Origin of the sequence: Cryobacterium levicorallinum (genome assembly GCF_004402405.1) — a bacterium.
In the GTDB taxonomy this organism is placed as follows: domain Bacteria; phylum Actinomycetota; class Actinomycetes; order Actinomycetales; family Microbacteriaceae; genus Cryobacterium; species Cryobacterium levicorallinum.
Map to the genome: position 1 here is coordinate 57672 of NZ_SOFE01000022.1, position 114265 is coordinate 171936.

The 114265-nt window shown below is 64.8% G+C and carries 113 protein-coding genes and 1 tRNA gene (2 of these 114 only partly in view); 29 read left to right on the top strand and 85 right to left on the bottom strand.

Features of this window, described 5'->3' with window-relative positions:
- Both E3O11_RS10650 and E3O11_RS10655 read left to right on the top strand, forming a co-directional pair.
- Window positions 1-171: the end of an aldehyde dehydrogenase family protein gene (locus E3O11_RS10650; protein ID WP_092451080.1), read on the top strand. The gene continues 1326 nt to the left of window position 1, outside the view; 171 of the gene's 1497 nt are visible here — the last part of the coding sequence; its start codon lies beyond the left edge, outside the window; its stop codon occupies window positions 169-171.
- Between the two features lie 8 nt (window positions 172-179).
- Entirely contained in the window at window positions 180-1751 is a 1572-nt protein-coding gene (locus E3O11_RS10655; RefSeq protein WP_092451082.1) for a GMC family oxidoreductase, read from the top strand.
- A 137-nt stretch (window positions 1752-1888) separates the two neighbouring features.
- On the opposite strand, the gene groL is transcribed toward E3O11_RS10655, so the two are convergent.
- The 5 genes from groL to E3O11_RS10680 form a co-directional block, all read right to left on the bottom strand.
- Window positions 1889-3517, bottom strand: a complete 1629-nt coding sequence (groL, locus tag E3O11_RS10660; RefSeq protein ID WP_092451084.1) for a chaperonin GroEL — start codon at window positions 3515-3517, stop codon at window positions 1889-1891.
- Between the two features lie 140 nt (window positions 3518-3657).
- Entirely contained in the window at window positions 3658-4707 is a 1050-nt protein-coding gene (locus E3O11_RS10665) for a DUF3048 domain-containing protein (protein WP_092451086.1), read from the bottom strand.
- Between the two features lie 65 nt (window positions 4708-4772).
- Complete coding sequence (locus tag E3O11_RS10670) at window positions 4773-4976, bottom strand: cold-shock protein (RefSeq protein ID WP_035834941.1); 204 nt, start codon at window positions 4974-4976, stop codon at window positions 4773-4775.
- 284 nt (window positions 4977-5260) lie between these two features.
- On the bottom strand, window positions 5261-5824 hold the full coding sequence (locus tag E3O11_RS10675; protein WP_092451088.1) for a LytR C-terminal domain-containing protein: 564 nt from the start codon (window positions 5822-5824) through the stop codon (window positions 5261-5263).
- An 84-nt stretch (window positions 5825-5908) separates the two neighbouring features.
- Complete coding sequence (locus tag E3O11_RS10680; RefSeq protein ID WP_092451090.1) at window positions 5909-6181, bottom strand: DUF3263 domain-containing protein; 273 nt, start codon at window positions 6179-6181, stop codon at window positions 5909-5911.
- Between the two features lie 181 nt (window positions 6182-6362).
- Here E3O11_RS10680 and msrB point away from each other — a divergent pair, with 181 nt between their 5' ends.
- Together msrB and E3O11_RS10690 are read left to right on the top strand one after the other, a co-directional pair.
- A complete protein-coding gene (msrB, locus tag E3O11_RS10685; protein ID WP_092451091.1) occupies window positions 6363-6764 on the top strand; it encodes a peptide-methionine (R)-S-oxide reductase MsrB in 402 nt (133 codons plus the stop codon).
- 37 nt (window positions 6765-6801) lie between these two features.
- On the top strand, window positions 6802-7416 hold the full coding sequence (locus tag E3O11_RS10690; protein WP_277871275.1) for a nitroreductase family protein: 615 nt from the start codon (window positions 6802-6804) through the stop codon (window positions 7414-7416).
- 110 nt (window positions 7417-7526) lie between these two features.
- On the opposite strand, the gene E3O11_RS10695 is transcribed toward E3O11_RS10690, so the two are convergent.
- The 4 genes from E3O11_RS10695 to E3O11_RS10710 form a co-directional block, all read right to left on the bottom strand.
- On the bottom strand, window positions 7527-8525 hold the full coding sequence (locus E3O11_RS10695) for a DMT family transporter (RefSeq protein ID WP_241994701.1): 999 nt from the start codon (window positions 8523-8525) through the stop codon (window positions 7527-7529).
- A gap of 130 nt (window positions 8526-8655) precedes the next feature.
- A complete protein-coding gene (locus E3O11_RS10700) occupies window positions 8656-10251 on the bottom strand; it encodes an ABC-F family ATP-binding cassette domain-containing protein (protein WP_092451093.1) in 1596 nt (531 codons plus the stop codon).
- Window positions 10252-10385: 134 nt separating this feature from the next.
- Window positions 10386-10458, bottom strand: a tRNA-Thr gene (locus tag E3O11_RS10705).
- 107 nt (window positions 10459-10565) lie between these two features.
- Entirely contained in the window at window positions 10566-11480 is a 915-nt protein-coding gene (locus tag E3O11_RS10710; RefSeq protein ID WP_092451095.1) for a DsbA family protein, read from the bottom strand.
- A gap of 217 nt (window positions 11481-11697) precedes the next feature.
- On the opposite strand from E3O11_RS10710, the gene E3O11_RS10715 reads away from it, so the two are divergent.
- Both E3O11_RS10715 and E3O11_RS10720 read left to right on the top strand, forming a co-directional pair.
- The gene (locus E3O11_RS10715) at window positions 11698-12795 is read left to right on the top strand and encodes an ABC transporter ATP-binding protein (RefSeq protein ID WP_092451097.1); all 1098 of its coding nucleotides are present in this window, start codon (window positions 11698-11700) and stop codon (window positions 12793-12795) included.
- Window positions 12796-12868: 73 nt separating this feature from the next.
- Window positions 12869-14179 carry a DUF4032 domain-containing protein gene (locus E3O11_RS10720; protein ID WP_092451099.1) on the top strand — a complete coding sequence of 437 codons (1311 nt, stop codon included), beginning with the start codon at window positions 12869-12871 and terminating at the stop codon, window positions 14177-14179.
- Between the two features lie 148 nt (window positions 14180-14327).
- Here E3O11_RS10720 and E3O11_RS10725 read toward each other — a convergent pair whose 3' ends face one another.
- The 5 genes from E3O11_RS10725 to E3O11_RS10745 form a co-directional block, all read right to left on the bottom strand.
- Entirely contained in the window at window positions 14328-15314 is a 987-nt protein-coding gene (locus E3O11_RS10725; protein WP_092451101.1) for a type IV toxin-antitoxin system AbiEi family antitoxin domain-containing protein, read from the bottom strand.
- A gap of 217 nt (window positions 15315-15531) precedes the next feature.
- On the bottom strand, window positions 15532-16668 hold the full coding sequence (gene rlmB / locus E3O11_RS10730; protein WP_092451103.1) for a 23S rRNA (guanosine(2251)-2'-O)-methyltransferase RlmB: 1137 nt from the start codon (window positions 16666-16668) through the stop codon (window positions 15532-15534).
- On the bottom strand, window positions 16668-18083 hold the full coding sequence (gene cysS / locus E3O11_RS10735; protein WP_092451105.1) for a cysteine--tRNA ligase: 1416 nt from the start codon (window positions 18081-18083) through the stop codon (window positions 16668-16670). Before cysS ends, rlmB begins: the two co-directional genes overlap by 1 nt.
- Window positions 18080-19402: a 2-C-methyl-D-erythritol 4-phosphate cytidylyltransferase gene (gene ispD, locus E3O11_RS10740; RefSeq protein WP_092451107.1), complete on the bottom strand. Its 1323-nt coding sequence runs from the start codon at window positions 19400-19402 to the stop codon at window positions 18080-18082. Before ispD ends, cysS begins: the two co-directional genes overlap by 4 nt.
- A gap of 92 nt (window positions 19403-19494) precedes the next feature.
- Window positions 19495-19977: a CarD family transcriptional regulator gene (locus E3O11_RS10745; RefSeq protein WP_092451109.1), complete on the bottom strand. Its 483-nt coding sequence runs from the start codon at window positions 19975-19977 to the stop codon at window positions 19495-19497.
- A 173-nt stretch (window positions 19978-20150) separates the two neighbouring features.
- Between E3O11_RS10745 and E3O11_RS10750 the strand changes: the two genes are divergently transcribed.
- Complete coding sequence (locus tag E3O11_RS10750) at window positions 20151-20666, top strand: hypothetical protein (RefSeq protein ID WP_092451111.1); 516 nt, start codon at window positions 20151-20153, stop codon at window positions 20664-20666.
- Between the two features lie 148 nt (window positions 20667-20814).
- Here E3O11_RS10750 and E3O11_RS10755 read toward each other — a convergent pair whose 3' ends face one another.
- Complete coding sequence (locus E3O11_RS10755; protein WP_092451113.1) at window positions 20815-21498, bottom strand: response regulator transcription factor; 684 nt, start codon at window positions 21496-21498, stop codon at window positions 20815-20817.
- Window positions 21495-22682 (bottom strand): sensor histidine kinase, encoded by a 1188-nt coding sequence (locus E3O11_RS10760; protein WP_092451115.1) that lies wholly within the window; start codon window positions 22680-22682, stop codon window positions 21495-21497. Before E3O11_RS10760 ends, E3O11_RS10755 begins: the two co-directional genes overlap by 4 nt.
- Window positions 22683-22864: 182 nt before the next feature.
- On the opposite strand from E3O11_RS10760, the gene phoU reads away from it, so the two are divergent.
- Window positions 22865-23521 carry a phosphate signaling complex protein PhoU gene (gene phoU / locus E3O11_RS10765; RefSeq protein ID WP_092451117.1) on the top strand — a complete coding sequence of 219 codons (657 nt, stop codon included), beginning with the start codon at window positions 22865-22867 and terminating at the stop codon, window positions 23519-23521.
- Window positions 23522-23780: 259 nt separating this feature from the next.
- Here the strand turns inward: phoU and E3O11_RS10770 are convergent, their stop codons facing one another.
- The 4 genes from E3O11_RS10770 to E3O11_RS10785 form a co-directional block, all read right to left on the bottom strand.
- Window positions 23781-24533 carry a phosphoglyceromutase gene (locus E3O11_RS10770; RefSeq protein ID WP_092451119.1) on the bottom strand — a complete coding sequence of 251 codons (753 nt, stop codon included), beginning with the start codon at window positions 24531-24533 and terminating at the stop codon, window positions 23781-23783.
- 185 nt (window positions 24534-24718) lie between these two features.
- Window positions 24719-25987, bottom strand: a complete 1269-nt coding sequence (ygfZ, locus tag E3O11_RS10775; protein WP_092451121.1) for a CAF17-like 4Fe-4S cluster assembly/insertion protein YgfZ — start codon at window positions 25985-25987, stop codon at window positions 24719-24721.
- 231 nt (window positions 25988-26218) lie between these two features.
- The gene (locus tag E3O11_RS10780; protein WP_092451123.1) at window positions 26219-26986 is read right to left on the bottom strand and encodes a heme-binding beta-barrel domain-containing protein; all 768 of its coding nucleotides are present in this window, start codon (window positions 26984-26986) and stop codon (window positions 26219-26221) included.
- Between the two features lie 140 nt (window positions 26987-27126).
- Window positions 27127-27381: a hypothetical protein gene (locus E3O11_RS10785; protein ID WP_092451125.1), complete on the bottom strand. Its 255-nt coding sequence runs from the start codon at window positions 27379-27381 to the stop codon at window positions 27127-27129.
- Window positions 27382-27453: 72 nt separating this feature from the next.
- Here E3O11_RS10785 and E3O11_RS10790 point away from each other — a divergent pair, with 72 nt between their 5' ends.
- From E3O11_RS10790 to E3O11_RS10805, 4 genes are all read left to right on the top strand, one after another.
- The gene (locus tag E3O11_RS10790; protein WP_092451197.1) at window positions 27454-28146 is read left to right on the top strand and encodes a response regulator transcription factor; all 693 of its coding nucleotides are present in this window, start codon (window positions 27454-27456) and stop codon (window positions 28144-28146) included.
- Window positions 28115-28990, top strand: coding sequence for a mycothiol synthase (gene mshD / locus E3O11_RS10795; RefSeq protein WP_158251590.1), 876 nt, complete (start codon window positions 28115-28117; stop codon window positions 28988-28990). The genes E3O11_RS10790 and mshD overlap by 32 nt, the downstream gene beginning before the upstream one ends.
- A gap of 151 nt (window positions 28991-29141) precedes the next feature.
- Window positions 29142-31316, top strand: coding sequence for an RNA degradosome polyphosphate kinase (locus E3O11_RS10800; protein ID WP_092451129.1), 2175 nt, complete (start codon window positions 29142-29144; stop codon window positions 31314-31316).
- Entirely contained in the window at window positions 31316-32263 is a 948-nt protein-coding gene (locus tag E3O11_RS10805) for an NUDIX hydrolase (RefSeq protein WP_092451131.1), read from the top strand. Before E3O11_RS10800 ends, E3O11_RS10805 begins: the two co-directional genes overlap by 1 nt.
- Before the next feature lie 55 nt (window positions 32264-32318).
- Here E3O11_RS10805 and map read toward each other — a convergent pair whose 3' ends face one another.
- The 40 genes from map to E3O11_RS18470 all read right to left on the bottom strand — a co-directional run bounded on the left by map (window position 32319) and on the right by E3O11_RS18470 (window position 63705).
- Complete coding sequence (gene map, locus E3O11_RS10810) at window positions 32319-33149, bottom strand: type I methionyl aminopeptidase (protein ID WP_233195092.1); 831 nt, start codon at window positions 33147-33149, stop codon at window positions 32319-32321.
- A gap of 102 nt (window positions 33150-33251) precedes the next feature.
- Entirely contained in the window at window positions 33252-33848 is a 597-nt protein-coding gene (locus tag E3O11_RS10815; RefSeq protein ID WP_092451133.1) for an adenylate kinase, read from the bottom strand.
- Window positions 33845-35167, bottom strand: coding sequence for a preprotein translocase subunit SecY (gene secY, locus E3O11_RS10820; protein WP_092451135.1), 1323 nt, complete (start codon window positions 35165-35167; stop codon window positions 33845-33847). The genes E3O11_RS10815 and secY overlap by 4 nt, the downstream gene beginning before the upstream one ends.
- Window positions 35168-35295: 128 nt before the next feature.
- Window positions 35296-35856 carry a 50S ribosomal protein L15 gene (gene rplO / locus E3O11_RS10825; RefSeq protein WP_092451137.1) on the bottom strand — a complete coding sequence of 187 codons (561 nt, stop codon included), beginning with the start codon at window positions 35854-35856 and terminating at the stop codon, window positions 35296-35298.
- Complete coding sequence (gene rpmD / locus E3O11_RS10830) at window positions 35856-36038, bottom strand: 50S ribosomal protein L30 (RefSeq protein ID WP_066597599.1); 183 nt, start codon at window positions 36036-36038, stop codon at window positions 35856-35858. The genes rplO and rpmD overlap by 1 nt, the downstream gene beginning before the upstream one ends.
- Complete coding sequence (rpsE, locus tag E3O11_RS10835) at window positions 36038-36745, bottom strand: 30S ribosomal protein S5 (protein WP_369831234.1); 708 nt, start codon at window positions 36743-36745, stop codon at window positions 36038-36040. The genes rpmD and rpsE overlap by 1 nt, the downstream gene beginning before the upstream one ends.
- Complete coding sequence (gene rplR / locus E3O11_RS10840) at window positions 36742-37113, bottom strand: 50S ribosomal protein L18 (protein ID WP_092107252.1); 372 nt, start codon at window positions 37111-37113, stop codon at window positions 36742-36744. Before rplR ends, rpsE begins: the two co-directional genes overlap by 4 nt.
- Window positions 37114-37115: 2 nt before the next feature.
- Entirely contained in the window at window positions 37116-37652 is a 537-nt protein-coding gene (gene rplF / locus E3O11_RS10845) for a 50S ribosomal protein L6 (protein ID WP_092451139.1), read from the bottom strand.
- A gap of 6 nt (window positions 37653-37658) precedes the next feature.
- Complete coding sequence (gene rpsH, locus E3O11_RS10850) at window positions 37659-38057, bottom strand: 30S ribosomal protein S8 (RefSeq protein WP_092107248.1); 399 nt, start codon at window positions 38055-38057, stop codon at window positions 37659-37661.
- A gap of 187 nt (window positions 38058-38244) precedes the next feature.
- Complete coding sequence (gene rplE, locus E3O11_RS10855; RefSeq protein WP_092451141.1) at window positions 38245-38853, bottom strand: 50S ribosomal protein L5; 609 nt, start codon at window positions 38851-38853, stop codon at window positions 38245-38247.
- The gene (gene rplX / locus E3O11_RS10860) at window positions 38853-39212 is read right to left on the bottom strand and encodes a 50S ribosomal protein L24 (protein ID WP_092451143.1); all 360 of its coding nucleotides are present in this window, start codon (window positions 39210-39212) and stop codon (window positions 38853-38855) included. Before rplX ends, rplE begins: the two co-directional genes overlap by 1 nt.
- A 2-nt stretch (window positions 39213-39214) precedes the next feature.
- Window positions 39215-39583, bottom strand: a complete 369-nt coding sequence (gene rplN, locus E3O11_RS10865) for a 50S ribosomal protein L14 (RefSeq protein ID WP_092451145.1) — start codon at window positions 39581-39583, stop codon at window positions 39215-39217.
- Window positions 39584-39617: 34 nt separating this feature from the next.
- Window positions 39618-39917, bottom strand: a complete 300-nt coding sequence (gene rpsQ, locus E3O11_RS10870; RefSeq protein ID WP_092451147.1) for a 30S ribosomal protein S17 — start codon at window positions 39915-39917, stop codon at window positions 39618-39620.
- 2 nt (window positions 39918-39919) lie between these two features.
- The gene (gene rpmC, locus E3O11_RS18460; RefSeq protein ID WP_092451149.1) at window positions 39920-40264 is read right to left on the bottom strand and encodes a 50S ribosomal protein L29; all 345 of its coding nucleotides are present in this window, start codon (window positions 40262-40264) and stop codon (window positions 39920-39922) included.
- Window positions 40264-40683 carry a 50S ribosomal protein L16 gene (rplP, locus tag E3O11_RS10880; protein ID WP_092451151.1) on the bottom strand — a complete coding sequence of 140 codons (420 nt, stop codon included), beginning with the start codon at window positions 40681-40683 and terminating at the stop codon, window positions 40264-40266. The genes rpmC and rplP overlap by 1 nt, the downstream gene beginning before the upstream one ends.
- The gene (gene rpsC, locus E3O11_RS10885; protein WP_092107240.1) at window positions 40683-41453 is read right to left on the bottom strand and encodes a 30S ribosomal protein S3; all 771 of its coding nucleotides are present in this window, start codon (window positions 41451-41453) and stop codon (window positions 40683-40685) included. Before rpsC ends, rplP begins: the two co-directional genes overlap by 1 nt.
- On the bottom strand, window positions 41453-41818 hold the full coding sequence (gene rplV / locus E3O11_RS10890; protein ID WP_092339439.1) for a 50S ribosomal protein L22: 366 nt from the start codon (window positions 41816-41818) through the stop codon (window positions 41453-41455). Before rplV ends, rpsC begins: the two co-directional genes overlap by 1 nt.
- Window positions 41819-41844: 26 nt before the next feature.
- The gene (gene rpsS / locus E3O11_RS10895; protein ID WP_092107237.1) at window positions 41845-42126 is read right to left on the bottom strand and encodes a 30S ribosomal protein S19; all 282 of its coding nucleotides are present in this window, start codon (window positions 42124-42126) and stop codon (window positions 41845-41847) included.
- A gap of 9 nt (window positions 42127-42135) precedes the next feature.
- Complete coding sequence (gene rplB / locus E3O11_RS10900; RefSeq protein WP_092451153.1) at window positions 42136-42975, bottom strand: 50S ribosomal protein L2; 840 nt, start codon at window positions 42973-42975, stop codon at window positions 42136-42138.
- Between the two features lie 22 nt (window positions 42976-42997).
- Window positions 42998-43300, bottom strand: a complete 303-nt coding sequence (gene rplW / locus E3O11_RS10905; protein WP_092107233.1) for a 50S ribosomal protein L23 — start codon at window positions 43298-43300, stop codon at window positions 42998-43000.
- Entirely contained in the window at window positions 43300-43950 is a 651-nt protein-coding gene (gene rplD / locus E3O11_RS10910; RefSeq protein WP_092451155.1) for a 50S ribosomal protein L4, read from the bottom strand. Before rplD ends, rplW begins: the two co-directional genes overlap by 1 nt.
- Before the next feature lie 5 nt (window positions 43951-43955).
- Window positions 43956-44615, bottom strand: coding sequence for a 50S ribosomal protein L3 (gene rplC / locus E3O11_RS10915; RefSeq protein WP_092451157.1), 660 nt, complete (start codon window positions 44613-44615; stop codon window positions 43956-43958).
- 8 nt (window positions 44616-44623) lie between these two features.
- Window positions 44624-44932 (bottom strand): 30S ribosomal protein S10, encoded by a 309-nt coding sequence (rpsJ, locus tag E3O11_RS10920; protein ID WP_035834607.1) that lies wholly within the window; start codon window positions 44930-44932, stop codon window positions 44624-44626.
- A 491-nt stretch (window positions 44933-45423) separates the two neighbouring features.
- The gene (locus E3O11_RS10925; RefSeq protein WP_092451159.1) at window positions 45424-45882 is read right to left on the bottom strand and encodes a hypothetical protein; all 459 of its coding nucleotides are present in this window, start codon (window positions 45880-45882) and stop codon (window positions 45424-45426) included.
- Window positions 45883-46079: 197 nt separating this feature from the next.
- Complete coding sequence (gene tuf, locus E3O11_RS10930) at window positions 46080-47273, bottom strand: elongation factor Tu (protein ID WP_092451161.1); 1194 nt, start codon at window positions 47271-47273, stop codon at window positions 46080-46082.
- Between the two features lie 134 nt (window positions 47274-47407).
- A complete protein-coding gene (gene fusA / locus E3O11_RS10935; RefSeq protein ID WP_092451163.1) occupies window positions 47408-49522 on the bottom strand; it encodes an elongation factor G in 2115 nt (704 codons plus the stop codon).
- Between the two features lie 134 nt (window positions 49523-49656).
- The gene (rpsG, locus tag E3O11_RS10940; protein ID WP_092107221.1) at window positions 49657-50127 is read right to left on the bottom strand and encodes a 30S ribosomal protein S7; all 471 of its coding nucleotides are present in this window, start codon (window positions 50125-50127) and stop codon (window positions 49657-49659) included.
- Window positions 50127-50501, bottom strand: coding sequence for a 30S ribosomal protein S12 (rpsL, locus tag E3O11_RS10945; protein WP_035834602.1), 375 nt, complete (start codon window positions 50499-50501; stop codon window positions 50127-50129). Before rpsL ends, rpsG begins: the two co-directional genes overlap by 1 nt.
- Before the next feature lie 435 nt (window positions 50502-50936).
- Entirely contained in the window at window positions 50937-51695 is a 759-nt protein-coding gene (locus E3O11_RS10950) for a spermidine/putrescine ABC transporter substrate-binding protein (protein WP_170851576.1), read from the bottom strand.
- A 54-nt stretch (window positions 51696-51749) separates the two neighbouring features.
- Window positions 51750-52250, bottom strand: coding sequence for a DUF6121 family protein (locus E3O11_RS10955; RefSeq protein WP_092451165.1), 501 nt, complete (start codon window positions 52248-52250; stop codon window positions 51750-51752).
- Window positions 52251-52398: 148 nt separating this feature from the next.
- The gene (locus E3O11_RS10960; RefSeq protein WP_092451167.1) at window positions 52399-53487 is read right to left on the bottom strand and encodes a hypothetical protein; all 1089 of its coding nucleotides are present in this window, start codon (window positions 53485-53487) and stop codon (window positions 52399-52401) included.
- 87 nt (window positions 53488-53574) lie between these two features.
- Window positions 53575-54261, bottom strand: coding sequence for a type 4a pilus biogenesis protein PilO (pilO, locus tag E3O11_RS10965; protein WP_092451169.1), 687 nt, complete (start codon window positions 54259-54261; stop codon window positions 53575-53577).
- Window positions 54262-54263: 2 nt separating this feature from the next.
- Entirely contained in the window at window positions 54264-54932 is a 669-nt protein-coding gene (locus E3O11_RS10970) for a hypothetical protein (protein ID WP_092451171.1), read from the bottom strand.
- Window positions 54929-56041 (bottom strand): type IV pilus assembly protein PilM, encoded by a 1113-nt coding sequence (pilM, locus tag E3O11_RS10975; protein WP_092451173.1) that lies wholly within the window; start codon window positions 56039-56041, stop codon window positions 54929-54931. Before pilM (E3O11_RS10975) ends, E3O11_RS10970 begins: the two co-directional genes overlap by 4 nt.
- Window positions 56042-56105: 64 nt before the next feature.
- A complete protein-coding gene (locus E3O11_RS10980) occupies window positions 56106-57971 on the bottom strand; it encodes a hypothetical protein (protein WP_241994702.1) in 1866 nt (621 codons plus the stop codon).
- Window positions 57968-58648: a PulJ/GspJ family protein gene (locus E3O11_RS10985; RefSeq protein ID WP_134495534.1), complete on the bottom strand. Its 681-nt coding sequence runs from the start codon at window positions 58646-58648 to the stop codon at window positions 57968-57970. Before E3O11_RS10985 ends, E3O11_RS10980 begins: the two co-directional genes overlap by 4 nt.
- Window positions 58645-60018, bottom strand: coding sequence for a type II secretion system protein (locus E3O11_RS10990; protein ID WP_166787569.1), 1374 nt, complete (start codon window positions 60016-60018; stop codon window positions 58645-58647). The genes E3O11_RS10985 and E3O11_RS10990 overlap by 4 nt, the downstream gene beginning before the upstream one ends.
- 95 nt (window positions 60019-60113) lie before the next feature.
- On the bottom strand, window positions 60114-60584 hold the full coding sequence (locus E3O11_RS18465) for a type II secretion system protein (RefSeq protein ID WP_092451179.1): 471 nt from the start codon (window positions 60582-60584) through the stop codon (window positions 60114-60116).
- Between the two features lie 236 nt (window positions 60585-60820).
- Window positions 60821-62050, bottom strand: a complete 1230-nt coding sequence (locus E3O11_RS11000; protein WP_166787570.1) for a type II secretion system F family protein — start codon at window positions 62048-62050, stop codon at window positions 60821-60823.
- Window positions 62050-63705, bottom strand: coding sequence for a type IV pilus twitching motility protein PilT (locus tag E3O11_RS18470; RefSeq protein ID WP_277871276.1), 1656 nt, complete (start codon window positions 63703-63705; stop codon window positions 62050-62052). The genes E3O11_RS11000 and E3O11_RS18470 overlap by 1 nt, the downstream gene beginning before the upstream one ends.
- Window positions 63706-64759: 1054 nt before the next feature.
- On the opposite strand from E3O11_RS18470, the gene E3O11_RS11010 reads away from it, so the two are divergent.
- Window positions 64760-65299 carry an HNH endonuclease signature motif containing protein gene (locus E3O11_RS11010; protein WP_134495536.1) on the top strand — a complete coding sequence of 180 codons (540 nt, stop codon included), beginning with the start codon at window positions 64760-64762 and terminating at the stop codon, window positions 65297-65299.
- A 187-nt stretch (window positions 65300-65486) separates the two neighbouring features.
- Here the strand turns inward: E3O11_RS11010 and E3O11_RS11015 are convergent, their stop codons facing one another.
- The 12 genes from E3O11_RS11015 to E3O11_RS11075 all read right to left on the bottom strand — a co-directional run bounded on the left by E3O11_RS11015 (window position 65487) and on the right by E3O11_RS11075 (window position 77170).
- Window positions 65487-66158, bottom strand: coding sequence for a hypothetical protein (locus E3O11_RS11015; RefSeq protein ID WP_134495538.1), 672 nt, complete (start codon window positions 66156-66158; stop codon window positions 65487-65489).
- A gap of 44 nt (window positions 66159-66202) precedes the next feature.
- The gene (locus E3O11_RS11020; protein ID WP_092452937.1) at window positions 66203-66862 is read right to left on the bottom strand and encodes a hypothetical protein; all 660 of its coding nucleotides are present in this window, start codon (window positions 66860-66862) and stop codon (window positions 66203-66205) included.
- Window positions 66859-67911, bottom strand: a complete 1053-nt coding sequence (gene pilM, locus E3O11_RS11025) for a type IV pilus assembly protein PilM (RefSeq protein WP_092452940.1) — start codon at window positions 67909-67911, stop codon at window positions 66859-66861. The genes E3O11_RS11020 and pilM (E3O11_RS11025) overlap by 4 nt, the downstream gene beginning before the upstream one ends.
- 57 nt (window positions 67912-67968) lie before the next feature.
- The gene (locus tag E3O11_RS11030) at window positions 67969-68802 is read right to left on the bottom strand and encodes a prepilin peptidase (protein ID WP_092452943.1); all 834 of its coding nucleotides are present in this window, start codon (window positions 68800-68802) and stop codon (window positions 67969-67971) included.
- Window positions 68799-70049: a hypothetical protein gene (locus E3O11_RS11035; protein WP_134495540.1), complete on the bottom strand. Its 1251-nt coding sequence runs from the start codon at window positions 70047-70049 to the stop codon at window positions 68799-68801. The genes E3O11_RS11030 and E3O11_RS11035 overlap by 4 nt, the downstream gene beginning before the upstream one ends.
- Window positions 70050-70096: 47 nt before the next feature.
- Window positions 70097-70660: a PulJ/GspJ family protein gene (locus tag E3O11_RS11040; protein WP_092452948.1), complete on the bottom strand. Its 564-nt coding sequence runs from the start codon at window positions 70658-70660 to the stop codon at window positions 70097-70099.
- Window positions 70657-71058, bottom strand: coding sequence for a type IV pilus modification PilV family protein (locus tag E3O11_RS11045; RefSeq protein WP_092452951.1), 402 nt, complete (start codon window positions 71056-71058; stop codon window positions 70657-70659). Before E3O11_RS11045 ends, E3O11_RS11040 begins: the two co-directional genes overlap by 4 nt.
- A 72-nt stretch (window positions 71059-71130) precedes the next feature.
- Window positions 71131-71565 (bottom strand): type II secretion system protein, encoded by a 435-nt coding sequence (locus E3O11_RS17840; RefSeq protein WP_092452954.1) that lies wholly within the window; start codon window positions 71563-71565, stop codon window positions 71131-71133.
- Between the two features lie 140 nt (window positions 71566-71705).
- Window positions 71706-72935, bottom strand: a complete 1230-nt coding sequence (locus E3O11_RS11055) for a type II secretion system F family protein (protein WP_166787571.1) — start codon at window positions 72933-72935, stop codon at window positions 71706-71708.
- Window positions 72935-74236 (bottom strand): type IV pilus twitching motility protein PilT, encoded by a 1302-nt coding sequence (locus E3O11_RS11060; protein WP_277871277.1) that lies wholly within the window; start codon window positions 74234-74236, stop codon window positions 72935-72937. The genes E3O11_RS11055 and E3O11_RS11060 overlap by 1 nt, the downstream gene beginning before the upstream one ends.
- 21 nt (window positions 74237-74257) lie before the next feature.
- Window positions 74258-75979, bottom strand: coding sequence for a GspE/PulE family protein (locus E3O11_RS11065; RefSeq protein ID WP_092453007.1), 1722 nt, complete (start codon window positions 75977-75979; stop codon window positions 74258-74260).
- A gap of 684 nt (window positions 75980-76663) precedes the next feature.
- The gene (locus E3O11_RS11075) at window positions 76664-77170 is read right to left on the bottom strand and encodes an OsmC family protein (RefSeq protein ID WP_092452960.1); all 507 of its coding nucleotides are present in this window, start codon (window positions 77168-77170) and stop codon (window positions 76664-76666) included.
- A 156-nt stretch (window positions 77171-77326) separates the two neighbouring features.
- Between E3O11_RS11075 and E3O11_RS11080 the strand changes: the two genes are divergently transcribed.
- Together E3O11_RS11080 and E3O11_RS11085 are read left to right on the top strand one after the other, a co-directional pair.
- Window positions 77327-78634, top strand: coding sequence for an O-acetylhomoserine aminocarboxypropyltransferase/cysteine synthase family protein (locus E3O11_RS11080; protein ID WP_092452963.1), 1308 nt, complete (start codon window positions 77327-77329; stop codon window positions 78632-78634).
- Window positions 78634-79203: a CoA-binding protein gene (locus E3O11_RS11085; RefSeq protein ID WP_092452966.1), complete on the top strand. Its 570-nt coding sequence runs from the start codon at window positions 78634-78636 to the stop codon at window positions 79201-79203. Before E3O11_RS11080 ends, E3O11_RS11085 begins: the two co-directional genes overlap by 1 nt.
- An 88-nt stretch (window positions 79204-79291) precedes the next feature.
- Here the strand turns inward: E3O11_RS11085 and E3O11_RS11090 are convergent, their stop codons facing one another.
- Window positions 79292-80665 carry an LLM class flavin-dependent oxidoreductase gene (locus E3O11_RS11090; RefSeq protein ID WP_092452969.1) on the bottom strand — a complete coding sequence of 458 codons (1374 nt, stop codon included), beginning with the start codon at window positions 80663-80665 and terminating at the stop codon, window positions 79292-79294.
- Window positions 80666-80802: 137 nt separating this feature from the next.
- Between E3O11_RS11090 and E3O11_RS11095 the strand changes: the two genes are divergently transcribed.
- Both E3O11_RS11095 and acs read left to right on the top strand, forming a co-directional pair.
- Window positions 80803-81393 (top strand): flavin reductase family protein, encoded by a 591-nt coding sequence (locus tag E3O11_RS11095; RefSeq protein WP_092452972.1) that lies wholly within the window; start codon window positions 80803-80805, stop codon window positions 81391-81393.
- 70 nt (window positions 81394-81463) lie between these two features.
- The gene (acs, locus tag E3O11_RS11100; RefSeq protein WP_092452975.1) at window positions 81464-83521 is read left to right on the top strand and encodes an acetate--CoA ligase; all 2058 of its coding nucleotides are present in this window, start codon (window positions 81464-81466) and stop codon (window positions 83519-83521) included.
- A 441-nt stretch (window positions 83522-83962) separates the two neighbouring features.
- On the opposite strand, the gene E3O11_RS11105 is transcribed toward acs, so the two are convergent.
- The 9 genes from E3O11_RS11105 to E3O11_RS18475 all read right to left on the bottom strand — a co-directional run bounded on the left by E3O11_RS11105 (window position 83963) and on the right by E3O11_RS18475 (window position 99393).
- Window positions 83963-84622, bottom strand: coding sequence for a hypothetical protein (locus E3O11_RS11105; RefSeq protein WP_092452978.1), 660 nt, complete (start codon window positions 84620-84622; stop codon window positions 83963-83965).
- A complete protein-coding gene (locus E3O11_RS11110; protein ID WP_092452981.1) occupies window positions 84609-85463 on the bottom strand; it encodes a PP2C family protein-serine/threonine phosphatase in 855 nt (284 codons plus the stop codon). The genes E3O11_RS11105 and E3O11_RS11110 overlap by 14 nt, the downstream gene beginning before the upstream one ends.
- 2 nt (window positions 85464-85465) lie before the next feature.
- The gene (locus E3O11_RS11115) at window positions 85466-86950 is read right to left on the bottom strand and encodes a DUF5684 domain-containing protein (RefSeq protein ID WP_092452983.1); all 1485 of its coding nucleotides are present in this window, start codon (window positions 86948-86950) and stop codon (window positions 85466-85468) included.
- Window positions 86951-89557 (bottom strand): transglutaminase domain-containing protein, encoded by a 2607-nt coding sequence (locus E3O11_RS11120; protein ID WP_092452986.1) that lies wholly within the window; start codon window positions 89555-89557, stop codon window positions 86951-86953.
- A complete protein-coding gene (locus tag E3O11_RS11125; protein ID WP_241994710.1) occupies window positions 89554-90813 on the bottom strand; it encodes a DUF58 domain-containing protein in 1260 nt (419 codons plus the stop codon). Before E3O11_RS11125 ends, E3O11_RS11120 begins: the two co-directional genes overlap by 4 nt.
- Before the next feature lie 125 nt (window positions 90814-90938).
- A complete protein-coding gene (locus E3O11_RS11130) occupies window positions 90939-91904 on the bottom strand; it encodes an AAA family ATPase (protein WP_092452992.1) in 966 nt (321 codons plus the stop codon).
- Between the two features lie 33 nt (window positions 91905-91937).
- The gene (locus E3O11_RS11135; RefSeq protein WP_134495542.1) at window positions 91938-97958 is read right to left on the bottom strand and encodes an Ig-like domain-containing protein; all 6021 of its coding nucleotides are present in this window, start codon (window positions 97956-97958) and stop codon (window positions 91938-91940) included.
- On the bottom strand, window positions 97958-99103 hold the full coding sequence (locus E3O11_RS11140) for a serine/threonine-protein kinase (RefSeq protein ID WP_092452998.1): 1146 nt from the start codon (window positions 99101-99103) through the stop codon (window positions 97958-97960). The genes E3O11_RS11135 and E3O11_RS11140 overlap by 1 nt, the downstream gene beginning before the upstream one ends.
- A 167-nt stretch (window positions 99104-99270) precedes the next feature.
- The gene (locus E3O11_RS18475) at window positions 99271-99393 is read right to left on the bottom strand and encodes a hypothetical protein (RefSeq protein ID WP_255455269.1); all 123 of its coding nucleotides are present in this window, start codon (window positions 99391-99393) and stop codon (window positions 99271-99273) included.
- A 479-nt stretch (window positions 99394-99872) separates the two neighbouring features.
- On the opposite strand from E3O11_RS18475, the gene E3O11_RS11150 reads away from it, so the two are divergent.
- The 6 genes from E3O11_RS11150 (at window position 99873) to E3O11_RS11180 (ending at window position 106980) form a co-directional block, all read left to right on the top strand.
- Window positions 99873-101573: an HNH endonuclease signature motif containing protein gene (locus E3O11_RS11150; protein WP_134495544.1), complete on the top strand. Its 1701-nt coding sequence runs from the start codon at window positions 99873-99875 to the stop codon at window positions 101571-101573.
- Between the two features lie 487 nt (window positions 101574-102060).
- Window positions 102061-102444, top strand: coding sequence for a PadR family transcriptional regulator (locus E3O11_RS11160; RefSeq protein WP_092450120.1), 384 nt, complete (start codon window positions 102061-102063; stop codon window positions 102442-102444).
- Window positions 102441-102974 (top strand): HAAS signaling domain-containing protein, encoded by a 534-nt coding sequence (locus E3O11_RS11165; protein ID WP_092450118.1) that lies wholly within the window; start codon window positions 102441-102443, stop codon window positions 102972-102974. The genes E3O11_RS11160 and E3O11_RS11165 overlap by 4 nt, the downstream gene beginning before the upstream one ends.
- Window positions 102975-102997: 23 nt before the next feature.
- Window positions 102998-103351, top strand: a complete 354-nt coding sequence (locus E3O11_RS11170; protein ID WP_134477206.1) for a zinc ribbon domain-containing protein YjdM — start codon at window positions 102998-103000, stop codon at window positions 103349-103351.
- Between the two features lie 11 nt (window positions 103352-103362).
- Window positions 103363-103941 (top strand): FHA domain-containing protein, encoded by a 579-nt coding sequence (locus tag E3O11_RS11175; RefSeq protein WP_092450114.1) that lies wholly within the window; start codon window positions 103363-103365, stop codon window positions 103939-103941.
- Between the two features lie 108 nt (window positions 103942-104049).
- Window positions 104050-106980, top strand: a complete 2931-nt coding sequence (locus E3O11_RS11180; protein ID WP_092450112.1) for an FtsK/SpoIIIE domain-containing protein — start codon at window positions 104050-104052, stop codon at window positions 106978-106980.
- Here the strand turns inward: E3O11_RS11180 and ald are convergent.
- Window positions 106977-108092, bottom strand: a complete 1116-nt coding sequence (ald, locus tag E3O11_RS11185) for an alanine dehydrogenase (RefSeq protein ID WP_092450110.1) — start codon at window positions 108090-108092, stop codon at window positions 106977-106979. The two genes, E3O11_RS11180 and ald, sit on opposite strands and share 4 nt — an antisense overlap.
- Before the next feature lie 220 nt (window positions 108093-108312).
- Between ald and E3O11_RS11190 the strand changes: the two genes are divergently transcribed.
- From E3O11_RS11190 to E3O11_RS11205, 4 genes are read left to right on the top strand one after another with little or no spacing between them, the layout of a single operon-like run.
- Window positions 108313-109527 (top strand): ABC transporter substrate-binding protein, encoded by a 1215-nt coding sequence (locus tag E3O11_RS11190; RefSeq protein WP_092450108.1) that lies wholly within the window; start codon window positions 108313-108315, stop codon window positions 109525-109527.
- A complete protein-coding gene (locus E3O11_RS11195; protein ID WP_092450106.1) occupies window positions 109527-110726 on the top strand; it encodes an ABC transporter ATP-binding protein in 1200 nt (399 codons plus the stop codon). Before E3O11_RS11190 ends, E3O11_RS11195 begins: the two co-directional genes overlap by 1 nt.
- Window position 110727: 1 nt before the next feature.
- Window positions 110728-111645 (top strand): ABC transporter permease, encoded by a 918-nt coding sequence (locus E3O11_RS11200; RefSeq protein WP_092450104.1) that lies wholly within the window; start codon window positions 110728-110730, stop codon window positions 111643-111645.
- Entirely contained in the window at window positions 111642-112448 is an 807-nt protein-coding gene (locus E3O11_RS11205; protein ID WP_170851567.1) for an ABC transporter permease, read from the top strand. Before E3O11_RS11200 ends, E3O11_RS11205 begins: the two co-directional genes overlap by 4 nt.
- Here the strand turns inward: E3O11_RS11205 and E3O11_RS11210 are convergent.
- Complete coding sequence (locus E3O11_RS11210) at window positions 112445-112852, bottom strand: FAD-dependent oxidoreductase (protein ID WP_241991004.1); 408 nt, start codon at window positions 112850-112852, stop codon at window positions 112445-112447. The genes E3O11_RS11205 and E3O11_RS11210 overlap by 4 nt on opposite strands.
- On the opposite strand from E3O11_RS11210, the gene E3O11_RS18225 reads away from it, so the two are divergent.
- Window positions 112799-113026 (top strand): hypothetical protein, encoded by a 228-nt coding sequence (locus tag E3O11_RS18225; protein WP_241994711.1) that lies wholly within the window; start codon window positions 112799-112801, stop codon window positions 113024-113026. The two genes, E3O11_RS11210 and E3O11_RS18225, sit on opposite strands and share 54 nt — an antisense overlap.
- On the top strand, window positions 113023-113355 hold the full coding sequence (locus E3O11_RS11215) for an FAD-binding protein (protein ID WP_198415590.1): 333 nt from the start codon (window positions 113023-113025) through the stop codon (window positions 113353-113355). The genes E3O11_RS18225 and E3O11_RS11215 overlap by 4 nt, the downstream gene beginning before the upstream one ends.
- Here the strand turns inward: E3O11_RS11215 and E3O11_RS11220 are convergent.
- A protein-coding gene (locus tag E3O11_RS11220; RefSeq protein WP_092450098.1) for an asparaginase crosses the window boundary here: on the bottom strand, window positions 113346-114265 show its 3' portion. The gene runs 97 nt beyond the window's last position; 920 of the gene's 1017 nt are visible here — the last part of the coding sequence; its start codon lies beyond the right edge, outside the window; the stop codon is at window positions 113346-113348. The genes E3O11_RS11215 and E3O11_RS11220 overlap by 10 nt on opposite strands.

Sequence of the window (114265 nt, forward strand, 5' to 3'; positions counted from 1 at the left end):
GTCTGGATCAATGACTTTCACCCCTACCTGCCGCAGGCGGAGTGGGGCGGCTACGGCCAGTCCGGCGTTGGTCGCGAGCTCGGCCCGATGGGCCTCGGCGAGTACCAGGAAACGAAGCACATTTACCAGAACACCGCACCGGCCGTCACCGGCTGGTTCGCCGCACGTTAGGACCACCGATGACCGTACTGACCCAGACCGACTTCGACTACATCGTGATCGGTGGTGGTTCCGCCGGGGCCGCTGTCGCCGCCCGGCTGAGCGAGGATCCTGCCCTTGAGGTGGCCCTCGTGGAGGCCGGTCCCGACGACCGTGGCATCGACGTCATCCTCCAGCTCGACCGCTGGATGGAGCTGCTGGAGAGCGGCTACGACTGGGATTACCCGATCGAGCCGCAGGAGCACGGCAACTCGTTCATGCGCCACGCCCGTGCCAAGGTGCTCGGCGGCTGTTCCAGCCACAACTCCTGCATCGCGTTCTGGGCTCCGGCCGAAGACCTGAACGACTGGGCGTTCAAGCACGGAGCCACCGGCTGGGACGCCGCCACCACCTTCCCGCTGTTCCAGCGTCTGGAAACCAACGAGGACCGGGCCCCGCACCACGGCCAGGACGGCCCCGTGCACCTGATGAACGTGCCGGCCACCGATCCGTGCGGCGTGGCTCTCCTCGACGCCTGCGAGCAGACCGGAATCCCTCGCACAACGTTCAACTCCGGTACAACCGTTGTGAACGGCGCGAATTTCTTCCAGATCAACCGGCAGGCGGACGGAACGCGCGCGTCGTCATCCGTTTCGTATATTCACCCGATTCGGGATCGCGCCAACTTCACTCTGCTCACCGGCATGCGAGCCCGCAAACTCACCTTCGACGGGAACAAGCACTGCACCGGCGTACAGGTCGTCGATGCCAGCTTCGGCAAGACCCACCAGCTCACCGCGCGCGCCGAGGTCATCCTCTCGGCCGGCGCCATCGATTCGCCCAAGCTGCTCCTGCTCTCCGGCGTCGGTCCGGCCGAGCAGCTTGCCTCCTTTGGCATCGAGGTACTCTCGGACTCCCCCGGCGTCGGCGAGAACCTGCAGGACCACCCGGAGGGCGTGATTCAGTGGGAAGCGAAGCAGCCGATGCCCGAGACTTCCACCCAGTGGTGGGAAGCCGGCATCTTCACGACGACCGAGGAGGGCCTCGACCGCCCCGACCTCATGTTCCACTACGGTTCGGTGCCCTTCGACATGCACACCGCCCGTCAGGGTTACCCGACAACGGAGAACGGGTTCTGCCTGACGCCAAACGTCACCCGGGCACGCTCCCGCGGCACGGTCAAGCTGCGCTCGAGCGACTACCGCGACAAGCCCATGGTGGATCCGCGCTACTTCACCGACCCACACGACATGCGCGTCATGGTCGCCGGCATCCGCAAGGCCCGGGAAATCGTGGCCCAGCCGGCCATGGCCGAGTGGGCCGGCGAGGAACTGTATCCGGGCGCCGCTGTGCAAACGGATGCCGAAATCACCTCGTACATCGAAAAGACCCACAACACGGTCTACCACCCGGCCGGGACCCTGCGGATGGGCGCCGTCGACGATGTGCTCGCGCCGCTCGATCCCGAGCTGCGGGTCAAGGGAGTCACCGGCCTGCGCGTCGCCGACGCGTCGGTCATGCCGGTTCTCGTCACCGTAAACCCGAACATCACCACGATGATGATCGGTGAGCGCTGCGCCGACCTGGTGAAAGCGGCCCGCAGCATCCGCTGACCTGCGCCGAGGTGTGAGTCCGGGCCCAATTTTTGCGAATAATGCGGTCAGCCTCACACCTCGGCTACGGAACATGAAAAAAGTGGGCGCCTCCCGAGGGAGACGCCCACTTTTGTGTGGTGCTAGCTGGCGGGGACTTAGAAGTCCATGCCACCCGAGGGGTCGCCGGCCGGAGCCGAGTTCTTCTCGGGCTTGTCGGCAACGACGGCCTCGGTGGTGAGGAACAGTCCGGCAATCGACGCGGCGTTGAGCAGCGCGGAGCGGGTGACCTTCACCGGGTCATTGATGCCGGCAGCGATCATGTCGACGTACTCGCCGGTGGCGGCGTTGAGGCCCCATCCGACGGGCAGGTTGCGCACCTTGTCGGCGACAACGCCGGGCTCCATGCCCGCGTTTAGTGCGATCTGCTTGAGCGGAGCGTCGATGGCGACGCGCACGATGTTCGCGCCCGTTGCCTCGTCGCCGACGAGAGCGAGAACTGCTTCGCTCTCGAATGCGGTCTTGCCGGCCTGGATCAGTGCAACGCCACCACCGGCGACGATGCCCTCTTCGACGGCAGCCTTGGCGTTACGCACTGCATCTTCGATGCGGTGCTTGCGCTCCTTGAGCTCAACCTCCGTTGCGGCTCCGGCCTTGATGACAGCAACGCCGCCAGCAAGCTTGGCGAGGCGCTCCTGGAGCTTCTCGCGGTCGTAGTCGCTGTCGGTGTTCTCGATCTCGGCGCGAATCTGCGAAACGCGACCGGCGATGGCTTCGACGTCGCCGGCACCCTCAACGATGGTGGTCTCGTCCTTGGTGATGACGACCTTGCGGGCGTTACCAAGCAGGTCGAGCGTGACGTTCTCGAGCTTGAGGCCGACCTCTTCCGAGATGACCTGTCCACCGGTGAGGATGGCGATGTCCTGCAGCTGAGCCTTGCGACGGTCTCCGAAGCCCGGAGCCTTGACGGCGACGGACTTGAAGATGCCACGGATCTTGTTCACAACGAGCGTGGCCAGGGCCTCGCCGTCGACGTCTTCCGCGATGATGAGGAGCTGCTTGCCGGTCTGGATGACCTTGTCCACGATGGGGAGCAGGTCCTTGATGTTGGAGACCTTGGAGTTGACGATCAGGATGTAGGGGTCTTCGAAGACCGCTTCCTGACGGTCAGGGTCGGTGACGAAGTACGCCGACAGGAAGCCCTTGTCGAAGCGCATGCCCTCGGTGAGCTCGAGTTCGGTGCCGAAGGTGTTCGACTCCTCAACGGTGACAACACCTTCCTTGCCGACCTTGTCGATGGCCTCGGCGATGATCGCGCCGATTTCGGTGTCGCCGGCAGAGATGGAAGCCGTGGCCGCGATCTCTTCCTTGGTTTCGATTTCCTTGGCGCTGGCGATGAGCTCGGCGATGACAGCTGCCGTGGCCTTCTCGATGCCGCGCTTGAGGCTGATCGGGTCGGCGCCGGCTGCGACGTTGCGCAGGCCTTCGCGAACCAGAGCCTGGGCGAGGACGGTTGCGGTGGTCGTTCCGTCGCCGGCTACGTCATCCGTCTTCTTGGCGACCTCTTTGACGAGCTCGGCACCGATCTTCTCGTACGGGTCGTCGAGCTCGATCTCCTTGGCGATGGACACACCGTCGTTGGTGATCGTGGGGGCGCCCCACTTCTTCTCCAGAACGACGTTGCGGCCGCGCGGGCCGAGGGTGACCTTGACGGTGTCGGCGAGAATATTCAGGCCGCGCTCAAGCCCACGACGGGCCTCTTCATTGAATGCAATGATTTTTGCCATATGTGTAACTCGTCCCTCCCGGACGTTCCAAACGATGATGGGGTTAGCACTCGGATGACGAGAGTGCTAGATCGATTCTGGCACTCTGGGGTCGAGAGTGCAAGCGAGCATCCGGAGTGATGCCGGGCTATCTGCAGCTGTCAGGGAACGAGATCGGCCGAGCCGGTGCCGTTGGGCACCAACTGGAACCAGGTATTGCCCGGTGCCAGCCGAATTGTCACTCCGTTGGCGTCGATGAGGCGGATCGGCGACGTCTGGGCGTCCTTGCTCCAGGTGGCCGCGAGGGTCTTGCCGCCGGACGAGATTGACGCTTCACCGGAGGCGATCAACTCGGTCTTGGGGATACTGTCGGAGACGGTTACATCGACCCGCAGTACGACCACGTTGGTGGCCTTGAGCTGGGCCCCCTCGGGGGTCAGGTCGGGCGCGCCATCCTGAGCGCGCAGGTAGGCGGCCGCCTCGGCGTTCCAGGTCCAGCTGCGGGCGCTGGAGTTGGAAAATCTGGTGTTGATCACCGAAATCGGCGTACCGTCCGTGGCAGCGGATGCCGCGGCGAGGGTGGACGCGTAGGCGTACTGCTGGGCGGGCGGGGCGACGGAGGCATTGCGGTTGACGAATTCCGACGCGGCGAGGATCACGTTGTGCGGGGCTGAAGTAGCGGAGGACCGCGAGAACAAGCCGCTCGTGTCGTAGTCGAAGATGGCGCTGATCTGGCCGGTCGCATTCATCGCGTCGACGAATCGCTGCTGGCCGCCGGAGTAGGCGACCAGACCGCCGAACGGCGCGATAATGTCGGGATCCATCGGCCGAATCGACCGCACCGGTCCGAGCTGATCGGGAATGCTTGACTGCCAGACCGCGACATAGCGGGTGATGCCGCCCTCGACCAGTTCTTCGAACACGACGTCGGTACGGTCAATGGCAACCTGCGGCCGGGCCGCAACGTGGTTGTCAATCTTGGCCGCCAGGGACGGGTGGGCCGACGAGCCGCCTTCGACGCTCAGCCCGGTTAGCGGTGCGATCTCGGTCGCCGCCGGGGCGACATAGTCAGAGGTCCAGGCCTTGCTGGTCGGTGTCGAGGAGGGGGCCGGGGTGCTGCCGCTGCACGCGCTCAGGAGCAGTGCCGGCAGCACGAGGGCGAGCAGCCCCGCTGCCCGAAGCGGTCGAGCGGTGCGGGCCGTATTTTTCATAGTCACCGGTAAACACTAACGCCGCCCGTTGCAGCGGGCGGCGTTAGTGTGAACTGCGAGGCGGGTTAGGCCGGTCGCACCGATTCAGCCTGCGGGCCTTTCGCTCCGGCACCGACCTCGAAGACGACCTGCTGGCCTTCTTCAAGAACCTTGTACCCGCTCATGTCGATAGCGGAGTAGTGGACGAAGACGTCTTGCCCTCCCCCGTCGACAGTAATGAAGCCGAAACCCTTTTCAGCGTTGAACCACTTTACGGTTCCGTTCGCCATGTGTCACTCCTTGCTCAGTTTTCAACGGCAACCGCCCATTGGCTGTTCCGGGCCGTGCCGCAGAGACTGCGTTCATCCTGTGCGAGCAGCAAATCCCCGAGAGCAAGACATCTGTTACAAGTTACCTACTGGTGCAAGTTTCCTTGGGCGAGCTTTCTTGATCCGGGCGGGTATTGCCCGAACAAAATGTGTGACCAAAACGCACATTACTGAAATCGGAACAGAAGACTAGGGGCTTGACGAATCAAATCGTGGCCGCTACGACCACGGCTTTCGCGTTTTGCTCAGTCAACCGGTGAAACATAGTCGTTGCCGACGACGACGGTCATACTGGCGCCGGAATCAACGAAATTGGTGGAGACCACGATCTGCGCTCCCGAAAGGGAGGCAGCGACGCCGCGGGCGGCGCCTTCCTGGCTCGCATCGGCGTAGTAGATCACTGTGGTCGCCTCAGTGTCCGTGCTGGCGTTCCCGGTGGCATTGACCACCCAGCCTGCAGCGGTGAGTGTGTCCCTGACGGATGCTGCGACGCCGTCGTTCGCGGACCCGTTGAGCACGTTGATGGTCTGCGCCGGGTCGACGGTGGCAACGGCAGTGGGGACGGCGGTCGCTGCGGGCGTCGCGGTTGCGCTGCTCGCGGGCAGCCCGGGAATGTTGGAGAAGTCGAGGCGATTATTGATTGCTAGGATGCCGACTGCACCGATGGCGATCAACAGCCCGGTAGCCCCCAGCGCCCACCAGAATCCGATCCAGCCACGTCCACTCTTGCCGGGGGCGCGGTGGGCTCCCACCCGGTCGAGGGCATGCGTGTGGGTGTCGAAACGGTCTTTCGCAAATTTTTTCGCCATGGTGGTGGAATCCTTGGTTGGCCGGCCGGGCCGGAATCGAGCTGCAGCGCAAGGTTCCGTGCTGGCCGAAAAGCGGGTGGGTGCCTAGTCGCGGGTGGGCAGCGAACGACTGGCGCGTGCCTCGGATCGGACGGAACGCATCCGCTGCAATCGTTTCACCAGCATGGGATCAAAAGCCAACGCCAACGGTGAGTCGACCAGTGCGCCCAATAACTGATAGTACCGGGCGGTCGACAGGCTGAAGGTGGCCCGGATGGCCTCCTCCTTGGCGCCGACATGCCGCCACCATTGCCGTTCGAAGGCGAGCACGGCCTGGTCGCGTTCGCTCAACTGGGTTGTCGGGGCGTGCTCAGTCATTGCTGCATCCCTCCCCCGGTTGGCTGTCCGTCAGGCTCATCCTATTTGCGGGCGGCTGAATGTTGCCTCCGGCACGCCCTGCCGCGGTGGGACACGCCGTGTGGAATGCGCGCGGGGCCAAGCGAGTTTAGGCTTAGTAGACGCGGCCAGTGCCCGGTCGCCGGAACGAAGGGATCTGAACATGGACTACGAAATCAAGAAGTCAGACAGCGAATGGCGCTCCGAACTGGGCGCGGAGAAATTTGCGGTGCTGCGCGAAGCCGGCACCGAACGCCCCGGCACCGGCGAGCTGCTCGACGAGGGTCGGGCCGGCCTCTACACCTGTGGCGCCTGCAACGCCGAGCTGTTTCAGAGTGGCACCAAGTTCGATTCCGGCTGCGGCTGGCCGAGCTTTTACGAGTCGGTTCGGCCCGAAGCGGTCGAACTGCTTGAGGACCGCTCCTTGGGAAGCGTGCGCACCGAGGTGCGCTGCGCGAACTGTGGCTCGCACCTCGGCCACGTTTTTCCCGACGGTTTCGGCACTCCGACCGGCGACCGGTACTGCATGAATTCGCTGTCGCTCAACTTCACGCCCGCTGAGTAGCGCGGTGTCGATGACGGGTGCGGTTGCCAGTTCGAAAGTGGCAGGTTCGGCCGGAGCGAATCCTGGTCTTCCCGGCCGGGACACGACCGGTTTCAGAACGGGTACCGCGGCGGTCTTCAAAGCTGTCGCTGACCGGCGCAGTTACTCCAAGGTGACGACACTCGCCCCCAGCCGGGCGGAGTTGCTGCCGCTCGTGGCGGCGGCCGCGCGGGTGGCGGATCACGGCGCGTTGCGTCCGTGGCGGCTGCTCGAGCTGCGCGGCGACGCCCGCGACCGGCTCGGAGCGGCGTTTGTGGCGGCATCCGCTTGTGAGGGGCTCGAAGCGATCAAGCTGGCCGCCAAGCCGCTGCGCGCACCGCTGCTGATCGCGATCGTCGCGTCACGGCAGGTGAACTTCAAGGTGGCTGGCTGGGAACAGGATGCCGCGGCTGCGGGCGTCGCGCACCTTCTCACGCTGCTGCTCGAAAACGCCGGCTGGGGGGCGATGTGGCGCACCGGGCCGTTGGTGCGATCGGCGCCGGTGCGAGCGTTGCATGGCCTTGCCGACGGGGAAGAGCTGCTTGGCTGGCTCTACGTTGGGGGAATTCCCGAGGAGTCGAAACCGTGCGTGCGGCTGTCGATTGATCCGGAGGAGTTTTTGGGGGTGCTGTAGCTCGGGGCCGTACGCTTCTTCCCCGGCCCACCTTGGAGCGCCGGCCCGTGATCTATCAGGGGCCCCTTTCCGGGCCCGGGCGGAAGGAACAGGACGTTCAAGGGCTGCGGTCAGGTGCGGGCGTGGCCGGGCCGGTGCCAGCGCACCGCGGCGATGACCACGGCGACGAGGGCGAGCGCGGTTCCGGCCAGGGTCGTTACGCCGACCGGATGCCCCTGAGTGGGCGCGAGCAGATCCAGCGCAAGGGCGCAGAGCAGCTGGCCGGCGACGATGCACAGGCCGAGCATGAGCACGCCGGTGGTACGCACGACGAGCGCGGCGCCGGCGATGAAGATGCAGCCGATGAGCCCGCCGGTATAGAGCCACGGGTTGCCCGGCAGATCGAGGGCGAAACCGACCAGCACACCGTGCACGAGCGCCGCGAGTACGAGCGCGACGGATCCGGTGAGAAAGTTCAGAAAAGTTGCCGTGAGCGCACTTTGCGCGGTGACCCGCACCTGACCGTTCACGGCCTGCTGCCAGCCCTGGCCGATACCCGCCACGAGGGGTAGCACGAGCAGCCAGAGCGCGTCGCTGCCGCCCAATTCGCCGCTCACCGTCCAGGCTACGGCGACCAAGGCGAGCACCGCGCCAACTATTTTGGACGCGTGCAGCGGTCGGCGCCCACCCGGACCGATGCCAAACCGGTCTATGAGCACACCGCTCACGGTCTGACCGGCCACAACGGCGACAGTGAACAGGGCGATGCCGAGTGGCGCGGCGACAAGGCCCTGCGACAGTACGAACAGCGCGCCGGCCAGGCCGCCGAACAGGTGCCACCAGGACAGGGTTTTCGCTCGCACCGCGCGAGTGACGAGTTGCAGGCCGCGGCGCCCGCTTCGGAACACGACGAGGCCAAGGCTGAGAATGACCAGCCCGGAGCCGAAGGAGATGACGGCGGCAGTGAATCCGTCGCCGATTTGATGCCCGAGTTCGCCATTCACGCGCGATTGCACGGCATACATGGCCCCGATCAGCACCGAGAACAGAAGCGCCAGCCAAATCGGCACAGAGGATGCCGCTGGCGCGGCCGAAGCATCCGTTCGGGTCCGTGCGCTGTCCTCTGTCACTTGGCAATACTACGAGATGGGTGCGTGCGGGTTCTGCCCGGTGCTGCCCGGTCGGGCTCCGATTCGCCCGGGGCCCACCTTAGGTCGCCGGGCCCGGTCGAAAACAGCGCGCGGGGCGAGGCTTGGCGCGTCAGGCGGCGCGCACCTCGATTTCGCCGGGGGCTGCACCCTCGCTGCCGAAGACCAGGCGGCGGTTGGCGATCTTGTCGGTGAAGAAGCGATCGTGACTAACCACCACGACGGCCCCGGGAAAGTGCACGAGGGCGCGTTCCATCACCTGGGTGCTCGACATGTCGAGGTGGTTGGTCGGCTCGTCGAGCAGCAGCACCGACGCTCCGGAGAGCAGGCATTGCGCCATGGCGACGCGGGCGCGCTGACCGCCCGAGAGAGCACCGATCTTCTGTTTGAGGTCGGCCTCGCTGAACTGGAACATGGTCAGAAAACGGTTGACCGACTTCTTGGTCGCGGTGAGGGCGAGGCTGCCGGGCATGGCGTTGACGGCATGACTGACGGTGTCGCTCTCGTCGAGTTCGGCGAGAATCTGGTTGTACGAGACAACGCCGGCGCCGCTGGCCCAGGCGACGTCACCGTGGTCGGCGCTCTCCTCGCCGGTGAGCACCCGCAGCAGGGTCGTCTTTCCGCTGCCGTTACTGCCGAGCACGACAATGCGGTTGCCGCGGCGCACCTCGAAACTGAGGTTTTCGAACAGCACCTTGTCGCCGAAGCTTTTTGCCAGGCCGTCGACCCGGCAGAGGACGTCCTTGACGTGCAGGTTGCCGTAGATCTCGGTGATGATCTGGTCGACCGGGCGCGGTGTGCGCGACTTCTTGATGTGCGCCAGCTGATTGCCGAGCTGACGACTCTCGGCCTTGGCGGCCTCCCGACGGTCGGCGATCCCCTCGGCTTCGAAGGCGAGCAGCTCGGATTCGTGCACGAACTGTGCCTCAAGGGTCTTGAGGCGAAACTGCTTCTGCACGATGTACTCGCCGAAGTTGCCGGGGTACTCGTGCAGGTGAAAGTTCTCGACCTCAATGATGCGGGTGACGACAGCGTCGAGAAACTTACGGTCGTGCGAGACGACGATGGCAGCACCCTTGAAGCTCTTGAACCAGGCTTCGAGCCACTCAACACCGGCCACGTCGAGGTAGTTGGTCGGCTCGTCGAGCAGCAGTACATCGGGAGCTTCCAGCACGATCTTGGCCAGGGCAGCCCGATTACGCCAGCCACCGGAAAGCTCATCGATCGCGCAGACGCGGTGCGCCTCGTTGAATCCGAGGGTGGTCAGCGCGGTGTCGATGTGCCGCTTGTAGTCCCAGCCGTCCAGCCGATCCATCTCCTCGAACAGCTCGCCCTGCCGCCCGATCAGCCGGTCGAGTTCGGCGCTGGCCGAGGAATCGAGGGCGATCGCCGCATCAATCGCGGCGAGCTCGGCCTCAACTGCCTTCACGGCCACGAACAGTTCGTCGAGCACCTCGGTTATGGTCTGTGCACCGTTGAGTTCGGAGAACTGGGAGAAATAGCCGACCCGAATGCCATCTTCGAGGGTGACCTCGCCGGCGTCTGGCGAGACCTGGTCGAGAATCAGCTTGAGAATGGTGGACTTGCCGGAGCCGTTCTTACCGATCAAGCCGACCCGGTCGCCGGGTTCGAGGCGAAAGAACGCCTCGCGCAGAATCTGCGTGTTCTCAAAGCGGATGCTGACATCGTTCAGCCGGATCAGGCTCATGTGTGTTTCCTCCCGGGGTTTCTGCAGCGGGCATCCGCTCGAAAAACCCCAGCCATCAGTGTACGTGGCGGCCCTGTGAGACCTTGGCGGCACAAAGAAACCCCTACATCCCAGTGGGGAGTACGGGTTGAGAGGGCCGGCCACGGGACTTGAACCCGTAACCCCCACTTTACAAGAGTGGTGCGCTACCAATTGCGCCAGGCCGGCATGAGACCAGGGCCTCGAAAGACCATCCTAAATGATTCCCGCGCCTTTGCCGCCATCGGCCAGGCGAAGCGGATGCAACGGCGCGAGCAGCAGCATCCGCTTAATAGCTACCCGGCGGGTGTCGGGGTGGGGGTCGGCGTCGAGGTCGAGTAGGTCTCGCCGAGGGCCTGCTGCACGAAGGAGGCGAATTCCTTGGGGTCATCGAGCGAGCCGGTGTAGGGCTTGCCATTGACCAGAACGGTCGGGGTGCCGGTGATGGCCTTGATCGACGAGTTGGCGATCGGACCGTCGAGGGATCGGTCGGTGGCGGCCTGAACCCAGGACTCGAAGGTTCCGTCGTCGATGCAGGTGTTGATGCTGGAGAGCGCGGTGCGCACTCCGGAATCCTTGACCACGGCCTTGAGCTCATCGTTGCTGCGGCCGGGCTTGTTTTCCTCGGGCTGGTCAACGAACAGCGCCGAGTTGAAGTCGAAGAAGTCATCGGGCGAGTAGTTGGCGACGCAAGCTGCAGCGTTGGCGGCTCGCAGGGAGTATTTGGTGCCGGCGGACTTGCTCTTGAGAATCGACACCGGGTGAATTTCGATGGTGGCGGCACCGGAGTCGACCCACTCGGCGATCTGCTCGGTATTGGCTGCTTCGAAGTCCGCACAGAACGGGCAGAGGTAGTCCAGGTAGACGCGAATGTTGGCGACGGCACCGGTGGGATCGGGTTCGGAGGGCCGAGCTGCGGCGTCGGGCTGCAGCGCCGGGGTGAGGGCCGTGATCATGCCTTCGCCGATGAGGACGCCATCGCTCGCCATGTTCCTGGGGCCGGGACCGGCCGGTTTGATCGAATTGACGATGATGACGGCAACGAGCACGACGATGGCGATGCCCGCGATGCCGATTCCGCCCTGCAGGAAGACCTTGTTGCGGCGGTCCTTCTTCTTCTGGCTGACGCGCAGCTGCTTGGCCTTGATGCGGGCCGCGTCACGGCGTCGGTTTTTTGAGGGACTGCTGTCGCTGGGTCCGCCAATAGTCATAAAGATCGCTTTCGAGAAGTGAGCGCGCGCGTTAGCGCACCTTTCGAATAGTAGATCCCCTGACTGGGAATCGACCAAACGGGGCGGGCGGGCGAAAACCGGCAGCGAGGCATCCGTCGTGCAATAATAAAAAGGTCGTGTGCTTCGGCGTGCGGCATATAATTCCTATTCACAACGGATCGTCCGGCACGTTCCTGCCGGTGAAGGAGTAATAATCATGGCTTCAGTGACCTTTGACAAGGCAACTCGGCTCTACCCTGGTTCCACCAGGCCCGCTGTTGACCAGCTCGACCTGCAGGTCGCCGATGGCGAGTTCCTGGTTCTGGTCGGCCCGTCCGGCTGCGGAAAGTCCACCTCGCTGCGGATGCTCGCCGGCCTCGAAGAGGTCAACGACGGCAACATCCTCATCGGTGACCGCAACGTGACGGATGTTCCGCCGAAGGACCGCGACATCGCCATGGTCTTTCAGAACTACGCGCTGTACCCGCACATGACCGTCGCCGAGAACATGGGCTTCGCGCTCAAGATCGCCGGCATCAACAAGGACGAGCGTGCCGCCCGCGTACTCGAGGCCGCCAAGCTGCTCGACCTGGAGCCCTACCTCAGCCGCAAGCCGAAGGCCCTCTCCGGTGGTCAGCGTCAGCGCGTTGCTATGGGACGCGCGATCGTGCGTCAGCCGCAGGTGTTCCTGATGGATGAGCCGCTCTCCAACCTTGACGCCAAGCTGCGCGTGCAGACGCGTACCCAGATCGCCTCGTTGCAGCGCCGACTCGGCGTCACGACCGTCTACGTGACCCACGACCAGACCGAGGCGCTCACCATGGGCGACCGGATTGCGGTACTCAAGGACGGCATCCTGCAGCAGGTAGGTTCGCCCCGCGACCTGTACGCGAAGCCGCAGAACGTCTTCGTGGCCGGCTTCATCGGCAGCCCCGCGATGAATCTGTTCCTCGCGGACACCGTCGACGGCGGCATCAAGTTCGGCACCGCGACCGTTCCCGTGCAGCGCGACACCCTGGCCAGTTCCACCGGCAAGAAGGTCACCGTGGGAATCCGTCCGGAAGACATCCAGATGTCGTCGACCGCGGGCGAGGGCCTGCAGATCGAGGTCGACCTGGTCGAAGAGCTCGGCGCCGACGGCTACCTCTACGGTCACTCCACGATCGAGGGCAAGCGCACCGACATTGTCGCTCGCGTCGACGGCCGCTCGCACCCGAACGCCGGCGAGACGGTGTACCTCACGGCTACCCCGAACCACCTGCACGTGTTCGACGCTGAAACCGGCCTGCGCCTCGGCGGCGCCGTCACCGACTAGTCAGCTTTTCGAGTATTTTGGCTTTCGGCTGGAGGGAGTTCGCTCCCTCCAGCCTTTTTCTTAGGGTCACACTATGAGCGGTTCCCTCAATATCACCGCGGCCACGGCCGACCCGGCGCTGCTCGACCTGCCGTGGCATCTGCCCCTGGACGCCTGGCCGAACGAGAACATCGCCTCGCTGCCCAAGGGCATTTCCCGGCACCTGGTGCGGTTCGCTCACCTGAGCGGGCGGGTGGTCGCCATCAAGGAGACCACGAGCGAGATGGCCAAGCGCGAGTACGACATGCTGCGCACCCTGGCCAACCTCGAGATTCCCTGTGTCGAGCCGGTCGCCGTCATCACCAATAGAACGGATGCCGACCTCGACCCCCTGAATTCGGTTCTGGTCACCCGGCACCTCAAGTTTTCACTCCCCTATCGCGCCCTGTATTCGCACGCCCTGCGCCCGGATACTGCCACCCGGCTGGTCGACGCCCTCGCCGTTCTGCTGGTGCGGCTGCACATGATCGGATTCTTCTGGGGCGACGTGTCGCTATCGAACACCCTGTTTCGGCGCGATGCCGGCGCCTTCGCGGCCTATCTCGTCGACGCCGAGACCGGACAGTTGTATTCCGGTGGGCTGTCGAACGGCCAGCGCGAGAACGATTTGGAAATCGCCCGGGTGAACATTGCCGGCGAATTGATGGACCTCGAAGCCGGCGGCCGCGTCGCCGACGAACTCGACCCGATCCGGGTCAGCAACGGCATCGTTGCGGCCTACCGGCTGCTCTGGAAGGAGCTCACCGGCTCCGAGTCGTTCTCCAGTTCCGAACGGTGGCGCATCACCGAACGCGTCGAGCGCCTCAATAACCTCGGCTTCGACATCGAGGAACTAGCGATCAAGACCGATGGGACCGGTTCGCGCGTGCGGATTCAGCCCAAGGTTGTCGACGCCGGCCACCATCAGCGTCGCCTGCTGCGCCTGACCGGCCTCGATGCCGAAGAGAACCAGGCTCGTCGGCTGCTCAACGACCTCGACTCCTACCGCGCTGCGTATGGTTCGCCGGCCGCCGACGAGGAAATGGTCGCGCACGAGTGGCTCGTGCGCGTGTTCGAGCCGGTGGTGCGGGCGATACCCGTGGAGATGCAGGGCAAGCTCGAGCGGGCGCAGGTGTTCCACCAGCTGCTCGATCACCGCTGGTACATGGCGCAGAACCAGTCGCGGGACATTCCGCTGGCCGAGGCCGTGACCTCGTATGTGCAGGATGTGCTGCGGCACCGCCGCGACGAGGCAACCGTGCTGGACCCGCTGACTGGCGCAATCACGCTGCCGATCCGCGTGCAGCTCGGCGACGATACCTCGGTCGACCCCGATGACGCCGACGACTGGACCCTCAAGGTCTAGCTCCCTCCTCTTCTTCGACCGGGCCCGGGCCCGGAAACGGGGCCCATGATAGATCATGGGCCCCATTCCGTAAGGTGGGCCTGGAGCACCAGAACACCACTCTGACGCCAAGGTCGGATCGTGAGGCGGCGGGCATCCGCTTGACTGATTAGGCTCGGGGAACGTCGTGCTCGGTCAGGAATTCGTAAAACAGGCGGGGCGAGTAGGCCGTGTCCCAGTCCCACCGATCGAAGCTGCTGACACCGGGTCTCAGCAGGTTCTCGCGATCCTTTTCAACGGTGACAACTTCTGAGGGATGACGGTCCCCCAGAATGGCACCCCGGGTGTAATTAATTTCGCCGTCGAATTCGCCGATCTTGCGCACACTCTGCCAGAAGAAGTCGACCCAGTACTCGCGCCCCTTCACCACAAAACGCACCTGAAGGTCGGGAATCTCGAAGCCCAACTCGGCCATGCGAACGCGACTGAGGGACTCGCCCGGGTTAGCTGAGAGCGGATTCGTGAATTCAATTGCGCGGCGCGCCTGAGCGCCTCCGTTCCGCGGATGCACACTGGTGAGTTCGGCATACAGCGCGTCTTTGGTGAGGAGCGGGGGGCCAAGGGTTCCATGCCGGCGTTCCGCCTCCGCGCGCTCCTGCTCCACTCGTAGGGCGTGGTCCATCATCGTGACGCCGACGAGAAAAGTCGAATTGGCTGCCACGTCGATGAGGGTGCGGGGAAGGCTGGTGGCGGCGCATCCGTTCACCGTGACTGTTTCGGGCTCGACCACGCTGCGATGACTCGTGGTGAATCGGGCACTGCTCCCGCCAGCGGTGTCATTGTTGATCGCGTGCACGACCTGCGGCCACGGGCCGATGATGGGCAGGCCATGCAGCACCGCCGCCGAATGATGCGAGAGTAGCAGCGGCTGCTCGGCCGCGAGGACGGTGGCACGTACAAAGAGTCGATATCGGTCCTCGCTGTGGCCGGAGCGCCAGGCCGCCCCCAGGGCGTAAATTCCACGACGGATGCGCACCAGCTGCCCATTCGCAAGGAGTGCGCGCACGGCATGGGTGGTGAGTCCCGACGCGAGCAGGGATTCGGCAAGAATGAGTCCCTCGTTGCGGGCATTTGGTAGATCCAGGCTGTCAAGCATGGCTACTTTTTACCGGGTACGGGTCTCGAGCGTCGAAAAGTTGGCGGACTTGTGGGAACTGGATGGCGGCATCCGCTGCGGAGGAGAGCCGCGGGCCGCCGCGGAGCGCACGCCGACCTCGCCCCGCTTGCCCGGCCGGGCCCACCTTACGGAACCGGGCCCGGGCCCCGTCGCAAAAGGACACGGCGGCAGGGGCGCGCGGGCTGCCGCGCAGGGGCTACTGCTTCGCGGCCTGCTTGGCCTTCTTGATCTCGGCGCGCAGGCGGGAGACCTCGTACAGGGTGACGCCGGCGGCGATTCCGGCGTTGAGCGACTCGGTCGAGGCGCTGATCGGAATCGAGACGATCGCGTCGCAGGTCTCGGTGACGAGGCGGGACAAGCCCTTACCCTCGCTGCCGACGACGATCACGATCGGGCGCTCGGCGAAACCGGTGCCGAGGTCGGGCAGCGACACATCGCCATCGCCGGCCAGGCCGAGCACGAACACGCCCTGCGCCTTGAGGGCCTTGAGCGTCTGGGTCAGGTTGCTCGCCATCGCGACGGGCGTTCGGGCGGCGGCGCCGGCGCTGGTCTTCCAGGCTGAGGCGGTGACGCCGACCGAGCGACGCTGCGGAACGATGATGCCGTGGCCGCCGAACGCAGCGGTCGAACGGATGATCGCACCCAGGTTGCGCGGGTCGGTGATGCCGTCGAGGGCCACGAACAACGGCTTATGGCCGCGGCTGATGGTCAGTTCGAGCAACTCCATCGGGTGCGCGTACTCGTAGGCCGGAACCTTGAGCGCGAGGCCCTGGTGCACGGCGTCGCGACCGGCGAGACGGTCAAGCTCGGGGCGCATGACCTCGAGAATGGGGATGTTGCGGCTCGTCGCCATAAGCAGCACCTCTTTAACGCGCTCATCCATTTCGATGCGCGCCGCGATGTACAGAGTCAGCGCCGGAATCTTCGCGCGCAGCGCCTCCAGCACCGAGTTACGGCCGGTGACAATCTCGTGCTCGTCGATCTGCTGGGCGCGACGGGTCGAAGAGCCACCGCCGCCGGTGTTGCCGGTGCCGCGCTGCGGGCCGCCCTGCGATGCGCCGCGGGCACCGCCGCGAGCAGCGGGGCCGCCGCGCGAGCCGCCGCGGTTGGCGGAAGCATCCGCTGCGGGGCGGGAGTTGAAGCCGCCGGCCGCGGTGAAGCGCTCGGCAGCAGCCTTGCGCTTGCCCGCGGGGTGGTACGGACGGTCTTCGGCCTTAGGCGTGGGCTTCTTGCCCTCGAGCGCCTGACGGCCCTGGCCGCCGGAGCCGACTTGGGCTCCACGGCTGCCCTTGCGCACCGCTCCGGTACGCGATTTGCGGTCTAAGTTCTTCATCAGTCAAAGCTCCAATGGGCACCCGACGGGGTGTCTTCGATGGTAATTCCGGCGGCGACGAGTTCGTCCCGGATTCGGTCTGCGGCCGCGTAGTCGCGGTTTTCCCTGGCGAGGTTGCGGTCGCCGAGCAGCCGCTCGACCAACGCACTCAGGGCCACCATGGCCGGTTCGTCCGTCGCCACGGCCCAGCCGGGCGACAAAGGGTTGATTCCCAGCACTTCGCTCATCGCGAGTACTTCACTGCGAGCGGATGCCGCAGCGTGCAGGTCTTCGGCATCCAGCGCGGCGTTTCCGGCCCGCACGGTGTCGTGCAACACGCCGAGCGCCTGCGGAACGGCAAGGTCGTCGTCCATGGCCGCGGCGAACTCGTCGGGCACGACCTCGACGCCACTCCCGGCGAACCGGGTACCGGCGAGGCGCCGGTCTGCACGGTCGAGAAAACTTTCGACGCGCTCGAGGGCCGCTTCGGCCTCGGCCAGGGACCCGTCGTTGTAGTCAATGGTCGAGCGATAGTGGGCCGCGCCGAGAAAATAGCGAACGACGATGGCGCGAGCCTGGTCGAGCAGTTCGGCCGCGAACACGGAATTGCCGAGCGACTTGGACATCTTCTGCCCGTTCACGTTCACCAGGCCGTTGTGCACCCAGTAGTTCGCGAACTCGCTGCCGGCCGCGTTCGACTGAGCCATCTCGTTCTCGTGGTGCGGAAACCGCAGGTCGAGTCCGCCGCCGTGAATGTCGAACCGGTCGCCGAGATAGCGGGCTGCCATAGCCGAGCACTCGATGTGCCAGCCGGGGCGACCAACGCCCCACGGCGATGGCCAGGCGGCTGAGGTCGGCTCGCCCTCCTTGTGGGCCTTCCACAGGGCGAAGTCGTGGGGGTCGCGCTTGCCGCGCGGCGAAGCATCCGCTGCCGCTTCCATATTGCCCGGCGACTGGTGCGTGAGCGCGCCATAGGCGGCCCAGCTCGCACTGGAAAAATACACGTCGGCCGAACCGTCAGCGGCCGGGTAGGCGTTGCCGCGTTCGATCAGGGCGGCGATGAGGGTCTGCATCTCGGTGATGCTCGCCGTCGCGCGCGGCTCGTAGGTGGGGGCAAGAATGCCGAGGCGCTGATAGCCCGCGGTGAACTCCAGCTCGTAGCGGTAGGCCAGCGCCCACCATTGCTCGCTCGAGCCCTTGGCGTTGATCAGAATTTTGTCGTCGATGTCGGTGACGTTGCGCACGAACGTGACGTTCAGTCCACGGTAGCTGAGCCAGCGGCGCAACTGGTCGTAGACCAGGGCGCTGCGCAGGTGACCGATGTGAGGGCTGGACTGCACAGTGGGTCCACACACGTACATTCCGACCTGGCCCGGTTCGAGGGGGACAAAGTCACGCAAGGCCTGGGCCTTCGAATCGTACAGTTGCATGGTCACACCTCCCAGTTTAGGTCAGGGGTCTGACCCGGCTCTGGTGCCGCGGGCGGTAGCGGGTAGAGCAGCGCCGTGGCCGTCGCCGCGACGCCCTCGCCGCGACCGGTGAATCCGAGGGCGTCGGTCGTGGTCGCTGCGATATTGATCGGTGCAGCGAGGATGCCGGCGAGTCGCGTTTCGGCCTCGGCCCGACGCGGCGCGAACTTGGGGCGGTTGCCGATGATCTGCACCGAGACGTTGCCGATCTGGTAGCCGGCGGCTGCGACCAGGCGCACCGTTTCGGTGAGAAAAACGTCGCCGTGGGCGCCGCTGAACCGCGGATCAGTCGTGCCGAACACGCTGCCGATGTCACCGAGACCGGCGGCGCCGAGCAGGGCGTCGCAGATAGCGTGGCAGGCGACGTCGCCGTCGCTGTGCCCGCTGAGGCCGCGCTCCCCCGGCCAATACAGCCCGGCCAGCCAGAGCTCGGTGGTGCCGTCAGGCTCAGTGTCGGCGGCGAAGGCGTGCACGTCAAGGCCGGTCCCGATGCGCGGCAGGAGCGGGAGCAGCGGCGGGGTTGCGGCGGCGTGCAGGATCAAGTCAGCTCGGTCGAGGTCTTCCGGCGTGGTGATCTTGAAGGCGAGGGCGTCGCCGGCAATGACGGAGACCGGGTGACCGGCGTCGGCGACAAGGGCCGCATCGTCGGTGAGCGCCTCGAACCGACCGTTCTGCACGGCCCAGGCGCGGGCAGCGGCGAGCATGGCACGGGGAAATCCCTGCGGGGTCTGGACGGCGGAGAGTTCGGATCGGTCGACGGTGCCGAGGATGGCGCCGGAGGCGGCGACCCGTTTGATGGTGTCCACGACCGGGAGCCCCGGAATGATGCCGTGCCCGGTGGAGCGCACGGCGTCGACGACGGCATCGCACAAGCTGGCGGGGGTGAGAGCACGCGCGGCATCGTGTACGAGCACCACGTCGACACCCGGCAGCAGGGCTGCGACGCCCAGGTCGACGGAGTCCTGGCGGGTGCGTCCGCCGGCAACGATCGTTAGGGCCGCCGCGGGCGACTCGTGACGAGCCGCAGCAGCGGCGGCGATGGCGCGGGCATCCGCTACCCGCTCGCTGGGGGCAACAACGATGATCTGCACGGGCGAACGCATTCCAAAAATGGAATCTAGGACGTGGTCGAGCAGGGGGCGCATATGCAGCAAAACGAATGCTTTAGGTTCGGCGTGCCCCAGACGAATTCCGCTGCCGGCAGCGACGATGATCACGGCAACGGTGGGCGAATCGGGTGAGGGGTCGTCGAGCGGGCTGGCCGGCGGCAGGAGGGGAACAGTCATATCTGGAGGGTATCTATCTGGGCGATGCAGCGGGATGGACAAGCAAAAGGCGGCACCTCGCGGCACCGCCCCTCACGAAGCAAAATAAAGAATCAGGAAGCGAGGACTTCATCCAGAACGGTGGAGGCCCGCTCTTCATCGGTCTTCTCGGCCAGGGCCAACTCGCTGATCAGGATCTGCCGGGCCTTGGCCAACATGCGCTTCTCACCGGCGGACAGGCCGCGGTCCTGGTCACGACGCCACAGGTCGCGCACGACCTCCGATACCTTGATGACATCGCCGCTGGCGAGCTTCTCGAGGTTGGCCTTGTACCGGCGGGACCAGTTGGTGGGCTCCTCAGTGAACGGTGCCCGCAGCACTTCGAACACCTGGTCGAGGCCCTCCTGGCCGATCACGTCGCGCACGCCGACCAGGTCGACGTTCTCGGCGGGAACCTCAATTGTCAGATCACCCTGCGTGACGTTGAGCTTGAGGTAGAGCTTCTCTTCACCCTTGATGATGCGCGTTTTCACCTCGGTGATCGTCGCAGCGCCGTGGTGGGGATAAACAACAGTTTCGCCAACCTCAAACAGCATAGGGATCCCTTCAGCAACGATAAGAATACCACATCAAGGTAGTGCTAAAGTACGCGCGCCCCCGCGAGGCGCGGCGACGACATGTCACCGCCCAGACTCGCCGCTAAGCTAGTGCCAAAGCGAATTCTGCAGCGCCGGCCCACCGTCGAACGCTGCTTCGGTATGGAGGTCTTGTGAGAGCGCGCATCGCTGCATCCGTTGTACTGGCGGCCGGCATTCTGTTGGGCACGAGCGCATGCGGATTTTTCGCACCGCAGGCCACCTCGATCGAATACAACGCGAGCGACGGAGTCAGTGGTGATGTTGGCGAGATCCACATTCGCAACGGTCTGCTGCTCTCGACCGACGGTGAACTGGCGAACCTGATCGTGTCCGTCGTGAACACGACCGACTCCGAGCAGAACCTGGTCGTGCAGTACGAGTCCAGCACCGGCACGGTCACGCAGGATATTCCGGTCGAGGCCAACACGACCGTGACGTTCGGCACCGAGGGTGAAGAATCGGTCATTCTCGAGAACATGGACAGCCAGCCCGGCTCGCTATTTCCGGTGTTCTTCCAGTACGGCGAAGAGACCGGCGTCGAGCTGCTGTTGCCGGTGCTGACCGGCACTCAGGGTGAGTATTCGACCCTGCTGCCGACGCTCGCGCCGACCGAGACCCCCGAGCCGGCTGAGACGCCCGCAGCGTAGGTTTTTCGGCACACTGGCCGCCATTCTCTCGGGGACGGCGGCCTGTTTTATGTCTGCGGCAGCCTGCGCCGCGCGGCCGGCGGGACGCGCGCGGGTGCGCGAATCCACTGCCCGCCTGGTCAAGCGGATGCCGCCCGTCCGTGACTGCTCAGGCCTCGAAGCGGTAACCGAGCCCGCGCACGGTGACGAGCATGGTCGGGTCAGACGGGACCGCCTCAATGCGCGAACGGATGCGTTTAATGTGCACGTCGAGCGTCTTGGTGTCGCCGAAGTAGTCCGTGCCCCAGACCCGGTCGATGAGCTGACCGCGGGTGAGCACCCGGCCGGCGTTGCGCAGTAGGAACTCGAGCAGCTCGAATTCCTTGAGCGGCATATTCACGAGTTCGCCGGACACTGAGACGGCGTGCCGCTCGACGTCCATGCGCACGGTGCCGGCGGCAAGCGTGGTGTCGTCGTCATCGCCGCCCTGATCGTCGTGGCGCCGGAGCACCGCACGGATGCGCGCAACGAGTTCGCGCGTCGAATACGGCTTGGTCACGTAGTCGTCGGCGCCGAGTTCCAGCCCGACGACGATATCGATTTCGGAGTCCTTGGCGGTGAGCATGATGATCGGCACCGTCGACCGGGTGCGGATCTCACGGCACACCTCGGTGCCCGGAATTCCGGGCAGCATGAGGTCGAGCAGGATGAGATCGCTGCCGTTCTGGTCGAATTCGCTGATCGCGCTCGGCCCGTCTTCGGCCACGACGACCTCGTAGCCCTCACGTTCGAGCAGGAAGCTCAGCGGCTCGCTCAGCGCGCTCTCGTCTTCGACCAGAAGGATGCGTGTCATGGTGTGTCTCCTGCGGCCGCACGTGCGGCTGGTTGCGGCTTCTTGGGGCCGGGTTCGATCGGCTGCGCCGCCTCGGGGAGACGGATGGTGAAGGTGGATCCGCTGCCCGGCTGGGACCAGACGCGAATGTCTCCGCCGTGGTTCTGCACGACGTGTTTGACGATGGACAGGCCCAGTCCGGTTCCGCCGGTGTGGCGCGAACGGGCTTGGTCGACCCGGAAAAACCGTTCGAAGACCCGGTCCAGATCGGCCTCGGCAATTCCGACGCCCTGATCGGTGACGGTGATTTCGACGATGCCCTTCTGCAGGCGCACGCCAACGCCCACGCGCGATCCCTCGAGGGAGTAGTTCACCGCGTTGGCGACCAGGTTGTGCACGGCCACGATGAGCAGGGCTTCATCGCCGTAGACGTGGGCACCAGACTTCTTGCCCAGAACAATGGTGATGCGTTCCGCCTCGGCGACGACCCGACTCTGGTCGACGGCCGCGGCGACGATGTCGTCGACGCTGAGATTCTCCGGCTCGGCGAGCACGTCCTGCGCCTGCAGCCGGGACAGTTCAATGATCTCCTGGGTGAGGCGGCCGAGCCTGGCCGACTCGGTCGTTAACCGGTTGGCGAAGCGGCGAACCTGCGCCGGTTCATCCGCTGCCTTGTCGAGCGCCTCGGCGAGCAGACCGACGGAGGCGATCGGGGTCTTCAGTTCGTGGCTGATGTTTGCGACGAAGTCGCGGCGCACCTCGTCGAGGCGGAAGGCTTCGGTGCGGTCTTCGGCCAGGAGCAGCACGTAGCGAGTGCCGAGCCGGGCCAGGCGCACCCGAAACCGCATGCTTGCGTCGCCGAACGGGCCGCGGGAGAGCACGAGGTCTTCGCTGATCGGCTCGCCGGTGCTGCGCACTCGTCGGGCGAGTTCGAGCAGTTCGGGATGCACGAGCTGATGGTTCCAGACCAGACCGAGAGTGAGGGCGCCCGGGCTGGTCTTGATGACGTTGTTGGACGGGTCGAGCACGACGCCGGCGGTCTCGAGGGCGTCGAGCACCTGGTCGATTCCGTCGGGCACGGCTGGGTTGACCACTTCGCTGGCGCGGCGTCCGTGCCGTTCGGCGACGTGCAACAGGGTCACGAAGCCAGCCCCGACGCCGAGGCCGAGTGCCAGCGACAGCAACACCAGCAACGTCGATTCCATAACCTACAGGTTACTGACACTCTGGGGCTCTACTTCGCAGCGAAGGCCGCCGGAGACCTGTACTTTAGAAAGTGTTCAAGACCACGGCACCTGCCGTTAACCTAAATCCGGCATTCTAGGTCGGAGGCCAAGGCGGGTCTCACAGGCCCGTGCGTGCCCGCGCGGCAAGGAAGGACCACAGCATGCGCGACGTATTCCAGCAGGAGCTGGCAGAAGTTCAACAACGATTAGTCGAGATCTCTCGGCTCGTCGCCATCTCGATGGACAAGGCCACTCGCGCCTTCAACGAGAGTGACGTCAGCCTCGCCGAAGAGGCCATCACCGAAGACGAGAAGATCGACGAACTCACGGTCGAGCTCGACGAGCTCGCGATCACCATTTTGGCCCGCCAGCAGCCGGTCGCCCGTGACCTGCGAATTGTCGTGAGTGCCCTGCGCATCAGCGCCTCCCTTGAGCGGATGGGCGACCTTTCGACGCACATCGCCCAGCTGGCCCGCTACCGTTTTCCCGACAAGGTCATTCCCAAGGGGCTGCGCGGCACGTTCGCCGAAATGGGCACGCTCGACGTGGTCATCGCGAATATGCTCACCGAGCTACTCCTGCATCAGGACATGGCCCTCGCCGAGACCATTCGCAATGAAGACGACAAGGTCGACGCGCTGCACGTGAGCGTGTTCGACGCCGTGCTCGGCGAAACCTGGAAGGGGCTCGCCGCCGACACCGTCGATGCGACCCTGGCCAGCCGGTACCACGAGCGATTCGCCGACCACGCGGTGTCCATCGCGAAGAAGGTGCAGTACCTCGGCACGGGGGCCTGGCACCAGGACAACAACGACTGACTTATTGCACGTGAGAGGCCCCGGAGCATGCGCTCGCGGGGCCTTTTGCGTGAAACTGATGCCCCGCCCGGTTGCGGCACGGGTGAGCGCACCCGATATGGGTGGCCGCGCTCGGTTTGGCGGCGCGGCACGCAGGACCGCGCCCGATATCGGTAGCCGCTACGGTAACGGGCGTAGCGCGCACCAGTTTCGGGCGCGCTCATAACCTGCGGGCACATAGAAGGCCCCGGAGCACCTGCTCCGGGGCCTTCTATGGGGGCTACTTCTTGTTGCCCTGGGCTGCGACGGCGGCAGCTCCGGCGGCAGCGGCCTCGGCGTCGAGGTATTCCCCCGGGCCAAGCGGCATGAAGTCTTCGCCGAGCCGATATACCAGCGGGATTCCGGTGGGGATGTTCAGTTCGGCGATGTCGGCGTCGCTGATGCCGTCGAGGTGCTTGACCAGGGCACGCAGGGAGTTGCCGTGCGCGGTCACCAGGACGGTCTTGTTCGCCTGCAGGTCGGGCACGATGTCGGACTGCCAGTAGGGCAGCATCCGCTCGACGACGTCTTTGAGGCATTCGGTGCGGGGAAGGTCGTCGCCGAGGTCGGCGTAGCGCGCGTCGTGCGCCTGCGAGAACTCGCTGGAGTCGTCGAGCACGGGCGGCGGGGTGTCGTAGGAGCGGCGCCACAGCATGAACTGCTCCTGGCCGAACTTGGCCTGGGTGGCCGCCTTGTCGAGGCCCTGCAGTCCGCCGTAGTGGCGTTCGTTGAGGCGCCAGGAGCGCTTGACCGGGATCCACGAGCGGTCGGCTTCTTCGAGCGCGAGGTTCGCCGTCTGGATGGCGCGGGACAGCAGGCTGGTGTGCAGCACGTCGGGCAGTAGGCCGGCGTCCTTGAGCAGTACACCGGCGCGCGCGGCTTCGGTGGCACCCTGCTCGCTGAGGCGAACGTCCACCCAGCCGGTGAACAGGTTCTGCTGATTCCAGGTGCTTTGGCCGTGGCGGAGGAGGACGAGTGTGTAGGGGGCAGACATGTGCCCACTCTATCGAGCGTGCGTGACGCAATTGCGCCGGAGCGCACCCGCCGGCGGGGGCTAATTCAGGAAAACTGGTCACAACGGGTGCCGCCACCCGCGCCTACACGCGGGAAGCAGCATCCGTCACAGAGGATTTCCTGAATAAGCCATCGAAAGTCGGCGAGCCCGGGGACCCTGGAAGGTCAGCGAACGGGGGTGCGAACTCCGAGGCGGGGCAGACGGGGAATGTCGGCGACCGACCCGGCGGACTGCGGCACGATGATCTCCTGGCCGGCCGAGATGGAGATGCCCTCGGACTCGACGTAGAGCGTCGATGCGCCCGGGATGGTGCGCTTGATCACGGCGAGCGCGATCGGTCCGAGCTCATAGTGGATGGCACTCGACGTGATGCTGCCGACAACGACCCGTTCGGGCTCGGCTTCGGGCCGGACGCGGTCGGCCTGCACCGGGTCGCCGGGCGCGGGCAGCACGCCTTCCGACCCGTCGAGGTGCAGCATGACGAGGCGGCGCGGCGGGTGGCCGAGGTTGTGCACCTTGGCCACGGTTTCCTGTCCGCGGTAGCAGCCCTTGCTGAGGTGCACGGCGGTGCGCAGCCAGTCCAGCTCGTGCGGGATGCTCTTCTCATCGACCTCCCGGGCCCGGCGCGGACGCCACGCGGCGATGCGCAGCGCCTCGAGCGCGAGCAGTCCGGCCGATTTTACCAGTGAAGCTGATGCTGCAGCGCCGGTTGGGACTGGGGCGGCCGGGTCGGAGGCGGGCGCGGTTGCGGCGGGCGTGGCGGACTCGGGCCTGACGGTGAGGGCGCCGGCGGCGAGTGCGTCACGCAGGGCGGGGAGGCTGGCGCGGGCCACGAGGGTCTCGGTGTAGGTCCAGCGGGTTCCGGGATGCTCGGGCGCCTCGGCATACTGATAGCCGCCTCGGGCGACAGTGGCCCAAGGATCCAGCCAGGTCAGCGGCACGCCGTTCGGGGCGGCGGCGGTGATGCCAACGGAGGCGGGGGCATCCGTCATGGCGCCGATGGTGGCGTAGGCGAGGGTGTGGTCGACGACCTGCACCCGCAGCATGAACTTCATGCGGTCGAGGAAGGTTTGCAGGCCGGGCAGCTCGGCGGCCTCAACGAGGAGCCAGGTTTCGACGCCGTCATCGAGCACGCGGACGGCGTACTGAAGGTGTCCGTTGGGGTCGAGCAACAGCATCTCGGTGGATTCGCCGGGGGCGAGGGTTTTGAGTTCCTGGCTGGCGATGGAGTTGAGCCAGCTGAGACGGTCGGGGCCGGCGACGGAAAGCACGCCGCGGTGCGAGAGGTCGACGATGGCGTGTCCGGCAACGAGCGAGCGTTGTTCGATCATGGGGTTGCCGTAGTGCGCGGCGACGCCGGCATCGATTCCCGCGGACTGCACCGCGCCGGGCAGTCCGAGCAGCGGTGAGACGGTTGTTGCCGGGTCAGTCATGGCACTCAATTCTGCCGATCCGGGTTGACGGTCGGCGATCGTGCTTGGGGGCGTGCTCGTTGGCACGGCTCATGCACTAACAACACTACGGCCCGCGGATTTATTCGACAGGCGTGGGGCGTCGGATGACTCGTGGCACTCGTTCACGTTGAGAACACTCCTACGAACAAGTCCCGCCAGCCTTTACCAGTGCCACGACGCGTCGGCAACCCAGATGGCACAGAAGCAGGGCTAGGAGACCCGGGCGAGGCGGCCGGAGGCGTGGGTGCGCAGGTCCTGGCCCAGGGCGGCGATGTCCCAGGCCCAAAGCAGGTCATTGTCGACCAAGCCGTAGAGGCGGGTGGCGGCCGCGTAGGGCTTGGATCCGGCGGTGCGCAGCACGGCATCCGTGGCGAGGTCGATACGGGGGCCCTTTACCTGGCCGAGGTAGAGTTCGGCGACGCCGCCGGGATGCACGAGCGTGACCTCGATGTCGAAACCACCGTCACGATTGCGCAACGTTTCAACGGCCGCCGCCGAGGTGAACGGGCGCTCCCCCATGCCCGGCAGCATGCCGGGCCCCGGGTCGCCGTCACTCTGGTGACGACTGAGCCGCCAATACCCGGTTTCGGTGACCAGCGGGAGCTTCTCGTCGGACAGCATCTCGGGCGGCAGCGTCGGGGCCGGCGTGGCGACATCCGTTTCAGAGGGAACGTTTTGTTCAGCCAAAGCGGATGCGGCATCCGCCTCAAAAGCAGCGCCAGAACCAGAAGCGCCCTCGGACTCGGGCACAGCGGTATCCGATTTAGAGGCGGCCGCAGCCAGCGGCTCCAGCCAGGTATACGAGCTGTAGTTCAGGTGCGGCAGACCGTCGTGGCTGAAGCTGATGCGGTGGCCGAAGGTACGGCTGACCGACTCCTCGCCGATTTTGTATTCGAGCACACCGGAACCTTCCCAGACTCCGATCAACCAGGAGAGTGGAACAAGTTCGGACGGCAAACCGACCGGAAGGTCAAACATGCGTACTTACCGCTGCCCCCGGAACAGCTTGAAAACGACCATGCCGGATACCCAGGCGATCGACAAGCTGGCCAGTCCGAGCAGGCCTAAAAAGAAAAGTTCCAGTGCTAACAGATCCATGCTGCGAGTCTAGCGGGAGCTCAGAGCAGAGCGACCACAATCGTCGCCGCGACGAGGATCACGAGGGCGCCGGCGATGCTCAGCGTGACCCGTTTCACGTAACCTTCTTTGGTTCCGGTGGCGATCTGCAGTCCGAGCGTGACGAGCGTGCAGCCGGCCAGGGTGAGCCCGAACCAGCCGAGCGCCGACGCCGGCGTGGCGAGCAATCCGGTGAGAATGGCCCCCACAATCGCCAGTAACCACACGGTCGCGATCGTTCTCCAGTGCCAGCTCACGTCTCTATTGTGCCTGAACGGTCGCATCCCGTGGCACGCTAGTATGAAATTCGAGACACTTGGAGGGCGCCCGTGGCGCAGTTGTTGATCCTGACCTCGGCGGCCAACAATGACGTACTCCCCGCCCTGGCGTTGCTGTCACACAGCGCGAAACTGATTCCCGCCCAAGCGGATCAGCTCCTTCACGCCCCGGATTCTGATCTGATTTTGGTGGATGCCCGCAGCAACCTTGCCGCGGCCAAGTCGCTCTGCCAGATTCTGCGCACGATGGGCACCATTACTCCCCTGCTTCTCGTCATCACCGAGGGCGGACTGGCCGCGGTCAGTCCGGACTGGGGCGTCGACGATGTCATTCTCGACACGGCCGGCCCAGCCGAAGTGGATGCCCGTATCCGCCTGAGCATCGGCCGGCTCGCCCAGACGGTGCCCTCGAACACGATCCGCGCGGCCGGAGTCGTGATCGACGAGGCGAGCTACTCGGCCAAGGTGCACGGAAAACCGCTCGACCTCACCTATAAGGAGTTCGAACTGCTGCGGTTCCTGGCCGCGCATCCGTCACGGGTGTTCACCCGTGAACAGCTCTTGAGCGAGGTTTGGGGCTACGACTATTTCGGCGGCACTCGCACGGTCGACGTGCACGTGCGGCGCCTGCGCGCCAAGCTGGGCGACCAGGAATCGCTCATCGGCACCGTACGCAACGTCGGCTACCGGTTCAATGTGCACGAGGAAAACGATGAGCGAGTTCCCAATTCTCTCCGCGCTTAGTAAAACGGATGCCGCCGGGCTGACCGAATTCCACCGCATCGCCGCGGAGGCGCTCGCCTTCGACGGCTACGCGCCCTTCAACGAGCAGGGGCTGTTCGACCTGCACAGCGGCCTGCGGACCGCCTATTTGGTGCGATCGAACGACCTTCTGGTGGGGGCGGCGCTGGCTGGGCGCGGCGAAATCGACCTGGTTATTACGCCGGAGTGTCGCCGACGCGGGTACGGACGGGCGGCATGGGGCGAACTCGGCGCGCTCGAGCCCGGCGAAGTGACCGCGTGGTCGCACGGCGACCACCCCGGCGCGCGCGCCCTGGCGGTCGAGCTGAACTTCGTCGCGGTGCGAACCCTTTTGGAATTGCGCAAGACATTGGCGGACACCATGGAGTCGGCATCCGTTTCCCTGGATGGCGCAGGCATTTCGGCATTTCGGCCAGGCCTGGACGATGCGGAGTGGGTTGACCTGAACGCGCTCGTGTTTGCGACGCACCCGGAACAGGGCGCTATTACCGAGGCCGACCTGGCAGCGCGACAGGCCGAGTCGTGGTTCAGCAGCGACGACTTTCTGATTCTGCGGGACGTTGAGGGTCGCATGATCGGCTACAACTGGCTGAAAATTGACGGGGCGATCGGCGAGATCTATGTGATCGGGGTGTATCCGGATGCCGCCGGTCACGGCTTCGGCCGCGCGCTCATGCAGGCGGGGCTTCAGCGCTTGCACGCTGCCGGCTGCAGTACAGCCGCCCTCTACGTGGAGGCCGACAGCGCCGGCGCCGTGCACCTGTATCGGTCGCTCGGTTTCACCGACCACACGGTCGACGTGCAGTACCGCCGCCTCGCCGGCTGAGGCCATTTCATCCGGTCGGAGCCGACTCGCAGGGTAACACCGGCGAGTTAATCTGGGCGACGCGCCGAAAAGTCAACGGCTCAGAGAATATTTCGTCAGACGTTCACCCGGTTCGTCGCGGTGGCGTGACCAAGGGTGTCAGGATGGACAGATGGACGGCGAAATCACTCAAGCGGACTCGGGTCTCGGAACGGACTTCGATGACGACTTCGACCCACTCTTCTCAAAACTCGATCCGGCGCTGCCCGACGACCGTTACCTCGACCGCGAGCTGAGCTGGCTCGCCTTCAACCAGCGCGTGCTCGAACTGGCCGAGGACGAGTCCCTTCCGGTGCTGGAACGCACCAACTTTCTCGCCATCTTCGCCAGTAACCTCGACGAATTCTTCATGGTGCGCGTCGCCGGCCTGAAGCGCCGCATCCTCACCGGTCTGGCCGTTCCGACGAACGTCGGCCGGGCCCCGCAGGACGTACTGAGCGACATCTCGGCGGCCGCCCACGCCCTGCAGGATCGCCACGCCCTCGCTTTTCAGAACCTCGTGCGGCCCGCCCTCGCCACGGCCGGCGTCGACGTCGTCGACTGGCAGAGCCTCGGCGACGCCGACCGTCGCTCGCTGCGCACCTACTTCTCCAACCAGATATTTCCGGTGCTGATGCCCCTGGCCGTCGACCCCGCGCATCCGTTCCCCTATATCTCCGGCCTCTCCCTCAACCTGGCCGTGCGGGTGCGCAACACCAAAACGGGCAAGCAAGAGTTCGCCCGGCTCAAGGTGCCACCGATGCTGCCGCGCTTCGTGCGGGTCGACCGCACCGAGTCGGTCGATCGCATCCGCTATATCGCGCTCGAAGACCTCATCGCCAACCAGCTCGGCGACCTGTTTCCGGGCATGGAAATTCTGGAACACCACGTGTTTCGGGTCACCCGTAACGAAGACGTCGAAATCGACGAGGACGAAACCGAGAACCTGATCAAAGCTCTCGAGAAGGAGCTGCTGCGGCGCCGGTTCGGCCCGCCCATTCGACTGGAGATCACCGAGGACATGGACGAGGTCACCCTCGGGCTGCTCGTGCGCGAACTCGACGTGACCGAGCAGGAGGTCTACCACCTGCCGGCGCCGCTCGACCTCGGCGGGCTGTTCGACCTGCGCATCGACCGCCCCGACCTGCACTTCGCCAAGCACTTACCGACCACGGCCGCGCAGCTGCTGCCGAGCGAGCCGAACGCCGAGCAGGACATCTTTACGGCGGTCGCACGGCGCGACGTGCTGCTGCACCACCCCTACGAGTCATTCGCCACGAGCGTGCAGGCGTTTCTGGAGCAGGCCGCGGCCGACCCGAACGTGCTCGCCATTAAACAGACGCTGTACCGCACAAGCGGAGACAGCCCCATCGTCGAGGCGCTCATCGCCGCCGCCGACAGCGGCAAGCAGGTGCTCGCCCTGGTCGAGATCAAGGCACGGTTCGACGAGCAGGCCAACATCACCTGGGCACGCAAGCTGGAAAAGGCCGGCGTGCACGTCGTCTACGGACTGGTCGGCCTCAAGACGCACTGCAAGCTCGCCCTCGTGGTGCGCTACGAGAAGGGCGTTTTGCGGCACTACAGCCACATCGGCACCGGAAACTACAACCCGAAGACCAGCCGCATCTACGAAGACCTCGGCTTGCTGACAGCGGATGCCCAGGTCGGCAAGGACCTCACCCGCCTGTTCAACGAGTTGTCGGGTTACGCCATCGAGAAGAAGTTCAAGCGACTGCTCGTGGCTCCCCTGCATTTGCGCAAGGCCCTGCTCAAGCAGATCCAGGCGGAAACCGACAACGCCCTCTCGGGGGCGACCAGCGGCATCCGCATCAAGGTCAACTCGATGGTCGACGAGGACATCATCGACGCGCTGTACCGGGCCAGCCAGGCCGGCGTGCACGTCGACGTCTGGGTGCGCGGCATTTGCAGCCTCAAGCCGGGCGTTCCCGGCATGAGCGAGAATATTCGGGTGCGGTCGATTCTCGGCCGGTACCTCGAGCACTCGCGCATCTTCTCCTTTCACAACCTCGGGGACACGCAGGTGTTCATCGGCAGCGCCGACATGATGCACCGCAACCTCGACCGCCGGGTGGAGGCGCTCGTGCGACTGGTCGACCCGGAACATCTGCTCGAGATCGAGGCGCTGTTCGAACGGGCCATGGACGATCGAACCTCCAGTTGGTGGCTCGATGACACCGGTCACTGGACCCGCCACGACGTCGACGAGAACGGCGTGCACCTCAGCGACATGCAGAACCGGTTGATGCAGCAGATCAGTGCCCGCAAACGACCGCCGGCGCGGCGCTGATGGCGGTCAAGACCACCGACCCGAACGTGTACGCCGCCGGAGCCGTCTGCTGGCGCCTGATCGACGGCCGCATGCACGTGCTGCTCATTCACCGCACCGTGCACGGCGATGTCACCATCCCCAAGGGCAAGGTGGATCCTGGCGAGTCACTGCCCCGCACCGCGGTCCGCGAGGTCGCGGAAGAGACCGGGCTGGACGTGGCGCTCGGGGTTCCGCTCGGGGTGTCGCACTACGACATGCCCGACGGCCGCACCAAGATTGTGCACTACTGGGCCGCCGAAATCACGCCGGACGCGATCGCGCGGTCAACCTTCGTTCCCAACGGTGAGGTCGCCGCGATCGAGTGGGTGACCATCAAAAAGGCCCGCAGCTACCTGAGCTACCCGGCCGATGTCGAGATTCTCGAGACGTTCTCCGCCCTCGTCGAGTCCGGCGTCACCCGCACGTTCGCGCTGATCGCGCTGCGCCATGGCAAGGCCGCGCCGCGCACCGGCGCCGGCCCCGATGCGCGTCGTCCACTGACGGCACGCGGGGTCACGCAGGCAACGGACCTCGTGGCCACGATCACGGCCTGGCGCCCGCTGCGCATTATCTCGAGCACGGCCGTGCGGTGCGTCACGACGGTGGCTCCGCTCGCCGCCGCTACGGGCATCCCGATCAAGCAGACGGATCTGATCTGCCAGGACGCGCTCGAAAGCGGTGAAGCGGATGTTCGCTCCATCGTCGGCAAGCGCGTACGCTCCCGCAAAACCGCTGTTTTGTGCAGCCACGGTCCGGTGCTGCCTGAGATCATGCGGGAAATCGCGTTGGCTACCGGGAGTCAGCCGACCACGGCGCTGTTCGACGCCGCAGACCTCGACACCGGCGGGTTCTCGATCGTGCACCTGTCGTCGGAGAACCCGGCCGCGGGCATCCTGGCCATCGAGACGTTCCGCGCGACCGCCTGACCCGCTTTTCGCGGGGGGCGCTCGCTTTGGTCGACGGCGGTCTCGCGAAGCGGCGCTACGGGATCGGGACCGGGGTGATGCCGAACTGGGCGAGGCCGGCTACGCCGCCGTCTTCGGCGGTGAGCACCCAGATGCCGTCCTTGTGCACGGCAATGCTGTGTTCCCAGTGCGCTGCTGCCTTGCCGTCGCTGGTGGCGACGGTCCAGTCGTCGTCCCGGGTGTAGGTATCGATCGATCCGAGCACGACCATCGGCTCGATCGCGACGACGAGGCCCGGCTTCACATCCGGACCCTTGGGGCGTACGCGGTAGTTGAACACGGGCGGAGCCTCGTGCATCGAACGGCCGATGCCGTGGCCGACATAGTCGGTCAGGATTCCGTAGCTGCCCTGCGACTCCACGTAATCTTCGATGGCTTCGCCGACCTCGTTCAGGTGGCGTGCGGTGTGCAGCCGGGCGATGCCGTGCCACAGGGACTGCTCGGTGACATCGGACAGCTTCTGACGCTCGGCCACGACCTCGGGCCGCGACGCGTCCGGCAGCACGAAGCTGAACGCGGCGTCGCCGTTCCAGCCCTCGATAATGGCTCCGCTGTCGATCGAGACGATGTCACCGGCCGCGAGGCGTCGCCCGGAGGGGATGCCGTGCACGACGTCGTCGTTCACTGAGGCGCACACAGTGTGGTGATATCCGGCTTCGAGCTTGAAGTTCGGCTTGCCGCCGAGCGCGACGATGGCGGCCTCGGCCGCAGCGTCGAGTTCGAGGGTTGTGGCCCCGATCACCATGGCCGCGCGGGCGGCCGCGAGCGATGCCGCGGTGGCCAGGCCCGGCGCGACCATGAGGCGCAGCTGGGCGGGGTTCTTGTAGATGGAACGACGAAAACTCACTGATTTCCTACAAACTAGCTCCGAGAAGGGGAGCGATCTTTTCTTATTTACGTGGTGGTGCAGATGATGATGGGCCGAGTCAGGCCCGGCCCCAAACGGGTATTAGAGCGTGCTGCTGTCGGGGCGCAGGCCGCCCTCGGCCAGGGCCGCGAGAATGCGGTCGGTGACCGCCTCAACGGCACCGAGGCCATCGATCGTGACGACGAGGCCACGAGCGCTGTACACATCGATCAGCGGAGCGGTCTGCTCCGCGTAGACGTCCAGACGATGACGGATGACGTCGGCCGTATCGTCCGCGCGGCCCTGCTCGGCCGCACGCTTCAGCAGCCGCGCGACGACCTCGTCAGTGTCGGCGGTGATGAGAACGACGAAGTCGAGCTGGGTACCCGCTGCACTTAGCAGACGGTCGAGCTCAGCGACCTGGTCGGTCGTGCGCGGGTAGCCGTCAAGCAGAAAGCCGTCGGCAGCATCCGCTTCGTTGAGCCGGTCAGCGACAATGGCGTTGGTGAGGGTGTCGGGAACGTATGCCCCGGCGTCCATGAACGACTTGACCTCGATCCCCAGCGGGGTGTTGTTGGTCACGTTGTAGCGAAAAATGTCGCCGGTGGAGATGGCGGGAATATCGAAGGCGAGCGCCAAGCGCTCCGCCTGGGTGCCTTTGCCAGCGCCGGGCGGGCCGATCAGTAGTAAGCGCGTCATTTAAGAAGCCCCTCATAGTGTCGCTGTTGCAGTTGCGAGTCGATCTGCTTGACCGTCTCGAGCCCCACGCCGACGATGATGAGAATGCTCGCGCCGCCGAACGGAAAGTTCTGGTCGGCGCCGATAACCGAGAATGCTACGAGTGGAATCAAGGCGATAAAGCCCAGGTAGAGCGAGCCCGGAAGCGTGATGCGGGTCAGCACGAAGTCGAGGTACTCGGCGGTCGGGCGGCCGGCGCGGATGCCGGGAATGAATCCGCCATACTTCTTCATATTGTCGGCGACTTCTTCGGGGTTGAACGTGATCGCCACGTAGAAGTAGGTGAAGCCGATGATCAGGAAGAAGTACATGGCCATGTACAGCGGCTGGTCCCCACCGGTGAGGTTGTTGGAGATCCAGACGACCCAGGCCGGAGCCTCGGTGCCAGCGGCCGGCTGGTTGAACTGCGCAAGCAGGGCGGGCAGGTACAGCAGAGAGGAGGCGAAGATGACGGGGATCACGCCGGCCATGTTGACCTTGATCGGAATATAGGTGTTGTTGCCGCCGTAGGTGCGGCGCCCCACCATGCGTTTGGCGTACTGCACCGGAATTCGCCGCTGGGATTGCTCGACGAAGACCACGCCGGCGACCACCAGAATTCCGACGATCAGCACGATGATGAGGGTGTCGAGGCCCTGCTGCTGCCCGATGGAGCCGAGCGATCCGGGGAACAAAGCTGCGATCGAGATAAAGATCATGAGCGACATGCCGTTGCCGACGCCGCGTTCGGTGACGAGCTCACCCATCCACATGATGACGCCGGTGCCGGCGGTCATCGTGATGACCATGAGCATGATGGCGTACCAGGCGTCGTTGGTGATCAGTTGCGTGCACTCGGTGCTGGCGGATGTGCCAAACAGGGCGCCGCTGCGGGCGACAGTGATCAACGTGGTCGACTGCAGAATGCCGAGGGCGATCGTGAGGTACCGGGTGTACTGGGTCAGTGTGCTCTGACCGGAGGCACCCTCCTTGTAGAGGGTGTCGAAGTGGGGGATGACCACGCGCAGCAGCTGCACGATGATCGAGGCCGTGATGTACGGCATAATGCCGAGGGCGAACACGCTGAGCTGGAGCAGGGCGCCACCGCTGAACAGGTTGACGAGCTCGTAGAGGCCGCTCGATCCCTGGTTGGCTGCCAGACACATCTGCACGTTGCCGAAGTCCACGAACGGGGCCGGGATGAACGAGCCCAGGCGGAACAGAGCAATAATGCCCAGGGTGAAGCCGATCTTCTTGCGAAGGTCGGGTGTGCGGAAGATCCGCGCAATGGCGCTGAACAAAAAGGCCTCCAGATATTTACGCAGACCGACCCGCGCGGGTCGACTTAAAACGATCGAGCTTGTCGAATCACACCAAACGATTTAACTCGATTGACGGATTCGACAAGCTCGATGGAGCGTCTACGGGTTTACTTTACAGTTCCGCCCGCGGCAACAATTTTCTGCTCAGCTGAAGCAGAGACCTTGTCGACCGTCACGTTCAGCTTAACGGTAATCTCACCGGTACCGAGAACCTTGACTTTTTCGTTGTCACGAACCGCACCCTTGGCGATCAGGCTGGCGATGGTGACATCGCCGCCGTTCGGGTAGAGCAGTTCGAGCTTTTCCAGGTTGACAACCTGGTACTCGACGCGGAACGGGTTCTTGAATCCACGCAGTTTCGGGGTGCGCATGTGCAGAGGCATCTGCCCACCCTCGAAGCCGACGCGTACGCTGTAACGCGCTTTCGTGCCCTTGGTGCCTCGACCCGCGGTTTTACCCTTGGATCCTTCACCACGGCCAACGCGCATGCGGGCCTTCTTCGCTCCGGGAGCCGGGCGAAGGTGGTGTACCTTCAGCACGTGCTCGCGGGGCTCAGTCGGCTCGGCTGCAACGGGGGCCTTCTTCGGTGCTGCGGCCTTTTTGGGGGCAGCGGCCTTCTTCGCGGCGGGCTTGTCGGCTACCTTGGTAGCTTCCTTCTCGTCAGCCATTAGTCAATCTCCTCGACCTTTACGAGGTGAGCGACGGTGTTGACGTAGCCACGGTTCTGCGAGTTGTCCTCGCGGATCGTAACGGCGCCAATGCGTCGCAGACCCAAGCTGCGAAGAGTGTCGCGCTGGTTCTGCTTCTCACTAATTTTGGACTTGATCTGTGTGATCTTCAGCTGGGCCATCAGGCACCTGCCTTCGCGGTTGCGGCTGCTGCAGCTGCAGCAGCGTCGGCACGCAGGAAACGGGCCGGAGCCACGTCTTCATAGGCCAGGCCGCGGCGAGCCGCAACCGCACGCGGCTCTTCGAGCTGGTGCAGTGCCTCGACCGTGGCGTGCACGATGTTGATGGTGTTCGACGAACCGAGCGACTTGCTCAGCACGTCGTGGATGCCAGCGCATTCGAGTACGGCGCGCACCGGGCCACCGGCGATAACGCCGGTACCTGCTGCTGCCGGACGAAGCAGAACGACGCCGGCTGCGGCCTCACCCTGTACGGGGTGAGGGATGGTCAGGCCAACGCGAGGAACGCGGAAGAAGTTCTTCTTCGCCTCTTCGACGCCCTTGGAGATAGCGGTCGGGACCTCGCGGGCCTTACCGTATCCAACGCCGACCAGTCCGTTACCGTCGCCGACAACGACGAGAGCGGTGAAGCTGAAGCGACGACCACCCTTGACGACCTTCGACACGCGGTTGATGGTGACGACGCGCTCCAGGAACTGGCTCTTGTCGGCATCGCGGCTTCCGCGGTCCTTGTTCGGGTTGCGCTCACGGCCACCACGACGAGCCTCGCGGGGCTCGTTCTGCGGCGGGGTCGTGGACGCAGCGGTTTCAACCGGTGCAACCGCTTCGGCAGCAACAGGTGCTGTGGTTTCGATCTTTTCAGTGCTCACAGGTTCAATCCACCCTCTCGAGCTCCTTCAGCGATGGCTGCGACGCGTCCTGCGTACTTGCTGCCACCACGGTCAAATACAACGGCTTCGATGCCGGCGGCTTTCGCACGTTCAGCAACGAGCTCACCGACCTTGCGGGCCTTGGCGGTCTTGTCACCATCGAAGGTGCGCAAGTCCGTTTCGAGCGTGGATGCCGACGCAAGGGTGAATCCCTTGCTGTCGTCGACGACCTGCACGAATACGTGGCGAGCCGAGCGCGTGACGACGAGGCGCGGGCGAAGCGCCGTTCCCTCGATCTTCTTGCGAAGACGGGTGTGTCGACGTCCGCGGGCGGCGGCCTTGCTCTTGCCTCTAGTTCCGAGTCCCATGGCTACTTACCGCTCTTTCCGGCCTTGCGGCGAACAATCTCGCCGGCGTAACGCACACCCTTGCCCTTGTAGGGCTCTGGCTTGCGAATCTTACGGATGTTGGCGGCAACCTCGCCGACGGCCTGCTTGTCGATTCCGCTGACCGTGAGCTTGTTGACGCTCTCCACGGTCAGAACGATGCCGACGGGCGGCTCGACGACGACCGGGTGCGAGAAGCCGAGGGCGAACTCAACAGAGGTGCCCTTCTGCGCCGCGCGGTAACCGGTACCGACGATTTCGAGACCCTTGGTGTAACCAACGGTTACGCCGATGATCTGGTTGTTGATCAGGGTGCGAGTCAGACCGTGCAGCGAACGCGACTGGCGTTCGTCGTTCGGACGGGTGACGAGAACGTGACCGTCCTCGATCGACACCGTGATGGGGTTGGAAACGACGAGCGCGAGCTCGCCCTTCGGGCCCTTGACGGAGACGGCCTGGCCGTCAGCCACAACCGTGACCCCGGCAGGGATCGGGATGGGGAGTCTTCCAATACGTGACATTCTCAGTTACCACACGTAGGCGAGAACTTCTCCGCCTACGCCCTTCTTCTCAGCCTGGCGGTCGGTAAGCAAACCGCTGGAGGTGGACAGGATGGCAACGCCGAGGCCGCCGAGAACCGTGGGGATCTCAGTCGACTTTGCGTACACGCGCAGGCCGGGCTTGGAAACCCGCTTGATGCCGACGATGGAACGCTCACGGTTCGGACCGAACTTGAGGTCCAGCGTGAGGGTCTTGCCTACTGTTGCATCCTTGACGGTCCAGGCAGAGATATAACCCTGTGCCTTGAGGATGTCAGCGATGTGCGCTTTCAATTTGCTATGCGGCATCGACACTGTGTCGTGGTACGCCGAGTTAGCGTTGCGCAGTCTGGTCAGCATGTCTGCGACCGGATCTGTCATTGTCATTTTGTGGTGCCTTTCTCGCCTGGTTTCATCATCCGTTACGCGAATGACGACCTGTGGTGGTGAGGAAACCGATCGGTTGAACGGCTTCCGGGGTGAAAATCTGTGTGCGCCTGGCATTTCTGCAGGGCGGGGCCAACCATGAGTTGGGAGCTCGCAAGCGCAAGCTCCCAACTCTAGTTGAAAAACGCTACTTCTGTGCGTCGGCCGTCTTGAACGGGAAGCCGAGCGCCTTGAGCAGCGCGCGACCCTCATCGTTGGACTTCGCGGTCGTAACAACCGTGATGTCCATACCGCGAACGCGGTCAATGCGGTCCTGGTCGATTTCGTGGAACATAACCTGCTCGGTCAGACCGAAGGTGTAGTTGCCCGCACCATCGAACTGCTTGTCGGACAGGCCGCGGAAGTCACGGATGCGAGGAAGGGCCAGGCTGAGCAGCCGGTCCAGGAACTCCCACATGCGGTCGCCACGAAGGGTGACGTGGGCGCCGATGGGCTGTCCCTCACGCAGTTTGAACTGCGCGATGGACTTGCGAGCCTTGGTGACCTGCGGCTTCTGGCCGGTGATCTTGGTGAGGTCAGAAACCGCACCGTCCATCACCTTGCCGTCGCGTGCTGCTTCTCCGACACCCATGTTGACGACAATCTTCGTCAGGGTGGGGATACGGTGCACGTTGGTGAAGCCGAGTTCCTCGGAGAGCTTGGCACTGATCTCATCGCGGTACTTCTGCTTCAGACGCGGCAGGGCCTTGACGGGCGCGGTGCCCTCAGGGGCGGTGCCGGTAACGGTGTCAGTCATTAGAGGTCCTTCCCTGACTTCTTGGCGTAACGAATGCGGACCGTCTTGGTGACGCCGTCCTTCGTTACCTCTTCCTGGCGGAAACCGACGCGGGTCGGCTTCTTGGTCTCCGGGTCGACGATGGCAACGTTGGACACGTGGATGGCGGCTTCGAAGGTCTCGATGCCACCCGTCTTGGTGCCGCGCTGGGTCTGTCCGACGCGAACGTGCTTGGTCACGAAGTTGATGCCCTCAACGAGGACACGGTTCTTCTCGACGTCGACGGAGATGATCTTGCCCTGCTTGCCACGGTCTCCGCCGCGAGCCTGGCTGCGGCCGCTGATGACCTGTACGAGGTCACCCTTTTTGATTCTGGCCATGATTAAATAACCTCCGGTGCCAGCGAGATGATCTTCATGAACTTCTTGTCGCGAAGCTCGCGACCGACCGGTCCGAAGATTCGGGTGCCGCGGGGGTCACCGTCTGCCTTCAAGATCACTGCAGCGTTCTCATCGAACTTGATGTAGGAGCCGTCTGGACGACGGGTTTCCTTCTTGGTGCGAACGATGACAGCTTTGACGATGTCACCCTTCTTGACGTTTCCGCCCGGGATTGCATCCTTGACCGTGGCGACGATGACGTCGCCCAGGCCGGCGTAACGACGGCCGGAGCCACCGAGAACGCGGATGGTCAAGAGTTCCTTGGCGCCGCTGTTGTCGGCAACCCGTACTCGTGATTCTTGCTGAAGCACTTTATAACTCCTTTACGTCAAGTAAGCGCGAGGCTTACTTGGCCTTCTCAAGAATCTCGACCAGGCGCCAGCGCTTGGAGGCGCTAAGCGGACGGGTCTCACTGATCAGGACCAGGTCGCCGATGCCGGCGGAGTTCGCCTCATCGTGCGCCTTCAGCTTGGATGTACGGCGGATGACCTTACCGTACAACGGGTGCTTCACGCGGTCTTCGACAACGACAATGATGGTTTTGTTCATCTTGTCGCTGGTCACGTAACCACGCAGCGTCTTGCGGTAACCGCGAACGAGAGCTTCTGCCTCGGCTGCGACGACCGTTTCGTCAGTCTTCGCCATGACTAGGCCTCCTTCGTCTCGACGGTCTCGGCTGCAGCGTCGTCCGTGGACTCGTCTGCGGCCTTGGCCTTCTTGGTTTTCTTGTCGGCCTTCTCAGCCTTGGCCGGAGCCGGGGCTACGACCGGGGTTGCACGAATGCCCAGCTCGCGCTCACGGAGAACCGTGTAGATGCGAGCGATGTCGCGCTTGACCGCGCGGAGGCGGCCGTGGCTCTCGAGCTGACCGGTGGCCGACTGGAAGCGCAGGTTGAACAGCTCTTCCTTGGCCTTCTTCAGCTCTTCGAACAGCTTCTCATTGTCAAAAGTGTCGAGCTCGACTGGGGCGAGCTCCTTGGTTCCGATCGCCATTATGCGTCGCCCTCCTCGCGCTTGATGATGCGTGCCTTGAGGGGCAGCTTGTGAATTGCACGGGTAAGTGCCTCTTTCGCAACGGCGTCGGTGACACCACTGAGCTCGAAGAGAACGCGTCCCGGCTTGACGTTGGCAACCCACCACTCGACCGAACCCTTACCGGAACCCATGCGGGTTTCGGCCGGCTTCTTGGTCAGCGGGCGGTCGGGGTAGATGTTGATCCACACCTTTCCACCACGCTTGATGTGACGTGTCATAGCGATACGAGCGGACTCGATCTGACGGTTGGTCACGTACGCGGGGGTCAGCGCCTGGATGCCATAGTCACCGAAGGAGACCGTGGTGCCACCAGTAGCGTGGCCGGTACGACCCGGGTGGTGCTGCTTGCGGTGCTTGACTCTACGTGGAATCAACATTATTTAGCCTCAACTCCTGCTGCGACCGGTGCCGCTGCCGGAGCATCTGCACGAGGTGCACGGCGCGGTCGATCGTCACGACGCTCGGGGCGGGACGACTTAGCGTTGGCCTGCTCGCGAGCGAGTTCCTTGTTGGTGATGTCGCCCTTGTAGATCCAGACCTTCACGCCGATGCGGCCGAAGGTGGTCTTGGCTTCGTAGAAGCCGTAGTCGATGTTCGCGCGAAGCGTGTGCAGGGGCACCCGGCCTTCGCGGTAGAACTCGCTGCGGCTCATCTCGGCGCCACCCAGACGACCGGACACCTGGATACGAACACCCTTGGCGCCGGCGCGCTGTGCGCCCTGCAGGCCCTTACGCATCGCGCGGCGGAAGGCCACACGTGCGCTGAGCTGCTCGGCAATACCCTGCGCGACCAGCTGGGCATCCTGCTCGGGGTTCTTGACCTCGAGGATGTTCAGCTGAATCTGCTTGGCGGTGAGCTTCTCCAGGTCAGAGCGGATGCGCTCGGCCTCCGCGCCGCGGCGACCAATCACAATGCCCGGACGGGCAGTGTGGATGTCAACGCGAACGCGGTCACGAGTGCGCTCGATTTCGATGCGGCTGACGCCGGCACGGTCGAGGCTGGTGCTCAGCAGGCGACGGATCTTGACGTCTTCTGCGACAAAGTCAGCGTAACGCTGACCCGGCTTGGTCGAGTCAGAGAACCAACGCGATACGTGATCGGTGGTGATTCCCAGACGGAAGCCATAGGGGTTTACTTTCTGACCCATTACTTCGTACCCTCCTCAGGAGTGGTGAGCACAACCGTGATGTGGCTGGTGCGCTTCTTGATTTCGAATGCGCGACCCTGGGCACGAGCCTGGAAACGCTTGAGGGTCGTACCCTCGTCAACGAATGCCCGGCTGATGAACAGGTCCTGCTCGTCCAGATACGTGTTGGCTGCATCTGCCTTGACCCGGGCGTTGGCGATGGCCGAGGCCACCAGCTTGTACACCGGATCGGATGCGCCCTGGGGCGCAAACTTCAGAATTCCCAGCGCTTCATGCGCCTGCTTGCCGCGGATCATGTCAACGACGCGACGAGCCTTCTGGGGGGTAACGCGGATGTGACGCACGCGTGCGATCGACTCCACCATTTCTTCTCCTCCTTCACGTCCCCGCGCTAGCGGCGACGGCCCTTCTTGTCGTCCTTCACGTGTCCACGGAAGGTGCGGGTGGGCGCAAACTCGCCGAGCTTGTGGCCGACCATGCTCTCGGTGACGAACACCGGGATGTGCTTGCGTCCGTCGTGCACTGCGATGGTGTGTCCGAGCATGTCGGGGATGATCATCGAGCGGCGCGACCAGGTCTTGATTACGTTCTTGCTCTTGGCTTCGTTCGCCGCGAACACCTTGCGAAGCAGGTGGTCGTCAACGAAAGGGCCTTTCTTAAGACTTCTTGGCATCGTCTACTCCTACTTACGCTTCTTGCCGACGGTGCGGCGACGAACAATGAGCTTGTCGCTTTCCTTATTCGGGTGGCGGGTGCGCCCTTCCTTCTGGCCCCAGGGGCTGACGGGGTGACGTCCACCGGACGTCTTACCCTCACCACCACCGTGCGGGTGATCGACCGGGTTCATGGCAACACCACGAACGGTCGGGCGAACGCCTTTCCAGCGCATACGTCCGGCCTTGCCCCAGTTGATGTTCGACTGCTCGGCGTTACCGACCTCGCCGATCGTCGCGCGGCAGCGAGCATCCACGTTGCGGATTTCACCAGACGGCAGACGAAGCTGGGCGTAAACGCCCTCCTTCGCGACCAGACGAACGGATGCTCCGGCGGAACGGGCCATCTTGGCGCCGCCACCCGGACGCAGCTCGATCGCGTGAATGATGGTACCGGTGGGGATGTTCTTCAACGGCAGGTTATTGCCGGGCTTGATGTCAGCCCCGGCTCCCGACTCGATGATGTCGCCCTGGCTGAGCTTGTTCGGCGCGATGATGTAACGCTTCGTGCCGTCGATGAAGTGCAGGAGCGCGATGCGCGCCGTGCGGTTCGGGTCGTATTCAATTTCAGCGACGCGGGCGTTGACGCCGTCCTTGTCGTTGCGCTTGAAGTCGATCACGCGGTACTGGCGCTTGTGGCCACCACCGATGTGACGGGTCGTGATGCGGCCCTGGTTGTTACGTCCACCGGTCTTGGAGAGGGGACGCAGAAGCGACTTCTCCGGGGTGGAACGCGTGATTTCCGCGAAGTCGGCAACGGATGAACCGCGTCGACCCGGGGTCGTGGGCTTGTACTTACGAATAGCCATTAGTTATCCCTCTGCCTGTCGCTTAGCCGACGGCCGTGAAGATGTCGATGGAGCCAGACTTGAGCGTGACAATGGCACGCTTGGTGTCCTTGCGCTTGCCCATGCCGAACTTGGTGCGGCGAGTCTTGCCCACGCGGTTCAGGGTGTTGATCGAAGCGACCTGCACCTTGAAGATCTTTTCGATCGCGAGCTTGATCTCCGTCTTGTTCGAGCGGGGGTCAACGATGAAGGTGTACTTACCCTCGTCAATCAGGCCGTAGCTCTTCTCAGAGACAACCGGAGAGATGATGATGTCGCGGGGGTCCTTGTTGGTCGCGATAGTCATTATGCGGCCACCTCTTCCTTCTTGGTCTTGCTCTCCACAAACGCGTTGAACGCGGCGGTGGTGAAGACAATGTCGTCGCTGACGAGCACGTCGTAGGCGTTGAGCTGGTCCCACGAGAGGATGTGCACCGTCGGGATGTTGCGAATGCTGCGCAACGTGATCTCGTCGGTACGCTCAAGAACAACCAGCACGTGCTTGCTCGTGGCAATCTGCGAGAGCAGCTCCAGGGCAATCTTCGTGTTGGGGGTCTCAGCCGTGAACAGTGCCTCGACGATGTGCAGGCGGCCACCGCGGGCGCGGTCGCTCAGTGCACCCTTGAGGGCTGCGGCAATCATCTTTTTCGGGGTGCGCTGGTCGTAGCTGCGCGGGGTCGGTCCGTGGACGATTCCACCACCGGTCATCTGAGGAGCGCGGATCGAGCCCTGACGAGCGCGACCGGTTCCTTTCTGCTTGAACGGCTTGCGGCCGGCACCGGAAACTTCTCCACGGCGCTTGACCTTGCTCGTTCCCTGGCGTGCGGCAGCAAGCTGCGCAACAACGACCTGGTGGATGAGAGGAATGTTGGCGGGAACGTCGAAGAGCTCGTCGGGAAGCTCGGCAGAGCCTGCCTTCTTGCCCTTGGCGTCAATGATGTCGAGTGCTGTAGCCATAAGGACTACGCTCCCTTCACTGCGTTGCGAACGAATACGAGGCGGCCACGAGCACCGGGAACGGCACCCTTGACGAGCATGAGGCCCTTATCGGCGTCAATAGCGTGCACCTTGAGGTTCAGCACGGTTACGCGCTCGCCACCCATACGACCAGCCATGCGCATGCCCTTGAAGACACGGCTCGGGGTCGAAGAAGCACCGATGGAACCGGGCTTGCGGTGGTTACGGTGCGAACCGTGTGAAGAGGAAACACCCTTGAAGTTGTGACGCTTCATAACACCGGCGAAGCCCTTACCCTTGCTGGTGCCCATGACGTCAACCTTGGTGCCGGCAGCGAAAACACCGTCAACGGTGAGCTCCTGGCCGAGGTTGTAGTCAGCGGCATCCGCGGTGCGGAGCTCGGTGATGTGGCGACGCGGCGTGACGCCGGCCTTGTCGAAGTGACCGGCAAGGGGCTTGTTGACCTTGCGCGGGTCGATGGGGCCAGCGGCGATCTGAACGCCGTTGTAGCCGTCGACGGCCTTGGTACGAACCTGCGTGACAACGTTCGGCGCGATTTCGATGACGGTAACGGGAACAAGTTTGTTGTTCTCGTCCCACACCTGGGTCATGCCGAGCTTCTTGCCAAGGAGACCCTTGGTGGTTTTGGTATCTGCGTAAGACATCGCGGGCCCTAGAGCTTGATCTCGATGTTGACGTCGGCCGGAAGGTCGAGGCGCATGAGCGAGTCAACAGCCTTCGGGGTCGGGTCGATGATGTCGATCAGACGCTTGTGGGTGCGCATTTCAAAGTGCTCCCGGCTGTCCTTGTACTTGTGAGGAGAACGGATGACACACACCACGTTCTTCTCGGTCGGAAGCGGCACCGGGCCGACGACTGTAGCGCCCGCACGGGTCACTGTGTCGACGATCTTGCGCGCCGAAATGTCGATGACCTCGTGGTCATACGACTTAAGTCGAATGCGGATCTTCTGTCCCGCCATGTCGAACTCTCTCTCTGTCGAGGCGTCTTACAGACAACGGCACTGTTTGCCGAGGTTGCATTGGACGCCGTAGTAGCACTGCTGCTGAAAGCACCACTGTTCAAATGTCAATTTGATTCACGTACGAATAAACGACGCTCATCATCAACGCCGACTCCCAGAGCAGAACCTGGGGGACGACACGGTTTTACCCACGCCGACCAGATCGTTGATTTATGCTGCGCTCTGCTCCCTGCGGCCTAGCCTGCGATCGTTGCTCTTGCGACAAGTGTTCTTCGTAGAGGGTGACGCGACTATGCACTGCCTGGCAGTGATTCCGGCGACGCGTAGCGCACGCCGAAAGTGTTGAACTAGAAGAGTCTGCCACACAGTTACCACTTCATGCAACCCGGGCGTGTCGCACGCGTCTCGTCGGCTCGTTCTTGTCGGGCGATTCGCAGACGTAGGCCCGCGGCCGGCCGCGGGCCTACGCTCTGCTGCGCTGTGCGGGGCTAGCCCTGAATGCCGGCGGCGACGCGCGGGCTCTGGTCGGCGCAGCTCTTGGCGGCGGACTCGGTCAGCACTCGCTCGGCCATGATTTGACGCGACTGGCCGGAGAGGCCCGATGTCGGGTATTCGGCCAGCACCTTGGAGATGATTTCGGGGACCGACAGGGCGGCGTACTCGTCGAGACTGTTGCAGACCAACATGCTGTAGACGCTGACCGTGCTCGCCACGATGTCGTCGAGGATCTGCTGTTCCGTCTTCGCAGTCGGCGAGGAAATGGGTGTCGGCGCAAGCGTCGGGGTAGGGATCGTGCTCGGCGCCGGCGCGGACGCTCCCGGCCCAACGGCCGATTGGGCAGCGGGGGCGGACCCGACCAGTCGCGGCACGATCACCACGGCGAGGATGCCGACCACCAGGATCGCGATCGCCATCAGGATGCGCACTTCGAGCTTAGATATCTGCATGGGCAGACCATAACCGAAAACTGAGGATCCTGCAGGGAACCGGGCGCAACGCCATTCGCCGGAACCCAGACCCTGACATCCTCGCGACGAGCGGGGCCGAGGCATCCGTCTGCAAAGTGCCGACAGCCGCGTGGGTACAAAAAAGGGGCCGGGCCCGAAGGCCCGACCCCTTTCAGGAGATCAGTAGGTGAAAAAGACTACTTGATGATCTTGGTCACCGTGCCGGCGCCGACGGTGCGGCCACCTTCACGGATAGCGAAGCCGAGGCCCTCTTCCATGGCGATCGGCTGAATCAGCGCGACAGTCAGGTCGGTGGTGTCGCCAGGCATAACCATCTCGGTGCCCTCGGGCAGCGTGATGACGCCGGTGACGTCCGTGGTGCGGAAGTAGAACTGCGGGCGGTAGTTCGCGTAGAACGGGTTGTGACGCCCACCCTCGTTCTTGCTGAGGATGTACGCGGTGCCCTCGAAGTCGGTGTGCGGCGTAACCGAACCCGGCTTGACGACGACCTGGCCGCGCTCAACGTCTTCGCGCTTGGTGCCACGAAGAAGAAGTCCACAGTTCTCGCCGGCCCACGCCTCGTCGAGCTGCTTGTGGAACATCTCAATACCGGTAACCGTGGTCTTCTGCGTCGGGCGGATGCCGACGATCTCGACCTCAGAGTTGATCTTGAGGGTTCCACGCTCGGCGCGGCCCGTAACAACGGTTCCACGGCCGGTGATCGTGAAGACGTCCTCGATCGGCATCAAGAACGGCTTGTCCTTGTCGCGGATCGGGTCCGGGATGTACTCGTCAACGGCCTTCATGAGCTCAAGGATGTTGGCGGTCCACTTCTCGTCGCCCTCAAGCGCCTTGAGTGCGGAGACCTGGATAACGGGGGCGTTGTCGCCATCGAAACCCTGGCTGGAGAGAAGTTCACGAACTTCGAGCTCAACGAGCTCCATGATCTCTTCGTCGTCAACCATGTCGGCCTTGTTCAGCGCGACCATGAGGGTCGGCACGCCGACCTGCTTGGCGAGAAGAACGTGCTCACGGGTCTGAGCCATCGGGCCGTCAGTAGCGGCAACCACGAGGATTGCGCCGTCCATCTGAGCAGCACCGGTGATCATGTTCTTGATGTAGTCAGCGTGGCCGGGAGCATCGACGTGAGCATAGTGACGCTTGTCGGTCTCGTACTCAACATGCGAAATGTTGATCGTGATGCCGCGCTGGCGTTCTTCCGGAGCCGAGTCAATCGACGCGAAGTCGCGCTGAACGTTGATCTTGGACGGGAACTTATCGGCAAGAACCTTGGAGATCGCTGCAGTCAGCGTGGTCTTTCCGTGGTCAACGTGACCGATCGTTCCGATGTTTACGTGCGGCTTTGTCCGCTCGAACTTGGCCTTGGCCACTGTGGGTCCTCCTCAGGACTCGCGTGCAAATTCACGGCCGCCGTTATGAGCGGCCGGTATGCGCTGGATGTGTCTACTTATGTTACTCGGGCCAGGTGGCCGAAGCGATTCGGCCCGAAGGCCAGAATAGAGGGCTATTCGCCCTTGTTCTTGTTGATGATCTCGTCGGCAACAGCCTTCGGGACCTCCGCATAGCTCTCGAACGTCATCGAGTACACCGCACGGCCGCTGGTCTTCGACCGCAGGTCACCGATGTATCCGAACATCTCCGACAGTGGAACGTGAGCGCGAATTACCTTCACGCCCTGCGCATCCTCCATGGTCTGGATCTGCCCACGACGCGAGTTGAGGTCTCCGATTACGTCACCCATGTATTCCTCAGGGGTACGAACTTCGACGGCCATCAGCGGCTCGAGCAGAACGGGGTTCGCCTTACGAACGGCTTCTTTGAAGCCCATCGATCCGGCAATCTTGAACGCCATCTCCGAGGAGTCAACGTCGTGCGCAGCGCCGTCAAGCAGGCTGGCTCGAACGCCCACCATCGGGTAGCCGGCCAGGACGCCTACGCGGAGCGCATCCTGAATTCCAGCATCCACCGAGGGGATGTACTCACGCGGGATACGGCCACCAGTGACCTTGTTCAGGAACTCGTACGACTTTTCAGCAGTGATTTCCATCGGCTCGATCGCGATCTGAATCTTCGCGAACTGGCCGGATCCACCGGTCTGCTTCTTGTGCGTGTAGTCGTGACGCTCGACGGCCTTGCGGATCGTCTCGCGGTACGCGACCTGGGGCTTGCCGACGTTCGCCTCAACGTTGAATTCACGCTTCATGCGGTCGACCAGGATGTCCAGGTGAAGTTCACCCATTCCCTTGATTACCGTCTGGCCAGTTTCCTGGTTCTGTTCGGTACGGAAGGTGGGGTCTTCTTCGGCGAGCTTCTGAATGGCAAGGCCCAGCTTTTCCTGGTCCTGCTTGGTCTTCGGCTCAATCGCGACCTCGATAACCGGGTCAGGGAACGTCATGGACTCAAGTACGACCTGGGCGTTCGGGTCGCACAGGGTGTCGCCCGTGGTGGTGTCCTTGAGGCCGATGACCGCGTAGATGTGACCGGCGGTCACGAAGGCCACCGGGTTCTCCTTGTTGGCGTGCATCTGGAAGATCTTGCCGATGCGCTCCTTCTTGCCCTTGGTCGAGTTGATGACCTGGGCTCCGGAGTCGAGACGGCCCGAGTACACGCGAACATAGGTGAGGCGACCGAAGAACGGGTGCACCGCAACCTTGAACGCGAGAGCCGTGAAGGGCTCCTCGGCGTCGGGGTGACGCATGATGACCTTTTCTTCGTCGCGCGGGTCGTGTGCCTCAATGGCAGGCACGTCGAGCGGCGTCGGAAGGTAATCGATGACAGCGTCGAGCATCGGCTGAACGCCGCGGTTCTTGAATGCAGAACCACAGAGAACCGGGTAGATCTCGCTGTTGATGGTGAGCTTGCGAATGGCGCCCTTGATCTCGGCAACCGTCAGCTCTTCGCCGGCGAAGTAACGCTCCATGAGGTCATCGTCGGTTTCGGCAACGGTCTCGAGCAGAAGCTTGCGGTACTCAGCAGCCTTCTCGACGAGGTCGGCGGGGATCTCTTCGATGGCGTACTTCGAGCCCATCTCCACGTCACCCTTGGAGTCGCCACGCCAGGTCAGTGCGCGCATCTGAACGAGGTCAACGACACCCTCGAAGTCAGACTCTGCACCGATCGGCAGCTGGATGACCAGCGGCTTGGCGCCGAGGCGCTTGATGATGGTGTCGACCGTGAAGTAGAAGTCGGCGCCGAGCTTGTCCATCTTGTTGACGAAGCAAATGCGGGGAACGTCGTACTTGTCGGCCTGACGCCACACGGTTTCGGACTGGGGCTCAACGCCCTCCTTGCCGTCGAACACGGCAACAGCACCGTCGAGGACGCGGAGCGAACGCTCCACCTCCACGGTGAAGTCCACGTGTCCGGGGGTGTCGATGATGTTGATCTGGTTGTTGTCCCAGAAACAGGTCGTCGCAGCGGAGGTGATCGTGATGCCACGTTCCTGCTCCTGCGCCATCCAGTCCATCGTCGAGGCGCCGTCGTGGGTCTCGCCGATCTTGTGGTTGACACCCGTGTAGAACAGGATGCGCTCAGTCGTGGTGGTCTTGCCAGCATCAATGTGAGCCATGATGCCGATATTGCGGACCTTACTCAGGTCGGTGAGCACGTCAAGTGCCACGGGGGTCCTCCAGCGGGTAGGGGTGGAAATGCAGAACAGGGCCGTAAGCATCCGCTTCTCAGCTGTGTTCAGGCGCGCGCCGACTATGCCGACACGCGCCTGAACAGCTGATCAGGAATGCTCGATGGAGCTAGCTACCAGCGGTAGTGAGCGAAGGCCTTGTTCGCTTCAGCCATCTTGTGAGTGTCTTCACGACGCTTGACAGCGGCACCGAGGCCGTTGCTCGCGTCGAGGATCTCGTTGGTGAGACGCTCGGTCATGGTCTTCTCGCGACGCGCCTTGGCGTAGCTGGTCAACCAGCGCAGCGCCAGGGTGTTGGCGCGGTGCGGCTTGACCTCAACCGGAACCTGGTAGGTGGAACCACCGACGCGGCGCGAACGCACCTCGAGGGTCGGACGGACGTTGTCGAGTGCCTTCTTCAGCGTGACAACGGCATCCAGCTCGTTCTTGGCGGACACTCCGGCGAGGGCATCGTAAACGATGCGCTCGGCGAGGCCCTTTTTGCCATCGAGAAGGATCTTGTTGACGAGCTGGCTGACGATGGGTGCACCGTAAACCGGGTCGGCAATGACAGGGCGCTTGGGAGCGGGTCCTTTACGGGGCATTACTTCTTCTCCATCTTTGCGCCGTAGCGGCTACGTGCCTGCTTACGGTTCTTGACGGCCTGGGTGTCCAGTGCGCCGCGAATGATTTTGTAACGCACACCGGGGAGGTCCTTAACACGGCCTCCGCGCACGAGCACCATGGAGTGCTCCTGCAGGTTGTGGCCCTCGCCGGGAATGTAGGCGGTGACCTCGGTGCCGTTGGAAAGCTTGACGCGGGCGACCTTGCGAAGAGCCGAGTTCGGCTTCTTCGGGGTGGTGGTGTAGACGCGGGTGCAAACGCCGCGCTGCTGCGGGTTGGACTTCAGGGCGGGAGCCTTGGTCTTGGTGACCTTGGGGCTACGGCCCTTCCTGACCAACTGCTGAATGGTGGGCACTAAATACTCCTTGATATTGCTGCACGGTGACAGCTTTGTGATGGTTAGCATTCGACTTAGCTCTTGCGAGTTAGGTCGAGTTCATCTGGACCCGCTTGAACCCACACGATTGCTCGCGCGTGTTTTGGTGGGTATGCCGTGGGGGCATGGCCTTCGACCAGCCCTACATGTGTGGAATCTCGGCCTGTGCTCTCAGGAGGGCATAATTCAGGCGCACGACAAAGCGCACACCGGGTAATTCTAGCCCGGTGGGGCCTTGACGGTCAAATGGGTTGTGCCCCGCGTCGCAGGTGCCGCCGCGCGCCCCTTCTCCTGCACTTCTACTTCCCGGGCCTGGGCCCGGTCGCTGGGCCCATAATCTATCGTGGGCCCAGTTTCCCGGCCCGGGCCCGGTCGGTATTTGCTTCTCGTATCAGAGCGGATGCGCGGGCTCGGCTAGGGATTGCGCGGCCAGAGCGGGGAGTCGAGGGTGCTGTCGAGGTCGGCGAGCAGGGCCTGCACCTGGGGCTCGACGTGCTCGGCGATCGCGGCGAGCAGGCGAGACTGCTGTTGCCGGAGTTGGGCACAGACCCGGCGGCCGACCTGGGTGGCGAACTCGTCGGCGAGGCCGATTTCTACCCGGAGGGCGGCCTTTTCTTCGGGGGTGAGCGGCGGGAGGCGCTCCTTTGCTGTTTCGTCTGGGTCGTGGTCGGCCTGGGGGTTCCGGCCGGGACCTTGACCGGGTTCGGACTCGAAATCACCGCCCGGGGCGGCAGGCTTGGGGGCCGCAGGCGGTGAGTCGGGGGGTTCCAGGCCGGCGAGCTCGCTGAAGGTGAAGAGGTAGGGCGCATCCGCTGCCGGTTGCGGGTCAAGGTCGAGGCCGCGAAATTCCGGCTCGAGTCCTTCGGCCGGGCGATACGCCTGCGCGGATTGGCGGCGCTCGCTCAGGTTGAGTTCGTGCGCGAGCAGCGGGAGGTTGCGCTCGGTGTATTCATCGACCGATGCGTCGATGACGATCTTCATGCGCATGGAGAGGGCGTGCTGCACGACGTGGGGCACGTCGACGGCAAGTCCGGCCGACGCGATGATCGGCGAGCCGAAGCACTGACGGCAAAGCCGTGCGCGGCCGCGGTGCGTTGCGGGCCGCCACCGGGTGATCCAACGCAGCCAGTTCTCAACCTCATGGTTGACGCGCGATTCGATGGACCCTTCCATACTGCACAAGGGTACTCGACCGGCGTTACCCGCGAGGGGCCACGAACGACCCCATCATCGGGGCTCGTTGTCGTCGTCCTTCTGCCAGGGCCACTCGGGAGTGCCGGATCCGTCGGGCTTGGCCAGCAGCACGACGAAGTAGAGAAACGCGATGAGCCAGCCGCAGACCGCGACGGAGATCGCGAAGGGGCTCGTCATCTCGCCGCCGATGAAGATTACCGAGCGAAAGAGTTCGCCGGCGCCGAGGCTGTAGAAGACTCCCCCGAAGACGCAATAGGTCAGGTAGGCAGCGACTCCGGCGAGGAAGATCGGCAGCGGCGGCACCTGGGTGAGGCGCTCGGGCGAGCGCAGCACTGCGGAGAGAATGACCCAGACCAGGGCGAGGACCGCGGTCGTGACCATGAGGGGGCCGAGGAGGGCACCGGCATCCGTTTCGTTGATGACGTCGCGATTGAGCAGCAGGCTGAGCACCCCGAATGACGCCACGATGAGGGCCACATAGAGGACGACCGAAAAGGCCGCCATGGTGATCGCGTACTTTCGGTATTCCCGCATGGCTCTAGCGTAGGCCCGCGGGCGCAGCGCGAGCCGCCGCACACGGTGCAGCGAAGCGGATGCCGCGGCTGGCGTGAAGACCGGGCCACCCTGTGAACCCAGGCCCAGTTTCTAAACTGGGCCCACGACCGGGGCCAAAAACAGAACGCTACGGGCGGGTGGGGTGGGGGCCGTCGGCGAGCAGGCGCTCGTACTCGGTGCGGGCCTCAAGGTTGCGGGCGGTGACGCGGCGTCCGCGACGGGCGATCCAGGCGCCGGCCCAGATCGGAACCTCGCGGGCGATGAGTCCGGCGGCGATCGCGCCCGGGTTCAGCCAGAGCGAGGACACGAAGCGACTGAGGTCGGCGGCACCGACCGTGTCGGCCGTTCCATCGAAGACGAGGCCGAGCAGCGCCCCGCCGATGTAAGAGAAGTAGACGACGACGGCGACGATGAATCCGAACAGCACGTACGCCCACCAGCCGCCCCGGTTGACCAGAGCGATCAGTCCGACATAGGCGAGGAAGAAGAACAGGATGGGAATGTAGAAGACCGGCAGTGCGGCAAAGGTGGTGAACCCGGTCACGGTCGCGGCGACGCTGGTGCTGGTCACTCCGATGATGATGAAGGCTGCTGCAGCGTAGAGCAGGGCGAAAACCACCGTGGCGAGCAAGGCGATCAGGATGCCACCGCCCCGGTTGCTGCGCAGGCGCGGCTTGGTCGGCGCCTGCACGTAGATCGGCGACTGGGCTGCGGGCGCGGCGTAAGCCGGAGCAGCAGGCGCCGGCGCGGCGACCGGCACGTCATCGACCGGCACGTCATCGACCGGCACAGTGGAAGCGGCGGCGGGCGTTCCGACAACGAGAAGAGCCGACGGGGTGACCACGGGTTCTGAATCGATGGCCGTGCTCCGGGCCGGCACGGTGGCCGCCGGAGTATAGGAGTCGGCGTAGTCGTCGGCGAGGCTCGGGGCGTCAACGTCGGCCGATGCAACCGGCTCGGCCGTCGACATCGGCGACAGGTTGCGAGAGTTCGCCGAAGCGGTCGCGGCATCGGCACGTTCGGCCGCGGTCAGGTTGGCGTTGATGGCGTCATAGTCGATGACGAGGGGCTCCTGCACCGGCTCAGGCGAAGCTGCCTCCGCTGAAAGTACTTCTGCAGGCTCCGGCACGGCCTGCCCGCGAGCGGTCTCGTCGGGCGACGCCGTTGCATCCGTTTCAGAATTCTTCTTGCCGTCAAGTGGCGTGTTGTCGCTCATGCTGAACTCCTCGTGGCCTTCGCCGTGACTGGCCTTTATTGTACCAAGGGCACGGCAAATGCCACGGAGACTCGGCGTGCCGCGCCATTATCCAACGGATGTCGTCGCCGCTACCAGCGAATACACCAGTCCAGAGATGGTCGCGTCCACCAAGGTCTCTTCGCCGGAGGCCTGCGCGGTATCGATCCCGTGCACGAGGAACAACCGGCTCCCGGATTGCACACTGGCCACGAATTCAAGCACCTGGGCGTAGGTTCCCGTCACGGTGATCTGCAGCGGGAAGGCGGCGAAGTTGCTCTCCGTGATCAGCGCGACGGGCGCTGGCGTTGCAGCCGCCGCGGCCGAAGAAGCCGCCGCAGACGCGCCTTCTGAATCCGGCGCAGCCGACCCCGTAGAAGTCGCAGCCGCCGGAACCTCGGGCAGCAAAGGCACATAGGCTTGCGCCTCGGTCACGGTCATTCCGGTGAGGGTGAGGCCCACCGCCTGGGCCTGGGCGTCGAGCTGGTCAACGAAGGCCGGCATGGCCGAGCCGCTCGGCACGGATTCGGCGAGCGCCTCAGCCGTCGCGGTCAGCGCGTCCAGGTCTTCGAAGTCGTGCTTGAGGCGGGCGAGCAGGGCGACGTGCCCGGCATTCGTACTCTGCACGGCCGCCCGGCTCGCGTCGGCGGCGTTCATGCTGTCCAGCTGCGGCTGCACTCCGAGAAGCACGCCGAGAACGACGATGACGCTCGTCACCAGCACCGAACCGATGAGCCAGAGCTTGTTCTTGTCCATGGCTAGTCCTTTTTCGGCGGGTCGAAGCGGTGCGCGAACGCCACGTCATTGACGTGCATCGTGATGATAACGGTATAGCTGCCCAAGTTTTGGTCGAGCGAGACCGAGCCCGGCAGCGCGTCGGCAAAGCCGTCGAGCGTACTGAGCGCGTTCAGCCAGGCTGGAATGTCCGGCAGCACGGCGCTCGTCGCGGTGAACGACACGGTCGCCACCCGCAGTCCCTGCAGCGGTGCGGTCGCCTGGGTGTATGCCGCGAGCGGGGTCGCCGAATCCACCTGTACCGTGCCGATCGCGACGCTGCTCGGCAGGGTGCCCTGCACTGCGTCGAGGTAGCCCTTCCAGTCAATTTCAGTCGAGGCGCCCAGCTGCTGCGCCGCCTCGCTCAGCGCGATCTGGTGTTGCAACGACCGCACGGCGAAGTACTTGCCCTGTTCGGTCAGCAGGGTTTCGGTGCGGGCCTGCTCGGTCGCGAGTTTGGTTTGGGCGCTCAGCGCGAGCGCCGTTGACGCGCCGACTCCGAGGGCGACGAGCACGGCGATGCCCGTGACGCCGAGGGCGAGGCTGCGCCGTTGCCGCTGGCCGCGCCGCTCGGCTCGCACCTCCGGCGGCAGCAGGTCGACCCGTTGGTCGCCGCCGATGACGGGCACATCGTCGTTCGAAGCTCGTCTCATGCTGCACGCCCGAGCGCGAGGCCGAGGGCCACGGTGTAGGCGGAGCCGCTCAGCCGCAGCGCTTGAGTATCGATAACGGATGCGAGACCCACCGTTGCGAGCGGATCCCCCCGGGTCACGCCGAGGCGGGTCAATTTCGAGACCGCCTCGGCCAGGCCGGGAAGCTCGGCTCCCCCACCGCTGAGTATGATGGCCGACACTGGATCGCTCGGCCGGGTGTTGGCGAAGTAGCTGAGCGTGTTGACGATGCTGCCGAGCTGGTCGTGCATGGTGTCCGCAATGATGCGGGCGGCGGCCGCCTCGATCGGGCTGGAATCCGGCACTGCGGCGGCGAACAGCACTGCGGCGGCGAACAGCACTGCGGCGGCGGACGATTCGGTCGCGGCCGGCAGACCGACGCGCCGTTTCAGCTGCTCGGCGGCGGCGGCATCCGTTTGCAAACCGTCGCTGAGAGCCTGGGTGAGATCGTTGGCTCCGGTGGGGATGATGCGCACGAACTGGGGTACACCGTTGCGGGTGATCACGATGCTCGTGGTCGTCGCGCCGAGGTCGATGACGGCCACGACGCCGTCGATGCCGGGGCGGGTGACCAGCAGGCGGCTGACCGCGAAGGGGATCAGGTCGACGTCGATGGTTCTGAGTCCCGCCAGACGTACCGCGGAGACATTGGCGACGACGGCCGCCTTGACGGCCGCTATGAGCAGCCCGTTCACGGTTTGGCCGTGCTCGGTCGTCGACTCCGAGATGGGATAGAAGTCGAGCAGTGCGTCGGCGACCGGTACCGGCAGCAGGTCCTGCACCTCGAACGGGAGCGCTTGTCGAATGCGCGCGAGCGACATTTTGGGCACGCTCAGGTCGCGGGCCAGCACGCGCTGGTTGCCCATGCCGAGTACTACCTGGCGGGAACGGAACCCACCGCCAGACCACAGCGCTTTGAGCGCGGCGGCCACCGTATTCGGCTCGATCACCTCGCCGGCGATGACGGCTCCAGGCGGCAGCGACACCTCGTGATAGCGCAGCAGCATCGGCCGGGGCTTGCCGGGACCCCGCACCTCGACGGCGCGCAGGTGCGCGGTGCCGATGTCTATTCCGACGATGCTCTGAGTCACGAGAAGTGCTCCTTATAAATAGGGATGGGTGAACTGACGAGTGGATGCTGGGCGCGGCCGGTCATTACGGAACCGTCGCTCCCCGCGCGGTGAACGCCGAACTCACTTCAACCAGCAGGTTCACGCTGTAGCGGGCCGACACCGGTGAGAGGAATTTGGGCGGCGCAATGTAGCGAAAGCGCGGATCGTAGGTGTAGTTCTTGCTGTACCCGTTGGCGCCGCCGCTGTTGGTCATTCGCACGGAGCCGCGATATTTCTGGGCGAGCGACCCGTTGATGGTCAGCACGCCCTGATTGCCGCCGCGATCGTAGTTCTGCACCTGAATGGTGTGGTCGAGCGAGAGCATGGCCGCGTCGATGCGCCGATTGTCAGGCAGGATGGCGCCACCTTCACCGAGGCCAACCCCCGGGCAAACCTCCCCATGCGTACTGTCGCAGTACGGGTTCCAAACCCAGATGGCATTCTGCGCGACCAGCCCGAGCACGTCGGTGGATGCATCCGAATAAATGATGTCGCCGGTGACGTAGAGAAAGTTGTCGGTGGCGATGGTCATCGTGCCGTCCAGGGTGCCCATCACGAAGGCATCCCCCTTGCGGCAGTCATAGGACCGGGCGCTTGGCGCGGTTTCATGCGTCACGGGAAAGCCGATACCGTTGCCGACGGAGCAGGTGGCCGCGCTTTGGCCGCTGGGCCAATCGGTGCTGCTCATATAGTTCGGATCAGTGACGACGCCCGGAACGCTCTGGACAAAGAGCAGGTTCGCGTTCAACACCGGGACGGTGGCGCCGGCCGTCGAGCCAAGCTGGCCATTGGCCGTTCCCGGCAGGCCGCAGGCCGCCGGCGTGCTGCCCGACGTCGCCGGGTCCCCGACGATGCGGGTCTTCTTGGTCCAGGGCGAACGGATGGTCATGGTGCCCGAGCTGTTCAGTACGATGCTGGTCGGGCCGGTGTAGAGGCAACCCGGAGCGTCGATACCGGCGTCCGTCCGGGTTTCCTGCTTGAGCTGCATGTTGGTAGCCGGCATCGCGATGACCGGGCTGGTCGTCGGCTGGCCGCCGTTGAAAACCTGCCCAGAGCAGTCGCTGCCGTCGGAGGCTTTCTTGAGGTAATTCGCACCGGGCGCTCCCGGATCGCCCGTCGTGATCGTGCCGTTGAACGTGGCCCCGCAGATGCGCATGGTGTCGTTGGAGTGCGCCGGACCGTTGACGACGTCGCTGCTGCCGAAGGCGATGTCGCCGCACACGCTCGTGCCGCCGGAGGGCATCGGCCGACCGGCCCAGGCGTAGGTGTCGGCGCAGCCGGACGTCGTGATTCCGCTCTGCGCCGGGTCCTGCATCTCATACACGGTGAAGTAGAGGTAGTCGATGAAGCCGTCCTGCCGGATATTGGCGACGATGCTGCGGGCCACGGCTCCCACCCGCCCGGTGGAGCGGATGCGCAACACTCCCGACGACGCATAGGCCGCGTTGTCGACCTCGTAGCGGAAAGACGCGGTGCCGTCGCTGCCGGTGACGGTGTCCCAGGCGCCGTCGGTGCCGAGGCCGAATGCCGGGTTCTCGGTGGCCGCCGAGGGCGCAGTGACTGTGCTGCCCGCGCTGAAGCTTGCCGCCGGGTTGCCGAACCGGTAGTAGGTGTTGTCGTTGGCGAGGCGGCTTTCGTAGTCGGCCACACCGGCATAGGCGGCGGCCATGGCGCCGTTCCAGTTCTGGTCGCTCGAGGCTTTGAGGCTGCCGCTGACGGAGAACGTCATCGCGGTAGCGACGAGGGTGAGCAGCAGCAGGCCGAGGCCGATCACGACGACGAGGGCGGCGCCGCGTTCGTCCGGTTCTCGGCGGATGAGGCGACGAAAGACGCTCAGCAACGCGAATCGCTTTCGGGGCGTCCAGGTGCTCCGGCGCCGGGAGGGGCGCCAGAACGGGTAGGCGCTCATGACGCCCCCGCCGCGACGGCAACGTTGGGCATGCCGACGGTATTGTGCAGGGTGACCGCGCTGCGGGCATCCGTCACGGTGGCCTGCACCGTGAGATTCACCGAAACGGATGCGACGCTGCGTAGCTCGGTACTGGTGAGCAGCCTGCCGTCGCCCCCCGAGCCGAGCAGAGGCAGGCCGGCGGCGTCACGGTAGCCGAACAGAAATGTGCCGGGGTCGCCCGGCGCCACGGTTTCGGCGATGATGCGCGACGATTCCGGCTCGCCGGAAAACCCGAAATACCCGCCGCTGAGGGCGGTGGCTGCCCAGCGGGTCTCGACCAGTCGCCGGTCGGCGTCGAGGGACAGGCGAATCTTCACCGGCTGTTGGGTGGGCATTCCGAGGTTGACGTAGGCATAGAGGGTCACCACTTCCGGGGTCGCTTCGACGAGGGCCGGGTCGGGCAGCGGATGCCCGGACACCGGGTTCTCGGTGGCCGCACGGATGACCCGGGCGACCTCGTTCATGCCGTTGGACACCTGCCGGGTGTTCACGGTGAGCAGCTTGGCCTGGCCGAGCGAGCGGGAGGCGCTCAGATAGAGGCTCGAGATCATGGTCATGAACATGCCGAGCAGCAGCATCGCCACGAGCAGCTCGACCAGCGACAGACCGGCCTCGTTGGTGCGGGACGGCATCATGGCGCCACCGCTCGCGGGTCGAGGGTGACGACGCCGCCGGCGGCCACGCCCCGGGTGAGCACGGCGAGGTTTGCAGCGGGCACGGGCGTCGTCTCGGAGCCGCTGGTGGCACCGGAGAAGAAGGTCCAGGAGCCAAACGGCAGGCCGAGTTGGGTCGTGGCGTCGGCGGGGAGCTGCCCGAAGTTGTAGGTCGTGGCGACTCCGCAGCCCGGATCTCCGCTGCCGGCCGGGGCGGTCGTCGTCTCGGCCCGCAAGAATTGCCCGGCCAGGCCGGTCACGGACAGCACGCCGAGCGGCACGTCGACGGTGGCACTGCCGCCGGGAAGGATACCGATGGAGGCGGCCGCGGTGCCGATGGCCCCATCGGCGGCCGCGGTGGTCCAGGCAGCAGGGTCGACCGATACGCAGCCGGGGGCGACCGGGGTAGCCGCTATGAAACGGCCGGCGAAGACCTCATAGCCGAACGGGTGCAGTCGAAAGGTCTGCACGTTCGCGCTGCTCGGGTTGACAGCTGCGTAGGGCTCGTACGCGCTGCGAAAGGTGGTGCTCAGGTTGCTCGGCAGCAGCGTCGTGCCCTCCGAATAGTTGGTGCCGTAGTGGGCCGTGACGGTTCCGGCCAGATCGTAGGCGAAGGCGACGGATGCCGCTCCTCCGGCCGCGACACCGACCGTCTGCGCCCCGCTGGTCGCCTGATTTTTGTCGACGAAGTTGGGGCGGGAGACGGTGACGTCATAGGTACCGGGCTGCACCTTGAGCAGATAACTGCAACCCTCGGCATCCGTTGCCGCTGGTGCATCGCTGAGCATCGCAGCGCCTTTCGGGACGACACCCGGCGCTGCGGAGATGGCCACGCCGGCGGCGCCGCTGCCGGAGGCGGTCAGCACCGACACCAGGATGGTGCCGAGTGCTGGATCGTTGATGCGGCTGCCGGGGGCGAGTGCGCTGTCGGCGCGCACGACCGGAGTCGTGGCGCGCATGCTATCCCAGGTGACGGTGACGTTGACGCGGCGGTAACGCAGCTGGCCGCCGCCGGAACCGCAGTTGCCGTCGGCACCGGTGGTGGTTTCCCAGTCGGTGGAGCGGTGCAGGGTGAAGGTCGTGCCGTTTTGTACGACCGTGCTGGTGCTTTCGAGCACGGCGAATACGTTTCCGGCCGAGCGGGCGAGGTCGATCTCCTGCGCGGCCAGGTTGACGGCCGATTCGCGGGACCGTGCGTCGTTGCCGAGATAGAGGGAGGTGACGAGTCCGTAGCCGACACCGACGGCGATAATGGCGAAGATCAGCATGGCCACGAGCACTTCGATGAGACTGACGCCGTCGTCGTTTCGGGCGAGGCGGCGGCCCAGGCTGAGCTGTTTTGGAGCGTGCACGAGGGCCTCCTTCGCGAGAATCAGGTCGAGGTGTTGCAGAACCGGGTGGCCGGGGCGGCCCGAAGGGGTGGCCCCGGCTCACGCCGGTGGGGCTGTTACTCGAAGACGCAACCGGTCGGTGCTGCGTCCGTTGCATCGTTGGTGATACCCAGGAGGTCGGTCACGTAGAACTTCGCTGCTGTCGAGCTCGTGGCGCCGATGCAGAATGTGGGATCGCCAGTTGCCGCGACTGTGAGTACTTTGTATCCGATCGACTCAGTGTTGGGGCCGTCGGTGTAGCCATAATTGACAATGCCCGGCATAGAAGCAATCGCAGTGGCGTCGTCCACCATCTCACCGGCTTCCGTCTGCAGCGCGATGATCGCGGTCTTGGCGTTGGCGAGGTCGCTCTTGACGCTTGCGTCCTTGGCGTTGTTCTGCACGCCGAGGTACACCGGGATGGCGATGGCGGCGAGGATGCCGATGATGATTACGACGACGAGCAGCTCGATCAACGTGAACCCTTTCTGGTTCTCGGTGAAGCGTGCGCGGCGCTGGTTCAGTGAAGCGAGCAGGCGAATAATCATGGTGTGTCCATTCGGGTTGGAAGTGGGCCGTACAAAGCGAGCCGGGTAAGGGCTCGTGATGCTGTGTTTCTTGGCGACCGAGGGTGCGATCGGAGCTTCAGATTAGGGGGCCATTTTTCTTCCGCACGACCCACAAGTGAGGGTGATTTTGGGTATTACCCACCCCCACAACGGGATCGTTCGCACTCCGCGGGCACACCAAACGCCCCACACTGCGGGTCGAGGGCAGTGCTGGCTTACTTGATCATGCTGGCGATGCTGAAGATGGGCAGGTAGAGGGCGATCACCATGCCGCCGATGACGACGCCGAGAAAGGCGATCAGCAGCGGTTCGATCATGGCGGTGAGCTGCTCGGTGGCAGATTGCACCTCCTGGTCGTAGAAGTCGGCGATTTTGTCGAGCATCAACTCGAGCGTTCCGGCATCCTCTCCTACGGCGATCATCTGCACGACCATGGCCGGAAAGACCGGGTGTTCGAGCAGCGGCTCCGAGACGGACTTTCCGCGCCGCACCGCCTCGCCGACCTCGGTCAACGCATTTTCGATGGCCCAGTTGCCGCTGGTCTCCCCCACGATCTTCAGCGCCTGCAAAATGGGGACACCGGCGCCGAGCATGTTGGAGAAGTTGCGGCTGAACCGTGCCACCGCGATCTTCTTGAGCAGCAACCCGAACACCGGCAGTTTCAGCCGCAACGGGTCGAGTCGACGGCGCACGGCCTCGGTGTGTTTGCTGCGTCGCCACCAGAGGGCGAAGGCGACGCCGAGCACCGCGCCGATCGGTACAACGTAGATCATCGATTCCGAGAGGGTGACGAGTAGTTGGGTGGGCAGCGGCAGGGCGCCGCCCAGGCCGGTGAACATGTCTTGAAAGATCGGCACGATGAAGATCAGCATGATCAGCACGGCGGCGAACGACATTGCCAGCACGATCACCGGGTAGGTCATCGCCGACTTGATGGTGCCGCGCAGCTTGACCTCCTTCTCGAAGTTCTCGGCGATCGAGTTCAGCGCGCCGTCGAGAAAGCCGCCGGTCTCACCGGCGCGAACCATGTTCACCATGATCGGCGGAAAGGTCAGCGGATGCTTCGCGAGCGACTCCGAGATCGACTGCCCGGCTTCGACGTCGTCGCGGACCAGGGCGAGCACAGCCGCGAGGGGTTTACTCTCGGTCTGCTCGGTGAGGATGCTCAGGGCGCGCAGCAGCGACAGCCCGGCCCCGATCATGGTGGCGAACTGCCGGCTCATGATGGCGAGGTCCTTCAGGCGCACTCCGCGCGCGAAGACCGACAGAGTCAGTGACCGCCCGAGCCCGGTTCCCGGCACGACCGGGGCGATCGAGATGGGGGCGATACCCAGGGTGTTCAGCCGGGACGCCACCTGGGACTCACTCAGGGCATCGAGTTGCCCCTTCACGTTCTTGCCGGCGGTGTCCCGCCCGGTGTAAGAAAAAGCGACGGCGGTCGACATCAGCTCGCCGACCGGGCGAGGTCAGCGGTCGCAGCCGTCGGGCTGTCCGCCGCGGCCACGCCGTTCGCGCCGGGCAGGCCGGCCGCCGCCTCACGAAAGCTGGTCTGCCTAAAGCTGGGCTCGACAAACGGCTTCTCCGCAAATCCAGACGGCGCAAATCCCGCCGGCGCAAATCCCGCCGGCGCAAGTCCAGCCGCAGCGAAACCGGCCTCCACGAAGCCCGGATCGGCGGCGAACGAGAAGCCGCCGGTCTGTCTTGGCGTGTCGCTGCGACGAATGAGTTTCTCGAGTCCCACGGCGTTTTGGGCCTTCTCCAGCGCGGCCTGGCGCGTGACCTGTCCTCTGTTCACGAGTTCGGCGAGGTGCTGATCCAGGGTGTGCATGCCACGCTCGCGCCCGGTTTGCATCATCGATTCGATCTGGTGTGTCTTGCCCTCGCGAATGAGGTTGGCGATCGCCGGAGTCGTCACGAGAATCTCGGTGGCCGCCACACGCCCGATGCCGGTCGCCGACTTGACCAGGGCCTGGCAGATCACTCCCTGCAGCGTCTGGGCCAGTTGCGCGCGCACCTGGTTTTGCTGGTGCGGCGGAAAAACATCCACGATGCGGTCGACGGTCTGGGCCGCGCTCTGCGTGTGCAGGGTCGCGAAGACGAGATGCCCGGTCTCGGCGGCGGTCAGCGCCACCTGAATTGTCTCAAGATCCCGCAGCTCGCCGATCAAAATCACGTCGGGGTCCTGCCGCAACACGTGCTTCAAAGCGGATGCGAAACTGGCCGTATCCGCTCCCACCTCGCGCTGGGTCACCACTGACTTCTTGTGCGCGTGCAGAAACTCAATTGGATCCTCCACGGTCACGATATGGTCGGCCCGCGTGCTGTTGACGAGGTCGACGAGCGCGGCGAGGGTGGTCGACTTTCCCGAGCCGGTCGGCCCCGCCACGAGCACGAGCCCGCGGGGAAGCTGCGCGAACTCGGCCACGGACTCGGGGATACCGAGCGACTTGAGGTCTTGGATCTCGCTCGGAATCAGTCGAAAGGCCGCCCCGGGCGTTCCCCGCTGCTGGTGCACATTGACCCGAAACCGGCTGGCTTTCCGGCCTGCGCCGTGCAGCGTGTAGGCGAAGTCCAGCTCGTGATCGCGGTCGAAGATGTTCTGCTGCGGGGCAGAGAGGATGCTGCGGATCGCCCGGCTCGCCTTCTTCGCCGACCAGATCGGCGCATTGTCGATCGAGCCCAGACCCCCGTCCCGGCGGATCTTCGGCGGGGACCCCACGGTGACGTGCAGGTCGGAACCGTGCTGCGCGACGACACACTCGAGCGCCGCGAGCAGGTCAGCGTCGATCGGACCGAGCGCTTTATCGGCCGGCTCGAGCGGGTGCACCGGCTGAGGCTGGTCGGCGGATGGCAACGGTGGCTCCTCGTCGAACGGCGCGGCATGGACGTGGCGCTGCTCCGGCACTGTGCCGGTCGTGGCGTCGGCGAGTGACCGGGTGCGGGCACGGAGCTGGGGCAGCACCTGCACCTCACCGGGGCGGCTCTCGTCCAGCGCATCGCGGGCCGAAACGGGGTGCCAGTCGATGGCGTCGCTCGCCGCGGGGGTCTCGTGCCTGCCCGCATTGTCGGTCGGCGACGGGGGCATTTTCGGGTCGTCCATGGGATCCTTCTCGCAAAGCAATGGCGTCGGGTACTGATTGCCGCGAAAGACACGGCCGCGCTGGTTGTTCGGGGCAAGACGACCGGTCATCGAGGGTGCGGTGACCGAGGCTGGCAGGCTTGGCGCTACGAGGGTAAGTCGTGTTCGCCGAGGTCTACGTAAGCCGTAACGCTAACGACGCGACTGCCGGCTCGGTAGTCCCGCGATCTGGGGGTCTGCACCCGGTATGTCACTGTTTTCCCGATCTCTCGCTGAGCGCCGCAGCGTTCAGTGGACTCTCGCTGAGCGCCGAGACTCTTGCCCTGCCTCCCCGCAGTGTCCGTGGGGCCTCGTCCTGCTCCATGCCCCTTGCCGCGTTTCACACCCTGCATTTTGTCCCGGGCCCGAACAGCGGGCCCACGATAGATCATGGGCCCGCTTTCGCAATATGGGCCCGGCATGCCCGCACACGCTGTTTGTGGATCGGGACGCCATTCCAATCGCCCGAATCCGCCCTGCTTAAAATGGTGACAGAGTTTCGATAGTTATTTTTATTTGTCTTTCGCGTCACCGCAACGCCTCCGAGGGCACGAACCTTTCAATTGAACGTGATTCAGGGCCTTCCAGCGCGGGGGAAGCTCCGCCAATTCGCTGTAGCACCGAAATTCGTGTAGAAATTTACCTGAGTTTCTCTCGCTTTTGTGTTCGGTTTGGGGTAGAATCATGGGGAGGAGGCAATGGCGCCCATGTTCATGGAAAACCCGAGCGACGTCAGTGTGAACCCCACTATTGTGGCGGTGGAGCAGGCGCGGGAGGCGTTGTTGGCGGCGTTGGGTGGGGTGTCGTTCGGGCTGCTCGGTGATGACGAGTCCTTGAGCATGTTGCTTGCGTTGGAGGGTGTGGGTCGGGTTGTTGATGGGGCCCGGGTGCTGTCGACGACGGATGTGCTGCGTCGTTCCGAGTACTTTGATGAGTCCGTGGCGAAGACGGCAGCGGCGATGACCGACGGGCAGGCCGACAGCCAGCACGGCCGGCACGCAGGCCGCGCCGAGCAGGCTGGAGCAAGGGCGGCCAGGTGCTCAGTCCTTGCCCGCAGGAACCCGGCGACATCCGCTCGATTGGTGAGAAGCAGGCCGGCATCCTCCGCGCGGTGTTCGAAGCGGCCGCTCGACAGCCGGGAACCCCGACGATGGGCGGCGCGGCACCAACGGTGCTGGTGCACATCCACATCGACGACCTCCTCGCCGGGCGCGGCGCCGGCTGGATCGACGGCATCAACGGCCCCCTCAGCGTCAAACAAGTCGAAGAACTCGTCTGCGCCGGCGGCTATCAGCCCGTGTTGTTCGGCCACCAGGGTCAGGTTGTGCACCTCGGCACCACCAACCGATTCTTCACCAACAGCCAACGCCGAGCATTAGCGGCCCGTGATGGTGGCTGTGTCATCCCCGGCTGCACCGTGCCACCCCACCTCACGCAGGTTCACCACGTTATTCCCTGGAATAAGGGCGGTCTGACAAATATCGACAACGCCGTTCTCATCTGCAACGCCGTTCTCATCTGCAACGCCGTTCTCATCTGCAACGCCGCGCATGCCAGCATCGAAACATCCGGATAAAACATCGACATGCGACACGGACGCCCCTGGGTCCGCGGACCCCTCATCTTCGACCCCACCCAAACCTGGCGCCCCGCCGGCCAAAACCGCGCCGCCACCCCAGCCGAGAAACCCCACTGGGAAAAGTGAGCGCCACCGCGATGGGCGCGACGCCCCGGTCGCGGTGTCCACCAGTGCCTGGCAGGTGCTACTGGGCGAGAGCCAGGGCGCTGGGATCCAGAAGCACGTAGATCATCCCGGTGATAGCCAGCTCCGTGGTGTCTGTTCCCTGGGGGGCCTCGGTCACCAACGTGGAAATGGACACGGTTCGCTCGCCATGCTGCAGACCGGCAACGAAGTCAAAGAGATTACTCTGGGCTCCCTGAACCGACATAGTGATGGGAAGCGCGAGGTAGGCGCCGTCGCTAAACGAGTTCGCCGCGGCGTTGGCTGAGTCGGCAGAGTCCGCATCCGGCACTGGCATCCCTGGTGGCGGCACAGCGTCGTCACCAGCGTCACCAGCACCAGCACCAGCACCAGCACCAGCACCAGCCGACAGCGCGGCCCCCGCTACTTGTTCATATGCCACCGCGTCGCCGAGGGTCAACGACTCAAGGATCACATTGTTCTGATGAGCGATGACTTCGAGCTGCCCGACGAATGCCGGAATCGCCGCGTCGGGAGGGACAGCCGTCTGCAGCGTGCCCAGATAGGTGCGGAATTCGGCGATGCCGTCAAAGTCGTGTTGCAAGCTCTCGAGGGCGATCTCATACTCGGCGTTCTGCGCGTCCACGACCTCGCGGTGGGCGGTCAAGGCTCGCACCTCCTCGAGCTTCGGCGCAATCCCCAGGAGCCCGCCCAGAACTACGGCGGCGCTCACGGTAGACGCCATCACTGCACCGAATAGTCGATTTCGATTCATGATCAGTTTCCCCCGCCTACGCGATTCGCACGGGCATCCGCATTGATGTTGATTTCAATGTCCACGACGTAGGTACCCGATTCTGAGCGCGTGATCGAACCGAGGCTGGCATCAGCAAACCCGGGCAGCATCTTCAGATTCGTCAGCCATTGCGGTACGGCCGGCAATGATGGACTGGTCAGGCTGAGGGTGAGAGTGGCCACGCGGGGGTTGTGCAGGGCAACGGTGCTTTGGGCGTAGTCCTCCCACGGCGAGCCGGAGTCAATCGTCACCGCATCGATGGTGACCACGCTGGGCAAAATTACGCGCACTTCAGCCAGGTAGGCTCGCCAGTCGATTTCGGTTTTGGTTCCGACCGTTCGTGCGGCCGCCGTCAGGTCGATCTGTGCCTGAACACTCCGCACCTGCGAATACTTGGCAGATTCCAGAAGCAACTCGTTGGTGCGCGCCTCAGCGTGCGCGAGATCGGCTTGGGCAACCCCGGCTTGCACGGAGACCGCCCCGATCGATGCCGCCATGAAGAAGACGACTCCAGCGGAGGCGGCCAGAATGATGCGGCGCAGCATTTTGCCCTTGCGTTTGGCCTTAAGTTCAAGGGGCAGCAGGTTGGCTCGAGGCTCGCCGCCGTAAACCAGCTCGCGCCGGTTGCTGCGGTGCTTCATGCTTTGCTCCCCAGGGCCAGCCCGAGAGCTGCAACGAAAGTGCACTCCGATTCTTGCAATGCGGCCCGATCCACATCGGGCCCCAATTCCAGACCTCCGAAGGGCTGAGCCGTCAGCACCGGAAAGCCGGTGACTTCGCGCAGAGCGGTTGGAAACCCACCGAGCCGAGCTCCACCGCCCATGAGCACGATGTGATCGATCGGCAGCTCCGGCCAATTGTTGGTGAAGTACTGCACCGTATTGCGCAGGCTTTCGAGCAATTCGGCCGTGACCTCGCGGATGACCGTGGCAGCGATCGCGTCGTGCGGTGCCACCACGTCCGTCAGACCGAGCTTCATTTTGAGCACTTCAGCTGCCTCCTCGTCAATACCGAGGCGCGCACGCAATGCCTTGGTCAGCTGGTTGCCGCCCGAGGGAATGACCCGCACAAACTGCGGTACACCTCCAGAGGAAATGAGCACACTCGATGAGCCACCACCAATATCGATCTGTGCGATCACACCGGGAGCCGTGACCCCGCGGTGAATGGCCCGGCTGCGCGCAAACGCCATAATGTCGACGTTGATGCTGCGCAGCCCAGCGAGTTTTGCGGCCTTGATGTGGGCCTGCACGACGTCCTTCGTCGCGGCGATCAAGAGTCCGGAAACTTGCGGCTCTGACTCGCCTTCACCGTCGACCTCGTTGATGGGGTAGAAATCGAGCAGCGCTTCGGCCGTGGGGAACGACAGCAGGTCCTGCACCTGAAACGGCAGCGACTCACGAATGCGTCGCAGCGACATTTTCGGCACGGTCAGGTTTCGCACCACCATGCGGTGATAGCCCATTCCGAGCACAACGTCTTTGCTCGTGAACCCGCCGGTCGACCAGAGACGCTTGAGGGCAGCGCCGACGACGGCCGGTTCGAGTACCTCGCCGCGGCTGACCGCGCCGAACGGCAGTGGATGCTCATGGCACCGCAGCAACACGGGATTCTCCGTTTCGGCGTCGCGCACCTCGACGGCGCGCACGGCGGTGGTGCCGATATCGATTCCGACCACACGTGGCGTCATTGTTGTTCCCCCGGTGAAATGTGAGTGTGCAAGGTAAAGGTAGTGAGGCGCGAGCGTCTAGGTGAGTCCGTACAGAGTCAGGTAGCCGGCGGCTATCGACTGACCGAACACGGCGCCGAGCCAGGCGGCCAGGAGCATCCAGGGGCCAAACGGAATGCTGCTGCGCCGCCCGGCCTTGCGGGATACCAGCAGCCCGATTCCGAAGAGCCCCCCGAGCAGAAATGCCCCAAATGCGCCCACGATCAGCGGTGCCCAGCCGAGCCAGCCGAGATAGAGGCCGAGCACACCGGCGAGTTTCACGTCGCCGAGGCCCATGCCGCCTGGGCTGATCAGGGCCAGCGCAAGGTAGAGGCCGAACAGGGCGGCCGCACCGATCAGGGCGCTCAGCAGACGGCCCGGTTCTCCAGAGACGAGAGCGGCCGCTGTGAGCAGCACTGCGCCCACCGGATAGACCGGTAGCAGAATCTTGTTGGGCAGGGTGTGGGTATCGAGATCGATCATGGCGAGCGCGACGCTCACCGCAGCGAGGTACAGAAACGCGACAAGCACGATGATCTGGGCGAGCAACGCGTCCGTCGAGACCAGTGCCCCACCGTCGCCGCTCGAAAACACCCAGAGTGCGACGACCGCGAAGAACACGCCGGTGCCCAGCTCCACCAGCGGGTAGCGCACCGAAAAGGCGGCCCCACAGTGCCGGCATTTGCCCCGCAGCAGCAGCCACGACAGCACGGGAATGTTGTCATACGAGCGGATGCGCGCGCCGCAACTACCGCAGGCACTCGGCGGGGACACTATGGACTTGCCTGCCGGAATCCGATAGATAACGACGTTCAGGAAGGAACCAATGAGCAGGCCGAATATGCCGGCGAACACCGCTAGTAGTGCCGTCATTTGTCGCCGTTCGTTCGATCGCGGCTGGAAAGCAGAGTCCATCGGGAATCGTCTGGGTCAGAACCAGCGGGCATCGCGCCGTAGAGATCCGTGCCCGGGATGCTCATCGGGACAAAGTCAACATTGCTGGTATTGTTCACCACAAAACTTTCGGAATAGATTTGTCCTCGCCACTGGGTCCGGTTGAAGACGACGGCGCATGGCGTATACAGCATCGCCGAAATCTCGGTATCGAATTGTACGGAGCCGTTGACGGTGAAGTTGGAACTGCATTTGTTCGCTCCGAGCGCCTCAACTCCCGGTGCGATGAACCATATCTTGTGGTCGTTTCCGTCACTCGCGACCACTGAGAAATCATTGACGACCACCTCGTGGAAAAGAAAAGCAATGTCAGATTTCACATTCATTTCAATGCTGCCAAAGTCAAAGGTGTCACACTGGCGAACATCGACGATAGTCGGCTTCGTGAGGTTGCGAAGGTCCTCATAGAATTGGTGGAGCGAATCACCCGAATTGTCCTGCACCCATGATCCGAGCTGGCACTTCTTACTGCCCGGCGCGACAAGCTCATTGCTGTCGGTCGAGAAGGGAACAAAACCCTCCTTCTCGAAGTCACTCCAGTCGTAAGCAAACGTCACCCAACTGGCAATGTCGACGGTGCCGTTGGCGTATACGTCCCCTGCCACGGAACACGAGTTGTAGAGACTAACGGCCCCGTTCACGATGAGATTTCCGGCTATCGTGCCGCTGGACGTGCAGGTGTAGTCGCCGGTGGCAACGACGACATCTACCGGTGACCCCAAACTATCCTTGGTACTGAATTGATTGACCACGGCGCTTCCATACGAATAGACGACGGGGCCGGGGCTGACCGTGCCGGATATGGTGAATATACTTTCGACGACTCTCGTGGTCTTGAGTCCGGCTGAGTCGGCGCCGGCATGACCGGTGGAGACGATCTGTACTTCCGTTTCGTCCGCAGCTCCCGTCGGACATTTTTGGACCCACCCAGTGGCATGGGTCCAAACCGTTGAGGTGTAGGCCGGAAGCGTGCCGTCGGGGCTCTGAAATAAACCGTCGGTCGGGCAGGACGAGGGGGTGCGCTGCAATTCGGCGAGGGCGGCATCGATGCCGGCCTCGGCGGCGGCCTGGGCCTGCACTCCGGCGCGGATTGAAGTCGTGACGGTTAGAGCTTGCAGGGATGACGACGTTACGGTGAGCGTGATGACCAGGAGGACCGCCATCACACCGACGACGGCTATGAGGGCACTTCCGCGTTCGCCACTGTGCCGACTCAGTCTGCGAAACATGTTTTCTCGATACTGCTCGGCGCTCGTTGTGTGACGGTCGTGTGCACGACGACCGGCATGGTTCCTCCGACCGTGAACGACAGTTTGACCTGGCCCTGGACGACCACGGAAAACACGGGCTCCGTGAGATTGACCGCGCTAATTCCCTGGCCTTGCACGGTCCAATCTTTCAGCCCTTCAGGCGCGGGCGCAGTCACTCGTGCGTCCCCCGTGTTGACCGTGTACAAGACGCCGGAATCGAAATACCAGGCTCGGCAGGACAGGTCGGATGTGTCGTCCATTCCGGCGGTCCTGACCACGAGCAGATTGCCGCTCACTGCGACTTCGGTGGCGTTTCGCACATCTCGCTTGATCGACTCGGCGATCAGCTGCGCGGTGTTGGCGCCATCCGAGGAAGAGACCACGTCTCGCTGGGCTCGCACCGCGTTGAGCAGAAAGCCACCCACGAGGGAGAGGATCAACACCGAGAGGCTGATGTAGATGACCAACTCGACCAGGGTGAAACCGGTCTCGCGGCGGCGAGGGCCCACCGGAATGATGTCGGTCATCCGTTCACCAAGATGAGCGTGACCGCTTGGGCCAGAAATTTGTCTGCCCCCGTAATCTGGACCTTGCTCGTGTATGACAACGTCGTCGGCACGCCCGCTCCGCACCCTTCAACGCCAGCCCACACACCGGTCACCGTGAACTCGCCCTCTACTCTGGAGTCCGCGGCGGGACGGGGATCACACGTCACGGTTGACTGTCGAGCACGGTCGAGATCGGCACTCAACAGCTGAGTCGCGGTCGCGATCAACGCGTTGGTGCGGGCCAGCTGCTGGGACTGCACGAGGACGGACAGAAACGCCATGGCCATGATGCTCAGCAGAAACATCGAGACGATGACTTCGACGATTCCGAAGCCAGCGTTCCTCGTTTCGGGGTCAGCGGGAAGAGTCGCGCTCATCTCGTCGTACTCTCTCCTTGTGGCTTAGTAGCTCAATGCTCCTCGGCGGGTTTGCGCAATCAATCAGCCCGGCTAGGGCTCTGTCGTCGACGCCGACGTGGACTCGGAGATGTACTGCGTATGCGTACCTGTTGTGGCGTCCGCTGGCTTCCATTGCCCCGTTAGAACAAAAGTATTTTCGTTGGGCGAAACACCGGCGACGCCTGTAATGAGGATGTCGTCGCTCGTAGAGTACGAGTCCAAACCTGTGGAGAGTTTGCCGACGGCATCCGAAACCGATGTCCCCTTCGTTACCTCGACAGCAATCGCGGTCTTCGCCTGGGTCAGCTGGGTCGCGACGGCGGAATCCTTGGCCTTATCTTGCTGGTTCAAATAAATCGGAACAGCGATGGCAGATAGAACGCCGAGAATCACCACGACAATTAGAAGCTCGATGAGCGTGAAGCCCTTGTCGCTGCGACCGAGGGTCATGCGTTTATTGCCTAGGACGGACATGATGCGGTTCATGGTGGTTCCTTTAGGTGGCGTTTCTGGGAGCAGAACGGTGCGGCTACTCATACTTCAACCTAGGTTCTACCCCCGGTGAAATAAATGGGTTTTTGGGGTTTACCCACCCCCAGATATAGTGCAGCCCCAACTGGGGTGGACTATCCGACATAGTCGAATACGTTGAACATCGGCAGGTAAAGAGCGACAACCATCCCTCCGACGATGATGCCGATCACGGCGATCATCAGGGGTTCGATCAGGGCGGTGAGCTGCTGGGTCGTCGACTGCACTTCCTGATCGTAGAACTCAGCAATCTTGCGCAGCATCTGCCCGAGCGCGCCGGCATCCTCTCCCACCGCGATCATCTGCGTAACCATTGCCGGGAAGACCGGTTCGAGGGCGAGTGGGCCGGCAATCGACCGGCCTCGACTCACCGATTCCTGCACTTTGTGCAACGCTTCTTCGATGACCCAGTTTCCTGAGGTCTCCCCTACAATTTTTAGGGAACCCAGAATGGGCACGCCAGCGCCGATCATGGTGGCGAAGTTGCGACTGAACCGAGCTATCGCGAGCTTAGCGAGCACAGGGCCGACTACGGGCAGTTTGAGCTTGAGTGGATCGGCCACGCGTCGCACGCGCTCGGTGTGCCGATTTTTGCCCCACCACAGCCATGCCAACACCGCTCCTACGATCAGTATCGGGGCGACCCAGAGCATGATGTTGGAAAGGTGCACGAGCACCTGGGTCGCGATCGGCAGCTGACCACCGAGCTGTTGAAACATGTCCTCAAACACGGGCACGATGAAAATGAGCATGCCAATGATGGCGAGCACCGCCATGATCATCACGATCACCGGGTAGGCCAGGGCCGACTTGATCGTGTCACGCAGGCGCACCTCGGTTTCGAAGTTGTCGGCGATGGAGCCCAGCGAATCCTCAAGAAAACCGCCGATCTCGCCGGCGCGAACGAGGTTGATCATGATCGGCGGAAAGACCTCGTCGTGCTTGTCAAAAGCGTGCGACAGGGACATGCCCGTTTCGACGTCGCTGCGAATGACCGAGATCACCTGCGCGAGCCGACGATTCTGGGTCTGCTCCGAGAGAATGATCAGCGTACGCAGCAGCGACAGACCGGCTGCGGTCATGGTCGCCATCTGGCGACTCATCACGGCCAGATCGGCGAGCGCGACCGGCTTGGTATACCCGGGCAGGTGCAGATCCATATTGAGGCCACGAATCGGGCGGGCTGGAACGATCGAGATCGGCGACAGCCCCATGGTGCGCAGCTGCTGCAGCGCAGCACGCTCCGACCCGGCGTCCATGCGCCCCCTAACGACCTTGTCGTCGTCGTCCCGACCCGAATAGGCGAAGGAGAGTTCAGCGGCCATTAGCGCCTCCTCGATGTGAACGAGTCGTTGAAGTCGATCTCGGCCAGGCTCAGGTCGCCGAGCGCGGGATCGCTTGGATCAATCTTGTGCACGAGTTGCTTGAGCACCTCGATGTCCTGGGCCTTTTCCTCCGCCGCCTGCCGCGTGATCAGGCGGGCGTCGACGAGCTCGGCGAGGTGCTGATCCATGGTGTGCATGCCGGTGGCGCGGCCCGATTGCAGCGCAGATCCGATCTGATGGGTCTTGCCTTCCCGAATGAGGTTGGCGATGGCTGGCGTTGAAACCAGAATCTCGGTGGCCACCACCCGTCCACCCCCGACCTTGCGCACGAGCGTCTGACAAAGCACTCCGCGCAGGGTCGCGGCGAGCTGCGCCCGCACCTGGGCCTGCTGGTGGGCGGGAAAAACGTCGATCATGCGGTCGATGGTTTGGGCGGCATCCTGCGTGTGCAGGGTCGAGAAGACCAGGTGGCCCGTTTCGGCGGCGGTCAGCGCGACCGAGATGGTCTCGAGGTCGCGCAGCTCGCCGATCAGAATGACGTCGGGGTCCTGCCGCAGCACGTGTTTGAGCGCCGCGGCGAAACTGTGCGTGTCCTGCCCGACTTCGCGCTGGCTGATCACACACTTCTTGGACTCGTGCACGAACTCGATCGGGTCTTCCACCGTGACGATGTGGTCGGTGCGGGTGCTGTTGACAAGGTCGACGATGGCCGCGAGCGTGGTCGTCTTGCCCGAACCGGTCGGACCGGTGACCAGCACCAGGCCTCGCGGCAAATGCGCAAACCGCGAAACGGATGCCGGCACGCCCAGTTCACTCAGCGACCTGATCGCATTCGGAATCAACCGAAATGCGCCGCTGACCGAGCCGCGCTGCTGGTAGAAATTGACGCGGAACCGAGTCGACTCGATCGTGTACGCGAAGTCGAGTTCGAGTTCGCGCGCGAATTCCTCCCGCTGCTCGGGCGAGAGGATGCTGCCGAGGGCCGCCGCGACCTTGCCCGGCGACCAGCGCGCCCAGCCGACGATGGGCCGCAGGGCACCGTCAATGCGCACGCTCGGAGGTGCACCGCCGGCCACGTGCAGGTCTGATCCGCCAGCATGAGCGACCAGGCGCAGGGCGGCGAGCAGGTCGGGGTCGATATCAGTGGCCGGTGGCTCATCTGTGACTAGGTCGGTTGCCGGTGGTTCGCCGGGCTCGCGCTCGCTGGACAGGGCGCGCATCGCGTGCAGAATGCGAGCCGTTGGGGTGGGGTCTGCGGTGCTGTCGTCGGTGGGCATCCGGTCGTAATCGGGTCGGCTCATGACAACTGCCCTCCCGCTGCTCTAGGAGACAACGCGGAGTACCTCATCCACCGAGGTCAAGCCGAGGGCGACCTTGGCCCAGCCGTCTTCACGCATGGTGATCATGCCCTGCTTGCGCGCGGCGGCCCCGATCTGGGCGCTCGAAGCGTGCGCGACGGTGAGGCGCTCGATCTCCTCGGACACCGTCATGACCTCGTGAATGCCGAGGCGACCGCGGTATCCCGTCTGCGAGCAGCTTGAGCATCCGGCCGACTTGTAGATCACGGTGCCGGTGGTGGTGGGGTCGATGGCCGGACCGATCTCGGGCCGGATCGTTGAGCGGTTCGAGACGTAACCCACGGTGGGGTTGACCACGAATCCCAGATAGGCGAGGTCGGTGCGGTGGTCTGGCACCTTGCAGCGGTCGCAGAGCCGACGGGCGAGTCGCTGGGCCACCACACAGTCCAGGGCCGATCCCACGAGAAACGGTTCGACTCCCATTTCGATCAGGCGGGTCATAGCACTTGGCGCATCGTTGGTGTGCAGCGTCGACAGCACGAGGTGACCGGTGAGCGAGGCCTCGATCGCGATTTTCGCGGTCTCCTGGTCGCGAATCTCACCGAGCAGCACCACGTCGGGGTCTGAGCGCAGAATCGAACGCAGGGCGACGGCGAAGGTGAGGCCGGCCTTGCGGTTCACCTGCACCTGATTCACCCCGGGCATGCGGTATTCCACCGGGTCCTCGACCGTGATGACGTTGATTTCGGGCCGGGAGATGGCGTGCAGCGTCGTGTAGAGCGTGGTCGACTTGCCCGACCCGGTGGGGCCGGTGACCAGGATCATGCCGTACGGCTTGGTATACGCCATTTCGAACTCGTTGAAGTTGTCGGTGAGCAGATTGAGGCCGCTCATCTTCATCGATGAGGTGGCGTTGTCGAGAATACGCAGCACCACCTTTTCACCCCAGACCGTGGGCAGAATGGCGACGCGCAGATCGACGGTGCGGCCGTTGTGGTGCACCGACATGCGACCGTCCTGCGGTTTGCGCCGCTCGGCGATGTCGAGGTCGCTCATGATCTTGATGCGCGAGGTGACGCCGCCGGCGATAGTCGATGGCGCATTCTGCATATCGTGCAGCACGCCGTCGATGCGGTAGCGCACCCGCAGGCCGCCTTCGCCGGGTTCGATGTGAATATCGGAGGCCTTGTCCTGGATCGCCTGGCTGACCAGCAGGTTGACGAAGCGCACGATCGGCGCCGCGTCATCCGCTTCTGTATAAGTTGACGTCTCGTCGACATCGTCGCTCTCGGCCGTGAGGGTGGAGCTGAGGTCGATCAGTTCACTGTCGGCGCGGTGGTAGCGGGCGATGGCCGCCTGCAGGTCGGAGGGTTCAACGACGACCGGGGTGACCCGCATGCGGGCGGCTTCGCGCACGTCATCGACGGCGAATACGTCGCCGGGATTGACCATGGCCACCACGAGACGGCCGTCTTCGAAGGCGATGGGCAGCACGTTGGCGCGGCGGCAGACTGCGGCCGGCACCTTGGCCACGGCGAGCCGGTCGACGGGATAATCCAGCAACTCGACGAAGGGCAGATTCTTCTGCTCGGCGCGCGCCTGGGCGAATTGCACCTCGCTGATCGTGCCCGCGTCGACCATGCTGCGCACGGCGGCCTCATCGGCGCGGTCGCTCCGGCGCACGGTGTCGAGGTCCTCGATCGGAAGTAGGCCGTGCACGATCAGAATTTCGGTCAGGCTGGTCACGAACGCGCTCCCCCGGGATACCACGTGGGTACCGCCACCCGGCCAGTGAATGACGCACAAAACGGATGACGGCACAAAAGTAGAGCTTCAGGGTAGCCCGTGAGTAAAACAGCTGGACAGCCCCACTGTATGGGGCGCTCATTCGGGGGTGTTTCGGTCCGGTCTACGGCAGGGTGTCGGCGGTTAATGCGCCCTTGGCGGCTCGAGTGTTCGTGGGTCGGGCCGCGGTCGAGGCGGCCGCATTGTCGCTGGGGATATCGCGGCGCCAGGTCTATGTACTGATCAAACGCTATCGAACAAGGTCGGGGTTAGCGACGGATTTGGCTCCCGGGCGATCCTCTCATGGGAAAGGTACGTGGCGGCTGGACGCCGAAGTTGAAGACCTCGTCAGTGAGGTGGTGCGGAAGCAGTTCCTGATGAATCGGAGGTAGTCGCCGTCCAGTGCCCCAACGATTCGTCCGTCCGGAGCGAAGGTCGCTTCCATCCACCTGGGCTTCTTGTTCTTGAATCTCTGAATAACCTTGATCCGAAGACTTCTGACGAGGACCTTTGCCTCTGCTGAGTTTGGGTTCTCCAGATTCACGAACTGGGTCAGATTACGAATCACGTCATCGGCCAGGTGCTTGTTCGCGCTTGACAGCTGCTGTACTGCGTAGCCTCGATCCACCGATCGGTGGATCGAGGCTACGAGTGGACGCTGTGCGATACCGCTAATTTTGGCGGAACGGCCAGTGTCTGGAAGACGACGCAATAGCGTTCCGTCAAACGGATAAGGGTGGCGATCTGCTCCTCATCCGCATCGGATGTTAACTCGAACCGCATCCTGATGTCCTGAAATCCGACCGCCGTCTGCTTGTCGACGGCGAGCGTGCCGCGAAAATCGAGGTCTCCCTCGGCGTGCACCACACCGGTGACGTCGATGCCAAGCGAGGAAGCGACTGCGGCCAGAGTCACCCCCGCGCAGGCAACGAGTGCCTGGAGGAGCATATCGCCTGAGCACACGGAGAGACCGTCGCCTCCGGTGGCGGGGTGCAAACCAGCCTCCACCAGGGCCTGCCCGGTCTGCACCGAACAACTGATACCCGCGCCCAGTTCACCGTTGGCCCGAAGCGTCACCAGGGCGGCGTCGGGGTCATCGCGGTACTGCTGCTTCAGAGGAGCTTGCACCGTGCGCAGGTCACTGATAGTCACTGGTCATCATCTCCAAGTAGTTTCGAAGCGTGCGGTCGGCGACGCTTCCTCCTTTACAGTATCCGCCGGCAACTGGAGCTACCGCAGATTGCTCCCATTGTTACCGTGCATGTCCACACGAAGTTGCCGGGGAGCACGTTCCGGTAGCGTGAAGGAATGGCAAACCACGACCGCACAGACAGGGAGTGGGGTTTTCGCACCCGTTCCATCCACGCAGGAAATGTTCCAGATGCGGTGACCGGCGCCCGAGCCATTCCCATCTACCAGACCACGGCCTTCGTGTTCGATGACACCGCTGATGCTGCGGCCCGGTTCGCCCTACAAAAGTACGGCAATATTTACTCCCGCCTCGCCAACCCGACGGTCGCCGCATTCGAGGAGCGTGTGGCAAGCCTTGAGGGTGGGCTGGGCGCTGTCGCAACCTCGAGCGGCCTGTCGGCGCAGTACATTACCTTCGCTTCGCTCGTGGGTTCCGGCGACCACATCGTCGCATCTGCGAGCCTCTATGGCGGTTCCCTCACGCAGCTCGACATCACGCTGCGTCGGTTCGGAGTTGAGACCACTTTTGTGCCGGGCACGGATGCGGCCGACTATGCCGCAGCGATTACTGACAAGACCAGACTGATCTTCGCCGAGTCCATCTCCAACCCGTCCGGCGAGATCGCCGACCTCGAGGGTCTGGCCGACGTCGCCCACGCCGCGGGTATTCCGCTCATCATCGACTCGACCTTTGCCACCCCCTACCTGAACCGGCCAATGGAATGGGGAGCAGACGTGGTCATCCACTCGGCGACGAAATTTCTCGGCGGCCACGGGACCACTCTGGGTGGTGTCGTGGTGGAGTCCGGTCGGTTCGACTGGAACAGCGGCAAGTTCCCCCTGTTCGACATTCCAGTGCCGGCGTACGGCGACCTCAACTGGTCGGGCAACTTCGGCGAGTATGCCTTTCTCACCCGCCTGCGTGCCGAGCAGCTGCGGGATATCGGACCTGTCCTGGCCCCACACTCCGCGTTCCTCCTCGCCCAAGGCGTCGAAACCCTGGCCTTTCGGATGGAAGCGCACGTCGCCAATGCCAGGATCGTCGCGGAGTGGCTCGAAGCCGATCCCCGAATCGAATTCGTCAATTGGGCCGGGCTCCCCTCGCACACGCACTTTGACCGCGCCAAGAAATACCTGCCGAAGGGACCGAGCTCGATCTTCAGCTTCGGCGTCAGGGGCGGCAGGGATGCCGGGCGCACTTTCATCGAGTCAGTGACCCTGGCCAGCCACCTCGCCAACGTCGGCGACGCGAAGACACTGGTTATTCATCCGGCGTCCACCACTCACGCGCAGCTCACCGAGCAGCAGCTTGTTGACGCGAAGGTGTTGCCGGGCCTTGTACGCATTAGCGTGGGGATCGAAGATCCAGACGACATTATTTACGACCTCGACCAGGCGCTGAGCCTGGCAACCGGAGGCAAGTGATGAGCACGGAAGCAGTACCCTCCCCATTGGCCAACGGCCCCGCCTGCGAACTGCCGGTTAGCGTGTCCGGCGCGAACCGAGTGAAGTCCCCGCGAACCTGGATCGGTCCCAGCGCCAAGGAACGCCTCAAGATTCTGCAGAGTGCCACGTCGGTCGCCATCGTGGGCGCATCGCCCAACGCGGCGCGGGCAAGCTACTTCGTGGGAACCTACCTGCTGCAGTCCAGCAGCTACCGGGTGTATTTCGTCAACCCGAACGCCGACGAGATTCTCGGCCACAAGACCTACCCCACCCTTGCCGCACTGCCCGAGGTGCCCGACATCGTCGACGTGTTCCGCCGGGAAAGCGAAATCTCCTCGGTTGTCGATGACGCCGTCGCCATCGGCGCTCCGACCGTCTGGATGCAGCTTGGCATTTGGAACCAGGATGCGGCGACCTACGCGCAGAGCCAGGGTCTGACGGTAATCATGGACCGCTGCCTCAAGATTGAGCACGCCCGCTTCAACGGCGGCCTCTATCTCCTCGGCTTCAACACCGGCGTGATCTCGGCACGAAAGACGGCCCGCTGAGAGCCGACACTGCCCTCGTAATTTCACCGTGCGACGCCGCCCAGCGGCTCTCTGATCACTCGAGAGCCGCTAACCGACTGGCCGCGACCTAAGCGGATCGCACCCGGTAGTTCGCCCCCTTGTGCTCGTCGGGAAGACGGCCGCCCCGTCCGTGCAACTTGTTGCGCAGCGTGCCCTCGACGTACTCCTTCGGGTAGGCACCACGAGCCTGCAGCTCGGGGATCACATAGGTGACGACATCCTCAAACGTTCCGGGGGTGATGGCATAGGCCAGGTTAAAACCGTCCACATCCGTCTCCTCCACCCACTCCTGCAGGGTGTCGGCAATCTCCGAGCCTGAACCAACAATGAACGGGCCGAGGCCGCCGATAGCCGCCAGTCTGGCTATATCGCGTACCTTCCATTCGCTGCCGTCTGCATTCGCCTCCTGATAGTTGGCCACGACGGACTGAATCGCGTTGCTCTTGACATTACCGATGGGCTCGTCGAGGTCGTACTGCGAGAGGTCGATGCCCATCCAGCCGGACATGAAGACGAGCGCGCCCTCCTCGCTGGCATACGAGAGGTAGTCCTGGTACTTGTCCGTCGCCTTCTCCGACGTCTCGTCGGTGATGATCGTGAGGAGAGTGTAGATGCGCGCGGAATAGCGGCTGCGGCCTGCTTTTTCGAGGGCATCCCGAATTTTCGTGACGGTGGCCTTCAGCCCAGCCTTGGTCGATGACGCAACGAAGATCGCCTCTGCATTACCGGCAGCGAAGTCGATGCCGCGGGAGGATGCCCCCGCCTGGTAGATCACCGGTGTACGCTGCAGCGACGGCTCAGAGAGGTGGATACCCGGGACCGTGAAGTGCTTGCCGTGGTGGCCGATCTCGTGAACCTTGCTCGGGTCGGTGAACACCCCGGATTCGCGGTCGCGGATGACGGCGTCGTCCTCCCATGACCCTTCCCACAACTTGTACAACACCTCGAGGTACTCGTCCGCGTGGTCATACCGCGCGTCGTGCTCGAGCTGGTCTTCTTGACCCATGTTTCGTGCGGCGGATGGTAGGTATCCGGTGACCACGTTCCAGCCCACCCGCCCATTGGTCAGGTGGTCAAGGGTCGACATCCGTCGTGCAAACGGATACGGATGCTCGTACGCCGTACCAGCGGTCACCCCGAACCCCAGATGATCTGTCACTAATGCCATCGCCGAGATCAGCAGCACGGGGTCATTCACGGGAACCTGCGCACCATGCCGGATCGCGGCCTCATTCGAGCCGCCGTACACGTCGTAGGTGCCCAGAACGTCAGCGATGAAGATTCCGTCGAATCTTCCGCGCTCCAATAGTTTTGCGAGCTCGGTCCAGTAGTGCAGGTCTTTGTACCGCCAGGACTGGTCATCCGGGTGCCGCCACATTCCAGAGGACTGGTGGGCGACACAGTTCATGTCAAAGGCGTTGAATCGAATCTGTCTGGGCATCTGTCTATCGTGACTGTTGAGACCCGAACCGCGGCTTATGACGCAACATGGCGTCACATTACGACAGACATTCACGCTCAAAGCTCCCGACGGGGGACCCTTGATTCTGTCTTTGATTATTTTGTGAACGGAACCCGATGAGAACTCAAGAACAGGCCGCACTCGCCGGGCCGTGGCCGACCGACGGTGACCAGGGTGCGAAACATCTCGGTGGGCTGCATCCGGACGAGTTCAAGCTGGCGTTTCGCAATCATGCCGCCGGCGTCGCGGTGATCACCGCCGATGCCGGCGACGGCCCGGTCGGCCTGACCGCCACCTCGGTGTTCTCGGTGAGTGCCGAGCCACCGCTGCTGGTGTTCTCCCTCTCGGATCACGCCTCCAGCGCTCCGACCATCCGCCGCGCCGACACTGTCGTCGTGCATCTCCTCGGAGCTGAGCAATTGAACATTGCAAAGCTCTGCGCCACCAGCGGCGTCAACCGTTTCGCCGATACTGAAATTTGGGCCAGGCTCGCTACCGGTGAACCGTATTTCCCCAGCGCACACGCCTGGATTCGTGGGCGCATCATCAACCGGATGGCCGCGGGCAGTTCCACGATCATTGCCGTGCACGCACTCGAAGCCACGGTCGCCACCGATCAAGGCGGATCCGACCCGCTGGTCTACCACAACCGCACGTGGCACAGCCTCGACGAGCACTCGGCGCTGCGGAGCGTACCGGGAGCGTGAGGAGCGCCTACATTACGCCGCCTTACCGGCTCGTGTGCGCCCCCCTGCGCGGCGCGGTAGCGTCAAAGCGATGACCCTTCCCCTCGAGACCGCTGCAGCCAACGACAGCCTCTACTATCCGCCTGCTGGCCTCGTCGACTACGCCAACGTGGGCTCCGGCGCATGGCCCACCGCCGCGACTGACCCCGTCGCATTCTGGGAGCGGCAGGCCGACCGCCTCGACTGGGCGGAACGCTGGCACACCGCACACACGTGGGAGCCGGCCCTCGCCGACGCCAGCGGCACGCTCGAATCGGACGGGCATCCGTTGCTTTCGATCCCCCGTGCCCAGTGGTTTCTCGGCGGTCGGTTGAACGTGGCAGTCAATTGCGTCGACCGCCACGTCGATGCCGGGCACGGCGATCGGGTCGCCATCAACTTCGAGGGAGAGCGCGGCGACCGTGAGGTGATCACCTATGCAGATCTCCAGCGCAGGGTTGCGCAGGCCGCGAACGCCCTCATCGCTTTGGGAATCGTGGCGGGCGACCGCGTGGTCGTCTACCTCCCGGTCATACCGGAGACCATTGTCATCACCCTCGCCGTTGCCCGGCTCGGCGCGGTGCATTCCCTGGTGTTCGGGGGCTTCTCGGCCGCGGCGCTGCGATTTCGCCTTGAGGACACCGGGGCCAAACTGCTCGTCACCTCCGACGGCCAGTTTCGCCGCGGGGCCGCCGTAGCGGTGAAAGAGCAGGCGGATGTCGCTGTTGCGGGCATCGACGCGGTCGAACACGTGCTCGTCGTGCGGCGCACCGGAGACCTGACACCCAACGTGCCCTGGACAGCCGGCCGGGATGTCTGGTGGCACGACGTCGTCGACACCGCCGAAAACACCCACGACGCCGAGTTCTTCGACGCCGAAACGCCCCTCTTCATTATCTACACCTCGGGCACCACGGGCACCCCCAAGGGGCTCGTGCACACGTCGGGAGGCTATCTCACCCAAGCGTCGTGGAGCCACTGGGCAATCTTCGATGCAAAAGACTCCGACGTGTACTGGTGCACGGCCGACCTCGCGTGGGTCACGGCCCACACCTACGTGCTCTACGGCCCGTTCTCCAACGGCGCGACCTCCGTCATTTACGAGGGAACCCCAAACATTCCGCACCCTGGGCGCCATTTCGAGATCATCGAACGCTATGCGGTGACAACCTATTACACCGCTCCGACCCTCGTGCGCACCCTCATGACCTGGTTCCCAGATGGCGTGCCCGCCACCTTTGACCTCTCCAGCATCCGCCTCCTCGGCTCGGTTGGCGAGGCGATAAATCCGCACGCCTGGCTGTGGTTTCGAGAGAATATCGGCGCCGGCACGGCCCCCATCGTCGACACCTGGTGGCAGTCCGAGACCGGAGCGGCAATCGTGGCCCCGCTACCCGGGGTCACGGCCCTGAAGCCGGGGTCAGCTACCCACGCGCTGCCGGGACTCACCGTGCGTGTGGTCGACGATCAGGGCACGGATACCGAGCCCGGGTCGAGCGGATCCCTCGTGGTCGACGGCACGTGGCCGGCTATGGCCCGCACTGTGTGGGGCAACCCCGAACGGTACCGCGACGCGTATTGGAAGAAGTACGCCGCGCAAGGCTACTTTCTTGCCGGCGACAGCGCGAAGATCGACGCCGACGGCTACCTGTGGCTGCTCGGACGCATCGACGACGTCATCAACGTGTCCGGACACCGGCTGTCGACCATCGAGATCGAGTCGGCACTGGTCGCGCATCCCGCCGTCGGCGAGGCCGGGGTTGTTGGCATTCATGACGAGACCACCGGGCAGGCCATCGCCGCCTTCGTGATCCCCGCTCGGTCGCCCTCCGCTGCGGAGGCCGCCGATCCCCGGTTCTGGCGTGCCCTCGAAGCGGAACTCTCGCCGGCGCTCCGCTCCCAGGTCACCGTTCAGGTCGGAGCGATCGCTAAGCCGAGGGAGATCGTGGTGGTACCCGACCTGCCGAAGACTCGATCGGGCAAGATCATGCGTCGCCTGCTCGGCGATCTCATGGACGGACGCGAACTGGGCGATACAACGTCGCTGCAGGATGACACGGTGCCGCTCCAGATCAGACAGATCCTAGACGCCAGGCGCTCACCGGGCTAACCGCGTCAACACCCGATATAGCGTCAACGGTGCGCTCAGCAACGTGCCTTTTCAGCGCGGGAAATATGCGCAGGAATCGATTGGTCAGGAACGGCACCAGCGCGGGATTTCTGTGCCGACTAGTTGCGATGAGGTAGCCACTGATGGCAAAAATATGTAGCGACCACGACTATGAATCGGGATCCCGAGGACTCGGGGTGCTGCAGCGATGCCGGTCAACGTGCACGAGTGGCCCACAATCACAGCCAGAGCGGAGACGAGACTCAAGCAGATTATTCGTCGGCCTGATGATCGCTCCCCACAATTCGCCCAAGAGGCGACGGTGCCTCTGAACGAAGTATTGCAGTGAGAATGCGCTACCCGTAAGTAGACGAACTCACGACGCGAACCGGCAACGGTCTTCTGCAAGTTCACCTTGCAGGGCTGGGGGCCAGCTGAAGTTCACCAGGTGGCGAGGGCGAAGACGGTGAACGCGACGGCCGCGACCAGAGCGAGCAGGGTGCTCGCAATTATCACGACCAGAGTGATCTGACGTCGACGACGGATGCCCGCCGCGGCTCGCTGACGGATCTCGGCCGCCGCCTCGGCGAGGGCGATCCGGGCCGGATCGAGCGCGATCGGCTGCGACCCAGGTGTGGGTTGGGCTGGCGCGACGATGATTGGGACCGGTCGGGCCTGGTAGCGCACGCTCGAGCCGCTCTGCACCTGCGGCGGCTGGTAGCGACGCTGCAGATCGTCAACGACCGGGATGTGCGCCGGCCGGGTCGCCCGTCGGCTGCTCAGGAGAGTGTCGCTCGCCGCGCTGCCGCGGGGCGAGCGCACGGTTGCTTCGCCGTCGTCTTCGGGGTCGGCGGCGAGGTCGACGAGCGGATCGACCGCTGGGTCCACAGCTGGGTCCACAGCCTCGGGTCGGGCGTGGCGGGCGCGTGCCACGATGCGGGTGCGTTCGTCTGTGGCTCGCTGCACGATGACAGTGTCGTCGTTGTCCGTGCGCTGCACGATCACGGTGTCGTGGTTGTCCGTGCGCTGCACGATTACCGTGTCGTCGTCATCGTCACCGATGTCGGTGTCAGCCCCATCGCGTGGATCAGCGGGCGGCATTGCGGGCCACTCGTTGAACCGGGCGGGTGTCATCGGTTTGAGTGTCGATGGTCTCGGCGTGGTCTTCCTCGATCGCGACACCGTGCCAGGAGCTGACCCCGCCGGCGACGACGTCGATGACGATCACCGAGACGTTGTCGCGCCCGCCGTGCTCGAGAGCGCCGGCGAGCAGCAGGTCCGCGGTCTGCTGGGTGCTGCCGCCGAGCGTGAGCCCGGCCTTGATGCTCTCCTCGGAGAGCTCGCCGTGGAGTCCGTCGGAGCAGACCAGCAGCCGTTCGCCGGTCACCACCGGGCGCAGCCAGTAGTCGGTCGGGCTGTTGTCGGCGCCCATGGCCCGGGTGATCACATTCTTGCGGGCGAAGGTGGCGACATCCGCTTGCAGCAGTGTCCCCTCTTCGATGAGTTCCTGCGCGAGGGAATGGTCGACGGTGAGCTGGCTGAGTTCGCCGCCGTACAACCGGTAGACCCGGGAGTCGCCGACGTTCACGATGAGCCATTGCGGGGCATCGTCGTGGTCGATCAGGACGAGGCCGGTGAGGGTGCTGCCGGCGCCGCGCCCGGTCGCGTCCGACACCGCGCGCACCGCCGCGTGGGCGCGCTCAACGGCTGCTCCGACGTCCTCGGCCAGCAGCCCGGGGTGCGCGACGCAGCTCTGGAATTCGTCGATGACGGCGGAACTAGCCCGATGGCCGGCTTCGAGGCCGCCCATGCCGTCGGCGACGATGAACACCGGGGATGCGGCCAGCAGCGAGTCTTCGTTCTGCTGACGCTTGCGACCGACATCGGAGCGAAAGCCGCACTGCAGTGAGACCTGGGCACTGGTTGGCTGGAGGTGGGTCATATTCAGGCCTCCAGGTAGATGCGGGCCGCGAGCTCCCCCAGCAAAAACCGCTCGGTCAGCGACGCGCTCGCGCCCGCATCGAGCTCGCTCTCGTCGCCGGCGCCATCGATGAGCACGATGCCGTTGGTCGACTGCAGGTCGCGAATGCCCCAGGCCCCGTCAACGAAATCGAGGCGGGCGTGGGTCTTCGACACGGTCTTGCCGGGGTCCTGCAGCAAAACCAATTGCGCATCCGGATGTGCGCTGCCACGCGCAGGGTTGCGTCCGAGCAGCACGACCGGTTTGGTGAGCGAGACTTTCAGGCCGTGCTCGGTTTCCAGCGTCCATGGTTTCATGCGGCGCACGGCGATCATGGTCTCGTCGAAGTCGTCGTCCTCCGCGAGCTCGGTCTCGGTCTCGGTCTCGGTCTCGGTCTCGGTGCGGTCAGTGGCGCTCGCGGCCGGGCTTGGGGCCGGGATTGAGGCCAGCGGAGCTACTGGTGCAGGGACGACCGGTATGGGCACGACCGGTGCCGGCCCGGCCCACGCGTTCGTCGTGGCGACCGCGTGGGCCGGCGGGGCGGCGAGGGGTGGGGCATCCGTTTCGGCCGGTTGCGCGGGCGCGGCGGGGGCGACCGGCGGCGCAACGAGTGGTGCAGATGCTGGTGCAGACGCTGCTGGAGGTGCAGCAAATGATGCAAGAGCGGCCGGCGGAGCCAGCGGGGCAGGCGGGGCCGTGACGGCCGGGGGCTCGGCCGGAGACTTGGCCGGAGACTCGGCCGGGGGCGTCGGCGGCGACCTCACGTAGAACGGTGGCGGCCCAGTGGGCAGGCCACGCACGACCGGAGGCGGGGGCGTGGGCAGCGCGGCCGACAGCGGCAGCGACACAGGCGCGGGCGGCATCGGTGCAGCGAGCGGCGCGGGCACTGCAGCCGCGTGCGACGGTGCCGCGGCCTGACGAACGGGATCCGGGGCCACGGTCGGCGCGGACGCCGGGGACACCGGGCGCGCTGCGGGCACTGCGGGAACCGGCGACGCGGGCGACACCGCAGGAACGGGCGACGAGACAGGCGCGGCCGGGCCCGTCAGCGGCGGCACCGGGGTGAACGGCACATACCCGGTTGCGGCCGGTACCGGCAGCCAGCCGGTGTTGACGGACTTGCCGAATCCGAGCACGCCGGCCCAGATGGGGAAGGCGACCAGGTAGAGCAGGGTGAATCCGCCGCCGTGGCCGAGCCGTCGGTTGACGTTGTTGACCGCCAGGATGAAGACGATCAGGGCTCCGATATCGACGACCGGGATGAACAATCCCACGACCCACAGGGCCGGATACCGACCGAGCTCAAACAGGGTGATGATGTTGACGATCGGCACCCACGCCTTCCAGGCCTGTTCGCCGAGCTTGACGAAGACCTTGCCGAGGGCGATCGACGAAAACACATACAGGCCGAGGCCAAGTAGCACGGGCACCACGACGACGGCGATGACCGCTCCAGATGATTCATCCATTTACGATTTGCGGCCGCTGGTGCGCGGTCGCTCCCCCATTCTGCTGCTGGAGCGCCGGTTTGGGCGCACTGTGGTGACGTCTAGTCGAACTGTGCCGTGGCTGTGGTGTCGAAATCTGTGGTGTTGAAAACTGCGCGATCGGCCGGCATCCGCCAGTCGAGAGAAGGAGCGCAGCGAGAGGGCGGCAAGCCAGCGGTCGCGCCTGGTGCCGCTCGCGGCCAGCCCGGCGCGCTCAGCGGTGACGAGCGCCCAGAAAGCGTCACTGTCGCTGGCAACCGGGGGCACTTCGCCGAACACGGCCTGGTCGGCAAGCGCCGCGAGCATCTTGCCGCCGGCCGACTGGTAGTGCCGGGCGATCTCGACCCGGGTCATGCTGCCCTGGTCGGCGAAGCCGCGGTCGACGGCGGCGTCGACGTATTCGTCCCAGCCGCCGGCGAACCGCGCCGACACGTCCGGCGCCCGCGCCCGGTCCCGGCGTCGCTTGAACTTGGCGCCCAGAATGACCAGGAACGGTGTGCTCACCACGAGCAGGGCGGCGAGGCTGATGCCGCCGATCTTCAGGGCCGCGAACAGCCAGGCCAGGTCGGTGCGGGTGGCCGGTTCTTCTTCCTGCTGGTCTTCGCCACTGGTCGGGTTGGCCTCGGGGGCCCGCCGTTCGGTAGCTCCCTCGGGCAGCACCTCGGTGTTGTACTGCGGGTCGCGGGTGGCATCGTCGATTGGTGAGAGCGGGTTCTGAAACTGCGGGGTCGCGTCCACGGTGATCCAACTGCCGTCCACTCCGGCCACTTCGACCCAGGCCGCAAGGTTCTGGCCCGAGCAGACACCCTCGACGCAGGCCCCGGGTGCGCCAGTTACCGCGTCGGCCGCCGCGAGGCTGAATCCCAGCACTACACGGGATTCAAACCCGAGGTGCTGGGCCAGCAGCGCGGTCGCCACGGCGAATTGTTCGTCATCGCCGACGGCGGCGACCAGCTGGGAGTTCTCGGTCGAGGTGGTGTTGTTCTGCTTCTCCAGCAGGGCGGTGAACAGGGCATCGATGCGCGCGACCGAGTGGCCGGACAGGCTCGGCGAAAACTGGTAATCACCGAGGTCAGCGGTCCAGGACTGTGCCGTTGGAGTGGTCAGTGCGTGGCTGAGATAGCCGCGCTCCCGCAGCCGGCTGACGAGTTCGGCCAGTCCGGCACCGTCACTGCTGACCTCCTGCGCGGTGACCCAATCGGCGAGGCTCGCCGGAATCAGCGACTCATCGATCAGTCTGGACGCAGCCGCCGGGCGGGCGAGACCGGCCAGATCCGTCGCATCCGCTTCGCTCGGGGCAATGATCGTGTAACGGTCGCCGCTTTCGAGGGCATTCAGTTGAATACCGGATGCCGTCCCCGCGTTGTAGAAGAACCCGTCGCTAAGTTCCGCCGCGCGTTCGCCGGCAAAGCGGATGCTCGACAGCGCGTCGGTCCCCGGCATCCACACGCCCTGATACCCGCTGATCGCAAACGCGGTCGCCCGGCCGCCGCTGGCCGAGCCGCGGCTGTGGGGCACCCGGGCAAACGCGGTGTCCTGATCGCTCACGCCCGATATAGGATCGACGACCCGAAAGACCTCGCCGTCATAGTGACTGAGCACGGCCAGGCGCACCCGGCTCGTCGGGTCGCCCTCAACAGAAGTCACCGTGAATAGCTCTTCGTCATACCGCTCGGCGCTGAAGAAACTGCGGTATTGGCTCAGCGGGCTGACGTACTCGCGCAGCTCGACGGCGGGGTCGATGCTGCTGCGCAGCACCTCGCGGGCCGGAGTCGACGCTACCGCCGACAGCCCGCCGAGCGACACTGCGACGGCGAGTGCGAGCACGCCGAAGGCGAGGGCGCCGCGGCGCACCCGCCCGCCGAGGCCGCCAGGAGTGCGGCGCACCCCGGTCGTGCGGGCCGCCAAATTGAGGGCTTCGCTGCGGGCCAGGTGGGTGCGCCAGGCCAGAAAGCCGAAGCCGAGCAGCAGTGCGGCCAGTCCGATCAGGCTCTCCCGCGGTGCCGGAACGGTGTACCCGGCCAGCACCATCGGTGCGCTCTCGGCGCCGGGCCCGAACACCAGCCCGAACAGTTGCACGGCGAAGATCAGGGGAACGGCGAGGGCGTAGCGTCGGCCGCCGCGCCAGGCGAGCGTCAGGGACGCTGTCGTGCCGCCGAGGAACAGCACGAAGGCCGGCACCAGCAGGGTCTGGTACGACCCGACCGGCAGCGAAATGGTGACGAGTTCCTTCCAGCTGAACACCGTGGCGGCGACCAGGTCGAGCAGGCCGCCGAGGGCACCCGAGACGCTGGATAGCGCCGACGGCACGGCGAGCGGAACGCCGAGCAACAGGTAGACGCCGAGGGTGGCCAGCAGCAGGCTGAACCAGGACCAGCCGCGGGCGCGAGCAAGCCAGGCCAGCAGTATGCCCGCCGCGATCGCTCCGGCCGCCATCACCAGATAGCTGCTGTCCTGGTAGATCGGCCAGGCCGCCCAGACGGCGACCAGCAGCATCAGCACCACGAACAGGGCGTTGATCACGAGGGACCGTCGCTGGCTGGGTGCGCGACGCGGCCGACGCAAGGGCAGGAAACCGGGCGCGCTCATGCGGCCCGCCGGCTCAGCAGGGAGCGAAAGTCGTCGAGCACGCCGATGGTCAGCACGCTCGTGCCGGCCAGGTCGCGAAAGCTCGGCTGAGCTTTCGGGTTGCACAGAACGGCAACGACCCGCACGTTGCCGTCGAATTTGAGGGTGAGCGCCTGCAGCCGCCGGGCGGTCATGGCCCCGCCGCACACCACGAACGCGATCGACATATCGGGCACCACCTGGGCCGCGAGCAGACAGACATCTTCAACGTTCATGGCCTGCGCACTGGTCTCAATCGCGGTGAGGTCGTCGAGCAGGGTGCGGGTCGATACGACGCTCAAACTCCGCACCGAACGGATGCTGCTGCGCACGATATCGGGAATCTCCTCGCTCGCCACGACGGCCAGGTCCCGACCGTCGCGAATCGCGCGCACGCCGAGCGAACCGGTGGCGCTGACCGCCATCTCGAACTCGTCCTCGGAAGCGTATTCCGCCTGGTTCAGGCTCAGCACGATAGCTAGGCGCGAACGCCGGCTCTCCTCGAACTGGCGCACCATGAGCTTGCCGGTCTTGGCGGTTGACTTCCAGTGGATGTGTCGCTGCCCGTCGCCCGGCGCGTACTCCCGAATGGCGTGAAACGAGATATCGGAGTCGACGATGTCACTCGTCGGGTTGCCCTCGAGGTCGCGCACGAATCCGGCGCTCGTGCTCGGAATCGACACGGTCACCGGGTGCACGAACAGGCGATTCACGTCGGCCCAGGCCACTTCGCGGCCGAGCACGCCGAGCGGGTCGCTGCGCACGGTCGTGACCGGGCCCACATCGATGATGCCGCGGCGGTACGCGGGCACGCGAACGTGTTCCTCGTGCACCTGACCGGCGCGCAGCAGCGGCACGTAGACATCCGCTAGCCCCCGGCCGATTGGAACGTCGACGCGACCGGGCAGTTCGAGCCGCTTGGAGATATTGGTGACGGTGAGGGTGCCGAGCACTTCGGAACCGGCCACGACCCGATCGACCGGCAGCGTGAAATCGACGCTGTAGGCGCGGCCACCGGCCAGAAACGGCAGTGACATGAGGATGAGGGCGACCGCCACCCAGCCGATCACGATCAATTCGGTCCAGCCCAACGCCAGGCCGAGCGGCAGCAGCACGATCGCGGCCGTGACCACGACCCAGCCGGCCGGCGTGACCGTTTCGCCGACCCAGTCGACGGATGCCCGCACACCGATTCGCACAGCGCGCGCGGCCCGCATCCAGAGCACGACGGCGCCCACGAGGGTCAACGTCGTTGACCTATTCGTGCGCGTCGTGGCATACCGAGTGTGCGTTGCAGACCGGGTCTGGGTGCTGGTGCGCGCCAGATTTGATGTCTGGGAGCGCCGCGATTCGGTGTGAAAGCTCACGCCAGGTCGCTCCGACTGGGCGGCAGCACGTCGAGCAGAATCTGGCCGATAACGGCGCTCGCGGTGACGCCGTCGAACTCGGCCTCAGGGTCGAGCACCATCCGGTGGGCGAGCACCTGCTCGGCGAGCGCCTTCACGTCGTCGGGGGTGACGAAGCTGCGGCCGTGCGCGACGGCCCAGGTCTTCGCGGCCTTGGTAATGGCACGGGCGCCACGCACGCTGACGCCCATACGCACCTGGCGAGCATTGCGGGTCGCCTCGACCAGGCGACCGATGTAGTCGTAGATAAGAGGGTTCACGAAGACGCCGCGGGCGATGTCGCTCATGCTCACGAGCGCCTGCGGGGTGATCACCGGCGCGAGGTCGTGCCGCACATCGGCGGTGCCCTCGAGAATACGAATGGTCGCGGCGAGGTCGGGGTAGCCGAGCGAGGCCTTCATCATGAAGCGGTCGAGCTGGGCTTCGGGCAGCCGGTACGTGCCGGCGTGCTCGATCGGGTTCTGGGTGGCGATGACGAGAAACGGCACACCGGTGGAGCGGGTGACACCGTCGATGGTGACGTTGCCCTCCTCCATCGCTTCGAGCAGCGCCGACTGGGTTTTCGGGCTGGCCCGGTTGATCTCGTCGGCGAGCACGACGTTGGCGAAGATCGGTCCGCTGTGAAACTCGAACTCGCCGGTCTTCTGGTCGTACACGGTGATGCCGGTCACGTCGCCGGGCAGCAGGTCTGGCGTGAACTGAATTCGGGTCGAGACGCCCTGCACGGTCTGTGACATGGCGCGGGCCAGCGAGGTCTTGCCGGTGCCTGGGTAGTCTTCGAGCAGCAGGTGGCCCTCGCTGACCATCGCGGTGAAGGCGAGTTCGATCACGTGGCGCTTGCCGAGGACGACGCGTTCAACGTTGTCGACCATCACCGTGAAGGTCGCGGCGAACCATTCGGACTGCTCCGGGGTGATTGTCATGGGTAGCTCTTTCAGTGTCACGGTTTATTGCTGTCACGGTGTTGTGGTGGTCGCCGCGGTGCACGCGACGGCGGTGGTCGTCGTGGTACCTGAGACGATTTCCAGGCCCGAGGTTTCGGGGGCGGTCCAGCTCAGGGTCCAGTTCACGTTTCTGGTCTGGGCGGCATCCAGGGGCACATTCTGGTCGCCGTCCACCCACATTCGGCCACCGTTGGGGTTGATGACGTCGTACTGCGCAGCGGTGACCACGCCCTCGGCGAGGCCGCTGTCCGTTGCGTCGACCGCGACGGCGAGCGTGCCGCCGATGACGCAGCCACTGTTGTCGAGGCCGTTCACCGCGAACCTGACCTGCCAGGCGCGCGCGGCGTCGGCTGCTTCCACCGTCGACCAATCGCTGCACAGGGTGGAATCGGCCTCGGTGCAGTACCGCACGCGAATACGCGGGTCGGCGCCGAACACCGTCGAGCCCCTGACTGCGTCGAAGTTTTCGAAGTCGACCACGAAATCGCTCGGCGCGGTCGTCGACGATGTGGGAGCGGTGATGAGGTACTGGCCGTCAACCGGCGCCGCCAGGCCGTAGGTGTATTCCCCGTTGCCCGGGGCGGGCGGCTGCTCCCAGGTGGTGATCGAATCGGCAGCGGCTGTGGCCACCCCGTAGCCGTTGGAGTAGCAGACCGTCACGAAATACTCCGTGTGTTTGGTCAGACCGTCGATTTCGCGGTCTTTCGAAGTGGCCGCGGCGCCGGCCGAGGTCAGACCGGTCGCGCTGAGTCGGCAGGTCGCGCCCTCGGTGAGTGAGGCGACGTAGAGAAATTCTTCCGGCAGGGTGCTGAAGTTCTTCTCGAAGCGCGCCTGGGCCACGGTGATCGACCGGTTCTGCGAGCTCAGCACGCCAGCACTGGTGATGGCGGGCGACCCGGCCACGAGCACCGTCTGCGACGTCGTCTCCTCGGTCGGGCCGGTTCCGGCGGGCTGCTCGTGGCGGCTCAGCGGGGTCACGGTGATGTTCTGGTCGCCGACCTCGAGTGCGAGGGTGAGCTCGGTCGTTCCGAGACCGGGCGAAGCGACTCGTTGTTCGACCCCATTGACGCTGTACCGATTGGTGGACCGGTCATTGTTTTCGATGGTCACGGTCACAGCACCGGTGCCGGCGCTCGTCACATCCTCGTCGAAGACCGGCTCAGCCGTGAGCGTTCCCATGCCGGGGGTGTCATAGGACCAGGCCGTGACGCTGACCGCACTGCGAGATTCGCCGACGGCGTTCACGGCCTTGGCCTCGTAGCGGTCCTTCAGACCGTTTTCGGTCGTTCGAATCACACCGCAGTCGCCCGAAACGTCACAGCGACCGACCGAAGCCCCATTGCGGTACAGGGTGAATCCCGTGAGCTTCGGGTAGGTGGAGTTCGCGCCGCCGGGGCTGACGGACAGGGTGATCGACTCGTCGCCGTAGGCGATCTGGGTGACCGCGTTCGGCACCTTGGGGTACCCCTGCAGGTCGACCGTGATCGACCCGTTGCGGCTGCCGGCGCTGAGCTTGCCCTGCGCGTCGCGCACCACAAAACTGGCCTCGCAGACCCCGCCGGCGGTATCACCAGACCAGGAGGCCCGCACGCTGCGGGTGTTCTCCACCGCGAAGGAGACGCCGACGCAGGTACTCGGCGCCGCGACCGACACCAGTACGAGCGGCGTGTTGCGGTACAGGTTGACCTCGCCGGCCACGCCGACGACGGCGATCGAGCAGCTCGAGCCGGAGGACTGCGAACAGGTCCGTGCCACCGTACCGCCCTTGGGCAACTCGCTCGGCGCCGGGCCGACTTTGAGCGCGAGCAGGGCCGGCTCGGCGTCACGGTGGCTGGCGAGGCTCACCGTCACGGCCGCCTCACGGCCGGCCACGGCGTTGTCCGCGACGGAGATCGTGAGAATGGCACCGTCCTGCGTCACGGTGAACTGGTCGGAGACGATCTCGGTCGCGAAGGTCAGCGCCGGTACCGCTCCCTTACCCTGCCAGTCGACCATGTGGGTGAGGTCGTAACGAATGTCGTCGGCGCCCGGGCTTTGGGTCAGTGCCGCTGGGCGCAGGGTCGGCTGCGGGTCAAGCGGTTCAACGACGATCGGCACGACCAGCTGGGTGTAATCCTCCTGGCCGTCGATGCGCACCGGCACGGTGCACGAGTCGCTCCAGGGGGCATCGGATCCGGCCCGATAGGTGACGCGGGTGCCGGCGTCGAAGGTACACCGCGCGTTTGCGCGTTCGCCCGATGAACGGATGCCCGACCGCTCCAGTTGCAGCTCGGTCCCGGCCGGAATCGACACCAGGCTGGCCAGGTCGAAGCTGACGGAGGCGTCTTCCCGAACGTTCTGCTCCACGTTGCCCTTTTTGAGCGCGAGGATGATGGCATCCGCTGCTGGGATGCGCAGGAACCCGTAGGTGGTGACTTCGACACCCTGAAAGTTCAGCCCGGTGAGGGAGAACGGGGCGAGGAGGCCTTCGTCGGGGACCTCGCCGCTGATCTTCCAGCCGGAGACCGTGAGGCCGGGGTGGTCGCCCCACAGTGCGAGGGTCAGGCCCCCGACGTCGCCGGAGTTCCAGGAGACTTTGCCGGTCACGACGTCGATGCCTGTCGGGAACGAGTCGCGGTCGTCGAGCGCGACGGTCGTGTCAATGACGATGGGAAAGTCAGGAACGGAGGCGCGCACCACCTTCACAACGATGAGGCCCTGGCCGACGTCTTCGTTCTCGTTGGCGACGGAGTAGACGAAGGTGAGCAGTCCGGGGTCGTCGCCGGCGGTGAAGACCACCTGGCTGTCGGTGACCTGCCCGATGCGCTGCTGCAGGGCATCGTATTCGAGCGAGCCGGCCGTGGCGTCGGGCGTGACGCCGGTCAGGGTGAGTCGACCGCCGCCGGGTTCCACGTCGTTGGCGGCCGGGCGCACGATCACCAGGTTGTCGGCACCGACCTGCACCTCGACGTAGTCACTGAACGTGATCGGGCTCGGGTTGGAGCGCTGGTCGAGCACACCGATGCGTACCAGGGCGATGCCGGTGGCTCCGCTGGCATCGCGCACCCGGTATTGGAATTCGATGGCGCCGTGGTAGTCGAGCGGGCTCGAATAGACAATGGCGTCGCCGGTGGCGTTGACCCCGGCGGTTCCGCGCGCCGGTTGGGTCAGTACCCGGTCGAGCACGACGGTGTCGCCGTCCGCGTCGAGGCCGAAGCTGTCGAACGGAATCTCAATGCTCTCCCCCGACAGCACGCGGCCGTAGAGGGTGTGCGGCTGTGGGGCGGTGTTGTCGCCCTCGGCGAGCACCTCGATCGAGACGACGGCCGAGTCGATCAATTCGGGGGCGCCGGCGACATAGACGCTGTAGCCGAGTTCATAGCTGCCCGGCTGGTCCGGCGCGAGGTAGCGCAGCTCGACACCGGCCGCGAAGGCGAGACCCCGATCGCTTCTGTTCTGCACCGATTCGGCGTTGAGCATCACGATATTGCCGTCGGGCGCGACGTCGTTGGCGAGCACGGGAATGTCAATCTGCGCGCCGACCCGCACCGACACGCTGTCGTTCCTGGCGATCGGTGCCTGCGGCACTGACGCCGGAAGCAGGTAGACGGTGGCCTCGCCGCGCACGGTGTACAGCGGGTTTTCGGTGCCGTCAGAGACGGTGTAGCGCACGGTGCCGAGTTTGCCCGGCCGTTCGTCGGCGGTCGAGCCGCGCACGCGCAACACGTTCTGGCCGACCACGTCGACGCTGAGCGACGCCCCGAACACGGTCTCGGGGATGGCTTCGCCGAGCAGCAGCACCCGCCCGGCCGGGTTGGAGACGGCGGTGAAGACGTCGACGCTCGTGTCCGCCTTGGGCCGCACGAAAACGGTCACCGGGGAGGTGGTGAGTGCCTGCGCATCCGCTGACACCACCGAAATGCGCACGAAAGAGACGACTTCGCTGGCGTCGTCGGCGATGGTGAGACTGACCGTGTAGTTGCCTGGCATAGTGGCGACGAAGTCGAAGGAGGTTCCGTTGGCGGTGACGCCGACCGTGGATCCCTCGGAGCTGGTCGGGGTGGTCGCCGAATTGATGCGGTACAGGCCGGCTGCTCCGGAGACGTACTCGGCCGGGCTGACCGTGAGGCGTTCGTTCACCGAGGCGAGCAGTGCGAACGGTAGGGCCGTGAGCTGCGGGGTCGGCGTGACCGCGATCGTGAGCACCTTCTCGGCCGTGGCGCCGTGAATGTCGGAGACGCTCACCAGAATGGTTGCCGATTGCGCGGTCTGGTCGGCCGCGTTGGGGTGCTTGTAGACGAGCACCCCGGCCGGCGTCACGCTGACCGAGCCGACGTCGGTCGTGTTTACAACGGATGCGACGAAAATCGGATCCCCGTCGGGATCGACCCAGCCGGGCAGCACCGGAACGGTGACCGTACCGCCGGGTTGCACCTCGGGGCTCGGCCAGTCTTGCAGGCAGCCCTCGGTGCCGCACCATACCGGCGCGGCATTCACGTCGTCGCCGTGCACGGTCAGGGTGACCGTCGTGGCCGGCGAGTTGAGTCCGTCTACGCGGGAACCGTCGGTGACGGCGTAGCTGAACGTGGCCGAGCCGCGAGCGCCGGCGGCGACCTGCACTGCGATGGCCTGGTTCGAGTCGGTGACGCTGACGGTGCCCCAGGAAGGGTCAAGCCCGGTCACCGAGGCTGGCAGCACGGTGAGCACGTCGTCGTTGGCGTCGTGGTCGTTGAGCAGCACGGGAAGCAGGGCGAGTTGGTCGCTGCGCACCCCGAAGGCATCGGCAACCGCCACGGGAGCCTTGGGCTCGACAACCTCAGAGGCTTCCTCCACGTCGTCCTGGCGCTGCGGTTTTTCAGCCGCGGCGAGGGTCCAGTCCTGGGAACTCTTGACCAGGGCGCCGTCCGGAACGGTCCACACCCATCCGCTCCGGGAGTCGTTGAGAATCATGAGGGAGTCGTTGGACCGAAACGCGGGGGCTGCGTCCCCGTTCGGTGTGGCCGTGCCGTAGCTGAGCGTCGTTTCGCCGGCGCTTTCGCTGAACAGGGTGCCGCCGGCGCCGGAGGACGGCAGCCAGGCCGCGTAGCGCTCGCCATTAAAAGGGGTCGGTACGGCCGGGGCGCCGAGCACAGTCTCAAAATCGCCGACCAGTTCGGTGCGGGCACCGTCAGCCAGCGCAAAGGAGACCAGGCCGGTCTGGTCGGCCACGAGCACGCCGTCGGAACCGCGCAGGTCGTCGGTGCTGCTCGGGCGCTGCAGCACGGCCAGCTCGCTCAGATTCGTCTCGACCGGTTCGTCCTGGCCGGCCAGCCAGAGTTCGTCGCCGGCCATGCTGAGCAGCGCCCAGGTATCGCCTACGACGCTCAGTTGCGTGCCTGGCTCGGTCGGACCGTCGGTGACGGTGTCATCACCCAGAATTTCGTCGTCCACTATGGAATAGCGCAGCACGCTGTTGGCCGCGCTGGAGTAGCTGTAGAGCACGCCGGCGGGGGTGATCGCGACGGCGTCGGAGACGTAGAAGCGGGCGGTTTCGCCCTCGATGACCTCGTCGTCGGCGTAGGGGTTGACCGGGCGCGGGGACTCGGCCGCGCCGACCGCCCCGGCGAACACCGCTCCGGTGCTCGTGAGGTAGCCGACCCAGGCCCCCGATGAGACGACGGTGCGGGTACCGGCCGGGGTCACGTCGTAGTCGGCGGCGTCGTCGCCGAGGTCGATTGGCGCGGCGAGGCTCACGTCGACGACTTTTTCGTTGTTCTGCGCGTAGAGCAGCACGGTCGCGTCGGTCTGCACCAATTCGCTCGGCGCCGGCACGGTTTTCACGGTGTCCAGTTCGAGCAGGTCGGTGTTGATGCGGGCGTACCGGTTGCCGTCGCCGCTCTGCAGCGCCCAGATCGAGCTCGCGTGCACCGGAGTCTGCTTCACGTCGAAACCGTCGACGACTATGGCCACCGTGGCCAGCAACGCACCAATCGCGGCCACCGCCATAATGCGAATCATGCCGCGACGCTTCTTCGATATCACCGGGAATCGGCGGCGGGTACGCGGCCCGGCCACTAGATCAGCCCAACGAGAAACAGGGCGCCGAACATCGCGCCACCACCGACGACGACCGCCCCGACCAGCAGCAGGGCGAGGGCCACCGGGCGCAGGCGCGTTCGGCGGGGGCCGTCGACGTCGACGTCGGTCAGCGTGCCCTCCCGCGTTTGTGAGGCCGGGCGACGGGTGCCCCGGCCGGGGCGCAGCGACGCGATGACCACGTCGGAGACGACCGGGCCACGCGCCTCCAGGTTGTTGAAATCGACGGGCACGCCAGCGGATGCCCACGCTTCGTCCGCCACTTCGAGCGCCGTGATCGGCAGCCCCAGGTCGCGTTGCACCCGCTGCAGATCGTGGGCGCACTCGAGCAGGCTCGCTTGGCGGCTGGCCGGGTCGCGACTCATCATGCGGGCGAGGATGGTTTCGAGGGCGGGGGGAACATCCGCTCGCCCGATGCTCGTGTATTTGGCCCGGCTGATGCGTTGTTTCAGCTGTGCGCGGGATCCGGCGGATCCGGCGGGCAGGTCGAACGGGGCCCGATCGGCCAGTAGCGAGTAGAGGGTGGCGCCGAACGACCAGACTTCGGTGGCGACGGTACCGGTCGTGCGTTCGTCGACAACTTCTGGGGCGCTCCACGGCAGCGACATGGCGAACAGTTCGCCCGGGCCGCCGCCAGCCAGGGAAGCGGCGATACCGAAGTCACCGAGCACCGGACCGCCGAAGGTCGTGGTGAGAATGTTGGACGGTTTGATGTCTCGGTGCAGCACCTTGGAGCGGTGTGCGGTTTCGAGGGCGCAGGCGATTTTGACCGCGACGCCCAGCACCGTCGCCAGGCGCAGCGGCGCAGCGCGCTCACGCGAGGAGTATGAGCCAGGGCAGAATTCCATCACGAGATAGGGGCGGCCGTCGGCCGAGATGCTCGCGTTGTAGACGGTGAGAATAGACGGATGCGAGCTGAGCCTGGCCATGACATCGGCTTCGGCATTGAATGAGCGCAATACGTCATCGTCGACGATGTCCCGCAGCAGCACTTTGACGGCCACGGAGCGGCGCGGCATGTTCTGTTCGAACAGAAAGACGTCGGCGAATCCGCCGGTGCCGAGCGGGCGCACGTAGCTGTATCCCGACAAAACGGGCGGAACAGAGGGAAGTCGCCTGCCCATTGCTCCCCCCGACCTGCGTTGTTTCTGTCGTGCAACCTTGTGCTGGTCTAAGGTTCAAGCTTAACCACGGCGCCCGATCCCGACACCCACAAGGGGACATGGTACACCCCCACAATGGGGGTGCAAAATGTGAGCGCGGTGGGGGCCACGGAAGGCTTGACCGGGCGCTAGCCGCGGATAGCGTTGCCGAGCTCGGTGTCCGCGTTGCCGCGTGCGTCGGCGGTGAAGAACTGACTCATGCCGTCGAGGCCGTCGACCGCGACGGGTCGTGCCCTGCGTGAACGAGTCATACGCGGTCTGGAAAGCATCCGAAGCTGAGTCCGTCACGAAGCGGGAACCGACCAGGTTGTTCACGAGCGTCTGCAGCTCGGTCAGCTTGGTGATGAGGTCTTCCTTGCCGCAACTGAGTCGACCAGCGGCATCCGTCATGTCGGACTAGGTCACCTTGCGATTGGCCACGGTGTCCCCCCCACTTGTTTGAGCCCGAAGGGTGCGTGTGGTCCTGACCGAATGGCAATACCCCGGACGGGGTCGAATAGGGGTGCACTCGCCGTCCACTGCCCTCGCTGGACGCTAGCTGCACGTAGTCGGGGTGCTGGCTACCTGCGAGACCCACCCGTTTCCGTTGGTCGAGCTTGCCGAGACCGCCGTGGACTGGCCTGAGCCGGTCTCGACAACGCGCGGTCTGCCCGAATGCATATTCGCACAGAAATTCAAACATATTTGAGAATCTCTCGACTCTGGTGCATGGTTTTGGTATCCTTCTTCTATGAGCCAGAGCGGCGATACTCCCCAGCCGGGCCGTGTCGATCCGTTCTTCGCGGCTCACGGCTACCCGCCGTCCACACCCGAAGAGCGTGCCGAGTTCGAGGTGTTCTGGGCGCAGTGTCAGGCTGATTGGCGGCTCCAACTGGCCGAGGGGCTCGGAGACTGCGCCCTGTACGAGGTCACCGACCCGGTCGATCCGGAACCAGTCAACCCGGCATCAGTGAGCCCGGCACCGGTGAGCCTGGCGATTGACCGCCCGGAGTTGATTGACGGCCCGCCCATTCCGGCCGACCTCGATCTGACCGAGGTGTTCGCCGCGGTGCCGCCCGAGCACCTCTTCGATGAGGACCTCCGCGAAGAGTTCCTCTATACGAATTACCTCGCGGACAATTTTCTCCCGGACGATTTCCTCGCCGACGATTCCCTCCCGGCCGAAGGCGCCGCTGGTGAGTTCTCTGCTGGCGCCGATAACTCTGGACAACCCGACCCGGAAGACGACAGCCCCGCGGATGTGCTGAGTCCGTTCCAGCGGCACCAGGCGCAGTTCGTCGACCGGGTGCTCTACCTGGAGAAGGTGATCGCGTGGGCGCAGGCGAGTAAGGCTGAGGTCCTGACTGAGGCGTGGGATTACACCACCAACAGTGCCGAGACCGGCCGCCCGCAGGCCGGTCCGCAGCATGAGCACGACTGGGATGCGACCTTCGCCGCTCAGCAGGGCCTGGTCGCCGAAATGGCCTGTGCGCTGCGCATCCCGGCCGGCACCGCGTCTGGCCTGTTGCGGGAGAGCCGGGTGCTGGTCGAATCCCGGCCCGAGACCCTCGATGCTCTCCGCACCGGGGAGATCTCCCTGCGGCACGCCCAGCGGCTGCTCGACCAGCTCGATTCCGTCTCCGAGCCCGCCCGCGCCGAGCTGGAGGCGGTGTTGCTGCCGCACGCTCGCAAACTCACCGCGACGCAGTTCGATGGAAAAGCCCGCAAACTCCGCGAGCGGTTCCACCCCGACAGCATCACCGTTCGCCGCACCCGGTGCCTGGCCGATCGCCGGGTGCAGTTCTTCCCCGACAAGGACGGCATGGCGACCCTCTGGTTGCGGGCGGCCGGCGACGACGTGCAGAGTATCTATACCCGCGTCACCGATGCTGCGATCAGTCTGCAGGGCCCCGATGAGCCCCGCACCCTCAGCCAACTCCGCGCCGACGTCGCCATTGACCTGCTCCAGCAGGGCGTCACCGGCAGCGGCCTCGGCGCCGGCCTCACCGCCAACGTCAACATCACCGTCCCCGTCCTCACCCTGATGGGTCAGAGCGAGGAACCCGCCGAGCTCGAAGGGTACGGCCCAATCGATCCGGAGACGGCCCGCCGGCTGGCTGGGACCGCGACGAGTTTTCTGCGCGTCCTCACCCACCCGCACACCGGCATCGTCCTCGACGTCAGCTCCACCCCGTTCCGCGTGCCGGCGGCGCTGAAGAAATACCTGCGCCTACGCGATGGAACCTGCCGGTTCCCCGGCTGCAACCGCTCCGCCGGCCACTCCGACCTCGACCACACCATAGATAAACAATTCGGCGGCCCCACCACCGCCACCAACCTCCACTCCCTCTCGCCCGCCCACCACAACCTCAAGCACTTCTCCGATTGGAAAGCCACTGACCTGCCGCGGATATCTCGGACAGTGGGCCCTCTTAAAGTGAGGGTTCACTGAAAGTAGAGATCAGCATGACCGCAGCACGCAGGCGTTTCACCCAGGAGTTCAAAGACGAGCTGTGCCGTGAGGTGATCAACACCTCCAAGCCGATCANCGCCGACCCCGACGGCACCGTCCACTGGACCAGCCCCGCCAGCAAACACTACGCCACCGACCCCGCCACCCGCATCAACCCACCGCAACAACAACAGGCAGCTCCACAGGCATCAGCGCCACCCGAACCACCAGCCCCACCACCGCCCGACCCCTGGAACATCCCCTGGAACACCCCCTCGAACACCGACTGGAACCTCGACTGGAACCTCGACGACTCTAATCCGCCACCGTTCTGACCGCTGAGCGGCGTGACTGACCGTGCTTCGCGGCGGCCTCGGCTTCGGTCTCAACCTCATGCAAGACCGCAAACACATCCGTCCTGCACATGTACATTGCTGGCATGCACCGCTATTAGGCATTGCCTACTACCAGTCCTAGGGTAGTAGTCATGACGCCCACACCGAACACGCCGGCCTTGCCGCAAGACGCGCAGTCCTTGCGCGGGGTGCTGCCCATGCTAATCCTGAGCCAACTGCGTCTGGCTGAGTCGTACGGCTATGAACTCGTGGTGCGGCTGCAGAACATTGGGCTCAGCGACCTCTCGACCGGCACGGTCTACCCGGTGTTGTCGCGGCTCGAGCAGGACGGCTCGCTCACCAGTCGCCTGGTGGCGTCCACGGCTGGCCCGGCCCGCAAGTACTACGCACTTAGCCCGGCCGGGGATGCAACTCTCGCGCTGGCGACGGCACGATGGCATGCCCTCATCGCCATCGTGCAGACCGGCCTGACTGCCACCCCCGCAGAAGAACCACTCCGAGAGGATCAGAAATGAACACCCAAACCACCGAGACCCAATCCACGTTCGGAGTCTGGCGTCGTCGGGAGTCCTACCTGTTCCGGCTCGACCTCTGGCTTGAAGAACGCGTGTCCTTGCGCGAACGTCGATCGATTCTGCGGGAGATTCGCGACAATATCAAAGCGGATGCCGCAATCCGCGGCATCGACACTGCGCTCGACTCGCTTGGCTCACCCCGCGCCCTGGCCCGAAGCTTCGCCGAAGACGGCCGCGGCAACCGGCCATCCTGGAATCGGGCAATCTACTGGTTCACCGGCCTGCTGGTGCTCTGGTGGACCCTAGCCTTCGTTTACACGGCCGGCATGCTGTCGGCCCTGATCTCCAGCGGAGCGGAGTCGGCCGAGTCCTACTTCCTCGGGCTGCCGGTATCGGCTTTCAATCGTGAGTCCGGAATCGGCATCGGCTGGGAAGCCTCCTCTGCCGTTGCCTACATTCCGCTGATGGTCATGGTCGTTGCCGCCATCATCGCCGGGCGGCTGTGGCGCGTGCGGATCGGTCGCCGATAGTCGGCCCAGGGCAGTCGCGTATTATGGAACGAGTGAATGAGACCCTGCCTCCGTGCCCTGAATGCTCTAGCGACCTGTCCTACGAGATGGGCGCCCTGCTGGTTTGCCCGCTCTGCGCCCACGAATGGTCGAATGAACCGGTTGAAGAAGAGCAGGAAGCCGTCGTCAAGGACGCCTTCGGTACCATCCTGACGGACGGCGACACCGTGTCGATCATCAAGGACCTCAAGGTCAAGGGTCAGGCACTGTCGATCAAGGTCGGCACCAAGGTGCGCAACATTCGCTTGGTCGACCCGGTCGACGGCCACGACATCGACTGCAAGGTCGACGGTTTCGGTTTCATGCAGCTCAAGTCCAGTGTGGTCAAGAAGGTTTAAGTGAGCCGGTCGTGACGTGTCAGATTTGCGGTGCCTGGCTGCCGGTTGGTGCCATGTTCTGCGGCGAGTGCGGTAGCTCCCGATCGGCCACCGTGGAATCCCGCAAGCGCCGGGATCCGCGCCCGAACGACACGACCATCATCGCGCGCCTCCCGCACAAGGCCACGATCATCTCCGTTCCGATTCCCGCACTCGTGCCCGTGCCGGTGCGCGCGGTCGCCGCAGTGACGAACGTTCCCCCCGCAGCATCGACGCTGCCGAGCAGCGCGACCTTCGTTTTGACCTTCAGCACCGGTCGGAAAGTGTCCGTGCAGGGGTCGGGCCTAATCGGGCGCAAGCCCCTGCCTCAACCCGACGAGATCTTCGACGACCTCATTCGGGTAGCGGATGCTGACCGCTCGGTCTCCAAGACTCACCTCGAGTTCGGCCAGCACGACGGCGAATTCTGGGTCAGCGACCGGGTCTCCGGCAATGGCACCGTCATTCGCCGGCCCGGCGAAACGGCCGAGCCGCTCGAACCGGGACGACGCTACGTGCTGCCGCGCGGCACGCGAGTCGAGATCGCCGACCACTCATTCACCGTCGCCTGAACCGTTAGCCGCGGCGGGTCACTCCTCCACCGGTGACCCAGACGCAGATTACGCACGGATGGCTCTCGCACTGCCCACGTGAAGCTGATCCTCTGCTCTGATGGTCCTGTGTCGACCGTTGACGAGAACCTCAGCCTGCCGCCAGCGTCGACCGCGCCGCCACCGGCCGGATTTCCGCTTTTCGCCACCGTGGCGCCACTGGCTGCCGCCGGCCTGATTTGGTCGATCACCGGGTCAGCGTTCGCGCTGATCTTCGCCCTACTCAGCCCGCTCATCGCGGTCGCCAGCATGGTCGACGCGCGGCGCACCGGGCGCAAACGCCGCCGGACCGAAACCGCCGCACAGGCCGAGGCCGTCACGGTGCTTCGGCTGGCGATCACCGAACGCCAGGCCCGCTGGAGGGAGTCCGCCTGGCAGCAGACTCCCTCGGCCAGGGACATCGTGCTCGGCCGTGCCGCTGCCGCGCGCTGGAGGCAAACGGATGCCACGCTCGTCACCCTGGGCTGTGGCCCGGCTCCGAGTGGCATACGGCTGGGCGGGGCGACCTCCCCGAACGACCATCGAGAACTTCGGGACTGGGCCGCGACCATCAAAGACGCTCCGATCGTCGTCGACCTGATGCACGGACTCGGCATCGTGGGTGCTGCGCCCCTTCCCGAAGCCCTGGCTCGGGCGGTGCTCGTACAACTGTGCTTTGCGCTGCCGCCGACCGACGTTGGCTTGGATCTGGACCCCGGCCCCGGGTGGGAGTGGGCAGCCGCGTTTCCACACGACGACGTGTCACCAGCGGCTCGATGCATAGTGCTGCATCAGGCGACGGCGGGAACGCCTGCCCGCACCGCGCGCGATCTCGGCCAAGGGCGACTGTTGGTCGCTGTCGCAACCCGGCTCGACGATCTGCCGCCGGGTTGCGGAACCGTCGTGCGGGTGATCGGTCCCGGCCGAGCGCAGCTGATCCGATCGCCGAATCGGGCGCCGGCCATCGATTTCTTTCCGGAACTGCTGACCCGGGCCGCGGCCGCCGACTTTGCGGTGGCGCTCGCCCGGCAGGCAAGAGATGCCGGCCTCGTCACTTCAGCCGGGGCGATCCCGGTCGGCGTTACCCTAACCGACCTGCTCGCCGTAACCGCCGCCGCCGACCCGTCCTCGGTCACCCCGACCGGCCTGGGTTGCGTGATCGGAGTCGGACCCGCAGGGCCGGTACACATCGATCTGGTGCGAGCCGGACCGCACGCCATCGTGGGCGGCACGACCGGCAGCGGCAAGAGTGAGCTCCTGACGACCTGGGTGGCGTCCCTGGCCGCAGCCCATTCAGCCGACCAGGTGAATTTCTTACTCGTTGACTTCAAGGGCGGTGCCGCGTTTGCGCCCCTCGGCAGGCTTCCGCACTGCGTCGGGCTCATCACCGACCTCGATTCCCAGACTGCTGCCCGCGCCCTGGCCAGTCTGGGGGCCGAACTGCGCTTTCGAGAGCGGATACTCAGCACGGCTGGCGCGCGGGATCTGACCGAACTCGAGCATCCGCTGCCCCGGCTGGTCATCGTTGTCGATGAATTCGCGACCATGCTGGGGGCCTTTCCGGAGCTGCACGCCCTGTTCGTCGACATCGCTGCGCGCGGGCGGTCGCTCGGAGTGCACCTGATTCTGTGCACTCAACGACCGGCCGGGGTGGTGCGTGATGCCCTGATGGCCAACTGCAGTCTGCATCTGTCTCTGCGGGTCAACAACCGGGCTGACAGCCAGGCCCTGGTCGGAACGGATGCTGCGGCCACCTTGGATCCGAATCAACCCGGCCGGTGCGTGATCGCCACCGATACCGCCGAGCCCGTGCTCTGCCAGGTCGCCTCCACCGGAGAAAGCGACATTCTGGAGATTGCGGCGCGTTTCTCTGGCGGCACCGCACCGCGGCGCCCGTGGCTGGATGCGCTTCCGACGCTGGTGACCGAGGCCGATCTGCGCCGGATCGCCGGCGAGGGTGCTCCGGCTCCCGGCTACCCCCTCGGTCTGCTGGACGAACCCGACAGTCAGCGGTACCGGGTGTTCGCCTACGTTCCCGAGCTCGATGGCCACCTGCTCGTCGTGGGCGGGTCCGGCTCGGGCAAGTCCACGCTGCTGTGCCACCTCGCTCGGGTGGCCGAATGTCCGGGTGATGCCCCGGTTGCCGTGGAACGAGTGAGCGCTGATGTCGAGGCGACCTGGGACGCACTGGAACGGGTGAGCGCGCTCATAGAAAGCGGGCAGCAGACCGCAGCGCTGCCGCGACTGTTGCTGCTCGATGACTTCGATTCGGTCTTGGCGCGCTGGCAGCCGGATCATCGACTTGCCGCCGCCGATCTGCTCACCGGGTTGCTGCGCGACGGCCCTGCCGCCGGCGTGCACCTCGTCGTCGCCGTGCAGCGGCTGACCAGCACGGTTCCCGGACTCGCCTCACTCTGCCCGAGCACACTGCTGCTCAAGCTCCCCAGCGTGCAGGATCACCTCGCCGCGGGCGGATTGTCGGCCAACTACCACGCCACCCTGCCGGCCGGCGGGGGAGTCTGGCACAACACCCGCGTGCAACTGCTGGCGCCGTTGCCGTTGCAGCTCACCCCGCTCGCCCGGTCGACCGCACAGCTGCCCGAACACGGCCCGCTGCTCGTCGTATCGTCATCTCCGGCGCGCACCGCCGCGCGACTGCGCGCTGTGCTGGGGGTGCCGGTGGTGGAGTTGGCGGGAACGACCGCGCCGGCAGCATCCGCCCTGATCAGCGTCGAAACCGGTCAAACGGATGCCCCCGGCCGGCTGGTCGTCGTCGGTGACGCCGAAACGTGGCAGGCGCACTGGACCCTGCTGACCCGGCTGCGTGGTCAGACTGCCGGCAGCCGGGCCAGCATCGTCTTCGATCGGTGCGGCTTGTCGGATTTTCGGATGGTCAGCCACAGCCGTCAGTTGCCGCCGCCGCTGGCTCCCGGGCGCGGACGAGTGTGGGTGCTGCACCCCGACGGTGACCTGACCCGGGCGATCCTGCCAGAACCGGACGGCGGCCAAGTGAGCAGCTAGAGGAGCACCTCGGCGAGCGGCCGGTGCGTCATTCCGTGGGCGAGCGCGACCGGGGCGCTGATCAGGCGGCCGCCGAACACGTTGAGTCCCTGCGCCAGCGCGGCATCGGCGCGCAGCGCGTTCAGCCAACCGAGCGTCGCGAGGGCCCGCACATACGGCAGCGTCGCATTCGTCAGGGCATAGGTCGAGGTGTGCGGCACAGCGCCGGGCATATTGGCGACACAGTAGAACAGGGATCGGTGCACGGTGAAGGTGGGGTCGGCGTGAGTGGTCGGATGGCTGTCGGCAAAGCAGCCGCCCTGGTCAACGGCGATGTCCACGAGCACGCTGCCCGATTTCATGCGTGACACCAGCTCGTTGCTGACCAGCTTGGGTGCCTTCGCGCCGGGAATGAGCACCGAACCGATCACCATATCGGCCTCCATGACAGCTTTGTCGATCTCGAAGCTGTTCGAGGCGATGGTCTTGACCCGGCCGAAGTGCAGGGCGTCGATCTCACGCAGCCGAAACAGATTCGTATCGAGCACGGTCACCTCCGCGCCGAGGCCGAGCGACACCTGCATCGCAGCGGTCCCGGCGACACCGCCGCCCAGCACGGCGATCTTGGCCGGATGCGTGCCGGGAACCCCTGGCACCAGCAGGCCGGGGCCACCGTTCGGTTTGAGCATGGCATTGGCACCCACAATGGGTGCGAGTCGACCGGCGACCTCGCTCATGGGCGCGAGCAGCGGAAGCGCGCGGGAGGGCAACTGCACAGTTTCGTAGGCGATCGCGGTGACCTGACTCGCGAGCAGGGCCCGCGTCAGGTCGGGTTCGGCGGCGAGGTGCAGGTAGGTGAACAGCACCAGATCGGCCCGAAAATAGCCGTATTCGCTCGCTACCGGTTCTTTCACCTTGAGCAGGAGGTCGGCGGCCGCCCAGACGCTCGCGGCGTCCGGCAGAATCGTCGCACCGGCCGAGCGATACTGCTCATCGCGGATCGAGGACCCCACCCCGGCACCGGCCTGAACCATCACTTCGTGACCGTGCGACACCAGGTCGTGCACCCCCGCCGGGGTGATCGCGACCCGAAATTCATTATTCTTGATCTCGGTGGGAACTGCGATTCTCATGGTGTTCCTCTCTCGCTCCTGGCCACCACCCTAGTCTCGGTGAACCGACGATTTCGCGGGCGAATATTGCAAGTATGTGCTGATTTCGTGACAAATCGGTTCCAAAATCAATGTTTTGAACACTTTTAGGTGTAATTACCGCCGATATGTGCAACTATCGACCAACTCGCAACGTCGTGAGCCTTGACCGTGCGCGTGCCCAAAATGCTAGGAGAACCAGATGAAGTCCAAGCCGCTGCCCGCTGATCCCATGATCCGCCAGCTCATTCGTCAGGCGCAGAACTCGCAACTGGGTCGTCGAACGCTGCTGGCCGGGGCCGGGGCCGGTGCCACCGCGTTCGCGCTCGCCGCGTGTTCCTCCGGCGCCACGGCCAAACCCACCGCCGCGGCCGACACCTCGGCCACCGACAAGTCCATCCGCTGGGATAACTGGGCGCTCTACATTGATGTGGACGACGCCGGCAGCTACCCAACGCTTGCGGCGTTCAAGGCGCAGACCGGCATCTCGGTCAAGTACACCGAGGCCGTCGACGACAACAACTCCTACTACGGCAAAGTCAAGGACCAGCTCGCCCTCGGCCAGGACATCGGTGCCGATGTCGCCTGCCTGACCGACTGGATGGTCAGCCGCATGATCCGATTCGGCTACACCCAGGAACTCGATCACGCCAACATTCCCAACCTGGCCAATCTGCTGCCGTCGCTGCAGGACGTCGACTTCGACCCGGGGCGGGCCATGAGTGTGCCGTGGCAGGGTGGCTTCGCAGGCCTGGCTTGGAACAAGGAGAAGTATCCCCAGGGACTCAAATCGGTCGAAGACCTGTGGGCTCCCGACCTGAAGGGGCGCGTCGGTGTGCTCTCCGAAATGCGCGACACGATGGGCCTGATCATGCTCGACCAGGGCGTCGACATCTCCGGCGACTGGGGCGAAGACGAGTTCACCGCGGCCATCGACGAATTCAAGAAGCAGGTCGCCGACGGTCAGATCCGAAACATCAAGGGCAACTCTTACAAGGAAGACCTCGCCAACGAAGACACCCTCGCCGCCATCGTCTGGTCCGGCGACATCGTGCAGCTTAACGCCGAAAACGGCGACAAATGGGGCTTCATCGTTCCTGAGAAAGGTGGCACCCTCTGGAATGACAACTTCGTTGTGCCGATCGGCTCGCCCGCCAAAAAGAGCGTGGAACAGCTGATCAACTACTACTACGACCCGGCCGTTGCCGCCGAGGTCGCCGCCTACGTCAACTACATCACCCCGGTCGCCGGTGCCAAGGAAGCCATGATGGCCATCGACCCGGCGTTGGCTGAAGACCCGCTGATCTTTCCCGACGATGCCACCCTCGCCAACGCCTACGTTTTCCGCGGTCTCGACGGCACCGAAGAGCAGACGTTCAACGCCCAGTTCCAAGCGATCCTGCTGGGCGCAGCCTGATGGCCGTCGGTGCGTTCGCCGATCGTGGTGCTGACCTGGAACTGGTCGGCATTGAAAAACGTTTCCCCGGGTTCACCGCCATTGAAAATCTCAACCTCACCATTCCGGCCGGATCGTTCTTCGCGCTGCTGGGCCCCTCCGGCTGCGGAAAAACGACGACCCTCCGCCTCGTCGCCGGACTGGAAGAACCGACCAGCGGCCGCATCCTGATCGGTGGAACGGATGTGACGAATCAGAAATCCTTCCAGCGTCCGGTTAACACCGTGTTCCAGAGCTATGCGCTGTTTCCGCACATGACCGTGCTGGAGAACGTCGCCTTCGGGCTGCGCCGACGCAAAATCGAACGCCCCGTGGCCAAGGCGCACGAGGCGCTGCTCCTGGTGGAGCTCGACCACCTCGCCCACCGTAAACCGCAGCAGCTGTCCGGCGGGCAGCAGCAGCGCGTGGCGCTGGCCCGCGCGATCGTCAACCGGCCGGCCCTGCTCCTGCTCGATGAGCCGCTCGGCGCCCTCGATCTCAAACTGAGGCGTCAGATGCAGCTCGAGTTGAAAACCATCCAGGAAGAGGTTGGCCTGACCTTTCTGCACGTGACCCACGACCAGGAGGAGGCCATGACCATGGCCGACACCATCGCGGTCATGAACAAGGGCCGAATCGAGCAGATGGGTGAGCCGCAGCAGCTCTACGAACTGCCCAAGACCGCGTTCGTCGCTAACTTTCTCGGTCAGTCCAACCTGTTCACAGGTCCGGTCGTTGGCACCACGAGTACCGCCATCGCCGTCGACGTCTCCGGGCAGAAGATCGTGGTGCCGCTGGAGCGAGCGCACCGAGTGTCGGGCGAAGTCACCATCGGAGTGCGTCCCGAGAAACTCACCCTGCACGCTGAAGCACCGCTCCAGGACCCCGGCCGCAACGTGATGGGCCCCGGTCGGGTCATCGATGTGTCGTTCAGCGGGGTCAGCACGCAGTACCTGGTCGATGTGCCGGGTGTCGGCACCCTGGTGGTATTTGCCCAGAACATGGCTTTCGGCCCGGCCGCGCACGTCGGTGCCACCTGTTGGCTCAGCTGGAACGTCGACCACGGCTTCGGTCTCGACGACGATCCCGCCCAGAGTCCGAGATTCGAAGCCGACCTCGACACCAAGACAATCGCCCAGCAGCGTCGGTCATCGCTGCTCACGGAGCTCGAGGAGGCCTGAGATGGCCTTTGCCGCATTCTCATCCACGACCGCGCCGTCCGCCGATCCGGCCGCCAGGCGCCGCAGCCCGGTAGCCTTGTTTCTGCTGCTGCCGGGCATCCTCTATCTGGTGCTGTTCTTTCTCACCCCGCTGGTGTCGCTGCTGCTGACCTCGTTCCAGGCGCCGCGGGAGTTCGGTGATATTGGTCAGTACGATTACGCCTTCCGCTGGCAGAACTACGTCGAAGTGGTCACGACCTACTGGCCGCACATTGTGCGTTCGTTCAGTTACGCGCTCGCGGCGACGTTCTTCGCGCTTCTGATCAGCTACCCGCTGGCCTACTTCATCGGGGTCAAGGCGCGAAGATGGCCGCTGCTGCAGAGCCTCATGCTCGTTCTCGTGATCGCGCCGTTCTTTATCAGCTTTCTGCTGCGCACCCTGGCCTGGAAGCAGCTGTTCTCGGACGAGTCCTTCGTGGTTCAGTCGCTCAAGGCCCTGTCGCTGCTGGCGCCGGAAGCGCACGTGACCGGCACCGCGTTCTCGGTGATCTTCGGTCTCACCTACAACTTCATCCCGTTCATGACCCTGCCGCTCTACACGACCCTGGAGCGGCTTGACGTGCGCTACCTTGAGGCCGGCAGCGACCTGTACGCGAGCCCGTTCCACGTGTTCCGCAAGGTCACCATCCCGCTGTCGATGCCCGGTATCGTCGCGGGCACGCTGCTCACCTTCATTCCGGCGGCGGGCGACTATATCAACGCCAGCCGGGACTTTCTCGGCGGTACCGGCACCCAGATGATGGGTAACGTGATCGAAGCCAACTTTCTGGTGCTGCAGAACTTTCCAGCCGCTGCGGCCCTGTCGATCATTCTGATGACCGTGATCCTGGTGATCGTAAGCATCTACGTCAAACGATCCGGAACGGAGGAGCTGCTGTGAAAGTCTCCCTCGGCAAATGGTTGCTGCCCGTTTACAGCGCCCTGGCTCTGCTGTTCCTGATGATTCCGATCGGGTACACCTTCGTCTATTCCTTCAACGACTCGCTCAAGTCGAACATCACCTGGCAAGGCTTCACCTTCGACAAGTGGCTGAACGTCTGCAATGTGCAGAACGGAGCCGTCTGCCAGGCCTTCGGCAATAGCCTGTTCATCGGGGCTATCGCCACCATCGTTGCGACCACGCTCGGCACCATGATCGCGATCGCCATCGTGCGCTACCGGTTCAAGTTTCGATCCCAGACCAGCTTGCTGCTGTTTCTGCCGATGGCGACCCCGGAGGTCGTGCTCGGTGCCGGACTGGCCGCACAGTTCTTGTCGGTCGGGGTGCCGAAGGACATGCTGACGATCATTCTCGCGCACACCATGTTCTGCATCAGTTTCGTGGTGGTCACGGTCAAGGCCCGGGTTGCGAGCCTCGACCCGGCGCTCGAAGAGGCCGGTCGCGACCTCTACGGTTCGGCCGCGCAGGTGTTCGCCCGCATCACCTTTCCGCTGCTGCTGCCGGGTATTCTCGCGGCCGCTCTGCTGTCGTTCGCCCTGTCCTTCGATGACTTCATCATCACGAACTTCAACTCCGGCGCGGTGTCGACCTTTCCGAAATACATCTACATTTCGGCGGCCCGCGGCATCCCGGCTGAGGCCAACGTGCTCGCCTCGGCCGTGTTCATCATTGCCATCGTCGTGGTCGTGACGGTGCAGGTGACGGGAGCGGCCAAGGCGCGGCGCCTGGCCAGGCCCAGCTAGTCGCGAGGGCGCAGGCCTTGGCGGTGGAGCTCCGGCGCCAGCTCGAGCGCCTCGGCCGGGGACAGCCGGCGCGGTGCGGGCAGCGCGCCGCGCGGCGTGTGCGCTCCCACTCGGAGTGCATCACCCAGTCGCAGGCCGACCGCCCCGATGGCACCCTGCTCCGGCGCTACCATCGGGCCGAGCGGTAACACCATCGGGAGTGGATGCACCGAGTGCGGCGCCGTGCGGGTCAGCAGGATGCCGCGTTCGACGGCGCATTCCCTGGCCACCCGGAGCTGGCCGTTGGCGAGGTAGCGCAGCCCCCTGTGCTCCAGCTTGGAACTCCACCGTGACGTGCCGAAGGCCAGGTCGTGCGCGTCGACGGCCACGACGGTGAGCCCACGCGTCGCCGCATCGAGGGCCACCCCGGCCCCGGTGACGCCGAGGCCGACGACGAGCAGGTCGATGACCCGGCCGTCAGCCGCTTCGGCCAGTTCGCGCTCGCGGCCGGAATCCCTGCGGGGTGCGCCTGCCGGGCAGCGATCTGCGCGGAGGTTTCCTCCCAGCTCTGCTCGACATCGTCGGCGCCAGCAACGTGACGATCGATGCTGAGGCTCGGGTATGGAACACCGGCGGCAAGTCCACCCCCGATCTGATTCGGCTGCGCTCCGGAGACGGGCACGCTGCCCCGGACGCCATCGTGACTGCGGGCAGTCACGAGCAGGTGGTCGAGATCATCACGCTGTGCTCGCAGCATCGAATAGTCCTGGTTCCGTTCGGCGGCGGCAGCTCGGTGGTCGGCGGCCTGGGCGTGGTCCCGGTCGGTCGGGGCAATGACTTTGCGTGTCAGCTGGGGATCCCCGGCGACGTCGGGCCGGGCGCCCTCAACGTGATTGCGCCCGACCGTTCCGAACCCGGTCAGACGTAGCTGGCGCGAATTTCCCCGACCGGCCGGCCACCGCCGGTCACGGTGAGTCCGAGCTCGGGCAGTAACTCATCTACATCCGCTCGTTTGATGGCACCGGAGTCGGCGAGCAGACCTACGGCGACGGCCGCTGCGGCGCGCAGGTTACCGTCCAGAATCTTCAGCGCCACGGTGGTGCCGTTTTCGGCGGCGGCCACCATGATGCCCTCGGCACCGCCCTTCACGAACAGGCCGAGCCGGTCGATGACGATGCTGTCGGAGTGCCCGGGGCCGGCCACGACCCACCCGTTGGCACGCACCGCTTCGGCCAGAAAACCGGCCTCACGGTAGATCGCAAACGGCGAGTTGGACTTGCTCGTGGCGATGCGGGCGATGCCGCGGGCCAGGCCGGTAAGCGAAATGGCGTGCACGGGCGCGCCGCAGCCATCAATGCCCGAGACCAGCGGACGTTCGCCGGTGAACCGTTCGAGCACGTCGAGAATGCGTTTTTGCAGCGGATGTTCCGGCTGCAGATAACCCTCGATCGCCCAGCCGTTCTGCTGGCAGGCGACGAGCATCGCCGCGTGCTTGCCCGAGCATTCCATGTATACCGGAGCCTTGCCGGCTCCGAGTCGCACCAGGGCGTCCCGCGCGGCGGAGTCGATCGGCCAGGCGGCCGGGCAGGCGAGCGCCGTTTCGGGTACTCCGGCCCGGCTGAGCAGCCCGCGCACCAGTGCGACGTGTTCTGGCGTACCGATGTGACTCGCGGTCGCGATCGCAGCATCCGCTCCCCGCAGGGCGACACCGCTCGCCATGACCGCGACAGCCTGAAACGGTTTCATCGCCGAGCGCGGAAAGACCGGGCTGGTGACATCGCCGAGGGCACGCAGCACCTCACCGTTGGTACCGAGCACGATCGCCGAACCGGCGTGCC

Coding starts and splice junctions, on each gene's coding strand:
- E3O11_RS10655 (WP_092451082.1), top strand. CDS start 180: ATGACCGTACTGACCCAGACCGACTTCGACTACATCGTGATCGGTGGT.
- groL (WP_092451084.1), bottom strand. CDS start 3,517: ATGGCAAAAATCATTGCATTCAATGAAGAGGCCCGTCGTGGGCTTGAG.
- E3O11_RS10665 (WP_092451086.1), bottom strand. CDS start 4,707: ATGAAAAATACGGCCCGCACCGCTCGACCGCTTCGGGCAGCGGGGCTG.
- E3O11_RS10670 (WP_035834941.1), bottom strand. CDS start 4,976: ATGGCGAACGGAACCGTAAAGTGGTTCAACGCTGAAAAGGGTTTCGGC.
- E3O11_RS10675 (WP_092451088.1), bottom strand. CDS start 5,824: ATGGCGAAAAAATTTGCGAAAGACCGTTTCGACACCCACACGCATGCC.
- E3O11_RS10680 (WP_092451090.1), bottom strand. CDS start 6,181: ATGACTGAGCACGCCCCGACAACCCAGTTGAGCGAACGCGACCAGGCC.
- msrB (WP_092451091.1), top strand. CDS start 6,363: ATGGACTACGAAATCAAGAAGTCAGACAGCGAATGGCGCTCCGAACTG.
- E3O11_RS10700 (WP_092451093.1), bottom strand. CDS start 10,251: ATGAGCCTGATCCGGCTGAACGATGTCAGCATCCGCTTTGAGAACACG.
- E3O11_RS10710 (WP_092451095.1), bottom strand. CDS start 11,480: ATGACTATTGGCGGACCCAGCGACAGCAGTCCCTCAAAAAACCGACGC.
- E3O11_RS10715 (WP_092451097.1), top strand. CDS start 11,698: ATGGCTTCAGTGACCTTTGACAAGGCAACTCGGCTCTACCCTGGTTCC.
- E3O11_RS10720 (WP_092451099.1), top strand. CDS start 12,869: ATGAGCGGTTCCCTCAATATCACCGCGGCCACGGCCGACCCGGCGCTG.
- E3O11_RS10725 (WP_092451101.1), bottom strand. CDS start 15,314: ATGCTTGACAGCCTGGATCTACCAAATGCCCGCAACGAGGGACTCATT.
- rlmB (WP_092451103.1), bottom strand. CDS start 16,668: ATGAAGAACTTAGACCGCAAATCGCGTACCGGAGCGGTGCGCAAGGGC.
- ispD (WP_092451107.1), bottom strand. CDS start 19,402: ATGACTGTTCCCCTCCTGCCGCCGGCCAGCCCGCTCGACGACCCCTCA.
- E3O11_RS10745 (WP_092451109.1), bottom strand. CDS start 19,977: ATGCTGTTTGAGGTTGGCGAAACTGTTGTTTATCCCCACCACGGCGCT.
- E3O11_RS10755 (WP_092451113.1), bottom strand. CDS start 21,498: ATGACACGCATCCTTCTGGTCGAAGACGAGAGCGCGCTGAGCGAGCCG.
- E3O11_RS10760 (WP_092451115.1), bottom strand. CDS start 22,682: ATGGAATCGACGTTGCTGGTGTTGCTGTCGCTGGCACTCGGCCTCGGC.
- phoU (WP_092451117.1), top strand. CDS start 22,865: ATGCGCGACGTATTCCAGCAGGAGCTGGCAGAAGTTCAACAACGATTA.
- E3O11_RS10770 (WP_092451119.1), bottom strand. CDS start 24,533: ATGTCTGCCCCCTACACACTCGTCCTCCTCCGCCACGGCCAAAGCACC.
- ygfZ (WP_092451121.1), bottom strand. CDS start 25,987: ATGACTGACCCGGCAACAACCGTCTCACCGCTGCTCGGACTGCCCGGC.
- E3O11_RS10780 (WP_092451123.1), bottom strand. CDS start 26,986: ATGTTTGACCTTCCGGTCGGTTTGCCGTCCGAACTTGTTCCACTCTCC.
- mshD (WP_158251590.1), top strand. CDS start 28,115: ATGAGCGAGTTCCCAATTCTCTCCGCGCTTAGTAAAACGGATGCCGCC.
- E3O11_RS10800 (WP_092451129.1), top strand. CDS start 29,142: ATGGACGGCGAAATCACTCAAGCGGACTCGGGTCTCGGAACGGACTTC.
- E3O11_RS10805 (WP_092451131.1), top strand. CDS start 31,316: ATGGCGGTCAAGACCACCGACCCGAACGTGTACGCCGCCGGAGCCGTC.
- E3O11_RS10815 (WP_092451133.1), bottom strand. CDS start 33,848: ATGACGCGCTTACTACTGATCGGCCCGCCCGGCGCTGGCAAAGGCACC.
- rplO (WP_092451137.1), bottom strand. CDS start 35,856: ATGGCTGACGAGAAGGAAGCTACCAAGGTAGCCGACAAGCCCGCCGCG.
- rpmD (WP_066597599.1), bottom strand. CDS start 36,038: ATGGCCCAGCTGAAGATCACACAGATCAAGTCCAAAATTAGTGAGAAG.
- rplR (WP_092107252.1), bottom strand. CDS start 37,113: ATGGGACTCGGAACTAGAGGCAAGAGCAAGGCCGCCGCCCGCGGACGT.
- rplF (WP_092451139.1), bottom strand. CDS start 37,652: ATGTCACGTATTGGAAGACTCCCCATCCCGATCCCTGCCGGGGTCACG.
- rpsH (WP_092107248.1), bottom strand. CDS start 38,057: ATGACAATGACAGATCCGGTCGCAGACATGCTGACCAGACTGCGCAAC.
- rplE (WP_092451141.1), bottom strand. CDS start 38,853: ATGACTGACACCGTTACCGGCACCGCCCCTGAGGGCACCGCGCCCGTC.
- rplX (WP_092451143.1), bottom strand. CDS start 39,212: ATGGCCAGAATCAAAAAGGGTGACCTCGTACAGGTCATCAGCGGCCGC.
- rpsQ (WP_092451147.1), bottom strand. CDS start 39,917: ATGGCGAAGACTGACGAAACGGTCGTCGCAGCCGAGGCAGAAGCTCTC.
- rpmC (WP_092451149.1), bottom strand. CDS start 40,264: ATGGCGATCGGAACCAAGGAGCTCGCCCCAGTCGAGCTCGACACTTTT.
- rplP (WP_092451151.1), bottom strand. CDS start 40,683: ATGTTGATTCCACGTAGAGTCAAGCACCGCAAGCAGCACCACCCGGGT.
- rpsC (WP_092107240.1), bottom strand. CDS start 41,453: ATGGGTCAGAAAGTAAACCCCTATGGCTTCCGTCTGGGAATCACCACC.
- rplV (WP_092339439.1), bottom strand. CDS start 41,818: ATGGTGGAGTCGATCGCACGCGTGCGTCACATCCGCGTTACCCCCCAG.
- rpsS (WP_092107237.1), bottom strand. CDS start 42,126: ATGCCAAGAAGTCTTAAGAAAGGCCCTTTCGTTGACGACCACCTGCTT.
- rplB (WP_092451153.1), bottom strand. CDS start 42,975: ATGGCTATTCGTAAGTACAAGCCCACGACCCCGGGTCGACGCGGTTCA.
- rplW (WP_092107233.1), bottom strand. CDS start 43,300: ATGACTATCGCGACCAACAAGGACCCCCGCGACATCATCATCTCTCCG.
- rplD (WP_092451155.1), bottom strand. CDS start 43,950: ATGGCTACAGCACTCGACATCATTGACGCCAAGGGCAAGAAGGCAGGC.
- rplC (WP_092451157.1), bottom strand. CDS start 44,615: ATGTCTTACGCAGATACCAAAACCACCAAGGGTCTCCTTGGCAAGAAG.
- rpsJ (WP_035834607.1), bottom strand. CDS start 44,932: ATGGCGGGACAGAAGATCCGCATTCGACTTAAGTCGTATGACCACGAG.
- E3O11_RS10925 (WP_092451159.1), bottom strand. CDS start 45,882: ATGCAGATATCTAAGCTCGAAGTGCGCATCCTGATGGCGATCGCGATC.
- rpsG (WP_092107221.1), bottom strand. CDS start 50,127: ATGCCCCGTAAAGGACCCGCTCCCAAGCGCCCTGTCATTGCCGACCCG.
- E3O11_RS10950 (WP_170851576.1), bottom strand. CDS start 51,695: ATGGAAGGGTCCATCGAATCGCGCGTCAACCATGAGGTTGAGAACTGG.
- E3O11_RS10955 (WP_092451165.1), bottom strand. CDS start 52,250: ATGCGGGAATACCGAAAGTACGCGATCACCATGGCGGCCTTTTCGGTC.
- E3O11_RS10960 (WP_092451167.1), bottom strand. CDS start 53,487: ATGAGCGACAACACGCCACTTGACGGCAAGAAGAATTCTGAAACGGAT.
- pilO (WP_092451169.1), bottom strand. CDS start 54,261: ATGGACAAGAACAAGCTCTGGCTCATCGGTTCGGTGCTGGTGACGAGC.
- E3O11_RS10970 (WP_092451171.1), bottom strand. CDS start 54,932: ATGAGACGAGCTTCGAACGACGATGTGCCCGTCATCGGCGGCGACCAA.
- E3O11_RS10980 (WP_241994702.1), bottom strand. CDS start 57,971: ATGAGCGCCTACCCGTTCTGGCGCCCCTCCCGGCGCCGGAGCACCTGG.
- E3O11_RS10985 (WP_134495534.1), bottom strand. CDS start 58,648: ATGATGCCGTCCCGCACCAACGAGGCCGGTCTGTCGCTGGTCGAGCTG.
- E3O11_RS18465 (WP_092451179.1), bottom strand. CDS start 60,584: ATGATTATTCGCCTGCTCGCTTCACTGAACCAGCGCCGCGCACGCTTC.
- E3O11_RS11000 (WP_166787570.1), bottom strand. CDS start 62,050: ATGTCGACCGCCGTCGCTTTTTCTTACACCGGGCGGGACACCGCCGGC.
- E3O11_RS18470 (WP_277871276.1), bottom strand. CDS start 63,705: ATGGACGACCCGAAAATGCCCCCGTCGCCGACCGACAATGCGGGCAGG.
- E3O11_RS11020 (WP_092452937.1), bottom strand. CDS start 66,862: ATGAAGCACCGCAGCAACCGGCGCGAGCTGGTTTACGGCGGCGAGCCT.
- pilM (WP_092452940.1), bottom strand. CDS start 67,911: ATGACGCCACGTGTGGTCGGAATCGATATCGGCACCACCGCCGTGCGC.
- E3O11_RS11030 (WP_092452943.1), bottom strand. CDS start 68,802: ATGACGGCACTACTAGCGGTGTTCGCCGGCATATTCGGCCTGCTCATT.
- E3O11_RS11040 (WP_092452948.1), bottom strand. CDS start 70,660: ATGACCGACATCATTCCGGTGGGCCCTCGCCGCCGCGAGACCGGTTTC.
- E3O11_RS11045 (WP_092452951.1), bottom strand. CDS start 71,058: ATGAGCGCGACTCTTCCCGCTGACCCCGAAACGAGGAACGCTGGCTTC.
- E3O11_RS17840 (WP_092452954.1), bottom strand. CDS start 71,565: ATGAACCGCATCATGTCCGTCCTAGGCAATAAACGCATGACCCTCGGT.
- E3O11_RS11055 (WP_166787571.1), bottom strand. CDS start 72,935: ATGGCCGCTGAACTCTCCTTCGCCTATTCGGGTCGGGACGACGACGAC.
- E3O11_RS11060 (WP_277871277.1), bottom strand. CDS start 74,236: ATGAGCCGACCCGATTACGACCGGATGCCCACCGACGACAGCACCGCA.
- E3O11_RS11080 (WP_092452963.1), top strand. CDS start 77,327: ATGGCAAACCACGACCGCACAGACAGGGAGTGGGGTTTTCGCACCCGT.
- E3O11_RS11085 (WP_092452966.1), top strand. CDS start 78,634: ATGAGCACGGAAGCAGTACCCTCCCCATTGGCCAACGGCCCCGCCTGC.
- E3O11_RS11090 (WP_092452969.1), bottom strand. CDS start 80,665: ATGCCCAGACAGATTCGATTCAACGCCTTTGACATGAACTGTGTCGCC.
- E3O11_RS11095 (WP_092452972.1), top strand. CDS start 80,803: ATGAGAACTCAAGAACAGGCCGCACTCGCCGGGCCGTGGCCGACCGAC.
- acs (WP_092452975.1), top strand. CDS start 81,464: ATGACCCTTCCCCTCGAGACCGCTGCAGCCAACGACAGCCTCTACTAT.
- E3O11_RS11105 (WP_092452978.1), bottom strand. CDS start 84,622: ATGCCGCCCGCTGATCCACGCGATGGGGCTGACACCGACATCGGTGAC.
- E3O11_RS11110 (WP_092452981.1), bottom strand. CDS start 85,463: ATGACCCACCTCCAGCCAACCAGTGCCCAGGTCTCACTGCAGTGCGGC.
- E3O11_RS11115 (WP_092452983.1), bottom strand. CDS start 86,950: ATGGATGAATCATCTGGAGCGGTCATCGCCGTCGTCGTGGTGCCCGTG.
- E3O11_RS11120 (WP_092452986.1), bottom strand. CDS start 89,557: ATGAGCGCGCCCGGTTTCCTGCCCTTGCGTCGGCCGCGTCGCGCACCC.
- E3O11_RS11130 (WP_092452992.1), bottom strand. CDS start 91,904: ATGACAATCACCCCGGAGCAGTCCGAATGGTTCGCCGCGACCTTCACG.
- E3O11_RS11140 (WP_092452998.1), bottom strand. CDS start 99,103: ATGGGCAGGCGACTTCCCTCTGTTCCGCCCGTTTTGTCGGGATACAGC.
- E3O11_RS18475 (WP_255455269.1), bottom strand. CDS start 99,393: ATGACTCGTTCACGCAGGGCACGACCCGTCGCGGTCGACGGCCTCGAC.
- E3O11_RS11150 (WP_134495544.1), top strand. CDS start 99,873: ATGAGCCAGAGCGGCGATACTCCCCAGCCGGGCCGTGTCGATCCGTTC.
- E3O11_RS11160 (WP_092450120.1), top strand. CDS start 102,061: ATGACGCCCACACCGAACACGCCGGCCTTGCCGCAAGACGCGCAGTCC.
- E3O11_RS11165 (WP_092450118.1), top strand. CDS start 102,441: ATGAACACCCAAACCACCGAGACCCAATCCACGTTCGGAGTCTGGCGT.
- E3O11_RS11170 (WP_134477206.1), top strand. CDS start 102,998: ATGGAACGAGTGAATGAGACCCTGCCTCCGTGCCCTGAATGCTCTAGC.
- ald (WP_092450110.1), bottom strand. CDS start 108,092: ATGAGAATCGCAGTTCCCACCGAGATCAAGAATAATGAATTTCGGGTC.
- E3O11_RS11190 (WP_092450108.1), top strand. CDS start 108,313: ATGAAGTCCAAGCCGCTGCCCGCTGATCCCATGATCCGCCAGCTCATT.
- E3O11_RS11195 (WP_092450106.1), top strand. CDS start 109,527: ATGGCCGTCGGTGCGTTCGCCGATCGTGGTGCTGACCTGGAACTGGTC.
- E3O11_RS11200 (WP_092450104.1), top strand. CDS start 110,728: ATGGCCTTTGCCGCATTCTCATCCACGACCGCGCCGTCCGCCGATCCG.